This is a genomic window from Algoriphagus sp. UBA3586, assembly GCF_002376385.1.
Taxonomy (GTDB): Bacteria; Bacteroidota; Bacteroidia; order Cytophagales; family Cyclobacteriaceae; genus Algoriphagus; species Algoriphagus ornithinivorans.
The window spans coordinates 57,672-173,014 of the sequence record NZ_DFMT01000006.1 but is presented as its reverse complement, the minus strand read 5'-3'; the positions used below and the strand labels follow the sequence as shown (position 1 = coordinate 173,014).

Below are 115,343 nucleotides of genomic sequence, written 5' to 3'. Positions count from 1 at the left end.
TTTAAGAGTTTATGATGATGACTTTTAAGGAATTTTCAGGTTTGGGATATAAATGATGGGAATACTAAAATGAAAAAGGCAACCGAAAAGGCTGCCTTGTATTAATCTAAATGGTGTTATTTTAGATGGTAAACTTGAATTTGTGGTTATAGAGGTTTTTAATGGCTTCTTCTTCCAAAAGCGAATCGTAGTCCAGGTAGTTTTCGTCGGCATACTTTTTCAAGTCCTCACCGAATTTGTGTTCTACCTCGTGCTTGGATTGTTGCATGAGCTTTTCTTGTGTTTCAAGGTCTAGATTATTGAAATTTAGACGAAAAGGAATATCAATATGTATATCCATGGTCTTCTAATTTTTCATTAACCCATTATCCCTAAAACTAAAATAGTTGCCATCAGGAAGGATGATTAGATGGTCCAAAACCCGAATGTCAAAAAGTTCGGCAGCCTTTTCTATTTTTTTGGTCAATGCGATATCGGCACCACTTGCTTTGTTCGTTCCAGATGGATGATTGTGCGCCAAAATAATAGCCGTAGAAAGGGTTTTGAGTACGACCGCAAAGAGTATTCTCAAATCTACCAATGTGCCGGTCAATCCGCCGGTGGAGGCTTGAAAGGTGCCTTTGACCTTATTGGCATTATTAAGTAATAACACTTTAAAGGTTTCATGAAGTCCGATAGTGTTTTTATCCCATGTTTGATTTAATAATTCGGCAACCCTATCGGAGGAGTTCGCAGGTTCTGAATTGAGTACCCCTAATTTTTCGCAATAGCTTATTTGAATTTCATTAACTTCGTTTCTCATTGTTTTATTATTAAGATTAGACGATGAAAAAGAGGGCGTAACTTTCCACGGTGTCGCCCTCTTTGTTTTAAATTTTACTTATCGGTCTTACTACCCAATAGAAGAATTTCGTCGGCCACTACTTCCGTAACCCTTCTTTCGTTGCCTTCTTTGGGTTCGGTATAGGTTCTGCTTTTGAGTTTGCCGACTACGGCCACTTGCTTGCCTTTGTGTGCATATTTTTCTATGATTTCAGCGGTCTTGCCCCAAGCTACGACCGTATGCCAGTCCGTTAGCTGTTGCTTTTCTCCTTTTCGGTCTTTGTAGGTTTCATTGGTGGCCAATGAGAATCGAGCCACTTTTTTACCACCGTCTAGTTCGGTTACTTTAGGGTCATCCCCGATGTTCCCTAACAGATGCACATAATTTTTGATACTACTCATAATTGAAAAATTTAGAATTAATTATTACGCCTGTCCGAACCTTTCGAACAGCTTTTAAAGTCGATTTACTTATTACACCTAGAGCGTTTTCCTTTTTGTTGTTTTTTAACTTTTGTTCTGCTTCATATTTGAGGATTTGATATGATTTCATGGTTTCCGGTTTTGATTTACTTCCCACAGAGCCGTCGCTGTTACCTTTTTTGTTGCTTATTGGGTTACAATATTCAGGCTTGGTAAGACGTATAAATAAGTGGGGCAGGGGCCCCCTGGTTTATGCCGTCGTGCAAGAATGAATGTTGTTTTTTCGCCGTCAAAAAAGGGAAATGGTGGCGGTTCGGGCAGGGGGTCAAAACCCAAGATTGTGAAATTTCAATAGCCTGTTGATGCGGAATAAAACACTAAATATCAATTTGAGTTCAAGCGGACTTAATTCACGGTTTTGGCATATAATGAAGCGTTCCTTCCTAGTCCCGATAGCTATCGGGACGGGAAGGGTTAGCGGAATGGAAAGTCAAAAGCGGGGATTGTGTCCAAGAATTGTGGGACGAAGCGTATTGCCCAGAATGGAGAGCAACGGAATGGAGTGGGAATGGGCTGAGGATTAGTAGTTAAGAGCTTGTGATTTTTTTTAAAAACTAATATAATTTTAAACCTTTCCAAAAAATAAGAATTCTTATATTTGACAGAATCGTCCAAATAAAATATACAAAATGAATTCTTTTGGAGAGTATTTAAGAAAAAGAAGAGAAGAGCTTGGTCTTCCATTGCGGAAAATTGCAGCTGAACTTGATATCGACACTTCCATTCTAAGTAAGATAGAAAGAAACGAAAGGACTGCTTCGAAAGAAATGATTTCTATACTGGCGTCATCTCTTGAATTAGAAATAAAAGAAGTAGAAGTTGAATTTATTAAATCTACAATCTTAAGTGAATTGGGTGATTTGACATTTATTAAAGCTGGGTTAGAAAAAACCCTAAAATCACTCTAATAGCACTTGACTTTATGAGCGAAATAAAAAATAACATAGACCAAACAGACTTGACATTCTTCACAAATGAAGATGGCCACAGTTTATTAAGCCGTTTCAAATCGACTCTCAAGGACACTCAACTATTTGATGTACTCGTAGGCTACTTCCGTGCAAGTGGCTTTTACCAATTGTACGAATCACTTGAGCCAGTTGAAAAAATAAGAATTCTCGTTGGTTTAAGTGTAGACCGAGATTCGTACGACATTATGCAATATCATCAAGAAATTGGTGCTATTGATTTCGAATCTCACCAAAGGACAAAAAAGAAATATCGAGAAAATCTTAAGTCTGAAATAGAGACTACCCAGGAAAATGACAATAAATTAGAAATTGGGATTAGAAAGTTTATAGAGTTTCTACAGGCCGATTGTTTGGATCCAGAAATGGACAAAGCATATAACGGAAATGGAAAGAAACTTGAAATCAGGGCTTATCCGTCAAAGAATATTCATGCCAAGGTTTACATAGGTAAGTTTAAGCCAGAAGATAGGGACTATGGATTTGTAATTACTGGCTCCAGCAATTTCTCTGAGTCAGGATTCATTGCTAACCGGGAATTCAACGTTGAACTCAGATCCAAGAGAGATGTTCTTTTTGCCGAAGACCAATTCAATACATTATGGAAAGAATCTGTTGATATTTCGGAGGATTTTATTGATACTATCACCACCAAAACTTGGTTGAACGATCAAATTCTTCCCTATGAACTTTACCTTAAACTTATCTATGAATATTTAGAGGAAGATATTAATCTAGAAGATCAATTCGAACCATTCCTTCCGGAAGGATTTATGAAATTGAAATACCAGAACCAAGCAGCAATTCAAGCAAAAAAAATTCTAGAAACCTACAACGGAGTGTTTCTTGCTGATGTAGTAGGACTAGGTAAAACATTTATAACTGCACTTCTTTTACAGCAACTAAGAGGTAGAACTTTAGTAGTATGTCCTCCTGTTTTAAAAGAGTATTGGAAGGATTCTTTGTTTGATTTTGGAATTAGAAGTTTCGAAGTTGAATCTCTAGGTAAACTAGAATATATTATTAAAAAAGGTCTTGAAAAATACGATTATATTGTAGTGGATGAAGCGCATCGTTTTAGAAATGAAAATACGCAATCCTATGCCAATCTATTAGACATATGTAGAGGGAAAAAAGTCATTCTTGTGACAGCAACCCCTCTCAACAACAAAGTAGATGACATATTTGCTCAACTGAAACTATTTCAAGCTCCAAAAAACTCGACTATTCCTGGGGTACCAAATCTTGAAAAATTTTTTGCAAGTCTTAGAACCAAACTAGCAAAACTTGAAAAAGATGATCCAGAATATAAAAAGTTAATTAAAGAGGTTTCAGAGGATATTCGAAATGGCATCCTACGTTACGTAATGGTTAGAAGAACACGTTCTGATGTTATGACCTACTTTCAAGGGGATATGAAAAAACAAGGATTAACCTTTCCTGACTTGGATAATCCTCAAAAAATAGTATACGAATATGAAGGAGAATTAGAGGAAATTTTTAAAAAAACAATTCTTAAACTACATCAATTCACGTATTCTCGTTATACTCCTTTACTCTATTATATTGGTAATAAAACGTTGAGTGAATTTGAAAAGCAACAACAACGAAATGTTGGGGGCTTTATGAAAGGAATCTTAGTAAAAAGACTTGAAAGTAGTTTCTATGCATTCCGCCAAAGTGTTGACCGTTTCATTATATCCTATGAAAAGTTCATCGAGATGTATCATGCAGGCACCATTTATATTAGTAAAAAGGTAGATGTTTACGATTTAATTGAAAGTGATAATATTGAGAAATTGGAAGGTTTTGTGGATGACGAAAAGGCGCACAAATACGATTCTAAAGACTTCAAAAAAGAATTTGTTGCCAAACTTGAATTCGATTTAGAGATATTAAGAAGCGTTCAAAAACTATGGAAAAAAGTCGACTCGGATCCTAAGTTAGAGCAGTTTATTCACGATTTAAAAAACACAACGGCACTTAAAAGTAATAAGCTGGTGGTGTTTACGGAATCCAAAGAAACGGGAGATTATATTTATGAAGCACTAATAAAGGAATTCCCGAATCAGGTGATGTTTTATTCAAGTAAAGGTGGTCGTCATTCAAATGACACCCTTACTTCCAACCATGTCATTTCTAGAGATTTGATTACAGCAAATTATGACCCTAACAGGAAAGCTAAAGAGCAGTCCAAAGATCTAAAAATATTGATTGCGACAGATGTATTAGCGGAAGGTATTAACCTTCATCGTTCCAATGTTTTGGTTAATTATGATTTACCTTGGAACCCAACTCGTGTTTTACAAAGAGCAGGGCGTGTGAATCGTCTGGGCAGTAAATTTTCAAAAGTTCACATATTCAACTTCTTTCCTACTACGCAATCGGACGAGCACTTAGGTCTTGAAGTGAACATTACCAATAAAATTCAAATGTTCCATGATATTCTTGGTGAAGATGCCAAATATTTGAGTGACGGAGAAGAATTTGGAAGCCAAGAATTGTTCAACACTTTGAACAGCAAAAAGGCCTATACCGGAGAAGATGGAGAAGGCGATTCTGAATTGAAGTATTTAGAACTAATGCGAAAAATACGGGATGATAATCCTGATCTTTTCGAAAAGATTAAAAACTTGCCTAAAAAGGCTCGTTCAGGATTTAAAAAAGAAATCATAGAAACAGATCGTTTAGTGACTTTCTTTAGAATCGGTAAACTCAAAAAATTCTATTTAAACCAAGAAGGCAAAGCAAGTGAAGTTACCTTCTTTGATGCGGTGCATGAATTGGAGTGCGATCCAAAAACCAAACGTGCTCAAATCCCCAATGATTATTATCATTATCTGCAAACCAATAAAACTCGTTTTGAACTGGATACGACTATTGGTGATGAACCAACTAAAGGCTCAGGTGGTCGCTCAAATGCCAAATACATAGAAACTCGTTTGAAAGACCGCTCATTTAAAAACTTCAAAGGCTTTACAGATACTGATGATGAGTTCATCAATGGCGTAAAAGAAATGCTTTTGCAGGGCACGATTGCAAAAAAAACAGCTCAATTGATCAAGAAGGAATTGGAGAAAACATTAGACCCAATTGTTACACTTAACATTTTGAGAAAACATATTCGTTTAGTTGCCATTGAAGGCAATAACAACGCCAAGAAATTTCAGAAAAGAGAAGTCATTCTCTCTGGCTACATTATTAAATAGACATGGATAAAAAAGCAGCCATAAATCTAATAGAAGATACGTTCAATGCTCAGTTTAGTGAAGAGCAGTTTACGCTTTTTGCAAGAAACTTACTGAACGACCTTGAACCCAAAAGCAATGCCTATAGTGGTAATTACATTTGGGACGATTACAAAGACCACATTAACACCTACAAGCGCATTGGCAAATACGTTGACCCAGAAGGTGAAGCATTAGATGTGCTTATTGTAGAAGTTAAAAGTGTGCTTAAGTTAGAACGAGCTCGTACTGCTTTACGAAACTATGTAATTAAGCATTTGAGCAAGTTTGAAAAGGACTATGCCTTGGTCGCTTTTTATTCAAAAGAAGATGAAGGGGCTGACTGGCGTTTTTCATTCATAAAACTAGAGTACCGATCTGAACTAGATGAAACAAAAGGAAAAGTAAAAACCAAAAAAGAGTTTACCCCTGCCAAACGTTATTCATTTTTAGTAGGTGAATACGAAAAAGCCCATACCGCCAAAAATCAGTTACTTCCTCTATTACAGAATATAGCCAATAATCCTACAGTTGAAGAATTAGAAAGTGCTTTTAGTATTGAAAAGGTTACAGATGAATTCTTTAATCAATACAAAGACCTTTATGTAAAACTATTCGAGCATTTTGAAAATGATAAGCATATAAAATCCGAGTTGGTCAAAGCAAACATTGATAATGCACGATTTACCAAAAAGCTGTTAGGGCAGATTGTATTCTTGTATTTCTTGCAGAAAAAAGGTTGGTTAGGTGTACCAAAAGACCAAGTTTGGGGAAAAGGACAAAAACGCTTTATTCAGAATTTATTTGACCAAGCCCAAAGTGAAAATGTAAACTTTTTCAAAGACAAATTGCAATTCTTGTTTTATGAGGCTTTGGCCAAAGAACGAAACAGCGATAATTCGTTTTACAAAAAATTTAATTGCCGCATTCCCTTCTTAAATGGCGGTTTGTTTGAAGCTGAATACGATTGGCAAAACGCCAACATTTCCATTCCAACTGCCCTTTTTAGAAATGAAGAGAAAAACAAAGCTGGAGATATAGGCACGGGAGCTTTGGATGTGTTTGACCGTTACAACTTTACAATAAAGGAAGACGAACCACTTGATAAAGAAGTAGCTGTTGATCCTGAAATGCTGGGTAAGGTTTTCGAGAATATGCTCGAAATTACAGAACGTAAAAGCAAAGGTGCTTTCTATACCCCAAGAGAGATTGTGCACTATATGTGTCAGGAGAGTTTGATTCATTATTTAGATAATGCTTTGAATGATGCAACCTCAAGTTACCAAGCCATTGATAGTGACCAGACCAACATGTTTGGTGGCAGCAGCAACAAAAAAGGACAAGCTAAAATCGAGCTAGAACACAAAGGAAAAATTACAGTTCCCAAAGAAGATATTGAAACCTACATACGAGAAGGTCATTTTGCTTTGGAAAACGATCAACGAGTTGCCAATGCAGGTAAGGAAACCTCTTCCTATAAATACCAATTACCTGAAAGTATACGCCAACATGCGGAACTGATCAATACCAAATTGACCGAAATGCGCATTTGCGATCCTGCCATTGGTTCGGGTGCTTTTCCTGTAGGGTTATTGCACGAATTGGTAAATGCCATGTTGGTATTAAAACCACACTTTAATGATAAATACTTAAAAGAAAAGTTGGTAAAACTTGGTTTTGATACTGCTAAACAAGAAATCAACGAAAGCCGATACATCTATCGATTGAAACGCCACATTATACAGGAAAGCATTTATGGAGTGGATATCGATGCATCTGCCATAGACATTGCTCGTTTGCGTTTATGGCTCTCTTTAGTGGTAGATGAAGATGATTTAGATCCAATTGAAACACTACCAAACCTTGACTATAAAATTGTTTGTGGTAATTCTTTGATTGGTATGCCTGAAACTGCCATGCGTAATTTGGAGGTTGAAAAGCAATTAGAAGCATTAAAGGAAGATTTTTATAACCAAACCAACGAAACCAAGAAGAAAGCGCTACGCAAGGAAATCAATTCTAAAATTAGAGAACTCTTAGATTCTGCTGAACAATTTGCAGGATACAAAATTGACTTTGACTTTAAACTCTTTTTCTCAGAAGTATGGCGAGAAAAGGGTGGTTTTGATGTAGTAATTGGGAATCCACCTTACGTAGGTATATCAAAAGTTGATTATAAAGGGTTCTCCATCTTTTCTATTTGCTCGGTATTGTTTCCAGATTTCTCTTCCTTCTTTTCTCCGCATGAAATAAATATTACCCCGCAAAAAAGGAGTAAAGCCAAAAGAGATAAGATTCTGGTTTTTAGAATGGATAGTTTCATAGTATTACTGGTGTTTTATCCAATTAAGTAAAAAATATTCTTTATTCCTGTATTTGAAGTCCTTTTGAAACGGTATGTGTATTTTAGAAGCATGAAAAGTTATATTCTCGCAATTTCAAGAACGGTATTAGTTTCAGGACTTTTGGCCCTAACCTTTTGTAATCCCAAGGAGGAAGATACAGTAACTGAAAGTCCTTCAAGTCCTGCTGTTTCCATACCTGAAATAGAACAAGGAATAAAAGACTTCATTGCAGTCAAAACAGGTGAAAATGATGGAGTTTTTCCGGTAAAAGATGAAAATCATGATCTCAAAATGAAGTTGGTTCGGGTACATACCGAATACCTATCCAACCTAGGCCCCGATAGTCATTTTGCCTGTGTTGACTTGGTGGATGAAAGTGGAGATGTATACGATGTAGATTTCTTCATGGAAGGGAAGCCTGGGGCAATGAATGTCACTCAGACCACGGTGCATAAGTTGAATGGGAAACCTTTTTACAGTTGGAAGCAAAATAAGGAAGATAAAACTTGGTATAGAGTGGCTTTGGAACAATCAAACAATAACCTGTTAGGAGTAGTCGAAGGGACTGATCATTTTGAATTCTATTATACTGTTCAAATTCCTAGTTTGGAAGGTCCTGCGCGGATGTGGATTCCTGTTCCTGAGTCAGACCCTTTTCAGGATGTGAAACTGTTAGAGACGAAATCTGATATAGAGTCCAGAAAAATTGAAGAGAAGGTTTTTGGCAATACTTTGCTTTATTATGAATTAAAGCCAGAAGATTCCGGTAAAGAAATCCAAATCAGCTACGAGGTAAAAAGGAAAGAAAAAGGTCCTTATGAGGCTTCTGCTCCAGACCCCAAGGTGTATTTAGCTTCGAACAGACTCATGCCAAAAGGAGGGAGGTTTGAAGAGATCGCTAAGGAGGTTTTGGGAGAAAAGCTGAAAGAGTCTCATTTAATTCAAGCCAGAGCTTTATATGATTATATCATAGACAATATGCGCTATATGAAATTTGGCGATTATGGCAATGGAGACTCAAATTACGCCTGTGATTCAAAAACCGGGAATTGCTCTGAATTCCACTCCTTCTTCATCTCCTTGGCCAGATCAGTAGATATACCAGCAAGATTTGCTATTGGAGCATCTATTCCTTCGGATAGGAATGAAGGTGGAATTGATGGTTATCACTGCTGGGCAGAGTTTTATGCAGATGGGAAATGGTGGCCAGTTGATATTTCGGAAGCTAATAAATATACTGCTTTAGCTACTTATTATTTCGGAAGGCACCCTGCCAATAGAATTGAGTTAAGCAGAGGTAGGGATTTGGAAGTTAATCCAGGACCTAATGCTGGGCCAATTAATTTCATTGCATTTCCCTATTTAGAGATCAATGGAAAAGAGGTAAAGGCACCATCCAAATTCACCTTTCAAAGAAAAGTAAATTCCTAAAAAATAAAGGCTATCGAATTCGATAGCCTTTTTTGATTTTTAGCTTTCAGAAGTTGAGTCACTACTTGGATGCTCACCTCCTGCTGGATGTTCTGTGCTGTCTCCTGCTGGATGCTCACCTCCATCTGGGTGCTCACTTTCTACCTGTTCAGTTTCTGTTTCACTTCTTTCCTCTTTCTTGCCACCGCAAGAAGTAAATGTTACTGCTGCTAAAAAGCTGAACGCTAAGGCTAGGGTGAAAATTGATTTCAGTTTTTTCATTTTGTTTAAGGTTTGGTGTGATGTCACTAATTAAAGCATAAAATCACTATGAATGAAAATTTCCTGGAATGACTTAATTATTCATCTCAATTTTTCTGAAAAATGCCTCTCGAGTCATTCTTAATTGAGTGATTATTCCAGATGCTATTGTCAACATACCTACGGAGACAATTGCTAATTCAAGTCCAAAATTATCAGCGATCCATCCAGATAAAATTGCTCCAAAAGCATAGCCCAAATCTCTCCAAAGTCGAAATACCCCAACACTTTCCGCTCTGACTTCCGGATGGGTTTCGTCTGAAATCGCAGCTAGAAAAGTAGGATATACTATGGCAGTTCCAATTCCCAATACAATAGAGATAAATGAAAATTGACTAAAGGAATTTGAATATGCTAAAATTATTATTGCAAACCCTTGAATAATCATCCCAAAAACAATCAAGAATTTTTTTGAAATAATGTCAGCTATTTTCCCTGAAAATAATTGGCCCATTCCCCAAACCAAAGGATAAATAGCAATCAGTTTTCCAATTTCATTTAAAGAAAATTCCTTTTGAATCAATAATAATGGTAACAAGCCCCAGATCATTCCGTCATTGAGATTGTTGACTAATCCAGCCTGCGTTATTGAAGATAAATTTGGACTACGGAAGGTGGTATTCCAAAAAACGTTATTCTTCTCTTCCTTTTTGGAATCGGTTTTCTCTACACTGATAAAACGAGTAGTGTCTTTTAAAAAAAAGAAAGAAAGGTATAGCCCTAGGAGAGCTATTCCAAAACCTATTAAGAATGGAATAGGTCTCACTCCAAAGTTTGATGCCAAATTAGCTGTGAAATAGGCCGTAATACCAATTGCAAGATATCCCGCAAATTCATTCAAACCCATCGCTAAGCCCCTATTTTTTGGCCCAACTAAGTCGATTTTCATAATGACTGTACTACTCCAGGTTAAACCCTGACTCACACCAAGTAATAGGTTTGCTAACAAGACTATTAGCCATGAATCTGTAAAAGCTAAAATCAAAGGTACGGGTAGGACGATTATCCATCCAAGGACTAATAAATTCTTACGCCCTAATCGATTGGCATATTTTCCCGCATAATAATTGGAAATAGCTTTACTGATTCCGAACACTATGATAAATGTCAGAAAAGCTGAGTTTGACTCAATTCCAAAAATGGTGGATGCATATTCAGGAAAAATTGAGCGTTCCAAGCCAATCATACTTCCCACCAAAGCATTTATGACTACTAAAAGACTGAATTGTTTCCAATTTTCCTTTAGTCCTTGAACAGCTTGATAATGAATTGAATTCATGTTTCAAAACTGGGGTTTTCAAGGAAGTATTCTTTTTACAAATGTTAAAAAATCAGGAAATTCCCGCTCTTATTCGACTGAGACTTACCTGGGTAATTCCTAAGTATGAAGCAATGTGTTTTAAGGGTATCTTTTGAATGAATTCAGGATGGTTTTCTAAAAGGCCTTTATATCTTTCTTCTGCAGTTTGAAATTGAATGGATTCAAGTCGTTTTATAGTTTCGAGATAGACTGTTTGAATTAGTATCCTAAAAAGTCTTTCAATATCATGGAACTCGTCAAATAATGAGAAAAGTGCATTTGAAGGAATTCCCACAAATAGGGTCTCTTCTATCGATACAATCCCCTTGTTACTTGGTAAAGATTTAAACAAACTTTCTGCTCTGACTATTAAATCATTTTTAAAAGCGAAATACTCCGTAATCTCAAGCCCGTCTTTTAGGTAAAAGATTCTGGCAGAGCCTTCCATTACAAAATATATGGTTTTACAAGTTTTTCCTATTTCTTGAAGGACCTCATTTTTCCCTACTTTTTGGATAAAACAAATATTTGCTAGAGCTTTCTCAGAATGGTCTTCCAAAGGAGAGTAGGATTGAATTTCCTTTAAGAATTTCAAAATTGTTTCCTGCTCATTTGATGTTCTGTTTAAGTTCATTTCAAAAATTTCTTCAAGAACTCTCTTTTCACAAATACTATCAAAAACCAGCTGATAAAGGCTGCTGCTGTTCCAATACTTGCTCCAATCAGAATGTCTACTGGATAGTGAACTCCCAAATAAATCCGGGTGTAACTGACTAAAATTGCATATAAAAATAACCAGCCCAGTCCTTTAATGGATTTTCCTAATTTTTTATTGAGAAAAACTGCTAAGCCAAAAGTATTCGCGGCGTGTGAAGATGCGAATCCATACAAGCCTCCGCATCTCCCATAATTGTGAATGACATCAGTCCATCTTTCGTCATGACAGGGTCTTAATCTTTCAAAAAATGGTTTCATAAATCCAGAAGTAAATTGGTCAGAAATCAAAATAGTCAGCGCCACACCTCCAAATACCCACCAACTATTTGAGGGGTTGGATTTATAAATCTTATAGATCAAAAATGCATATAATGGAATCCAGGTAATTGTTTCTGTGGCTTGGTACATGACCGGATCCAACCAGTCTGTGTGGAAAGAATTGAGCCAGAGGAATAAATCCTCATCCCATTTTTTGATTTGCTCTATCATGGGTGAAAATTAAGCCAGTCTATCCCTTTTTTAAGATGCTTGAGCGTAAATTCTTCCCGACTCCCAGATTTTGGCTCGTGCATATAGGTCCATTCTGCCTGAGGAGGCATGCTCATCAGGATGCTTTCAGTTCTGCCATTTGTGTCCAGACCAAACTTAGTGCCTGCATCCCATACCAAGTTGAATTCCACATACCTCCCTCTTCTCAAATTTTGCCAAGCTTTCTCTTCCACAGTTACTGGATTTTCGACATTTTTCCTCATGAAGTGCCCGTAAATTTTCGGAAAGAGTCTTCCTAATGCTAAACTAAATTCAAGTATGCTTGAAAATTGCTCATCATTTTTACCGGCTAAGCGGTCATAAAATATTCCTCCAACTCCTCTTGTCTCATCTCTGTGTTTGAGGTAAAAATAATCGTCCGCCCAGTTTTTAAATTTTGGATAATAAGTATCGTCAAATTGATCACAAACCGACTTTAATTGCTGATGAAAATACCGAGCATCGTCAGGTACTATATAGTGAGGGGTTAAATCAATACCGCCTCCAAACCAATAAACGCCATTCTCCATTTCAAAATATCGAATATTCATATGGATGATGGGTACATGAGGGTTAATAGGATGCAGTACAATCGAAACACCTGTGGCGTAGAAATCTGCTTCATCTAAACCCAGTTTATTTAGGATTTTTTCAGGTGTTGGACCATGAACAGCTGAAAAAGCAACTCCACCTTTTTCTATCACTTGGCCATTTTCAAATATCCGGGTTCTCCCACCGCCGCCTGCAGCTCTTTCCCATTTGTCTTCTTTGAATTTTCCCGTCCCATCATACTGCTCTAATTCTGAGCATATATGATCCTGGATTTTTTGATATAATTCTGCTATTTCCTCTTTACTCGCTCTAGCCATTTGTTTAGAAGGGATATCCAATCCCAAAGTTAAGTACAGTTTGACCTCTTAGGCCAAATGGTCTTCTGAAATTAATATTGTCCAACACCCATCTTTCTCCTTCGGGTTGAGATGGGTCAATTGCTTTCGTAGCCAAGTCTAGTCTAATAATCAAAAAGTCAAAATCCATTCTCAAACCTATGCCAGAACCTACAGCAAACTCTTTGTAGAATCGATCAAACCTAAAATCCGCTCCGGGTCTACTGGCATCTACGCCTATCATCCATGAATTTCCCACATCTATGAACAAGGCCATGTCAAAGTAGCCATAAAGCTTTCTTCTATATTCCAGCATGGATTCTATGATCATTTCCGAAGGTTGCTCGAAATTATAATCATAGCGCCCTCCATCACCTATGGTTGGTACAGAGCTTCCAGGTCCCAATCGTCTTGCTTGCCATGCTCTAATACTCGTACCTCCACCCGCAAAGAAATATTTTTCGTAAGGAAGAATTCCAGCACTCACTCCATAAGGTTGGGCGATTCCGAAATTTAAACGATAGGCAAAAGTCTGTTTTTGATCGACTGGATAATATCTCCTAAAATCTGCCTGAAATTTAAGCCACTGGAAATTGGCAAACTGAAGGTTTTCATTGTTGTTGCTCGGCACATTGAATAAGTTGAGCGAAGTACCGCCACTTTCTACAAACAATCGAAGAAGGGAAGATGGTCTTCTTTTCCAATCTCCATAACGATTAAAGTTGATGACGGATTGGCCGGAAACGCTACTTACAAAAGAAGGAAGGAAGGACCAGATCAAATTATTTCCCTGATTGGCCAAATTCTGCAAAACATCCAAAAAGTCATCTGTGATATTTGGAGTCCTGATATAGTTGATGTCAGCAAGGTTAATAGTGAATTGCTGTCTTTGATTCGTGGTGGCCCAAGTATATGCTAGCAAACCGTTCAAACCCTTTCGGGTATATTCTGGTCGGTTAGTATAGTTATAACCGATTTGGGTTCGTGTATTGGGATTGTATTTCCCGTATTTTTTCAGCGTATTTGGAACGAATGGAATCAAAAATCTCGGGTAAATAATAGAAGCTGAAACTCCTAATTCCTGACTTTGATACACCCCCTGATTTGTCGCAGAGGCCACACCTTCCAGACCTGCTCTGAAGTTGAATTCCAAGATTTCTCCAGCTCTGAAAAAGTTTCTATTTCTTAATGAGGTACTGAAAAAAGGTCCAGGCAACTGCTCTGTTACACTCAAACCCAGCTGATTTGTCAATTGGTATTTTTGAGCTGGCTGTGTAAAAATATTTGCTGTTAGTGAGGTGCCTAAGGTGTCAAAGGAAATATTGACAAACCTAAAAAGGTCTAGATTGCTTAGTTGCCTTTGGCTTTCAATTACTTTATTTCGGCTGTATCGATCATTTTTATCAAATAGAATTCTCGAAGCAAGAATTTTCTCTGAATATCTATCTCTATAAAAATTGAAATTTATACCGTCATATTGACCTGAAACTCTGCCGTCGCTGAATCCATCTGAGGGAGGATTAATTCTAAAATTAATATTTTCAATCGTATAGATTTCATGCTGTTCAGCAAATGTGGGTTTCCTTATAATTTGCTCAATTTGAACATTTTTCTTAGCAGTATCCTGATACACATTGTACTCCAAGTAGGATTTGGAAAACATGTAAAACCCATTGTTTTTCAATAATTCTTCTACTTGATTTCTTTCAGCTATGATATCATTTTGGGCATAGATTTTCCCTTTGGCTAAGTTGGATTTTGATTTGTTCTGATTGAGAATAATCTGGATATCCTCGTTGTCTGTTCTGGTATAAACAGAGTCGACTCTGTAAGGCGTATTTTCTACAATACTATAAGTTACATATGCCTTTTTTCCTTTTGTTTCAACTTCAAAAGAGCTCCTTGAATCAAAAAAACCATTATTCTGAAGGTAAGCAGAAATATTCCTGTTTGTTGATTCCAAAAGGCTGCTATCCAGAACTGTTACCGGATTGCCAGTGCGCATAAACCCATTTCCATACTCTTCTTTCTCTTTGAGGTTCTCGATTTTGGTATTGAGCTTATCGGATTTTTTCTGAAGTTTTCTGTCCCCTGGAATAGAGTCAAGCTGTTGTTCTATTTGCTTTAGCTCTTTTTCAATTTCAACCCTTTTTTCACTGACTGCGACACTGTCAAAGAATGATTTCCCAAATCTGTAAATAGTGACTCCTGGAGAAAAATTAAAAACAGGAATTCTAAAATTGGGTTCCTGCTGGATTAAACCAGCTATTTCTTCTTCGTTTGCTTTTTCCACCCCTTCTATATCAGATTCATAGACCACATATTCTCCTTCTTGGAGATTTTTAGTCAAGGAACAAGCTGAAGCAAGCCCTAGCAGAGAAAGAAAAAGTATATATTTGGAGAATTTCAAATCGAAAGATTCAATCACAATGCTTAGCAAAAATACGGTTAAGTTTATAAAATCCTTACATCAGAAGAAATACCGTGCCGAACATCAAAAGTTCTTTGTAGAAGGTGAAAAAAGTGTTGTGGAGGTGATCAACTCAGACTTCATCATTGATTTTTTGGTGGCTACTCCTGATTTTATCGAAAGGCATAATGTTCTTTTAAAAAAATGCAGTTTCGAAATTATCCAAGCAACAAAAAATCAATTGGAAAGCCTAGGTCAATATCAAAGCAATGATTCGGCTTTAGCAGTGGTAAAGCAAAAAGTCAATGAAGCTTTTAGACCTGATCAAAATGAACTTGTTGTTGCGCTGGATGATGTCAGAGATCCTGGAAACCTAGGGACTATCATCCGGATTGCAGATTGGTACGGAATCAAAAAACTTCTTTTTTCCTCTCAAACAGCTGATTTCTATAACCCCAAGGTTATTCAAGCTAGCATGGGGTCATTTACCAGGATTCAATTTTTTTACGAAGACTTACCCGCAGTGCTCTCTTCCTGGAATTTACCGGTTTATGGAGCATTTTTGGACGGGGAAAATCTGCATAGTTTGTCGAAGGTAGAGCCGGGGGTAATTTTGATGGGGAATGAATCTAAAGGAATTTCTCCCGAGGTAGAGCCTTTTGTTTCAAGGAAAATAACTATTCCTGCCTTTGGCTCTGCTGAGTCATTGAATGTTGCGATAGCGACTGCTGTCCTCTGTGATAATTTTAAAAGATTGATTGGCTAAGTGAAAAAAATCTGGAGTCTTCTGAAGAGAGTTGGTCTCAATGGTTTTCTTTTAGGACTATTTGGAGCCATTGCTTTGGGCTATCTATTTCCAGAATGGGGGGCAGCATCCAGCCCAGTCCCTTGGAAACCGATCATTAATGTAGGAATTGCATTGGTTTTCTTCTTTTATGGAGTGAAGCTCGATCCGAATCAGCTACGTCAAGGTCTTTCCAACTGGAAATTGCACCTATTGATTCAATTAACTACGTTTCTGCTTTTTCCATTGCTGGTATTCTTGGGACTTCAATTGATTCCTTCAATCAAACAGGATTTTGTTTTGGGAATTAGTTATTTATCGGCTTTGCCTTCAACCGTTAGTGCATCGGTAGTAATGGTTTCAATCGCAAGGGGGAATATTCCTGCTGCTATATTTAACGCAAGTATTTCCAGCTTGATCGGAGTGGTAGTCACTCCTCTCTGGATGGATGTTCTAGGAGAAGCTAGTCTGGGAGTAGAGGTGGACTTTCTGCCAACTCTTTTGGAATTAACTTATAAGGTCATACTCCCGGTTTGCTTAGGAATATTTCTTCATAAATGGCTTTTTCCTAAAATCCACAAACATCTTCAACGATTAAAATATGTGGATCAAACCGTAATCATGATAATTGTATTTACGGCATTTTCTGAGTCATTCGCTCAAAAAATCTTTGCACCATATTCCTTATCTACTCTTTTTCAGTTAGCTGCTATCATGTTAGGGCTCTTCGCCTTGATATGCATGATTACATACTACCTTTCAAATGTACTTTCCTTTTCAGTAGAAGATAGGATCACAGCTCTTTTCTGTGGTTCCAAAAAATCCTTGGTGCATGGAGTTGTGATTGGAAAAGTGATATTCCCCGATCCTGCCATTCTGGGATTAGTACTACTTCCAGTGATGCTTTATCACATTCAGCAATTGATTGTCGGATCTATTTTAGCCCAACGCTTTTCAAGACAAGAGCAATAGGCTTTTGTAAAAAAATTGTTAAAGAATATGTCAAAAAAAGGATAGATCTCCCTGCTGAATTCTATCCTCTTTCTATTTAGATGTACTTCTCGGATAAATTACCGACAAAATCGATGTATTCTTGGGTAGCCTCTTCCTGACTTTTTCCCTTTAAACTCAACCAGCTATTGTATTTAGCAGCAGCTTTGAAGTCAAATCCCCCCGGTCTTTCTCCTGTATTATCTCCCTCAGTGGCTTGTTTGTAAAGGCCATAAAGTTTCAATAATTCTTCATTGCTGGGTCTTTCTGTAAATTTTTTGGTTAGGGCCATTGCCTCATCCAGTGTGGTAGGTTTCATGTAAACTCTAATTGGTGTTTTCAGTTTCCAAATATCCGTTAAAAATTCGGTTTGGATAAGATATGTCAATAAAAAAGCCAACCTTAGGAAGGCTGGCTTTCATATTTTAGCATAAATCAAAATTATCTTCTATTCATAGAAACATAATCTCTTTCATTTGCACCAGTATATACTTGTCTTGGTCTACCGATTGGTTCACCGTTTTCACGCATTTCTTTCCATTGTGCGATCCAACCTGGGAGACGACCCAAAGCAAACATTACCGTGAACATATCAGTAGGTATACCCAATGCACGGTAGATAATTCCAGAGTAGAAATCCACATTTGGATATAGCTTTCTGTCTACGAAATATTGATCATTCAATGCAGCGTATTCCAATTCTTTGGCGATTTCTAATACTGGATCATTTACTCCTAGTTTTTCCAATACATCGTCAGCTGCTTTCTTGATGATTTTCGCTCTTGGATCAAAGTTTTTATACACTCTGTGTCCAAAGCCCATCAATCTGAAAGGATCATTCTTGTCTTTTGCTTTGTCTAGGTATTTCTTAGCATCTCCACCATCAGCTTTGATAGCTTCTAGCATTTCGATCACTGATTGGTTTGCTCCTCCATGAAGTGGTCCCCATAGCGCATTGATACCTGCAGAAATAGAAGCATAGATACTTGCTTGTGAAGAACCAACAATTCTCACTGTAGAAGTAGAACAGTTTTGTTCGTGATCGGCATGAAGGATCAACAATTTATCTAAAGCTTTAGATACAACAGGATCTACATCATACTTTTCTGCCGGAAGGGCAAACATCATTTTTAGGAAATTGGAGCAATAATCCAGAGTATTATCCGGATAATTCACAGGATGTCCCATTTCGTTCTTATAAGCCCATGCAGCAAAAGTTGGCATTTTGGCAATAAGACGGATGATGCTCATGTTCACCTCTTCTTTGCTTCTATTTGGATTTAATGAATCAGGGTAGAAAGCAGATAGAGAACAAATCAAAGAAGATAGCACGCCCATTGGGTGCGCGTTGGAAGGGAAGCCATCTAGAATCTTCTTGATGTCTTCGTGAACCAAAGTGTGATGAGTGATTTCTTTGGAGAAGTTTTCAAATTCAGCCTGGGTAGGAAGTTCACCGTAGATAAGAAGGTAAGCTACCTCCAAGAAAGTTGACTTCTCTGCCAAATCTTCAATTCTGTATCCTCTGTAACGAAGAATTCCTTCTTCTCCATCTAAAAATGTGATTGCACTAGTGGTCGATCCGGTATTTTTATAACCTGGATCTAAGGTGATTAGACCAGTAGCTCCTCTTAGTTTTGCAATATCGATTGCAGGTTCTTGTTCGGTTCCGACTATAATCGGAAACTCAAAATCTTGTCCGTTGTAGGACAACTTGGCGGAATCAGACATATAACTTGTTTTTGGATTGCGTTTTTATAAAAACCGTAAAAGATGGCCTTAAGTTACTAAAATCCCATATTTTTTAAGGTTTTATTATGCGATGGGTAATATAATTTTGCAAAAATGCTCTTTTTACCGTTTGAAAAGCAAGGGAATTTTAAATTGGATATTGGAAATTCAATAAATCCTTAAAATTTCTTTTCGAAAAAGATTGCTCTTACAAAATTTTCATGAAAAAAGCCCCGAAGGGCTTTTTTTAATCACAAAAATGTTCAAAAACCTCTACTAAGTGGTCACCGATCATTTTAGCATTTCTTCCTTCAATGTGATGACGCTCTATGAAATGAACAAGCTCTCCATCTTTGAATAAAGCCATAGCAGGAGAGGATGGAGGATAAGGTAATACGATTTCTCTAATCTTATCCACAGCTTCACGATCGTTTCCGGCAAATACTGTTGCAAGTGTAGTCGGTTTTTTCGAAGCATTCTCCAATGCATATCTTACACCTGGTCTTGCAGCACCTGCAGCACAGCCACAGACAGAGTTCACCACTACGAAAGTGGTCCCTTTATGGTCTGGTCCTAGGTGGGTAGCAACTTGTTCTGCTGTTCTAAACTCTTCAAATCCCACATCTGAGAGTTCAGCTCTCATAGGAGCAATTAATTCTTCAGGGTACATATTATCTTATTATTTAAAGTTCTTTATAGAAATCCTAATTCAAGTTTTGCAGCTTCAGACATCATATCCTGGGAGTAGGGAGGATCAAATGTTACTTCTACTTCCACATTATTTATTCCTTGAATCTGCTGTATTTTATCTTTTACCTCAGAAGGTATAAATTCCGCTGATGGACAGTTCGGTGAGGTTAAGGTCATTAAAACATAGACGTTATTGACGGGATAAACAGTAATCTCATAGATCAATCCTAATTCATAAACATCCACTGGAATTTCAGGATCATAAACCAGTTTTATGGCCTGAACCACTTTTTCCTTCAAATTAGTAACCTGTCCCACTGTGTTATTTTCAGTTTCCATAATTAGGCATTTAGCTTGGTTTGGAAGGCAATGGCATACAACTTCATCTGCTTAATCATTGAAGCCAATCCATTGGATCTTTGACTCCCAATAATACTCCCCATGCCAATTCTGTTAATAAAATTGAGATCAGCATGGATAATTTCCTCTGGAGTTCTGTCATTCAATACGCGGATTAAAAGAGAAATCAATCCTTTGGTAATATCTGTATTAGAATCAGCTTTGAAGTGTACTTTACCATCAATTTCATCTGCAATCAACCAAACTTTAGATTGACAACCTTTAATGATATTTTCTTCTTTTTGCTCCTCAACGGGAAAACCTTCCAAGTTTCCTCCAAGTTCCATTATGTAGAAAATGGTGGATTCTCTATCATCTCCTAGGATCTCAAATTCTGATACGATTTCGTCTTGAATTTCGTTGATGCTGCTCATTTATTTTTGATTTTGGCTATTCTGGCAATTCCTTCTGCCATTTGCTCAATTTCAGATTTGGTATTGTAAACAGCAAAGCTAGCCCTAACAGTTCCTTCTATTCCAAATCGTTTCATCAAAGGCTGAGTACAATGGTGACCTGTTCTCACAGCGATACCTCTAGCGTCCAGCATTTGACCTACATCGAATGGGTGCATGCCGTTGATATTGAAAGATAGAACAGATACTTTTTGTTTTGCCGTACCTATCGGTTGAAAGCCTTTGATATCAGCTGTCAATTCATTGGCATAGCTCAAAAGCTCATCTTCGTGCTCCTTAATTGCCTTTTTACCTAAGGAGTCAATAAACTCTATTGCAGCGTCGAATGCAATTACGTCAGCTATATTGGGAGTTCCTGCTTCGAATTTGAAAGGGATGTCGTTGTAGGTTGTTTTTTCGAAGGTAACCTCCTTGATCATTTCTCCACCACCCAAAAATGGTGGCATGGCTTCAAGGATTTCCCTATTTCCATACAACACTCCCAATCCGGTAGGACCATATAATTTGTGAGCAGAAAACACCATAAAATCGCAATCCAAGTCCACAACATCTATTTCCAAATGACTAGTGGATTGCGCTCCGTCCAATAATACTTTGGCTCCAACAGCATGCGCTGCATCAATCATTTTCTTGACTGGATTGATCGTGCCCAGTGCATTAGATGCATGAACTACGCTTAGAAGTTTTGTTTTGGAAGTAAGAAGTTTCTCGAATTCCTGATAGTCTAGCTCTCCATTTTCGTGAATGGGGATGATTTTCAGGACTGCTCCCGTTGCTTCGCAGAGCATTTGCCAAGGAACAATATTGGAATGGTGCTCCATGGTCGAGATGATGATTTCATCACCTTTACCGATAAATTTCCTCCCAAAGGTTTGCGCTATCAAGTTAATTGATTCGGTAGTTCCTTTTGTAAATATTATTTCAGCACTCTCTTTGGCATTGATAAATTTTCTGACAGACTCGCGGGTATTTTCAAAATACTGAGTAGCTCTATCAGCTAAAGCATGAGCACCTCTATGAATATTTGAATTATCCTTTTCATAGTAGGAGGTTAAAGCCTCAAGAACCTGCTTCGGTTTTTGTGTTGTAGCTGCATTATCAAAATAAATCAAGGGCTTGCCGTGTACTTCTTGGTGAAGCACAGGAAACAAGCCCCTGATTTGGTTCACATCAAAATTCATGAATGGATTTTAGAATTTACTTCCAAGTCTCTCCTGCACCAAATTAGTACAGTATGCTTGGAAGCTTTCGGTTTCTATGTGTTCTAATACTTCTCCTGCAAATGCATACAAAAGCAAACCTTTTGCCTGCATTTTATCTATTCCTCTCGCCTGCAAATAGAACAAAGCCTCTTCATCCAACTGGCCTGTCGTACATCCATGAGAACATTTCACATCATCTGCCCAAATTTCTAATTGTGGCTTGGTATTGATTACCGCATCTTCAGAAAGCAAGATGTTATTGTTCTGCTGAAAAGCATTGGTCTTCTGGGCATCTTGTCTTACAAAGATTTTCCCATTGAAAACCCCTCTTGAATGGTCAGCCAAGATCCCTTTGTACAATTCATTAGATTCTGCATGAGGCACAGTGTGATCTACGTTCGTGTGATTATCCACGTGTGCTTTACCGTTCAATAGGTAAATGCCGTACATGTTCCCAACGGAATTACTTCCTAGAATATTCAGGTTGAGGTTATTTCTAACCATATTTCCTGAAAGTGATATGGTAACTGCTGAAAACTGAGAGTCTTGATGAATATCAGTTTCAATATTGCTTACTTCGATAAATTGCTTGCCTTCATTCTGAAGTCTGTAGTAATTGATCTTAGTGTTCAAGCCTCCCTTGATCTCTACCACTTTATTGGCAAAGACAGTTTTTTCTCCTAGAAGGACAGACTGCTCGATGAAAGTTATTTCAGCAAAATCACCGGATTCAATCCATATTCTAGGTTGTACAACCTGTCCAGAATTTGCTTTGAAAAAGGAAAGTAAGAGAATTGGTGCAGTTATTTGAGTTTTCTTTGGAACAGATATAAATGCACCGTCTTGAAATGAAGCTAAATTTAAAGCAGCAAAAGCATCCTTTTCAGGCTTGGCAATGCTTCCTAGATTCAAGTCTTCTTTTTTTGTAATAGAAGAAATCTCTATACCCTCAGGCAAGTCAGAAAGTTCTGGAATAAAGGATCCATTGTTGAATACAAGGACATTTCCCTCAAAACCTTCATAAATAGATTGGTCGACAAGTTCTTTGGTCAACTCAATTGGTTTTGCAGATTGAAAGTCTGAAATTTCTTTTTCCAGTTTTCTGGATATCTGAGTGAATTTATATTCCTCTTCCTTTACCGCTGGCAGACCTTGAGAAAGAAAACTCTCTTTACCCAGAGTTCTCTGCTCAATAAAATTGTCAGTTGCTGCTTCCAATAAAGGAGAGAAGGTATCTTGTTTTGTCAAGGTACTCATGGTAGTTTTTTTATAAATCAGACAGTGGCTGCCGAATCAATTTCTTCTTTGATCCAGTCGTAACCTTTTTCTTCCAGTTCCAAGGCCAATTCCTTGGTTCCTGATTTCACTATTCTTCCTTTATATAACACATGTACATAATCTGGTACGATGTAATCTAAAAGTCGCTGATAGTGAGTCACCACTATGGTAGCATTATCTGCTGATTTCAATTGATTAACTCCGTTGGATACAACTTTAAGTGCGTCAATATCTAATCCGGAGTCAGTTTCGTCCAAAATAGATAATGTTGGCTCCAACATTGCCATCTGGAAGATTTCATTTCTCTTTTTCTCCCCTCCAGAAAAACCTTCGTTCAAAGCTCTGCTCAAAAGCTTTTGGTCAATCTCAACCAATTTCATTTTCTCCTTCATCAAAGAAAGAAACTTCACCGCATCCAAAGGCTCCAAACCTCTATATTCTCTTACCTGATTCACGGCAGTTCTGAGGAAGTTGGTGGAAGATACACCAGGAATTTCTACAGGATATTGAAATGCAAGGAATACGCCCTCTCTAGCTCTGTCTTCTGGTGCAAGATCCAAAAGGTCTTTGCCTTTGAAAGTTACTTCTCCTTCAGTTACTTCATATTCTTCTCTGCCAGCCAAAACTGAGGCAAGAGTAGATTTTCCGGACCCATTAGGTCCCATGATAGCGTGCACTTCACCTGCTTTTACTTCCAAATTGATGCCTCTCAAGATAGAAGTGCCCTCAATTGATGCGTGTAGGTTTTTTATTGATAACATGGTTCTAGATTTTCAATTTCAAATTTTAACTCAGGCGCTTAACCTACAGATCCTTCTAGGGTTAAGGCTAATAGTTTTTGCGCTTCCACTGCAAATTCCATTGGAAGTTGGTTCAGAACTTCTTTTGCATACCCATTGACAATCAAAGCAACAGCATCTTCCGTTGCTATACCTCTCTGGTTGCAATAGAAAATCTGATCTTCACCAATTTTCGATGTAGTCGCTTCATGCTCTACTTTGGCGCTTGAATTATTGATATCGATATATGGGAAAGTGTGAGCTCCACATCGATCCCCCATTAATAAGGAGTCGCACTGGGAGAAGTTTCTGGCATTATCTGCTCTCTTCATCACCTGAACCTGACCTCTGTAGGAGTTTTGGGATTTACCAGCTGAGATACCTTTGGATACGATTCTTGATTTGGTGTTTTTACCAATGTGAATCATTTTGGTCCCGGTATCAGCTTGTTGGTAATTGTTGGTTACGGCTACTGAATAGAATTCACCTATAGAATAATCACCTTTTAATATACAAGAAGGATATTTCCATGTAACAGCAGAACCTGTTTCCACCTGAGTCCAAGAAATCTTGGAATGATCACCAGCGCAGATTCCTCTCTTCGTAACAAAGTTGTAAATACCTCCTTTACCGTTTTTGTCTCCTGGGAACCAGTTTTGAACGGTAGAGTACTTCACCTCTGCATGAGCTGCTGCGTAAATTTCCACTACAGCCGCATGAAGTTGATTTTCATCTCTTTGAGGTGCTGTACAGCCTTCCAAATAAGACACATATGACTCTTCTTCCGCAACGATCAAGGTTCTTTCGAATTGACCTGTGTTTGCGGCATTGATTCGGAAGTAGGTGGAAAGCTCCATAGGACATCTTACACCTTTTGGAATGTAGCAGAATGATCCATCAGAGAAGACAGCCGAGTTAAGAGCTGCATAATAATTATCTGTCATTGGGACCACTGACCCCAAATATTTTTTAACTAATTCAGGGTGCTCTTTCACCGCTTCACTGAAGGAGCAGAAAATGATTCCGAGTTTGCTAAGTGTACCTTTAAAGGTAGTAGCAACAGAAACTGAATCAAGGACTGCATCTACAGCAATACCTTGAAGTCTTTTTTGCTCATTTAAAGAAATACCGAGTCTCTCGTAGATCGCTAATAACTCCGGATCAACCTCGTTTAAGTTTTTTGGCTTATTAGATTGCTTAGGTGCAGAGTAATATCTCAACTTATCAAAATCAATTTTTGGATAAGTCACGTTGGCCCAATCGGGCTCAGCCATTTCCTGCCAAGTTCTAAAAGCTTTGAGTCTCCACTCCAATAGCCAAGAAGGCTCTTCTTTCTTTGCAGAGATCCACTTTATGATTTCCTCATTTAAGCCTACGGGAGCCTCATCAGCCTCATAATTGACTGACCAACCATGTTCGTATTCTTTTGAGGTGAATTCTTCTAAAATTTCGTTGTCTTTGCTCATTATTGGTGAGTTATTTAGACTAATTACATTTTGACTGCGAAGGTACAACATATAATCAAAATATTATGTTCAATCACATTCGAAAAATCTATTGGAGATACAATTCTTCGATTAAAAATGCCCTTCAGGTTCAAATTTGGGAATATTTTCTCGGAAATAAAAAAAGCCTGACAATGCCAGGCTTTTTGCGATAATATCGTTTTTCATTTATTTAGATTTGATCTAAATAGATGTTTTTATCCTTTTTCTTTATCAAAAAATTGAATTGGTCTGTTTATACTTTCTTCCAAAACAATTAAAGTCTCTGTTCTATCAATGCCCTCTACCTTTTGAATTTTATCCAATACGAGTCTAAGGTGATTGGTGTCTCTGCAGATGATTTTTGCAAAAATTGAATAATTACCTGTCGTGTAGTAAGCACTTACTACTTCAGAGATTGCCTTTAATTTTTCAATAACTGTATCGTATAGAGAGCTTTTTTCCAAATAAATACCTAAAAATGCTGAGATGTCGTAACCAAGTTTTGAGAAATCGATATTCAGAGTTGCACTTTTAACAATGCCCATATCTTCCAATTTCTTCATTCTCACGTGGACAGTCCCCGAAGACACAAATACCTTTTTGGCAATTTCGGTATAAGGTGTTTTGGCATCTTCGTTCAGCAAGGAGATAATCTTGAGGTCTATGTTATCGATATCTAAAATTTTATCCATTTTTTTTGATTGGATTTAGATGATTGTTAATGAAATCGCATGTAAATTAAAGATTGTTCAAAATATTGCAAAATTATTTTTTCAATTTGTAATTATATTCAAAATGCATTTACTTTGGAATCGAAATGAATGTCTTTCAGTTTATTTTGTTTTTAGAATAAAGGCAAAATTTTAAATTTGAAAAATGGAGAAAACTCCAAACATTCAGTTGAAAAAGAAAAACTTTTAATCTCTAAAGTTATATTTGGGTTTATATTCTGAAAAGGGTCTTGCTGCTGGCAAGACTTTTTTATTGTTTTTTTTAAAATTTAAAATACAATTTTTTGCATTTGATAAAATTTAAAGTGTATTTTTGTTACAAATACTTTGAATATGATGAATTCATTCAAAATAAAGACTCTTGGCCCTATTGCGACGGTTATGATTTTTCTAGCTGTTCAGCTTTCTGTTTCTGCTGCCGCGCAAATGAATGGGGACGAATCAAATGATGATAAACTTGAAAGTTCAATTGTTAGATATAATAGATTGAGCCTAAAGTCTGTTCCAAATAAATCTGTGAAGGCTGAGGAGATTACAATTTCTAAGGATTTGGAATTAAAGCCCTTGACTAACACAGAAGAAAGCATGGCTTCAAATTTAGATTCCCACTGGGCTTGGCCAGAATATACGCTAGACATGATTGATTCCTATTCACCTTTTCTTTTTAGAACAAAAAAGTCAAGAGACGTGGAGGAAGTGAAAGTCTTATTGATGGTGGATTCTAAAGGAAAACTTTCAGGCTATGAATTATTGACTGATACTGATAAAGGCCTGCGAGAAAGAATTGATTATTTAGTAAGGCAGCTCCCAAAATGCAAGCCTGTTCCTGGGTTTGTGAATTATACTCCAGAAACATTCGAATTGACAATTAGAAAATAGAAGCCGGAAAATTCCGGCTTTTTTTTGTAAACGGTGATACAGAGATGTATCACCTTTTTTACTTTTAGCCATTCTAAAAACCACCGAATCATGAAGAAAATAGCAAGCTTATCAAGTTTGATGTTACTTTCTGTGATGAGTTACGGCCAAATTGATACTTTTCAAAAAGCCAAAGTCTTTACTGAAAGTGATACCAGTGCCAAATTTCATACAGTATCGGGCGAGCGTCATGGCCCCTCTTTTTTTAAAAAACATAAATTTCCTGAAGTCGAATATGTGCCGGGAGAAAAGCTGACTTTCGACAAGTATCATACGGTCAATGTTATGTATCATTGGTATGAGAAATGGGCAGAACTCTATCCTGAAATTGTTGACCTATATATAATAGGAGAGTCATTTGAAGGAAGACCGATCTATCAGATGACGCTTACCAATAAAAAGACTGGAAAAGACACCGAAAAACCAGCAGCATATTTCGAAGGAGGAAGACATTCAGGCGAGATCACTGCCAGTGAGTCAGTACTTTGGTTGACTCAACATCTGCTGGAGAATTATGGCAAGGACAAAGAGATTACCCATCTGATTGACACCAAGGCCATCTACTTAAGGCCTCAAAACAATCCGGATGGCTCCAATCTTTATTTATATACCGAGCAAAGAAATAGAAGTACGGTAAAACCCCACGACAATGATAGAGATGGACTAATAGATGAAGACCCTGAGGAGGATTTGGACGGCGATGGAGTAATCTATCAAATGAGAAAAAAGGCAGTCACCGAGGAAGAAAAGAAAAAGGCCAATTATATCGTAGATCCAGATCATCCATCTGGGAAATTGATGAAAAGAGTTTTCCCTGGTAAAGGTGATTATCTCCTTTACACAGAAGGGATCGATAATGATGGGGATGGAGATTATAATGAAGACGGCGTAGGTGGTCTAGACCTTCATAGAAATTACCCTGAAAACTGGAGACCTGATATAGGCGGTGACTTGACGGGAAGAGGTTATACACAATATGGTGCTGGTGAGTACCCTTTGAGTGAGCCAGAAACTCGGTCTACTGTCCTTTGGATGTTAAGTCATGCCAATATTTCTGTGGTCAATTCAATGGATACCAGAGTTCCCATGCATTTAAGACCGCCATCAACTTCTAAAAGCGAAGAGCGAATGTATCCAGAAGATTTGGCTATATACAAAGAGATGGATGAGTTGGGACTTTCTTACACAGCTTATCCATGGGCTGGGGATGTATATGAAACCTATTCTACTCGATATAAAGTCAATAGAATGACAGGTGATCCCCTAAAGCCTTCTCCACTATTTGGGCATGGGCCTGATTTTGGCTACTTCTATTTTGGGAGTATTTGGTATGGTGATGAGTTGTGGAACAACGGAGCCATGAAGGATTATAATAATGATGGCATTTATGATGATTACGATGCTTTGGTTTGGGATGAAGAAGAAAATGGAGGAAAAGGCTTTAAGTCTTGGACACCGTTTGATCACCCTGAGTTAGGCGAAGTAGAAATTGGAGGATTTCATCCGAAATTTTTTGGACAAAACGGTCCGCCTTGGCAATTGGAAAATTGGGCCAAGAAACAGGCTTTATTTAATCTAGCTATGGCAAAAAGGCTTCCTGAGATCAAAATAGAAAAGCCAGTAATTAAAAAAATCAAAGATGGAGAATATGAGATTTTCCTCACTTGGGAAAATGTTGGGGGGCTTCCTGTAGCACTGGAGCAAGCCAAGCTAGTAAAGATTGTTCAGGAAGACAGAGTATCCCTGGAATTTGCAAAAGCATTGACGGAAGGATACGAGAACGCGAAAGTTCAAATAACCAGTCCTGACTTGTATGACAAAACTATTTATGCTGGCTACACCGGAAAAGGTGAGAAGAAAACGGTCAGCTTCAAAGTAAAAGTAAATAGTGCCGAAGAGGTAAAAGGAAAAATTAAGCTCTCTTCTACAAGAGGAGGGTTATTTGTACAGGAATTTACATTGAAATAATACATTCTAAACCAATCAATTATGCTGAGAAGAATAAGCGGAATACTGATGCTTTCTGTGATGTTGACCATTTCAGGTTTACAGGCACAGCAAAAGCGTTCCCTTACACATGATGATTATGATGGCTGGGAGAACCTATCATCAGATCGAATTACAAAAAATGGAATTTGGGTAGGGTATATAATTTCTCCACAGGATGGAGATGGAAGATTAGAGATTTTACCTTTTAAAGATGTCAGTAAAAAGTTTGTGATCCCTAGAGCTCAGGGTTGGAACTTTACACCTGACGATACTTACGCGGTCGGAAAGATTGTTCCACAAGAAGACTCTATTCGCTTTTTGAAGTTGAAAAAGACTAAAAAAGACGACATGCCTAAGGATAGTTTGTTCATCTATGAAATGAAAACTGGCAAACTGGAAAAAATGGCAGAAGTTAAGTCTTTTGCTATTCCTGAAAAAGGAGGAAGTTGGATTGCTATTCAGTTTGAAAAGGAAAAGCCAGCGAAAAAAGATCCTGCTGATTCCACCGCAAAAGCAGAAAAGCCTAAAAAAACAGATGGTACTAAATTGCTGGTAAGATCCCTAGATGGATCCAAATCCTATGAATTTGCCAGAGTTAAATCTTATGGGTTCTCCAGAAATGGTGATTTCCTTCATTATGTATTAGCTGAAGAGGATACGTTGGATAATGCTGCAATTCATTTACTCAACCTAAGTTCCGGACAATCTACAGTCTTACATGAAGGGAATACAGCTTACGAGCGAGTGACTTTTTCTCCAAAATCCAGATATCTGGCATTTTTGAGTACAAATGATTCAGCCAAATCTAAAAAGCCATATTATAACCTGTTCCTCACAACCACCTCTAATCCCAAGGTAGAGGAGATTGCTACAAGAAATAGTCAGGGCATATTGGAAAATGGAAGAATCAGTAATGATGGCTCTATTCGTTTTTCTGAAAATGAAAACAGGTTGTTTTTCGGTGTTTCTGAAGACTATGTGGATTATGCTTACGAATCCGATACTACTATTTTGGACGATGAGAGAGTAAGTTTGGATATCTGGGGCTGGCAAGATGCTGAAATTCAGCCAATGCAATTGAGAAATAAGTCCAGAGAGGAAAAGCGGTCTTACACAGCTGCAATGGACCTAATTGATAGAAGCATTGCACAGTTGGAGGACAGGGAAGTCAACAATGTCATTCTCGAAAACAAAATAGAAAGAGATTTTGGAATAGCTTGGACAGATGCTCCATATAGAAGAGCTTATAGCTGGGATATTCAGATTGGAAGAGATTTATACTTGGTAGACTTTGAAAGCGGCGAAAGAACTTTGATCGAAAAAAATGCGCCGGGATACCCAAGCGTTTCACCTGAAGGAAATTATGTAACCTGGTATGCAAGTACCGATAGTGCCTGGGTCGCCTACGATATTGTTGCCCGAAAGAAAATTAACCTAACTTCTGGAATTGAAAACGTTGTCTTTTATGAAGAATTGCATGATTCTCCCTCGCTTCCTGGTTCCTATGGAGTAGCAGGTTGGTTGGCTGGAGACGAAGCAATTTTGATCAATGATAGATATGATATCTGGAAAATTGATCCTAGAAATCCAAATGCTGCTGTTAATGTCACAGCCGGAGAAGGAAGAAAAAATAAAATCGAGTACAGAAGAATTACTCTGGATAGGGAAGAGAAAAGCATTGATCCAAAAGAAAAACTTTACTTGACAGCCTTCAATGAAATGTCAAAAGAAAGTGGCATAGCTGAAGGTTCAATGAATGGCTCTGCTCCAAAATCAATTCTGATGACGGCTCATAGATATTATGGATTGACGAAAGCTGAAGATTCAGATGAAATTCTGGTTCAGAGAAGTACCTATAAAGAATCTCCGGATTTGTACTTAGGTGATTTGAAGTTCAAAAATCTAAGAAAAGCTTCTAATCTTAATCCGCAGCAGGCAAATGTTAAATGGGGTTCTGTGGAATTGGTAAGTTATTTGGCTAATGACGGAACTCCACTTCAAGGACTTCTTTTCAAACCAGAATATTTTGATCCCAGTAAGAAGTATCCTATGATGGTTTACTTCTATGAGAGGAATAGTGACGGATTGCATAATTACAGAAGCCCTGCACCTTCGGCTTCTACGATTAATATTCCGTTTTTTGTCAGCAATGATTATTTGGTATTCGTGCCGGATATTAAATATGATTTGGGATTACCAGGACCAAGTGCCTACAACTGTATCATCCCGGGTGTTCAATCTATCGTAGCCAAAGGCTATGTGGATGCCGATAATATGGCAATTCAGGGGCAAAGTTGGGGTGGATATCAAGTGGCGTATTTGATCACACAAACCAATATGTTTAAAGCAGCTGGAGCTGGAGCTCCTGTGGTAAATATGACTTCTGCTTATGGAGGAATCAGATGGGGTACAGGAATGAGCCGTATGTTCCAATACGAGCAAACCCAATCTAGAATAGGTGGAACTCTTTGGGAGAAGCCTCTTTATTACATAGAAAACTCACCTTTGTTTTTCATGGATAGAGTAAATACCCCAGTATTGATCATGCATAATGATGAAGACGGAGCAGTTCCGTGGTATCAAGGTATTGAGATGTTTATGGCTCTGAAGCGTTTGAACAAGCCAGCTTGGTTGCTTCAATACAATGGTGAAGATCATAACTTGCGTCAGCGAAAAAATAGAAAGGACTTGTCAATTAGACTCAGTCAATTCTTTGATCATTATTTGAAAGGTGCTCCGGCTCCGCTATGGATGACTGAAGGTCTTCCAGCAGTCGAGAAAGGAAGAACCTTAAAATATGAATTAGGTCAATAATAAAATAGCCCCGGATTTTCTGAAATTCGGGGCTAATTTTTTATACAGCAACTGGGGCTTTGATATGTGGGTGGGGATCATAATTGACCAATTCAAAATCCTCGTATTTGAAACTGAAAATATCTTTTACTGCCGGATTAATTTTCATAGTAGGCAAAGGTCTACACTCTCTACTTAGCTGCAATTCTGTTTGTTCTAAATGATTTAAATACAAGTGAGCATCCCCAAAAGTGTGTACAAATTCACCTGGCTGGAGATCACAAACCTGAGCCACCATCATTGTAAATAGGGCATAGGACGCAATATTAAAAGGAACACCCAAAAATACATCCGCACTTCTTTGGTACAGTTGACAGGATAATTTTCCGTCTGCTACATAAAACTGAAAAATCGTATGGCAAGGAGGAAGAGCCATGTGATCTACATCGGCGACATTCCAAGCGCTAACGATGTGGCGCCTGCTATCAGGTTTGGTTTTAATTTGATGGATCAAGTTCTTAATCTGGTCAATCTCGCCACCTTTACCATCAGGCCAGTGTCTCCATTGATATCCATATACAGGTCCAAGGTCTCCATTTTCATCTGCCCATTCATCCCAAATGGAAACACCATTTTCCTTCAGCCATTTGATATTGCTATCACCGTTCAAAAACCAGAGAAGTTCTATTATGATACTCCTTAAATGAAGTTTTTTGGTAGTCACAACCGGAAATCCCTCTGACAAATCAAATCTCATCTGATGTCCAAAAATACTGATCGTTCCAGTACCTGTTCTGTCAGATTTTTTCACCCCCTCTTTTAATATTTTCCTCATCAGGTCATGATATTGCTCCATGGTTGTTTTGGTTTTTTTCTAGTCAACAAGATAATAGCTTCAGACAAATATCGGAATTGCTATCAAACAAAGAAGACACAAACTGATTATAATTGTGTGACATTTGGAGTCGGAGATATATTTAAACTGCTATTGGATGTTTACTAAATCAGGTGCTAATTTTTCATTTTCCATTGCAGTGATTTTTTGTCTGATCTTGGGTTTTCTTCAGCCAAAGCCGGTTTTTGATTATGATTTCGAACAGTTTTTCCCTCAAGATGATGAGAATTTAGCCTTTTACAGGGAGTATGAGGAGATTTTTGGCAGCGATAATGATTATCTGCTACTAGCTTTTGAAAATTCACAAGGGCGGTTGTTTGATGCTTCTTTTTTATCGGAGCTAGATCAGTTTCAGGAATCCGTTACAAGTTTGGAAAAAGTGGATTCGGTCTTTTCGATATTAACAGTTAAGGAACCTATCATTAGTCCATTTGGTGTAAGAGAACGTGCTGCCTTGTCTTGGGATTTGGAGAAAGATGAAGTAAACTTTCAAGGGGACGAGAAGAAATATCAAGGCAACCTTATTGCCAAGGATGGGGAAAGTCTCTTGGTTTTGATTAAAAATGAGGATAATCTTTCCAAAGAGGATGGAGACCTTCTTTATGGAGAGATTCAAGAATTATGGAAGTCTCAAGGCCTAGCCCCCAAGGCAGTGGCAGGCAAAATACAGACACAAGGTGATTTTGTGGATTTGATGCAAAATGAATTTGGTTTGTTTTTCGGGGCTTCTCTCATTTTGATGCTACTTATTTTAGTATTGATTTTTCGGAGCTGGTGGGGAGTGGTGATACCGATTTTAGTATTGTTGGTTGGAGTACTTTGGGCTTTTGCATTTATTCTATTGATCGGGAAAAAATTGGCATTGATGTCTGTAATGCAGCCCACAATTTTTCTAATCGTAGGACTGAGTGCTTTAATCCATTTTTTCACACATCTTATCAAAGCTTTAAAAGTAGCCCAGTCAAAAGATGAAGCCATTTCAAAGGTTTTTAAAGAGTTATGGGTTCCTGTGACATTGACAATTTTGACCACCTCTTTAGGGTTCTTTTCTCTTTATTTCACAAGTATTCCAGCGTTGAAGGACTTTGGGTTGACCACTGGTTTAGGGATTCTGATGATGTTTTTTTCAGTGAGTTTAATTACTCCATTTCTATTATATCGCTGGAAAAAGTTGAGCGTAAGTAGTGATTCTGAAAAAATAGCTCCTGATTTTTATCACGCGGCTCTCAGGCAAATATTTATAAAAAGCAAAGAGATTTTAGTTCTCTTTTTTTTCATCAGCATGTTATCTGTTTATCTAGGCAGTAAAATAGATATCAATGGATATCTTCTCGATAATCTACCTTCAGACCATCCTATCCAAAATGACTTTAATTTTTTTAATGAGCAATTTGGAGGGTCCAATCCTTTAGAAATCTATTTGAAATCAAGTAATGGATCTAAAAATCTTCTCGATTATGAGGCTTTGAAAGAAATAGATAAGCTAGAAATGAAATTGAAAAAGGAGTTTGGAGAGATCAGTGTATTATCTCCTTTAACCTTGGTGAAAACGCTAAATCAAGCACAAAATCAAGGTGATCATGCTGCCTTTATGTTTCCCAGTCCAGGGCAATTTAGAAGAATGGAAAGGTTTTTAGGCCGAGTTTCGAAAAATCAAGGGTCTTTGGTTCTTTCCGAGGATCTGATGGAAGGTAGGATTTCAGCTAGAATTCCAGATTTGGGCAGTTTGCAAATGAGCCAAATAAGAGAGAAAGTGAGGGAATATATTGAAGAGGAGATAAACGAGGATGTTATTCAAGTAAGATGGACAGGGACTTCCTATTTAATTGATAAAGGACATGAGTCGGTTACCATTCAAATGGCAAGAGGACTTGGAGTTGCTTTCTTGTTGGTTGGTATAATAGCAGGATTTTTATTCAAGTCTTGGCGTATTTCTTTCATTCTACTGATTCCAAATATTATCCCGTTGCTTTGGATGTTAGGACTGATGTATTTTTTGGGAGTAGAATTTAAACTAACAACGGCTATCCTATTTACAGTGGCATTTGGTATTGCTGTTGACGATAGTATACACTTTATGACCCGGTTGAAAATGGAATTGAGTCTTGGCAAAAATCTATTATATGCACTCAAAAGGACTTTTTTGGAAACAGGAAAGGCTATAGTTCTTACTACTCTTATCTTGGTTTCCGGTTTTGCAGTCTTGATTTTTAGCAGGTTTGGTGTGACTCATTACACGGGATTATTGATTTCTTCTGCCTTGGTCTTTGCTTTGTTAGCGGACCTTTTTTTGCTACCCGTGATCCTTCTTCCTATGAAAAAGGTCTGGGAAAAGAAGAATGGACAGGATTAATCTGAGATTTCCTTTTCCAAAATAAAGGTTGCAGAGACAGGATAATGATCTGAATAATCTACCTCTCTATGAGTATCAAAATCTACAGCCTTGAGTTCTTTGGAGCTAAAAATGTGATCAATTCTCAAGAAGAATAATACCTTATTGTAGGTAAAACCAAACCCCCTGCCGGCACTTTCAAAGGCATTGGTTAATATTTTATTTAGCCTAAAATAAGTGTTTGAATAAGGAACTTCATTGAAATCCCCCATCAAAATGACTGGGTGAGGGCTATTCAGAATATGTTCTTCCAAAACATTTAACTGCTTATTTCTGGCCAAACTTCCTCTATTAAGTTTACCCAAAGTTTGACGGTAATTCTCTCTTACACCATCTATGTTATCCAATGCTTCAGAATTTATTTTCATCGATTCCAGATGACAATTATAAATTCTTAGGGTGTCCGAATTATACAAGATATCGGCAAATATGGCTCCATTAGTTCTGTTATTATCGAATACTTTTCCCTCATTAATGATTGGGTATTTGGAAAAAATAGCTAAACCGTAGGATCTTTTTTGCGGGTTTCCTTCTATAATCTGATAAGATATTTCCATCCCCGAATCTTTTCCCAATAGCTGAACAGCATTTCTTGAGGGAGTAGTGTAATCCTGATAAAACTCCTGAAAAACTTTGACCTCTGCGGGATGATCCTGAAGCCAAGCAAAAACATTCGGGTCAAACTCTCCTCCGCTTCGTCTTTTGTAATCAAAAAGGTGAGCATTGTAGGTGAGTACATGAAGGCCTTCAGACTCTTTATTTTGGTCATTTAACTGGAAAGTAATTTCAGCAAACCTATATCCAATTAATAAGGCGCTAAGAGGAACAAATGATAATTTTCTCCATGAAAGCGCAAGAATTATGAATAAAAAAAGATTAAAAAGCCAAGCAACAGGGATGAAAAAAGGAAGCAACCCAACGTAAGGAAAGTTTTCAGGCGAAATATAAACACTGCCAAAAACCAGGAGGGTCAAAATAAATGTAAGCCAGGTAATAAATTTCATTCGCTGATGCTCAGGTGATTGTAGCTTGTAGTATTGATTTTTTGTTTTGCTTTAAACCTTTCAAGCCTATCGTTGCGTAAAGAAGCAAAAGAGAAGCCTAAAAACGAAGCTACTGAAGAATAAGTATTTTCTTGGAAAAGAAATTATCAGAATAGTACGGGCAGGGATTTTGCAGGTTCGTTATTATGCATTTATTTCGAAATAAAATTTCCACTATATGACAACTTTCAAAAGGTTATGGGTAATTGCCATGTTTGCAGGCATCCTAATTTCTTGTTCATCCAAAACAGAGAGTGATTCAAATTCTTCTGATCTTGGTTCCAGTGTAGAAGAATCGTCTGAGGAATCCTCCAGACCAAGTCCATTGGAAGTAAAAGATGGAGAAATAGCAGGGAAAGCATTTAAGGTTTATTATGGCTCTCCTGCTGTAAAAGGAAGGGAGATTTGGGGAGATTTGGTTCCTTACAATGTTGTATGGAGAACTGGTGCCAATGAGGCTACTTATGTTGAATTGAGTCAAGATATGACTGTAGAAGGCAAAAGCTTACCTGCTGGGAAATATTCTCTTTTTACTATTCCTAAAGAATCAGGAAAATGGACTGTGATTTTTAATTCCGAATGGGATCTTGAACATGGGCATTTCCAGTACGATGAAAAAAATGATGTGCTTCGGGTGGAGGTTACTCCAGTTTGGGGAGAAAGTCTACAGGAAAGGCTGTCTATTGATATTGAAAATCCTGGTTTAGTAATAAGATGGGAAAAGCTACAACTCCCGATAATTATTCAATAAATCAATTAGTTCAAATGAAAAGGTTCTGGAATTTATTTCAGGACCTTTTTTTATGGGTAATTACCTAAGCTTTTGAAGAAAAATTCAAAGTTTAATTTAAATTCGCTCATCATCAAGAAAAGCCCGAATGAAATACTTCAGTTTTATTTTTGTTCTTCTAATTACTCTTGCTTTAGGCTATTTTGCTTCTGTTCCAATTGGTCCTGCACCCCCAATGGGCCCCTTGATGGATCCTAACCACGGATTTTGGCAAAACATGTACAGTGAGGATGAAATAGCCGAGGATGAAATAGCTATTCCTGGCCTGCAGGGAACAGTTTCAGTCACATATGATGAGAATCTGATTCCCCATATTTTTGCTCAAAATGAAGAGGACTTGTATCGAGTTCAGGGATATGTGACAGCTCAGCATAGGTTATGGCAGATGGAATTCCAAACTATGGCGGCAGCTGGGAGAATTTCGGAAATTGTTGGCCCTGTTGCATTGGAACTTGATAGAATGACCAGGAGGAAAGGCTTGGCTTATGGAGCAGAATTAGGACTAGCCTATTTGAAAGAAAAAGACCCCGAAACTTTAAAGCTTGTAGAGGCATACGCTGAAGGTGTAAATGCTTACATTGATCAAATTTCTTCCGCGCAATTACCTGTCGAATATAAAATTTTGAACTACAGACCTGAAAAGTGGTCTGGATACAAATCCCTTCTTCTCTTAAAATATATGTCCGATATGTTAGTGGGAGACCGTGATTTGGAATATTCAAACCTGCGAAAGATTCTCGGAAAAGAGTTATTGAATAAGCTTTTTCCTGAGTTTCCTGTAGATAATGATCCAGTCATAGAGGCAGATAGAGTGTGGGATTTTGAACCTATTCAAGTTTCCAAGCCCGATAGTCTTAACTTCCCAAATGATGAATTGGTGATTGATCCGCTTCCACAGCCGGAAGAAGGAACAGGTTCTAACAACTGGGCAGTTTCAGGCAAAAAAACTAGGAACGGCTATCCAATTCTTGCAAATGATCCGCATTTAAGCCTCAACCTGCCATCACTTTGGTACAGTATGCAATTAAGCACTCCCGGTCATTCAGTAAAAGGAGCTACTTTGCCCGGAGCTTTAGGGGTGATCTCCGGCTTTAATGAGAATATAGCTTGGGGTGTGACAAATGCCACCAAGGATGCTAGAGATTGGTATAAAATCACTTTCAAGGATGAAACTAGGGGATCCTATAAATATGGGGAATCTTGGCGCGACTCAGAGTATCGAATTGAAGAGATTCAAATAAAAGGTCAGGAAAGTTATATAGATACGGTCGTTTACACTCATTATGGTCCTGTAGTGTATGATAAGACTTTTAAATCAGAAAGACAGGATATCAATTTTGCATTGAAATGGACAGTGCATGAAGGTTCCAATGAGCAAAAAACCTTTCTGATGATGAATAAGGCTAAGAATCATGCGGATTACAATGCTGCCTTAGATAATTATACTGCCCCCGCACAGAATTTTGTTTTTGCCTCCAAATCGGGAGATATAGCAATGAGGATTCAGGGAAAGTTTGCAGTAAAGTGGAAAGAGCAAGGCAAATTTTTCATGGACGGCTCGGATCCACGAATGGAGTGGAAAGAATACATACCGAATGCACATAATCCAAGTACATTAAATCCCGAAAGAGGTTTTGTTTCATCTGCGAACCAACACCCAGTAGACCCTTCTTACCCATATTATGTGTTTGACAATAGTTACGAGCATTATAGAAATAGGAGGCTTAATAACAGGTTAAGGGAAATGGAAAATATCACAATTGAAGATATGAAGGCTCTGCAATTTGATGATTATTATCTACACGCTGCAGAAGCACTTCCTGTGATGATCAATTTATTGGGTTCCTATTTACCTAATGATGAATCCGCGAAAAAATATATGCAAGAGCTGAAGTCTTGGGATTTTTATGCAGATCCAAATCAAAAAGGGCCAACGCTATTTTCTTCATGGTGGTCTAAAACTTATAGTGAGATTTGGAAAGAATGGGCTGAATTTGGAGTTCCTGTTGTAAGGCCTTCTAATTATCAAACAGTCAAATTATTAAAGGAGGAGCCAGCCTCCCAAATTTTTGACTGGGGAAATTCAGCCAGTGAAGAAACTGCCTCTGATCATGTTAAGAAAGGGTTTGAGCTGATGGTGGAGGAGATGAAAAAATGGGAGGAAGATGAAGGAGATTATACTTGGGCAAATTTCAAACGTACTAAAATTCAACATCTTGTACCTCAATTCAACTCGTTTTCTGTAGAAAATGTATATACTGGTGGAGGCTCTGGGATTTTGAATGCAACAGGAAGCCGTCATGGAGCAAGCTGGAGAATGGTTGTGGAATTAGGTCCCGACATCCAAGCATTTGGAATTTATCCTGGAGGGCAGTCAGGGAATCCTGGTAGTAAGTTTTACGCTAATTTTATTTCAAAATGGGCCAATGGAGAATATTTAAATTTCAATTTGAGAAAACCTGACGATTCAGATGCCTCATTATTTATTACCACATTTGTACCTAAGCCATGAAATTCTTCGGATTCTTAATTTTAACAATTTTAATAGTAGTTTTTGCAAATCCCTTTATCCCTTATTGGGGAGTCATGGTGGCATTGGCATTTTTAGCTATTTTATTAAACCCAGGAAATGCTATTGCATTTTGGGGTGGAGGTCTTGGAATGGGTTTATCCTGGTTGGGACTGAGTCTTTATCTTTCGATACAAACTGGAAGTCCACTTCCTGAGAAAATTGCTTCAATTTTCGGGGTAGGATCAGGACCTATATTAATTGGTTTTACTGGATTTTTAGGTTTTCTTTTTGGAGCATTTTCTTCTTTAACTGGAAGTTTATTTCGAAAAATAACTAAAAAACGTCCTGATAATTTGTATAGGGGTGGATAAGCTATATGCCTTATTATTGGGTTTTTAACCTGAAAAATAAGGTTTTAAATTTTTACAGTTCGTTCTAATGAGTACCTTTGTTACTCATTTTGATAATGATTTTTTATGCTTGAATCTTTAATAACATCTAAGACTCGTCTGAGGCTTCTGGTTAAGTTTTTTGTGAATGACCGAAATCAAAGTCATTTAAGAGGATTGGCTGATGAATTCGGCGAATCTACGAATGCTATTCGTAAGGAATTGAATAACCTTACTCAGGCAGGCATCCTTTTGAAGCACTCTGATAAAAATAAGATTTCCTACCACGCAAATACAAAGCATCCTTTCTTTACGAATATCAGGGACATTATCAGAAAATATCTCGGGCTTGACATGCTTTTGGAACAGATTCTGGAAAGAATGGGGGAAGTTGGTCAGGTCGTGCTTGTTGGAGATGTTTCCAGAGGAATAGATTCAGGAAAAATTGATGTGTTGATTACAGGAGATAATTTGAATCAGGATTACATCCAGGGTCTAAAGAAAAGAATTGAAAAAATGATTGACCGAAAAGTAGTTTTTACGCTTAAAAATGAGCGTCATGAAGGCTATGGATTGGTTTTGTTTGATAATAAAATAGGGGTTTAGCTCCGAGAGATTAACAAAAAAGTAAAATAATAGCTAGGCACAAATTGTGACTGAAAGGGCGAAGCTGTGCCAATCTTAGAAAAATTTGCATATTTATTCTTTCCTAAATTCTTCAACTTGAAAAACATACTGATTTCTAAGCTAATCGAAAACTGGAAGGTTTGTTGTCTTTTCATCTTTTCTATGATGTTGAGTATCCTTTTACAGGCTCAAAGCCTGTCAGATATTCAAAATCTTAAAGTAGATAATTTATCAGACGCTCAGATAGAGCAACTTATTAAAAGGGCTGAAGCAAATGGATTGACTACTAACCAATTGGTAGCCTTGGCGAGAGAGAGGGGTATGCCTGCATTAGAAGCTAATAAATTAGGTCAAAGAATCAATGACTTGAGGATGTCAGGTCAAACTAACAGTACTTCTGGAAAAATGGAGGGAGGAAGGAATTTGATGGACCAAGAAACAGATCTTTTTGATTCATTGAGAAAATCAGATCCATATTATGACCTTACTCCAACTCAAAAAAAGATATTCGGATTTAAGTTGTTTCACAATAGGCAACTAAATTTTAGCCCCAGTTTAAATCTACCAACTCCACTTTCATACATAGTTGGGTCTGGAGATCAATTATTAATTGATGTCTATGGAGCAAGTCAGCAGTCCTATGATTTGACAGTTTCTCCTGAAGGGAGAATATTCGTTCCTAATGTTGGGCCCGTTCAGGTTGGCGGGGCTTCAATTGAGGCAGCAACAGTCAGGATAAAGAATAGTCTAGGGAGAATTTATTCCGGTCTCAATGGAGCAAATCCTAACACGTTTTTACAAGTTCGGTTAGGGAATATTCGATCCATTAAAGTATCCATGGTAGGAGAATTGACAAAACCGGGGACTTATACTTTGCCTTCCTTTGCCACTGTTTTTAATGCCCTGTATGCTGCGGGAGGCCCTAATGAAAATGGAGCATTTAGAAATATTCAAGTATATAGGAATTCGAAGTTAGTGGCTGCTGTCGATATTTATGAGTTTTTATCTAAAGGAGACCAGAGTGCAAATATTTTGCTTCAAGATAATGATGTGATTATAGTACCGCCTTTACAGGCAAGAGTTGAGATCACGGGCCCAGTGAGAAGAGAAGGTTTTTTTGAAGTAAAGCCAAATGAAGCCTTAGTGGATTTGTTTGTTTACACGGGAGGTTTCACAGCTCAAGCCTATAAAGACAGGGTCACTGTCAGAAGAATAGAAAATAATCAGAGAAAAGTTTTAGATGTTTCTGAAACTGACTTCAATACTTTTACTCCCAAAGATGGGGATGAAATTTTAGTTGGTGAAGCCTTAGACAGATTTTCTAATAGAGTTCAGGTAACAGGAAGTGTAAATAGACCGGGAGAATTTGCTCTCGGTGAGTCGGGTTTAACAATCAAGCAGCTAATTGAAAAGGCAGAAGGTTTAAGACCTGAAGCTTTTACGAATCGAGCTACTTTGTATAGAACCAGCGATGATCTGACTTTAGCTGCTGTTCCATTGAACCTAAAAGGAATCATAGAAGGAACTGCTGAGGATATAATACTCAAGAACGAAGATCTATTATTCGTCCCAAGTAGATATGATATTCAGGAAGAGTATTATGTGAAAATTTCAGGAGAGGTTAATTTGCCAGGAACATATCCATATGCATCATCTATGACTGTGGGAGACCTTATTCTTCGCGCTGGTGGATTACTTGAGTCAGCTACCAATTCCTCCATAGAAATTGCAAGGAGAGTTCGGGATCAACAAAGCGGTAAAATCGCTGAAATAACCAACCTGACTATAGATCCCAACTTACAACTTTCGGCAGAGGAGTCAAACATGCCTTTGAGTCCATTTGATCATGTGTTTATCCGTAGAAGTCCAGGTTTCGAAAAGGAGCAATTAGTGACATTGAGGGGTGAAGTTAGATATCCAGGTCAGTTTGCTATTTCTTCATCCAATGAACGCATTTCCGATGTCGTAAAGAGAGCTGGAGGATTATCAGATTTTGCTTATCCCAAAGGAGCGAGTTTAATTAGGAGAACCATTTATTTTGAAGAGAAATCTGAAGAAGAAATTAGAGAAGAAAGGTTAAGAGAAATTAAGGATAATTTGGATCCTGAGAAAAACAGAAACACTAATGAGGCTGAGCAAATTTTATTTGAAAGAATAGAAAAAAAACTGGCTCAGATAGAAGAAGAAAAGCAAAAGGAGGAACAACAAAGACTAAGGAGTCAATTATTCAAAGTTTCGGTTCCAACTGATAGTATTTCTATTGACTCTGCTCTAAATGCCTCTAGGTACAAGGAACAAGATCTAGTGGGTATAGATTTAGAGTATATTATGCAAAACCCTGGATCAGAAGCAGATTTGATTTTGTTTGAAGGGGATATTCTTCAGATTCCTAAACAATTACAGACTGTCAGAATGGTTGGGGAAGTGTTACTCCCAACTACTACACGATTTATAAGTGGAAAATCCTTAAAAGATTATATTTCAAAGGCTGGGGGATTTACAGAAAATGCGAGAAAAACTAAGGCGTATGTCATATATGCCAACGGAGATGCCGCTCAAACCAGAAGCTTTTTAGGATTGAAAAATTATCCTTCAATTGAGCCAGGAGCAGAAATTGTGGTGCCACGAAAACCAATAAGAGAAAGGATGAGTGCAGCAAGTTGGATAGGAATCGCTTCAAGTCTTGCTACTCTGGGGATCCTTGTAGAGAGATTAATTAACTAACTAATAATAAATTATTATATGAAGATTGCAGTAGTGGGTACTGGCTACGTAGGCCTAGTATCTGGAGCTTGTTTTGCTGATGTAGGTATAGAAGTAACCTGCGTGGATATTGATCAAAAGAAAATTGAGAAATTGAAGAATGGCATCATGCCCATCTATGAGCCAGGTCTAGAGGAAATTGTGGTCAGAAATTATAAAAGTGGCAGATTACATTTCAGTACTGATTTGGGAGAAGCGATTCAAGGCGCTGAAGTTGCTTTCATAGCTGTTGGAACCCCCCCAGGTGAAGATGGATCTGCTGATCTGAAATATGTCTTGGCAGTTGCAGATGAGATCGGTCAGAAAATGAGTGATTATATCGTAGTGGCTACCAAAAGTACAGTACCAGTTACAACAGGAGAAAAGGTAAGGGCTACGCTTCAGGCAGCTTTGGATAAAAGAGGTTCAGATCTTCCATTTGCTGTTGCCTCTAATCCTGAGTTCTTAAAAGAAGGTGCTGCAGTAGAGGATTTTTTAAGACCAGATAGAATTGTGATTGGAGTGGATGATGAGCGGGCTGAAAAGATCATGCAGCGTTTGTATAAGCCATTCCAACTGAGTGGAGAGCGTATTATTTACATGGATATTCCATCTGCGGAAATGACGAAATATGCTGCCAATGCTATGCTTGCAACCAAGATTTCATTTATGAATGATATTGCCAACTTATGTGAGTTGGTAGGAGCTAATGCCAATATGGTTCGTAAAGGAATTGGATCGGACCCAAGAATTGGCAATAAATTTATTTATCCAGGGGTAGGATATGGAGGTTCATGTTTTCCAAAAGACGTCAAAGCTATCATTAGAACAGCCAGAGAATATGGCTATAATTTGAGAGTTCTTCAGTCTGTGGAAGATGTGAATGATGATCAAAAGTATGTGCTTTCGAAAAAAGTAAAAGCTCATTTTGGAGAGGATCTTTCTGGAATGACCTTCGCGATGTGGGGATTAAGCTTCAAGCCTAATACCGATGATATGCGTGAATCTCCCGCGGCTGTGATTATTGATGAGCTTCGTGCTGCTGGTGCCACAGTGAAAGCCTATGATCCTAAAGCTATGGAAGAGGCGAAAGAACATTACATTTTCGATAAAGTAACTTATTGCAAAGATGCCTATGATGCTTTGGTTGATGCTGATGCGTTGTTGCTGGTAACAGAATGGTCAGAATTTAGAATACCAAGCTGGGAAGTCGTAGGTAAGTTGTTGAAAAATAAAGTCGTTTTTGATGGAAGAAATATTTACGATAAAAAATATTTAGACAGCTTGGGCTATGTACATTATGGGATTGGCGCAAAGTAAAAATCAATTAATCCCTTCTATAATTGAGCCTTAAGAAAAAAGCTTATGCAGGACTATTTTGGAGTCTTTTTCAGCTTTTTGGAATCCAAGGCTTAAACTTTATTCTATCTATAATTATGGCCAGAATACTCATGCCCGAAGATTACGGGATTTTGGGTATGCTGGCCATTTTTATGGCAGTTGGAAATACACTCATCAATAGTGGATTGACTGCAAGCTTGATCAGATCAGTACAGCCAAATGATGAAGACTATTCTACTGTTTTCTGGCTAAATCTAATTATCAGTGGTTTTATATATCTGCTATTATTTTTCACTGCTCCTCTTATTGCTGAATTTTTTAATCAACCGATTTTAATTTCTGTAGTAAGAGTTTATTGTCTTTCTTTCATTTTTGGTGGGCTTTCCTTAGTTCAAAGAACTAGGTTAACCAAAAAAATGGATTTTAAGACCCAAATGAAGGTTTCTATTCCTTCTTTGCTCATAGCTGGTGGTTTGGGAATTTTTCTCGCTTTTCAAAATTGGGGAGTATGGGCTTTGGTATATATGAACTTAATTCAAATATTCTTGAATTCTGTTTTCTTTTGGGTTCAATCAGGTTGGAAACCATTATTTATATTTAAGAAAGAGATTATTAAAAATCATTTGGGTTTTGGCTATAAACTTACTTTTGCCAATCTTCTTGAATCATTATTCCGAAATAGTTACCAAGTATTAATTGGTAAATACTTTCCTGTGGCTCAATTAGGTTTTTATGCTAAAGCTGATAGCCTAAAGCAGCTTCCAGTTCAAAATATTTCATCTGCAATAGATTCTGTAACCTTCCCACTTTTTGCCAATATTCAAAATGAAGACGAAAGACTTAAGTATGCATATCGGGTGGTGATGCAGCAAATATTGTTTTGGCTTGCTCCAGTACTCACTTTCGCTGGAATTCTCGCTGTTCCAATATTTGAATTCCTTCTCACAGAAAAATGGGTGCCAGCTGCGCCTTTTTTTCAAATTCTTTGCGTTATAGGAATCATGTACCCTCTTCATTCCTATAATATAAATATCCTAAAAGTAAAAGGCAGATCAGACTTGATATTAGGTTTAGAAATAGTTAAGAAAATTCCCTTGATCATTGGTCTCTATATTGCGATAAGTCAAAATATTTTTTTCTTATTATATCTTCAGGTCGGTTTGAATATCTTTTATTACTTATTGAATTCGTCGTATTCAGGGAAAATGATTGGATATTCTATTAAGGATCAACTCAAGGATCTTCTTCCGATTTTTATTCCAATTTTGGTTTCTGGTTTAGGAGTTTATCTTTTGCTGAAAACCTTTTCTTCATGGCCAAACTTTCTATTGATATCAGGAGGGTTCATTATTGGCTTTGGTTTATATTTGTCGTTTTCATGGCTAATTAAGTTGGAACCTTTGTTGTTTTTAAAGAAAGAATTTGCAAAAAAATGATTCCTGTAACTAAACCTTTTATACCTCCCATTCAAGATTATCAAAAAATTCTTAAGGGTATTTGGAATCGAAATTGGCTGACTAATAATGGTCCTTTGGTAAATGAACTAGAGATGAACCTTAAGGAGTATTTACAGGTATGTAATATCTTCTATGTCACGAATGGTACAATTGCACTTCAGATGGCCATTAAAGCTTTATCCCTGAAGGGAGAAGTTATTACAACACCTTTTTCATATGTAGCTACAACAAGTAGTTTGGTATGGGAAGGCTGTACTCCGGTATATGTAGATATTCATCCCGAGACTCTGAATATTGATCCTCGAAAAATAGAAAGTGCAATCACTTCTAAAACAACAGCCATTTTAGCTACTCATTGCTTCGGCAACCCATGTGATATTGATGCTATCCAAGCTATTGCTTCAAAACATGGTTTAAAGATTATTTATGACGCCGCCCACTGCTTTGCGACTCAGTACAAAGGAAAATCGGTTTTCGAGTATGGTGATATTAGTGTTACTAGCTTTCATGCCACTAAACTATTCCACACAGTAGAAGGGGGGGCAGTATTCACGAAGGATAAAAACGTTGCCGATCAAATGGTTTTTCTGAGAAATTTCGGACATGATGGCCCTGAAAACTTTAACGGAATAGGGATTAACGGGAAAAATTCTGAATTCCACGCCGCAATGGGATTGGTCAATTTGAAATTTATTAAACAGATTTTAGACAGGAGAAAACAACAAACTCAATATTACCATAAAGCTTTGCATTCGCTTCCGTTGAAATATGTAAAGCTTCAAGATGCTGAAGGCTTTAATTATGCCTATTTTCCAGTGATACTCGAGTCAAAAGAACTAACCTTGCATGTAAAGAAAATCTTGGAAAACCATCAGATTTTTCCTCGTAGATATTTTTATCCAAGCCTTTCCAAACTAGATTATGTCTCTGGAAATACTCCCATATCTGATGATATTTCTTCTCGAATCCTATGTCTTCCTCTTTATCACGAATTAACAAAAGAAGAACAAGACTTGATTTCTAGAATTATGATTAAAGCATTTAAATCTTTTTAATGTTAATCGCTGGTGCAGGAGGGCATGCTCTCGAAATATTAGATGAGTGGGAAAAACTTCTTCCCAATGAAGAATTTGTCTTTTTAGATGAGTTGAACTTTAATTTATCGATGGTAAATGAAACGCATCGAGTTATCCATGACCATAAAGAAGTAAAACTTTTTTTTGAAAAATCCTGTAATTTTTCATTAGGTGTTGGCTCACCGAATACCAGATTTCATTTTTTTGAAATGTTTCAGAAACTTGGTGGATATTTTAAACCATTACATGCTGAAAGTAGTCAAATAAGCAAAACCGCTGTTGGTAAATTTGATGCGATGGCATTTTCTTTCGTAGGTCCAAAAACCAGGATAGGTCTTGGCACTTTAGTCAACACCAGAGCACATATTCATCATGACTCCGTGATAGGGGATTTTGTTGAAATTGGCCCCGGAGCAATGATTTTAGGCCAAGTTACTGTAGGAGATTTTGTAAGGATTGGTGCAGGTGCAGTTATTCTTCCTAACATTAAAATTGGGAAGAAGGCTGTAATCGGAGCAGGTTCTGTTGTTAGTCGGGATGTCCCACCCGGCGTAGTAGTTAAAGGTGTTCCAGCCAAATAATATACCATGGCAAAAATCCTTCATATCTCTAGAGATAACAAATTTTTAGATTTTGCGATAAAGTGTTTTGAAGAAGTAATTCCAGGTGAAAATGTATATTTGGTACTTTCCGAGAGTTCTGATCTAAGATTTATTTCCAGCGAATTGGTTCAAACAGGTACCTTAGATCAAATCACTGAATTAGTCCAAAATCAAGCTTTTATTTCCAAATTTAAAGCAGCAATTTTTCATGGAATTTCTGATACTGAGGAGAAGGTTCTAGAAGTTTTACCTGAGGATTTAAAGGTAATCTGGTTTGGATGGGGATATGATTACTATCCTTTACTTGATTTTTTTATGCTCAGCTTTCTAGGGCAAAAGACAAAAGAGTTTTGGTACTCTACCCAGCCTTTAATTACCAGGTCAAAGCTTAAGTTTCACGAAATTCTTCCAGTTTGGAATTACTGGAAATCTAGAAAGAAAATCAAAGTTTTTTCAAGAGTAGATTATTTTGCTCCAGTTCTCGAATATGAATACAAGAGAATTAAAAAAATGCATCCACGCTTTAGAGCAAAATATATTGATTGGAATTACGAACTAGGAGATTCTATTTTTTCCAATTTAGGAAAGGATTTCGTTAGAGGAAATAATTTTTTGGTAGGAAACTCAGCTGCAATTACCAATAATCATTTAGATCTTTTTGAATTGATTCAGGAAAAATCTTTAGATGATCAAAAGATATATGTTCCTCTTAGTTATGGTTTTCCAAAAAAATATAAAAGCTCTATTAAGGTAAAAGGGAAAGAGATTTTTGGAGAACAATTCGTTCCTATGGAGGACTTTATTCCTTTTGGTGATTATTTGGATACTATGAAAAGCTGTGGGTTTGCCTTAATAGGAAGTATCCGTCAGCAGGCATTGGGCAATATATACATGTGCCTTGCATTAGGTCTGAAAGTTTATCTTCACCCAAAGAATCCATTATTATTCGAATTAAGACAAATGGGATTTGTTTTATTTGATTTGGAGGATTTCAGATTAGAAACTGATTTTTCAAATATTCTTCCACGTGACATTCAAGTTCATAATCGAGAATTAATGAGAAGGAAGTCTAAAAAAGAAAACTATCTAGTTAAAACTCAAAATCTGGTCAAATTAATTCAAGCATTTTAAGTAATTGATAGTCTCTATAATTATTCCAACTTTTAGAGAATGGCAAGTACTTGTCAGTTGTCTAAGAGCCCTAAATCAGCAGACGTTTCCCGTAGGAAGTTTTGAAATCATTGTAGTCAATAATGATCCGAATTCAGTAATTCCAGAGAACTTTCCAATTGAATCCAATGTGAAAATTTTCACAGAGGGAAAACCAGGTTCTTATGCTGCCAGAAATTTAGGTCTCAGCAAAGCAAAAGGTAAATTCATAGCTTTTACGGATTCTGACTGCATTCCAGATAAAAATTGGTTGAATGAGGGAATAGCTCTTCTGGAAAATGGGTATGATTTGGTTGGTGGGAAAATGAAGTTTTTTAAGCCGGTGGGAGGAGATCACAAGGCTTTTTTGTTTGAAAGTAGGTTTTCATTTCGTCAAGACAGAAATGTATTAGTAAATAAGCAAAGTATCACGGCTAATCTTTTTGTTAAGAGGTCAGTTTTTGACCAAGTAGGAAATTTTGACGAAAACCTAATGTCAGGCGGTGATTATGAATGGACAAAAAGGGCGACTGATGCAGGCCATAGCATAGCTTATGGAGAAAAAGCTCTTGTATTACACCCATCAAGAAGAGATTTTCAGGCTTTAATCAATAAAAAAAAGAGAACAGCCGGAGGGATGTATTATAGTTTCTTCGAAGGTTTTTCCTTAGTGAGAAAACTGGGTTTTACCATATGGATATTAAGACCTCCAATCACGATTTTTAAATTTTCCGGTTTATCTTTTACGGAAAAAGTAAGTCTTTTTCAGGCTAGATGGTACTTGGAGTGGGTGGGTGTAAAGGAAATGATCAGCCTTCATTTAGGGAAAAAATCTGCTCGCCGAGAATAAATGTTTAGTGTAATCTGTCCTGTTTTCAACAAAGAAAAGGAGCTTAAAGAAACAATAGAATCGGTTTTGTCCCAGGACTATCAGGATTTCGAGTTAATTCTGATAGAAAATGGTTCTACGGATAATTCTCTTTCTGTTATTCATTCCTTCAATGACCCTAGAATCAAGCTAATACAAACCAATCAAATTGGCCCTGGAGCTGCCAGGAATGTTGGTGTTGCCCAGGCAAAAAATGACTGGCTTGCTTTTTTGGATGCGGATGATCTTTGGGAAAAATTTCACCTGCAGAATATTTTGGAGGTAATTTCAAAACAACCGAATATAAATTTTTTTTCAAGTTCTTGGAAAGTTTTAAAAAGCAATACTTTTAGTTCATCTACCTTAGCCACCTCTATAAATGAAAAGAGAATTTTCTTCTCTGAAAAGAGAGTTTTGGAATTAACTCTTCAAAATTCTCCTCCATTTTGGACTTCAGCAATCGTGGTTCATAAAAAGTTATTTAACCAAGTAGGTGGCTTTCCGGAATCACTGCCGGCGCATGGGGAGGATGTTGCTCTATGGATTCAGTTAATTAGGCTTCAAAAGGGGATTCATTTTATCAATGATCTTTCTGCTTCCTATAGGGCTGATAGTTCAAACATGATATCTAAAGAATTTAAAGTTAGTTTTCCGGGGCATATTTTTTCAACAGTAAATTTGATTTTAGAAAAAGTGCAAGACCCAGAATTAACTATTCTTTGGAAAAAGTTTGCCAATAAATATCAGTTTTCATCTCTTTCTAAATCAATTATTAGTGGGAGGTTTGAAAAAAGGAATTTGAAATACCTTTTTCCGGAAACCGACTTGAAAACCAAAATTGTGCAAATACTTCTTAGAAATAATTTAATTAGAGGTATTTTTAAATCATATTTAATGAAAAACCAAAGATTCCATGGCTAATGAGTCTGTAGATATCGGTGAATTATTCCGATTTTTCGCAAAGCAGAAAAAGAGGTTGCTTACATCCTTATTGATCATGCTTGGGTTTGGTTTGGTAGTCATTCTTTTGACTAGAAATCATTATAGTTCCACCTTGAAATTTGTAGCTCAAAATAATTCTTCTTCAGGTGGCATCATGAGACAATTGGGAGGGTTGTCTGGCTTAAACTTGGGAGATTTTAATAGTCAGGAAACTGGCAATATATCTCCACAGCTGTATCAGGAAATTATTTACAGTTATCCTTTTTTGTGGAGATTGAGTAAGAAATCAATCGAAATTGAAGGGCAAAAACAGAAATTAGGTTTGTTTGTGGAGGAAAATAGAAGGCCTTCTATACCTTCTTTAATCAAAAAATACACCATCGGTTTACCAAATGTTTTGTTTGGAGAAGAGCCTCCACAAATAAATTTGGACTCTGAAATTAAAGATTCTCTTGTTTTTGCTCAAAGAGAATTGATTCCAATGTTTAATGAATATAGAAAGTTGATACTACTCACTGAGGATCCTAAAAACGGATCCATTTCTATAGAAACCCAAACGGTTTCTCCTGAAGTTTCAGCACAGGTATCTGCGCATGTTTTTGAACTATTGTCAGAATATGTTACGGAATATAAAACAGAAAAGGCAAAGCAAAATCTGGAATTTATTCAAGAGAGATTCTTAGAAGCACAATCAAAATTTTACGATACCCAAAAAAGCCTCTCAAATTTTAGGGATAGAAATCAAAATTTGAATTTCTCTTCAGCAAGAGCTCAGGAAGAGAGATTATTGGCGGAATATAATCTAGCCAGTAATCTTTATAATAATTTGGCAATTCAACTGGACCAGGCTAAAATAAAAGTTCAAGAGGATATTCCACAACTTACCATCATTAATCCGCCAGTTGTTTCCTATCAAGTATCCAAACCAAATATCCCATTAATATTAGCATTATCAGTTTTCTTGGGAGTTATAATTGCTTTCGTGAGAATTCTCCTCGCGTATTTCAAAAGTCAATTTGACAGCGCTAAATAAAAGTCAGAGCTTTCGGACAGTATTTGCCCTACTTCAGGGAATTCTTCTTTTTATGACCTTCACCTACTTGTTGGTAGACTGTTTCAATGGTTTGCTAATGAGGATAGGAATTGGGATTAGTATTTCCCAATTATACAAAATGGGGCTTTTGGCAGGAATGCTTCTATTTTTATTAGGAACGAGGCCCCTTGCATTTTTGGCAGCATTTGGCTTAATCCTATTTTTTTTAATGCCGCTATTATTTAAGTCTTTGCTTTCAGGCGACACATCAACATTCGTTGGGAATTTTGGATATAACCTCAAACTGATTCTATTTCCTGTTTCATTTTTATTCTTTTCAAATCTTGAACTCAGCCAAGAAAATTTAAAAGCTTATTGGAAGAGTTTCGTTTGGTTTAATTTTATTTTAATTGCCTTTAATATCTTTTTAGGTGTTTTAGGTGTAGGTTACAGTCAATATGACAGTCCCGAAGGGCAAGGTATAGGAGGGAGAGGCTTCTTTTTTGCAGGGAATGAAGTGGCAGGTATTTTCCTGCTTTTTTCAGGTGTTAGCTGGTATTTAACCAAGAATTTAAACGGAATATCCAGATTTTTATTTTTCCTTTTATTGTTGGTTTTAGGTGTTTTAAATACCTCAAAGACGGCAATTTTGGGGATTATTTTAATTGTTGGACTCATTGAAGTTCCAAAGTTTTTCAAAAAAAGAATGTCATTAGGGAGATTTTTTGGTTTGCTCTCTCTTCCACTTTTAGTAATTGTTTTAGTTGGAATTATCTATTGGGGGATTCAAGCTACAGGCCTGATAGACAGGATTACATTTTTTTATGATAAACTAGACCTCTTGACTTTTATCTTATCAGGTAGAAATCAAATGGTTCAAGGGGCAATGACTTTTTATCCCTCGATGTATTCTTTTTGGGACTATTTATTTGGCGTAGGGAATCAGGAGTTTTTAAAGTTGATGGGCATTTACCATGGAAATCCGCATACGATTGAAATTGATTTTTTTGATTTGCTATTCATGAATGGATTCCTTGGTCTTTCTCTTGTTTTGGGAATATTTGTTTGGGCAACTTTTAGAAGTCTCAATCAAAAACAGAGTAAATCACCTATTTGGGCTATCAATCTCGTTTTGCTTTTTGTTTCTTTTATGGCAGGGCATATTTTCAACTCTGCTATGTTGGGAATTAGTCTAGGAATGTTGAATGGCCTTGGATTCAAATATTGGAAAAATTGAAAATCTATTTGATTTCCAATATGTACCCTTCTGAAAAAAGTCCCAATTTTGGGGTATTTGTGAAAAATTTTGAAGAAGGAATCCAAAGCGAGGATGTTCAAATAATTGATAAAACAATTATCCAGGGCAAGAAAAAAGGTATATTATTACTCTTGGCCTACGTTAAATTCTTTATTGAATGTGTTTATAAATTAAATAAAGGTGAATTTGACTTAGTCTATGTTCACTTTCTACAGCATTCCTTAGTTCCGCTTCATTTTTGGTTAAATTCATCTTCCAAAAAAATGGTTTTGAACGCTCATGGTACTGATATTACTGCTTCGTCTCCATTTTATAGAATACTCAGAAAATGGAATTTATCGTTGATTCGACATGCTGATCTTATAATTATTCCTTCGGATTTTTTTAGACAGAAGATTGAAGGACTGGGAGTAAAAAGAGAGAGAATCAAAATTTCTCCTTCAGGCGGGGTGAAAAAAGAACTTTTTTATCCAATTAATTTTCAAGAGATAAACAGAGGTACTTTGGGATATGTAGGGAGGTTGGATCCCGGTAAAGGAGTAGACACTTTAATTCATGCATTTTCTGAATTGCCCACAGATAAATTAAATCTTGAAATTTGTGGACCAGGCATTTTGAAAAATGATTTATCAGCGATCTGTGTGAACTTAGGGATTCAAGATCGAGTTAAGTTCCTTGGAAATGTACCTCAAACTCAATTAAGAGCCATTTTTGAAAACTGGGACGCATTGGTTTTTCCTTCCCAGCTAGAAGAAAGCCTTGGTTTAGTTGGAATTGAAGCCATGGCCTGCGGTTTACCTGTGATAGGAACTGCAATGGGAGGTATGGAATCTTATTTAAAAAATGGGGCGAACGGTATCATCTTTGAGTCAGGAAACGTTAAGGACTTAAAGGAGAAAATTTTAGAGTTTTATGGTTTGGAAAATGAATCCCGAGAAGAATTATCCAGAAACGCAACTGTTACAGCCAAGCAATACTATTCAGAGCAAGTTAATGAAAGACTCAGACAATGGCTCAGAGAACTCTTTTATGCCTGAATTTAGATACGTAAATGGCATTAGGATATTTGGCTTCCCTGATAAAACTTCCTTGATTAATTATGTTCAAGGTAAGAATGAGATTCTGGTAGCTGTAAATGCAGAAAAAATTAAGAATGCTGACCAAGAACTTAAAGATGTTATCAATAAAAACATTGGGTATCCCGATGGAGTAGGGGCAGTTTGGGCTTTAGGCCAAAAAGGGATCAAAAATGTCGCTAAAATACCGGGAGTCGAGCTTTGGTTAGAATTTGTAGAAAAGCATTACCTGAAAAAATCATTTTACTTTATTGGAGCCAGAGAAGAAATAATTCAATCTACAGTTGATAAATTGAAAGAAGAATTTTCTGGGATTAATTTAGCCGGTTATCGAAATGGGTATATAAAGCCACATGAAATGGATGGCCTAATCCATGATATTCAAATAAAGAAGCCAGACTATGTTTTTGTGGCTATGGGCTCACCAGCTCAAGAAAGGTTGATGATGAGACTTTCTGAAATTCATCCGGCTATCTATATAGGTTTAGGCGGGAGTTTTGACATTTATTCGGGAAAGACGAAAAGGGCACCTCAATTTTTAATTGACCTGAAACTGGAATGGTTTTACAGGTTAGTGACAGAGCCTAAAAGGTTGAAGAGACAATTAAAGCTAGTCGGTTTTGTGAAAAACATGATTCTCAAAAAATATTAAAGAGATTCCCCAGTTTTCAGGGCTAAATTTTTATTGAGATAGAGGATTAAAAGAATTAAAATTATTGAATGATATCAATTCCTGACTTGGATTGATGTTTGATTTTAATGTTTTTGGCCTTTTTATCCTCTGATTTAATCAGGTCAACAGAATAATTATAGAGTCCGAATATTTGGGTAGTTTTCAATTGGTTATCAAAACACAAGTTTCCCCTGAACCGACTATCTGAGACGTATTCTTTAATGGCAATAGCTCCTCGAGTGGAGAGAGTTACTCCCCTTTGATTGCCATTAATAGCTGAGTTATTCAGTACTCTAGCATTCTTCATTTGCCTGAATAGAAAACCATGAAGTCCACTATTTCTAGCAATGTTCTTTTGAAATAATAAATTTTCTGAGATTTCAGGGTATGGATGTGATGCAGTTTCAATCCCAAACCCATTACCACATCCTACAGCTTGGTTATTGATCAATTTAGTATTGGATTGAGGAACATGAATCCTGAAGCCATAATTACTACAATTTTCAGCGAGGCAATTTTCTATCAAAGCTCCTTGTTTGTAGGCGATTGCAAAACCACTTCCAAAACCTGTATTAGGCGAATCACCTCCTAATGCTCTGCAGTCTATGACTTTCAGGTTATTTACTATTAAGTAATACCCATTATCCTCAAACCAATACTCTGCATAATTTTTAAGTAGCGTTATATTTTCACCTTCTGCATAAAACCCTGTTCCAGACTGCGAGCTTTTAGAGTTTTTTACCAATATGCCAGAACCTATTACCAAAATCCCCCTTGGTCTTCCTGCATTATCTTTTGAGGTAAATCCTTGGGCTCGGAAAACGCTCACATTTTCAATACTGTTTTCAGTGTTTTGTTCTTTAGAATCATAAAATGCGACACCATGCCAGGTATTTTCTGTGGTTACATCATTAATATTTGATTTGGTGCAATTACGAAGGCAGATACCTCCTTTGGCAGAAAGCTGACCTTTTTCAAAATTGCCATTAATGCTGATTTTCTCCACAGAAATCTCCTCATTTTTCACTGAAGGATTGGTTGTAATTAGTGCTTGGATTTTTGGGTCTGTCCAGTTTTTGGAGTCTTTTTTTCTAAAAAATATAGTTTCACTTTCTGAAACTCCTTTGAGATGAATGAAAGATTGAAGGATAATGGCATTTTCTAAAAGAAACTTACCTGATGGAATTAAAATTGTACCTCCTCCAGCTGATGAGAGACTGTCAATAATATTATTAAGAGTAGAGCTCACATCTGATTTTCCTGTAGTATCCAATCCTAAGTTTCTTGTGTCAACTATTCTTTGACTGTAGAGATGAGAGTTGAAAAAGATGTTGGTTAAAAAAAGAAGAGTAAAGATTTTTTTCATGTGTAGTATAGAAATGAAATTTATTAAAAATACTTATTTAAATCTGAACCTACTTTTTAAAGGCCTAGGCTTATTCTTCTTCTTCTTCTTCTATTTTTTTTGGATTGAAGGGTACTCTCAAACCATTGTTGCCTCAAATCCAGTAATTGAAGAATACTTTAGAAGGAGTCAACTCTTAGAAGAAAATGCGCATAATTTCTCTATGAACCTGCGACCGGTAGATCTAGGCAGAAAGCAGTTTCTGGAAGTATGGAAAGGGGGAAATACTAGTTTTTCCAATACTGAATCAAGAAAGTCTCAAAATTATTTTTCCTTACTTCCTTTACGTCAATCTATATCATTTAATTCTAAGCGGACTTACGGTTGGGGAAACGGTCCATTACTTCCTAACGTGGGCATTTCAAGCTATACCAGTACTGGTCTATCGGCCAAGTGGTTTATTTTCAGACTTCAGCTTGCACCAGAGTTCGTTTACTTGCAGAATAGGGCTTTTCAAGGATATTCTGGAGATTTTTCTGATGCGGTTAACAGAGCACGTTTTTTTTACTGGAGCTTTGGAGATTATCCTGAAAGATTTGGTGACCAGGCTATCAGCTTTCTTTGGTGGGGACAGTCTAAGTTTACAATTCAATTGGGTTTTTTAGAAACGGGGATCTCCACAGAAAATATTTTTTGGGGACCGGGACAATTCTCTTCTTTGACATTTAGCAATAATGCCAGAAGTTTTCCTCACCTGACATTGAGAAGTAGAAGGCCAGCTAAAACGTTCTTGGGTGAGTTCGAAGGGGAGTTATTAATTGGTAGACTGGAGGATTCCGGTTATTTCCCATCCCAATTGCCAAATTTAAATCAAAGGTATTTTAATCGATTTACGGGAGATTATAAATATTTGAATGCTCTATTAATTAGTTACCAACCTAAATGGTTGAAAGGTATTTCAGTTGGTTTTGCCAGAACTCATCAACAATATTCAAGACAAATGGGCAATAGCTTTATGGACTATATGCCTGTAATTGAGCCATTTCAAAAGACGGTTTATGGATTTGATAGAGACAGCGAAGGAAGAGATCAACAAGTTACTTTTTTCGGGAGGTTTAAGTCTTTCAAGGCTTCTGCAGAGATGTATTTTGAGTATGGACGCAGGGACCACGCTTTCAACTGGCGAGAAGCCATTTTAAATCCAGAACATGCAAGAGCCTTTTTATTAGGTTTCCAAAAGCTTTTTCCGATTCCAGGAACAGAGGAATTTATTTCCATAAGATCTGAAATCCTTCATCAGCAAGAGTCCATTAATAGAACAATAAGGTACGCTGGATTTGGTGGAGGGTATACTTGGCATACTCACGGACAGGCTAGGGGTTTTTCTAACTATGGTGAGGCCCTGGGAACCGGCCCAGGGGTAGGCTCCAATGTTCAATCTTTTGAGATAGCTAAAGTTAAAGGTTTAAGTAAGAAGGGGATTCTTTTAGAAAGACTGGTCAATCATCAAGATTTTTATAGCAGAGCATTTAGGACAACCCCAGAAGTAAGACCATGGATAGATTACAGTGTTGCATTACTTTGGGATCAACAGTGGAATAACTTAACCTTTAGCGGGAAAGCTCAATTGATTAATGCGTACAATTACCAATGGAAAAGCGGGGAGAATAGCAGAAGAGATTTCCCTGAAAGTTCTAACCAATTAGGTGCTTTTCTTCAATTTCATTTTCAATACCAATTCTAAAACGAATAAAGTGCTGAAAAATCTTCAAATATTTTTATCTAATAACAATGTGAGTAATTTTGGTACTCATTTTAGAAGAGTATTTCCTCTCCTGTAAAAAAAATAATGCTAAGTCTTTGTGACTGAGAGGGCGAAGCTATATACAACCATTTGAATAAATTCTTTTTCGATGATAAAATCTATTAATGATTCAAAAATTGCCATTATAGGGCTAGGGTATGTGGGGCTACCACTTGCTGTTGAATTTGCAAAAAAATTCCCGGTTATTGGTTTTGATATTGATAATCAGCGGATTAATTCACTTAATTCTGGTGTTGATTCCACTTTGGAAGTTGAGGATGATCTTTTAAAATCAGTTTTACTCAGCAATAATCCTCTAAACGGAGAAATAGGACTTTTTAATACTTCAGATAGCAGCTCTCTTTCTGATTGCAATATTTATATAGTTACTGTTCCAACTCCTACAGACAGGCATAATCGTCCGGTTCTCACTCCTATGCTAAAAGCATCAGAGAATATCGGAAAGTATCTTAAAAAAGGAGATGTGGTAGTTTATGAATCAACCGTATACCCAGGCGTAACTGAGGACGAGTGTGTTCCTGTTCTAGAGTCTATTTCTGGTTTAAAGTTCAACCAAGACTTTTTTGCGGGTTATTCTCCGGAAAGAATTAACCCCGGGGATAAAGAACATACCGTTTCGAAAATTTTGAAAGTTACATCCGGAAGTACACCGGAAGTAGCTGAGTATGTAGACCAGCTTTATAAACAAGTAATTACAGCAGGCACTCACAAAGCCTCATCTATTAAAGTAGCTGAGGCTGCGAAAGTGATTGAAAACTCTCAGAGAGATATCAATATTGCATTTGTAAATGAACTCTCGAAAATATTTAATTTACTGGGAATTGATACTCAGGAAGTTCTGGAAGCAGCTGGCACAAAATGGAATTTCCTTAATTTCAGACCGGGATTAGTTGGGGGACATTGTATTGGAGTCGATCCTTTTTATTTAGCACAGAAAGCGCAGGAAGTGGGCTATCATCCTGAAATTATTCTTGCGGGAAGACGACTCAATGATAGCATGGGTAAGCACGTAGCCACGGAGGTTATTAAATTGATGATGAGAAAGGATTTAAAAGTCATCGATTCAAAGGTTTTGATTCTCGGATTTACTTTCAAAGAAAATTGTCCTGATGTAAGAAATACCAGAGTTATTGATATTTATAAAGAATTGCGTTCCTTTGATATGGAAGTGGATGTTTATGATCCATGGGCAGATCCCTTAGAAGTGAAACATGAATACGATGTGGACATTTTATCTGGAGAAAATGCTCCCGATTTTCATAAATATTCGGCCTTGATTTTAGCAGTCTCTCATGATCAGTTTAAACAATTGAATATCAAAAGATCACCCAACCAAGTTGTTTTTGATGTGAAAGGCGTTTTGCAAAAAGATCATGTGGACGGAAGGTTGTAGCATTCGAATAACTTCTATAATTTTCAAAGTAAATCTTTAAACACAAAATGAGCTTTAAAAGAAATCAACTGTTTTTTTCGCTTTTATTACTTTTCCTCCTAGGGTCTTGTATTTCAAATAAGCGAATCATTTACATGCAAGATCTTGGAAAGGATTCCGAAGCCCACATGTCTTCTGATGAAAGGATGGGGTATAAATTTGAAGAATACTTGCTTCAATCCTTTGATATAGTAGAAATCAATATAAAGACAACGAGTCCTGAGTTGAATGAATTACTTTCTGTTGTCAATATTGATAATAACGCGGGCGCTGCCATGATGGGCGGGGGTGGAGGCCAAGGAGGAGATGTTTTTTTTATGAATGGATATACACTTGACGAGAATGGAAAGGTGGAGTTGCCTTTGATCGGAGAGGTAGAATTGGTGGGAAAAACAACTGCAGAGGCTAAATCAATCATAGAAGATAAAGTCCGAAAATATGTTAATGAGGACGAATTTTTTGTCCGAGTTCGGTTAGGAGGTATTCGTTTTAGTGCTTTGGGAGAATTTAATTCATCCGGGAAAATGACGATTCTTCAAAATCGGGTTACGATTTTTGAAGCTATAGCTGCAGCTGGTGACTTGACGATACTTGCCAAAAGAAATAACCTGGTTTTGCTTAGACAATACCCAGATGGTTCTCAAATTCACAGGATTAATTTGAATGATAAAAATCTTTTGAGTTCTGAGTTTTATTTTATTAGACCTAATGATGTTTTATATGCAGAGCCTCTTAAAGTTAGAGAGGTTGGAACTGCAACCAATTTTATTCAGACTTTGACTCTTGTGACTTCAATGATCACTGCATTTGCCCTAATTACAACGTTTGTTAGAAACTAATTATCATGAATGAATTCGAAGATGTAGATTTTTCTGAAAAGCCAGATAAATCCATTGATTTCAAGTCAATTCTTCCTAAGATCTTAAGAATTTGGCCTTGGATTATTTTATCAGTAGGAATTTCCTTAGCGATTGGTTTCTATCTAACCAAAACCACTGTTCCACTATTTAGTGTATCGAGTAAGTTTTTTATCAAAGAAAAAGAGTCCGCTTTTGCACTTTTTGAAAAGCCAAGCATCACTGAGGTAGGAAATGTAGGGCTTCAAAATGAAATCATTATATTAAAATCCAGACCAATCGCTGAAGCTACATTGAAAACGCTGGACTTTGATGTAGAATACTTTACCAAAGGAACATTTATATATAACAGACTTTATAAAAATACTCCAATACTTGTTCAGGTAGATTGGTTAGCTCCACAGGTTACTAATGGACTTTTAAAGATCTCATGGGAGAATAATGAATCATTTACGGTGTCTTTCGAAGACGATTATTATACTAAATATTTGCCTGACGGGACATCCATTACCTTAAATAACATTCCAAAACCAGAAAGCTTCAAATTCGGCGATTGGGTTGAAACCATAAATTTCAGACTAAAAATATCAAAAGTTGACCCTGAGAAATCTGGAGAAATCTATGTAAAAGTAAGAGATATTAACTCACTGGTTAATCAATTTTCAAATTCGTTAAGAGTTTCCCCAGTTGAACGTGGCGCTTCAATAATGAATTTAAGTATAAATACTACCAACGTTGCAGTTGGGGAAGTATACTTGAACTCATTAATGGACACTTATTTAACGAATGAGCTAGAGGAAAAGAATGAAGTTTATTCCAATACAATTAAGTTTATTGACGATCAAGTTTCAGGTATTGAAGATTCGTTAAGATTTTTTGAACGTCAATTAGAAAGCTTCAGATCTCAAAATCGGTTTTTTGATTTAAGTGCGGAAGGGTCTGCAGTTTTTAGTCAATTATCAGAGCTTGGGACACAACTGAATGAAGAGAAATTCAAAAGGACTTATTATCAGAGTCTTAAGGATTATTTAGTAAGAGAGAATTATAGAGACCTAGTTGTGCCTTCCGGAATAGGAATAGATGATCCGATTTTGAACGCGCAAATTGAAAATCTCTTATCTCTTCAGGTGGATAAGTCTAGACTACTTGCAACACAGACAGAAATTTCGCCGGCTGTGAAAGAAGTAAATCGAAAAATAGCCGACTTGAATGAAACGATTCGTGAAGTTCTGACAAATGTTGATGATAATGCAAGAAGGCTTATTGCGGATCTAGAAAGGAGAATTTCTGAGACTGAGAAATCTTTCAGAAACCTTCCTCAGACAGAGCAAAATTTAATCAGGATTGAGAGACAATTTAAGTTATACGAAAACCTCTATACCTTTTTGATGGAGCGGAGGTCCGAGTCAGCGATTACGAAAGCTTCAAATAAAGCCGCAAATAAAATTATTGAAAGGGCGTCAGGAGGTTATCAATTATCTCCAAGACCAATTAGAAATTATTTAGGTTTTGCTCTAGCAGGTGTTTTTATACCAATTTTTGTTGTTGTACTTAGGGAGTTTTTCAGGACGAAAATTGAAGATGCTAAATACTTGGAGACTCATTTGAAAACTTCCTTGGTAGCAACAATACTACATAATAAATCAGATGACAACCTTGTCGTATTTAAACAGGGTAAATCCGGTATAGCAGAAGGGTTTAGATCATTAAGGGCGAATTTGAGATTTCTTCAGCCAAACGAAGAAAAAATAGCGCTCATGTTAACATCAACCATTTCAGGAGAGGGTAAAACTTTTTGTGCAATCAACCTCGCATCGGTTTATTCCCTTACAGGAAAAAAGACCATCCTTGTAGGATGTGATATGAGAAAGCCTAAAATTTTCGATGACTTTAACTTAACAAATGACAAGGGCCTTTCTACGTTATTGAGCGGTCAAGAGAAAGACTGGAAAAAGGTGATTAAGCCTACAGAGTTTGAAAATTTGGATATCCTGGTATCTGGTCCAACTCCTCCTAATCCAGCCGAACTTTTGTTTACTGAGCGATTTGATGTATTAATGAATGAGTTAAAGGCATATTATGATGTTGTCATTCTCGATACTCCACCTATTGGTCTGGTAAGTGAAACATTGGATCTACTAAATTATGTGGATTTCACTCTATTCTTATTTAGACAGAATTACAGCCAAAGATCCTTTGTTGATGCTCTGAATGGTTTAAAATCCAGCAAAGGGTTAAAGAATATCTATGCCGTATTCAATGGTGTTGAGTCAAGTAATGTAACTTATGGCTATGGATATACTTATGGTTATGGCTACGGATATTACGATGACGATAAAAAAGGCAAAAAGAAGCTCAATAAGAAAAATAATTAAGGTCAATTAGGGGAGAACATTGTTTCTCTCCTAATTATTTTTTTGTCTTCCACTCACTGTGCACTACAAGTTTCATTTTACCAGCAATTAATAATCATATCTGGAATTTCTCATAAATAAGTAAGCAAGAGCCGTTTTAGATTGATTCAAACTTTATATGTTGAATAAATTAATTCAAAAATACTTTAGACACTTTTCATTCTTTTATTCCTTTTTAGGATATAGGATATTCTTCCTTCTTTTTTTAAGTCTATTGGTTGGATTATTGGATGGATTTGGTCTTGCTTTATTTATTCCAATATTTCAGATAGCTGCTGACAGTTCAGACCTAACGTCTACAAATCCAGAAACAATGGGGGAACTTCAATTCCTGCTTAACTGGATTCAAAACCTGGGTTTTGAATTGAATCTGAACGTGGTAATTACCTTCATGGTATTCCTTTTCCTATTGAAAGCCATCATGAGGTTTATTGACGGCTATTTCAAAATCAAACTCCAAAATCAATTTGTCAAAAAACTCAGATATCAACTGGTTAATGGACTAAGTGATTTAGACTACAAGGAGTTTCTTAATTTTGACTCTGGAAAAATCCAAAATACTTTATCATCGGAAGGAATTAAATTAACCTACGGCTTTTTGGCTTATTTTAATTCTTTGCAGCATGCTATACTTTTGTTGGTTTATATTGGCTTGGCAATGCTTTCCAACTTCCAATTCGCCATTTTGGTGAGTATAGGCGGGTATTTATCTAATCTTGTCTTTAAGTTTTTATTTACAAATACTGAAAAAGCTTCAATTGGTCTCTCAAAGCTTGGTAACTCCTTCCAGTCATTTTTAGTACAGGCTGTTTCTAACTTTAAATATTTAAAGGCAACAGATTACTTTTCTTCTTATCGACTTAAACTCATGGAGGTAATAGATAAGATTGAAAATAACCAAAAGAAAATTGGCATTTATTCTGCCATTATGTCTAGTACCAGAGAGCCGATTATTTTGGCAGTAGTAGTGCTTATTATTTTGATTCAGGTCAATGTTCTGGGAGGTAAGATGTCATCAATTCTATTAAGTTTAATGTTTTTGTATCGAGCACTAAACTATATAGTTACTCTTCAAGGAAGTTGGCAAGGATTTATTTCAAATATTGGTGGTCTACTGGCTTCAGTTGAGCTTATCGATGAATTTAAAAAAGGGAAGGAGAAAATTGATAGGACACATCCAGTGGAAAAAGTCACAACTTTGGAATTAGCAGATTTATCCTTTGCCTACCCATCAGGATTCAAAGTTCTGGATAAAATCAATATTTCCTTAGACCCATTAAAGACTTATGCATTTGTAGGAGAAAGTGGGAGTGGGAAAACAACTCTGGTAAACTTGGTCATTGGTTTGTTAAGTCCAAGTGAGGGGCATATCATAGTGAATGGTATGGAGAGGAATAAAGTAGATATCTCTACTTATCGCAGAAAATTTGGGTACATCACTCAGGAATCTGTAATTTTCAACGATACTCTTTTCAATAACATTACCCTATGGTCTGAGAAGACACCTGAGAATATTCAACTGTTTCAAAACGCCATTAAACTTGCCAACCTTCAAGAATTTCTTGAAGATCTTCCAGAAAAGGAAGAAACGTTCTTGGGAGACAATGGAATATTGATAAGCGGTGGACAAAAACAGAGGGTCTCTATTGCAAGAGAATTATATAAAAATGTAGATGTTTTAATTTTCGATGAAGCGACATCTGCATTAGACTCAGAGACAGAAAGAGCAATTCAAGCAAATATTGATAATTTGATGGGGAAATTCACCATCATTATCATAGCTCACCGACTAAGCACTATTAAAAAGGCGGATTGCATCTATTTAATGGAAAAAGGAAAAATCAAGGATTCAGGCTCTTTCCAAACATTACTCGGAAAGAGTTTGAAGTTTAAAAAAATGGTAGAACTTCAAGAGTTTTGATGAGAAAAATTAAAAAACTTCTTGTTTCAAATATTGAAGTTCCATCAGGCTTAATTGGAAGTTGGGTTAATAGAATTAGCTTTTTGATTGAAAATGACCCTGACTTTTTTGATTTTATCTTATCTCCCTCTAAAATACTAGGAGAAAAGAGTTTGCACTGCTCAAAAAAAAAATGGATATCCTATCATCCTCAATTATATAAATGGCAATTAAAAAACTGGGTTGCACAGGATTATCTTAAAGCTATTGAAAAAACTTTAAAAAGTTCTGATGATTTTTTGAAAGTTGTGGTAATGGATGACTTTGTTCTTTGCGAAGCTATTGCTCTTCTGAAAGAAAAATACCCTGATAGAATTGAATTAATATATTCCTACCACGGTCACTATTTAAATCTTCCGGAAAATTTTGGGCACTCAATTGATAAAATTTTTTTTCTAACTAATCTTGGTTATTTGGAGTCTTTGTCAAAAAATAAAATTTTTAGTCCTGAAGTTTTTATTGTCGGAAACGGCGTTCGTTCTGACAAGTTCTTTCCGCTAGACAAGCAAGATAAACTTAAGGCAAGGAGAGAAATGGGGTTTTCTGAAGATGATGAAATAATCGTATGGATGGCTAATTCAAGACCAGCCAAAGGAATACATCTTTTTAAAAAAATAATTCCGCTTTTACTGGCTGAAGATCCCAATCTCAAATTTTTAATAATTGGTAACAAAACTGAACTGAATATTGAGTCAAATAAAGTACTTCAATTAGGCAGACTCAGTCATGATTTGCTCCCAAAGTATCTTCAAATATCAGATTATTATTTCTTCACTTCGCTTTGGAAAGAGGGATTTGGGCTTTCATTAGTTGAGGCCATTAAAAGTGGGCTGTTTGTAATTTCTTCGGCCAATGGAGGTATTCCTGAGGTAATCAAGGATTGTGATCAAGTTGCCCTGATATCAGAACCCAATAAGACCGAAAATTGGGTAAAGAAGTTTTTGGAAATTAGGTCACGAAAAAAGTTGGACTTTGATCAAACTCGCCTTGCTGGTTTTCATTCTTATGAAGATTGGGAGCATAAATTTAAAAAGGCAATCGTAGAATAAAGATGTGTGGGATAGCTGCAATATTTTCTCCTAAAGGGAATTTAAACAAAAATGATTTTGCCAGGATGGATGCATCCTTACCACTGCAAGCACATAGAGGTCCTGATTCCCATGGTGTTTTTTCAAATGATTTCATTTCCTTAGGCCATAATAGACTATCAATTATTGATCTTTCGGATTCAGCTAATCAGCCTTTCAGTAGAGTTGATCTGGGTTTAAAAATTATTTTTAACGGCGAGATCTATAACTATCAGGAAATAAAGAAAGATCTATTACGGAAAGGTCACAAATTTTATACAGACTCTGATACAGAAGTAATTCTCGTAGCTTTTCAAGAATATGGCGAAAAGTTTTTAGAAAGGCTTGTAGGGATGTTTGCTTTTGTGATTTACAAAGAACAAGACAACTCAATATTTGCTGCCAGAGATAGATTCGGAGAAAAACCCATATTCTATATTTTCGAAGATGGGGTTTTATACCTTGCCTCCGAATTGAGAACATTGATATCTCTTTACCCGAAAGAGTGTCAGATAAATCAGGAAGCGGTAGTAGATTTAATAGAAAATCTTTATATATCCGATTCACATACCATCTACAAAGAGGTAAAGAAATTTCCAAAGGGGTCGTATTTAAGTTTTTCAGAGGAGCCCAATTTTTCTACTTATTATTCTCTTCCCTCAGATCTAGTTCAACCCATTCCATTTGAGCAATTAAAAAGGCTTACAAAAGAGAAGTTATATGAAATTATCGCGCGGGAGCTTCATGCAGATGTGCCAGTAGCCTCTTTTTTAAGTGCTGGCATTGATTCTTCCCTAATTACGGCCATTGCAAATGATATCAAACCCGGTATTCAAGCCATAACTATGAGCACCCAAGATGCTCAAATGGATGAATCATCGGCAGCAAGCAAATTTGCCAAGCTACTCAATATTAATCATGAAATAGTACCTGTGGATGTAGATTCATTGCAACATCTTTCCTATATACTCAAGGATATAGAACCATTAGCAGATGCTTCTTTGATACCATCCTATATGGTGACGGATCAAATAAAATCCAGATTTAAAGTAATGCTCTCTGGAGATGGAGGAGATGAATTATTTGGCTCTTACAATAGGACTAATGTATATGACAGTCTAAAATTCAAAGGTATCCCTGGAGGTAAAAAAATTGTTAAGAGTATTTTAAATAATACCTCTCCTTGGGTCGAGAAGCATTTAGGAATTAGACTTGATGACAGGACAAGGATAAAATTGGGTGGTTGGAACGGCTATTATCAAAAGAATAATTTAAATAACTCTTTGATAGAAAAGGTTTTTAATAATCAGACTAATAAAGGTTTGGCTTTTAAAAAATTTTTGGAGATTGAAGAAAAATTAGGAACAGACCACCAAAAAATTAGCTTTCATTTCGATTATGAAACTAGACTTCCAGGAGCATTTTTGCAGAAAATTGATTCTGCCTCTATGCACAGTAGTGTAGAAGTCCGAGCTCCTTTTCTGGATCATACCTTGGTGGATTTAATTATGAAAATCCCAAACTCTTCATTAATGCCAAATAAGATCGATAAGGAACTGACAAAGTCCATTTTAGTTGATTTTACTAAAAAACCCATACAGGGTCCTAAAAAAGGATTTTCAATTCCATATTCAAAATTCATGCAAGGAGAATGGGGAGATGTCTTACTCGATTATATCAATGAAGGAAAATCAGCTTCACTTTTAGATATAAATCGAGAGGGTGTGAAAGAATTAATAATTCAACATCAAAGCAATCCAAGTCCAACTTTAGCTAGAGTTCTTTTTGCATTATTGGTTTTGGAAATTTGGATAAGAGTTTTTCACCTTAATGTGTATAAGGCAGATTCAGTTTATACACCATAGACATTTTTCTTTTTTGCTCATTGTAATAGGCTTTAAAAGCAAACTGTATGATTCTCATAAATTTTTAGATGATCCAGAAAATCCAGTTTTAATGCCTGTTTCAGCATAAACAATGTACTTTTTCAAGTTGAACCATTTAATCAATAAATTAAATAAATGAAATTTTGCTTTTTAATACCGGACGGTGTAGGAATAAGAAATTATCTATATAGTGATATCATTAAGGATCTTACTTCAGGGAGTAACGAAGTAATTATTTGGCATAGTTTAGGAAAAGCTCAAATCTCTCAGGTTAAGGAAATTGTAGGTTTGGACTTTTTGGACTATGATTTTATTCACAGGCCTGAACTCCCTCTTGTAAAGTTTATTCGAGAGACTACTACTTATGCTAGGTTAAAGCAAAATGTAAAATTGAAGGAAAACCCAACTATTTTGGATAATTGGATGCCAAGAAAAATTGGATGGAAGAATAAACTATTTTATAAATTAGTTGAGAAATCGGCCTTATTTTTAAATAATTACCGTGAGATTCATTCTTTTGAAAAAATTGGATTCTTGCAAGTAAGAAAGAGCCAAGCATATAAAGAATCCTTGCAATTTTTGCGAAAAACTAAGCCAGATGTCCTATTCTGCACCCATCAAAGAGTGCCCTCAATTACTCCGGCAGTATTGGCTGCTCAGGATCTTCAAATAAAAACTTTTACAGCTGTCTTTTCTTGGGATAATCTACCTAAAGCTAGGCTTGCATTTCGAACAGACAGGTACCTGGTCTGGTCGGATTATATGAAAGATGAATTGTTGACTTATTATCCGGAAATAGATGAGAATCAAATTGATGTTACCAGTACTACACAATTTGATTTTTACAGAAAGGAGGAATTGATTGACGAGAGGGCAGATTTTGCCGAAAAATATGGTTTGGATCAAGAAAAGAAATGGATTTGCTTTTCAGGGTCTGACAGTATTTCTTCTCCAAATGATCATGAATATTTAGAAGATGTGGCGGAAGCTCTCAAGAATCAAAATAATGTCCAGTTGATTTTTAGAGAAGTTCCAGTAGAGTCCATTGATAGGTTTAAGGAGGTTTTGTCAAAATTCCCAGAAATAAAAAATATCTCCCCAGAGTGGGTAAAAAGCTCACAGTGGGGCAGTTTTTTTCCTTTACCAAGTGATATCAAACTTTTAGTAAATCTGGCATATCATTGTGATGTCGTTATCAATTTAGGGTCTACAATGGCTCTTGATTTTGCTGTCTTTGGAAGTACGGCATTTTATTTGGCCTATGATCAACCTCATGAAAGAAAAAGGTTTGTGAAAGATGTTTACGGGTTTGAACATTTTAAAACGATGAATGGACTGGATGCAGTAGGTTGGATAAGGTCAAAAGATGCTATTCTGCCTTCAATTCATAAAGCCCTTTCAAGTCAAGGGGAGGTAGGCCCTGATAAGATGAAATGGTTTGAAAGAGTAGTACAGCCCCATAAGACGGAGACCTCATCCCAAAGAATTGTAAAAGCTTTAATAAAAAATTAGAATGCATCTTGTTTTCTTAACGAATGAATATCCACTGGAAGGAGTAATTCATGGTGGAGTAGGCACTTTTTTGAAATTACTTTGCCCAGAACTTGCCAGAAGAGGGCATAAAGTTACCGTCTTGGGCTTGTCTTCAATTTCCGAAAAACAAGTGGTAAATTCAGAAGGAGTAAACGTAATTACTATTCCCGCCTCCTCTCAATTAAAACCAAAAGCAATTTTTAATTTTCGAAAATTAAATAAGGAGTTGGATAAAATTCATCTTAACCATAAAATTGACGTGGTTGAAGGGCCAGAGATGTCTTTTTCTTTTATAAGAAAGATTCCTGGAGTAAAATATTTGATTCGAATGAATGGAGGACACCATTTTTTTTCCGAAGCAGAAAAGAGAAAAGTTAATTTATGGAAAGCTTTTATGGAAAAGCGTTCATTCTCAAATGCGGATGCTGTATGCGGTGTAAGTAGGTATGTGATGGATCATACAAAGAAATATATTGACTTCTCTTCCAAAGAAGGCCCTGTAATTTTTAATCCAGCTAATCTTGAAAATTTTTTCAAAGCTGATGAATCCAAAGTGGTTCCCGGAAGACTTTTTTTTGCAGGGACTATTTGTGAGAAAAAAGGAATTAGACAATTGATTCAAGCTTTTCATATTGTTCATGAAAAATTCCCGCATACTGAATTATTTATGGCAGGACGGGATTGGTTTTATCCCGATGGAACTTCCTACACAGAAAAGATTAAAGAGATTGTATCCAAGGATCTTTTTAAGTCGGTTCATTTCTTAGGTCCATTACCCAATTCTTCAATTCCTCAATGGATTGAGTCAAGTGAAATTTGCGTTTATCCTTCCCACATGGAGGCAATGCCTTTGGCTTGGATAGAAGTTATGAGTATGGGGAAGCCATTTGTAGCCACCAAAATAGGCCCAGCCTTTGAACTTGTAGATGATGGGATATCAGGGCTTTTAGCGGACCCACTGGATGCCAATGAACTTGCAGAGAAAATTCTCCAAATACTGGAAAATCAGGAATTGAAAGAGAGTTTGGGAAGAAATGCCAGAGAAAAAGTGCTGCGAGAATTCACACTGGAGGCCATTGCTGATCAAAGTGTAGAATATTACCAGCAATTGATTTCTTGAACTCTAAAACTCCCTTGAAGTCCCCCACAAACTTTTTGATCATCACTCATGTAGCCCATGTTAGATTTCAGGGGAAATATTGGGGATATGGGCCCTATGTTAGGGAAATGAATTTATGGGCAAGAAATGTAGCTTCAGTCACTTTATTGGCACCTCTTAGTAGTAAAAAAGCACCAGATCCCATAGACTTACCTTACGAATGTTCAACTTTGAGATTTGTACAGGTCGAAAGCTTCGAATTAACTAGTTTAAGATCTTCCTTAAAAGCGCTTTTTTTCTTACCGTCTATTTTTTTTAAAACTTGGAAAGAAATAAAAAAATCAGATCATGTTCACCTCAGATGTCCTGGAAATATGGGCTTGATTGGTGCAATCACTCAGGTTTTGTTTCCCTCAAAACACAAAACCGCCAAATATGCGGCTAATTGGGATCCCTCCAGTCAACAACCTTTCACGTACCGATTACAAAAAAAGATTTTAGCCAGCCAAGCGCTTTCTAAAAACATGAGAGTCCTCACCTATGGAAATTGGGATTCCTCAAATCAAAATTTAGTACCTTTTTTCACTGCCTCTTATTCAGAAAAGGATACAAAAGCTGTAAAACCCAGACAACTTTCTTTAGATCAAAAAATCCGGCTCATATATGTTGGGGGGCTACAAAAGGCTAAAAATCCTCTATTGAGTATTCGAGTTTGCCAAAAATTACTGGAAAATCATGTAGAAGCAGAGTTAAATCTTTATGGACAAGGTCCTGAGATGGAAAAGCTTTTAGATTTTGTTGAAAAAAATAATTTAAGCAATAACGTCATTCTTCATGGAAATGTGAATAGTGAAGAGTTGATAAAGGCCTATCAAAATTCTCATTTTTTAATTTTTGTTTCTGAAAGTGAAGGATGGCCTAAAGTAGTTGCAGAGTCAATGTTTTGGGCTTGTCTTCCTATAACTTCTCCCGTTTCTTGTGTGCCTCAGATGCTGGGAGATGAATCAAGAGGAGACCTTGTTTCAAATTCGGAAGATATGATTTTTGATATCATCTGTAGATATGTGGAGGAGCCTGAAAAGTATTATCAAAAGGCTCAATCTGCTAGAGATTGGTCGCAAAAATATACTTTAGAAAGATTCGAGCATGAAATTCAAAACCTCTTAAAAAATTGAGGATTATTCAATTAATTGATACCCTTGAAATGGGAGGAGCTGAAAGAATGGCAGTGAATATTTCTAATGCCTTGCATCAGGATGGAAATGAGGTTTTGGTCATTGTTTCAAGAAAAAAAGGCCCGCTTTCTAAATTTTTACTTGAAAGAATTCCTCTCATAAATTTAGAAAAAACTCGATTTTTTGATTTCAGAGCTTTTTATCAATTATACAAAGAAACTAAGGATTTTAACCCTGCATTTATCCATGCTCACGGAACATCTATTTATTGGGCTATAATACTTTCTTGGTTTTTTTCTTCCACAAAACTGATCTGGCATGATCACTTAGGAGTAAATGAAGAGGTCATTAAAAACAATCCAAGAAAAGAGCTCAAAGTTTTAAAAAGGTGGATTGATGGGATAATTGCTGTAAATCCAGTGATCCAAGACTGGTGGATTTCATTTTTAAATTTTAATCCCGAAAAAATTAAGTATATCAGAAATTTTCCATTTTTAAGTTTCAGTCTTTCATCAAAATCAGGGAAATCATTGGATATAGTTCATGTGGCGAATTTCCGTCAGGAAAAAGGACATCTAACTCTTCTTGATTCTTGTAAAATCCTTAAATCTCAGCAGGTGAAATTCAATTTAAGGTTAATTGGTCAAATCTTAGAAGCAGAGGTTTATGAAAAAGTTTTAAAAACTATCAAAACATATAAACTTGAAGATGAGGTTGAAGTTGTTGGGCCAGTAGATAATATCGCTTCTGAACTTGAAAAAGCTACTATTGGTTTGGTTTGTTCTGATCGAGAAGGCTTACCTGTATCGCTTTTGGAATATGGTTTGGCGAACCTACAGGTACTTTCCACAAGAGTGGGTAATTGCCCAGAAGTTCTGAATAATGGAGAATTCGGCTATTTGGTGGAGCCTGCTAGTCCAGACCAACTTGCATCAATGCTGATTTACATGAGGGATCATCAAGTTGAAGCCAAAGAAAAGTCCAATAAATTTCATAATCATGTAAGCTCAAATTATGGAGCGAAACAATTTTTAAAAGAATACTACAGTTTCTTGAAAGTAGTAAATCCGCATACTTTAATCCCTGCTTCCTTTTGAAAGTAATTATTCATAACATTTCGAATTATTATTCCTCCTATTACTTGCTTGGGCTTATTAAAGTCCATGAGCCTTATTTTTCTGCGTCTAAAGAATTTTCGAGCTTTAATAATAGGGGGTATATAGTTTTTGAAATCAACGGGAAATTAGGTGTCATTGATAATCATGATCCAATCGGGGTTAATGAGGAGTTGTATAAAAAATCTGATTTTTATTTTGTTACAAACAAAGTCAAGGGTAATCCATCCTATGAAAGAGAAAAAGTATTTCCATTGTTTCCTCATTATCCTATAGATGTAAGATCTTCTTATCTTAAATTATTTGGTGCCCATCCTTTTTTAAAGTTGAAGCCCATCGATTTTCTTAAAGAATTGTATGCTCAAAGTTTGAGACCATTATACAATTCAGAGCAGTTTCAATATCATGGCTCCAATTATGTCTTTTTTTCAGGTTCAATTTGGAAAAAGGAACCCTTCGCTAATCAGTTAAGAGCAACATTCATTCAAGCTTGTAAAGATCATCCTATGATTAATTTCGAGGGTGGGTTTGTGGAAAGAAAAGATGGACAGCATGGAGGTTATGATCACTTATTGAATACCAAGAAATACAAGCCAAGAGAGTTTGCTTCCCTTTCCAGACAGTCAAGAATTATTTTTAATAACCCAGCTGTATTAGGTGCAGTGAGTTGGCGATTAGCCGAAAGTCAAAATCTAGGTTCTTTTGTTCTTTCTTTCCCTTTTGATATTCATTTACCAAAATATCCCCTTCACGGTGAGGAGATTCATATGATCAACTCGTTGGAAGAAATTTCAGAATCCATTGATTACATCATGAAGAATGATTCTTATCATCAAAAGATTTCCAAAGGTGGAAAGTTGTTTTTTGATAAATATTGCACTCCAGAGAAACAAATCAATTTTGTGCTAAATTATTTTCAATAAGCCGCGAATAGATCTATTAAGCTTTTTTATTTAGCCCATATTAATCCCTAAAATGAATCTATCAGTCAAAAGCCTGCTACAAAGGAAAACTTCAGGGGGAAACTTTATACCTGAAATAGATGGATTGCGGTTTTTTGCAATTTTCACTGTCTTGATTTTTCATTTGAATACAGCTTATTCCAGAGAACTGGCGATAGATTGGACTGAATATTTACCCACTGCATCCTTTATGAACCTTGGATGGTGGATTGTAAGGTTGGATTTGGGAGTAAAAGTGTTTTTCGGTATTTCTGGGTTCATTTTAGCAGTACCTTTTATTTTACAATATCATTATAATGGCAAAATTGTCTCCTTAAAACAATATTTTATAAGAAGGCTCACTCGATTAGAACCTCCCTTTATTATCACATTGGTTTTATTTGCGGGTGTTCATATTTATGTGCTAAATGAGGATCCAGAATTGATTCAATCTCATTTTTGGGCAAGTTTATTTTACTTGCATACCATTATTTATGAAATGCCTTCCATCATAAACCCTGTTACTTGGAGCTTGGAGACAGAGGTACAATTTTATGTGTTGATCCCATTTTTAAGTTCTCTTTTGTTTATAAAGAAGTCTAAAAAAGCATTGACAGTACTTCTGGTTTTCTTCTTAATCATCCTTTCAGTTTGGGCAAAAAATTATATCTATACCAACTCTACACCTGGCTGGGACTATACGGTGTTTGTCTTTTTAAGCAACTTCCTAACAGGCTTTCTATTTGCGCTCACATATTTAAAATTCAAGTCTTTTTTCAAAATCAAGTCTTTCGGGTTTGACCTTCTAGGTTTAATTTCTGTATTCACACTCTTTTATTTTTACAAGCCGCAATCGGATATGATCAATAATTTGATATTTAATACTTCAATTTATCTATTGTTCATTTCGACTTTTAAGGGAAAGATTTTTAATAAATTTTTCACTACTCCAATAATTTATTTGATAGGGGGAATGTGTTATACTATCTATTTAATTCATTATCCCTTCTTTCACTTATTGGTCAAATTTTCAAAGTATTTACTTCTTTCAGAGAGCTACCTGATCAATCTTTCCATTCAAATGCTCATAGGAATCCCGATTGCAATCGTAGTTTCTATTTTCTTTTTCGTCTTAATTGAAAAACCTTGTATGGATAAAGATTGGCCAAAAAAACTTTGGGTATTTACCAAGAAAGGCTTAGGTTTTTCAAAAAATTAAAGTGTAAGGTGGAATCCTATAATTGATTAAAAATTAATATGGATATCCGCTTTCTTACCAGTATTGACAAAAATATGGCTTATTGTCTGCTGAAAGGATCAAAATCCGGAAGCTTCGGTCTTCGGTCATCGGTCTTCCAACCTTTCAAGCAAGGAAAATAAGGCAACTGGCATGATTGCGGATAATCAGAAAAATTAATCAGAATGCATTCAATCAATTTTTTACCTTTATTTGAATTTCTACTCTATTTCAAGTCTTGCTAAAATCAATCGCTAATTCCGAATATCCATTACTATGGATAATTTTTCATATAGCTCTGGGAGTTATTTCAGCGATTTCTCCTATTCCTTTAATAGTTTGGTTTTATTCAATCGCGGTTATCTCGTTTTTCGGGGTCATAAAGTCCAGCGATAACCCAAGCTATTTGATTTTATACACGGTTTATCTGATTTCTTTTGAACTACTTGCACGAATGGCAGGTACATCGCCATTTATACCTTACGAATTAGGGAAATATCTTTTATTTCTTTTGATGGTATTTGGCATTATCATGTTCGAGTCAAAAAGCTGGATCGGTTTTTTACTTTTGATCTGTCTAATTCCTGGGCTGATGATAGACTCGTCAGGAAAAGTTGAATGGCTTGATATTGTCTTTAATGTGGTGGGGCCAATCAATGTTGCATTGGTTGTCTGGTTCTTTTACAAAAAAAAGATCAGTGTTTCAGTTTTTTCCAAAGTGTTTTTACTAGCCACTTTACCTCTTATTTCTGTTTTAAGCTATACTTTCTACAGATTGCCTGACTTTGATGACATAGATTTTGAATTAGGTGCCAACTCTGTAACTAGTGCTGGGTTTGGATCCAATCAAGTTTCTACTGCCTTGGGCTTGGGAGCTTTTTTGGTATTTGTTATTTGGTTGAATAAATGGAAGCTGACTGGATATCGCTGGTTGGACGCTATTATATTCCTAGTCTTTACCGTTCAAGGGCTTTTGACTTTTTCCAGAGGAGGAATGTTTGGAACAGTGGTCGGAGTGGTTGTTGTGCTCTTTTTCCTTGCAAGAAGTTCGCAAAATGAAATTAAGAGGTTCAAACTTCCAAAAGTAGGTAAGTTTGTTGTTCCTACTATCGTCTTTGTTGTTACTGCTTTTTATATAGCCAATGAAATTACCGATGGGCTTTTGCTGCTTCGATACCAAGGAGAAACGGCAGGTACCTTGGCAGGTTCTAAAGAAATTGATCTCAATACTTATACAACTGGTAGAGTAGACATTTTCTTGGGTGATTTGGAGCTTTGGTATGACAATTTGCTTTTTGGAGTCGGAGCGGGTGCTTCAAGATATTTAAGAGATACTATGGTAGAAGTTGCCGCCCACATAGAACTCAGTAGACTACTGGCTGAGCATGGGGTCCTAGGCCTCATCAATTTTTTATTGTTAATGTATGTGGGACTCAATAATTTTTCTTTTCACAAGAACCCTATGATCAAAGGTATTTTATTGGCCTGTTTTGCAGTTGGGATTTATACAAGTTTCCATGCAGCCATGAGAACATTTATTTCTCCCCTGATGATTGGAATAAGTTTACTAAGCGTTTATCAAATCAAGAAAAGACGAGATAAAGTTAGTGCCGGTAAAGATTTGAAAGTGAAAGAAGCATCACCTTCTCTATGATTTATCCATTTATTCTGAAAAATTTTGTTTTACCTCTCGGTAGCAAATTGATGGGAGGAGGTATTTCAAAAAAAATCAAGGAATACGAATCAATTTTAAGTCTTCAGCCCTCTGATATTGCTGAAGTTCAGCGGAAAAAACTAAATCAAGTCCTGGAATATGCAGTCCAGAATAGCCCTTACTATCGATCACTTTTTTTGGATAAAAATCTTCCCTCCACCGAAATTTCTTCATATCCCATCTTAACAAAACAAACCTTAAGAGATAAAATTGATGAAATTATTACTGTAAAGGGTACAGCTAATCTGCATCAAATTTTATCCAGTGGATCAACTGGTCCCCCAAGCAAAGTTTATTATACAAGTGAAGAATTGGCAATTCCTAGGGCTATACAACTTATATGGTGGTCTTGGGCAGGTTATGAATATGGAAATAGCATATTACAAACTGGGGTTAATCTAAATCGTTCCAAGGAAAAACAGATCAAAGACTTTTTTTTCAGGACTAAATATATTGAAGCTTTAAAGCACAATGAGGAGCAAATTCTTCAGGAATTGAGTTCGCTTCAATCAGAGAATAGAGACCATTTTGTAGGATATGCATCTAGCTTGTTTTTGTTCAGTAAAGTCGCTTTGGATAATGAAATCAAAAATGTTCAATTCAAGTCTGTTATTTCTTTAGGAGAAAAGCTCCTGCCAAACTTCAGAGAATCTATTGAAAAGGCATTCAGGTGTAAAGTATTTGATACCTATGGGAGCTCAGAAGGTTTGATGGTAGCTTCTCAGTGCAAACATGGGACTTATCACATCATGTCTCCACATGTTTATGTGGAGATCCTTGATGAAAATGGGGTAGAAGTTAAGCCAGGTGAGATAGGCTCAGTTGTATTGACAGGATTAGATAATTTTACCACTCCTCTGATTCGTTATGATATTGGAGACATGGCTGTCAAAGGTGATTCAAGTGCCTGCGTATGTGGTTTAAACTTGCCTCATTTAGGCGAAATCATTGGAAGGTCAACTGAGTTTATTCAAACCCAAAATAAAAAATATATTACCGTTCAGACTGTTGTCAGAATAATAAAGTTTTATCCTCAGATTGAACAATTTACTTTGATTAAGAAGGAGGATAACAGTCTTCAACTTCAATATATTGGTTCAGAGAATCTTTCTGAAGATATCGAAAGTCAAATCACCAAGTCTTTTTCCGATCTCTACGATGAGTCTTTTGAAATCGATTTTTTAAAAGTCAATCAATTGCCACGAAGAAAGTCTGGAAAATATCAGTTAATCATGAATCTAAGTCAGGATTCAAAATGAAAATTGCACTTTTATATTTTCCACACAGGGAGGGGCATAACTCTATATTCCCCTTTTTTCTTTATAAGTCTCAAATTGAAAGCTCAGGTATCAAGCTTCAACTATTTACGTCTATAAAAAAACTCAAAGAAGGTTCTTTTGACATATTATTTATCTCGGGACTTTCTCTTCCAAAATTGCTTGGAAAACAAAATACCAAAGAGGAGTTTTTAAAAATCTTGTATGATAAAAAGAAGTATCCTGTCATTTTTTTATCAGGAAATGATTCAACAGGACCTATACAAAAAGAGATTTTAAATTTGGTGGACCTTTATTTATCCAAGCAAATACTAAAAGATAAAAATTTATATCTAATCCCTCACAAGCGCCATTATTTCAGAGAGAAAATGATGGACTTGTTCAGGTTTAAAAATGAAAATAAGTTTGTACCTGTATCCCTTGAAGAAAAAGATCTTACTAAACTCGGCGTTTCCTGGAATTTGGCACTTATTGATTGGAAAACGCAGACTTCCACCAAATGGAAAAGGTACTTAACCATTTTTTTAAAAAACAAAAAGCCAATCTCACCGGAGCGGGTTAAGCCTTTGAGTGAAAGAAGGATTCCGATTATGTTTAAGGGTAATTTGTTCCCCAAAGAGCACGATGTAAGTCGTCTTCATAGACTGTTAACTTTTAGAGTAGCCTCAAAAATAAAGACTAATGCTCCACCTGTATCCAATAGCCCCTTGTCTCACAAAGAATATCTTGAGCAAATGAAAGAGACTGTAATAAGTCTATCTCCTTTTGGTTGGGGTGAAATTTGCTACAGGGATTTTGAAGCTTTCAGGACAGGATCCTTATTGTTTAAACCGGAAATGGACCATATTGAAACTTTTCCAGACCTTTACACATCTGAGAATCATATTTCGTATCGATGGGACTCTTCTGATCTTGAAGAGAAAATAAAGGATGTGCTAGATGATCCCTCTAGTTTTCAAAAATTAGCTTTACAAGGCAAAATTGATTTTGAAAACGTTTTAAATCCTGAGATTTTCGGAAAAAAGTTTCTTCAACATTTAAATGGAATAATTTTTAAAGCGAGAGAAAATTTTGAAAAAAGACCTAAAATCCAATCCAATGAATCAGGTCGATAAGCCTTTAAAGCTTTTGATTTTTTATCAATATTTCGGAACTCCAAAGGGAGGCTGGAGTACAAGGTATTATGAGTTTGCTAAGCGATGGGTAGGCTTAGGTCATCAAGTCACTATTGTTACATCACCATACTACAAATCTGACATTAAAGCAGATGGATTTATTTCAAAGCAGAATATTGAAGGGATTGATTTAATAGTAATCAATTCTCCTGATTCAAATAAAGTAGGAGTAATTCAAAGAATGATCAATGCGATGAGGTTTTCTTTGGTCTCGACTTATTACGCCTTGAAATTGAACTATGATATTGTTCTGGCGAGTTCAGGTCCAATTACAATCGCCTTTCCAGCTTTGATGGCAAATATTTTTAGGAAAAAGAAGTTTGCGTTTGAAGTTAGGGACCTCTGGCCAAAAGGGGCCATTGAGTTGAAAACTATTCAAAATAAACTTCTGATTAAAGTAGGTCTCAGTTTCGAAAAATGGATCTATAAAAGGGCAAATTTGGTGGTGTCTTGCTCTCCAGGAATGGATGAGGGAGTAAAAGAGGTAAATCAGAACGTTCCTACTTTGATAATTCCAAACTCATCAGATAATGAACTTTTTTCTCCAAATGAACCAGAAATTCCTGTTGGTTTTCCGGCTGAGTGGAATCAAAAATCTATTTTTATCTATGCGGGTTCTTTAGGCTTGATGGACGATTGCTCGCAAATTATCCATGGTGCCAAACATCTGAAAAGTCAGGATATAAAAATTGTAATAATTGGGGATGGCGCAGAGAAGCAATTACTAAAATCATTGGTTACTGAATTACAATTGGAGGATAGAATTTTATTCAAAAATTTGATGCCTAAACAGGAATTGGTAAAATGGTTCTCCATAGCAAAAGGTAGCTTTGTCACATTTAAAGATCTTCCGGTATTGCATACAAACTCACCTAATAAGATGTTTGACTCTTTCGCAGCTGGGGTACCAATAATCCAGTCTACGAAGGGATGGATCAAAGATTTGATAGAAGAAACCCATTGTGGTTTCAATGTAGACCCAGGTAATCCAAGGTCTTTTGCTGATGCGATGGAAGCAATCCATGCTGATGAAAGTTTAAGAAGTGAAATGAGCCTTATGGCTAGAAAAGTAGCTGTCGAAAGGTTTGATCGAGGAAAACTTGCTAACATTTACCTAAATAGGTTGCTTGAATTGAAATGAACTCCTATTTATTGACAGGTGCTACAGGATTTCTTGGATCAGAAATTTATCAGAAAATTAAAAAAGAGACTCTTACTCTGGGGAGATCTCCATCCAGTGATATTTTTTTTGATTTCGGATCGGTAGTCTCCGATTTTCCAAAGGTCAAAATGGTAATTCATTGTGCAGGAAAAGCCCATTCAATTCCTAAAACAGAGGATGAAAAAGAGGCTTTCTTTTCTATGAATACAAAAGGAACCTCCTTTCTTTTAGAGTCTTTGGAGGCAAGCATGGCCATACCTGAAACTTTTGTTTTTATCAGTACGGTCTCAGTATATGGGCTTGAAAAGGGTTTGGGAATAAAAGAAGAAAGTCCTTTACTGGGTGACTCACCTTATGCAAGAAGTAAAATTCTTGCTGAAAAAATGCTTGAGGAATGGTCTAATAGAACTGGTGTGAAATTAATAATTCTTAGACTACCATTGATTGCAGGTAACCATCCTCCAGGGAATCTAGGCGCGATGATTAATGCCATTAAAAAAGGGTTCTATTTTAGTTTAAGAAATAATACATCAAAAAAGTCAATTGTCCTCGCGGAAGATGTTGCTAAGCTTATTCCACAAATCCATGGGAAATGTGGCATTTTCAATTTAACTGACAGAATACATCCTAGTATCAGCGAAATAGAACAAGTGCTTTCAGATAGATTCAATAGGTCTTTGAAATCTATCCCTTTTCAATTAGTCAACTTTATGGCTAAAGTTGGAGATCAAATTTCCTTTTTTCCAGTAAATACTAATCGCTTAGAAAAGTTGACTTCCTCCTTAACCTTTGATGATTCCAAAGCGGTCACCGACTTGAATTGGAAGCCAACACCTGTTCTGGACTTTTTAAAAAATAAAATTGATATCAAAAAATGAAGATCCTTTTTCTGGGAGAAACTTATCGTGCTGATGCCAAAACTTGGATAGAAGGAATTGAAACCTTCTCTGGTGCTAAAATTGATACTATGGAGGTGCCATTTTCTCCGAAAAGATGGAAAAGGATTTCTCTGTTTCTCCTTTTTTTAGTGCAACTCATTAGACTTCGAACTCAAAAATCCTTTGATTTAGTCTTAGCGGAAAGAGCCACGAGTTATGGTTTTTTTTCTTTATTGGTCAAAGCACGAGTGAAAGTAGTCGCACAACAAGGTATTACAGATGCTTTCCCAGAGGAAGGGTTCACTGGCCTTTATAAGAGATTTTTTCAAAGAAGAGTCTATAAAAATGTGGACTTAATACATGCCTGGGGCCACGTAATGACTTATGCGATGCTTGAAAGTGGCGCAGCACCATCTAAAATCATGGTTTTACCTAAAGGAATTAATCTTCAACGATATACTTTTTCAGAAAAACACGAGTTCAATTCCACTCCGATAGGAATTGTTACCAGATCCCTTTCAGATATCTATAGACATGATATTATTTTGCAATCTTTGGCAATACTGAAGGAAAAAGGTATTGAAGTAAAACTGAGGGTAGTTGGTGATGGAGTTTTGATGGAAGATTTAAAGCTTCTTGCAAAAAATCTCCAGATCTCAAATCAGGTGATGTTTTTAGGAAGAGTGGATAATGATAAATTACCAGTCTTATTGAATGACTCTGATTTTTATGTTGCAATACCTGAAACAGAAGGGGTCTCTGCCTCTTTATTTGAGGCCATGGCTGGAGGTTGTTTTCCTATAGTAACAGACCTACCCTCCAATAGAGCATTTATTCGTCCCGGACAAAATGGATTGTTAGTTCCTTCAGGTGATGCTCAGAAATTGGCCGATGCCATAGAGTTGTTTTTGGCCAGCAGAAGCAAATTCACTGAATATGTCAGAGAAAACAGAGCTTATATTGAATCTGAAGTAGACTTCAATAAGAATATGGAAATAATATGGTCCCGATACCAACAGCTTTTAAAATAATAATTCAAATATGTGCGGAATAGTAGGCTTTTGGCAGAATCATCAAGTTGCTTCTCCTGAAAGATTAAAATCAATGAATGATGCGATTTTTCATAGAGGTCCTGATGCAGAGGGTACTTACATTGAGGATACTTTAGCTTTAGGTCATAGGCGTCTTTCTATTTTAGATTTGTCCGAGCATGCGAATCAGCCCTTTCATTCTCCTTGCGGAAATTATATACTGGTGTATAATGGGGAGATTTTTAATTTTCAGGAGTTTTATCCTGAGCTAAAATCAAAAGGCTATTTATTCAAAACCACTTCAGATACTGAAGTTTTGTTATTTCTTTTGATGGAGTATGGATTTGATGTTCTTTCTCGACTTAACGGATTTTTTGCATTTGCTTTTTGGGACAAGACTAAAAAACAGCTGAGTCTAGTTCGGGATAGATTTGGAGTTAAACCTCTATTTTACCATCAAAACGATATGGGATTTAGCTTTTCAAGTGAACCCAAGGGCATATTTGCTGGAGGTATTGATAAAGAAATTGATCCATCGCATTTAGATGAGTTGTTTATTTACCGATTTGTATCAGGTGAAAACACCATTTTCAAGGGGGTGAAAAGATTACTTCCTGGACATTTGATGACTCTTTCACAGGATAGCAGAGTAGTTCAGACCAAAAGATGGTTTCATTTGGGAGAAGAAGCCAAAAATTTCAAGGATATTAAGAATCCAATCGAATGGTTTGAAGAGACATTTTTTGATAGCGTGAAATTAAGAATGATTTCAGATGTTCCTGTAGGTACTTTGCTGAGTGGAGGATTAGATAGTAGTGGAATTGTTTATAGTCAAGCTACTCAAGGTTTCACTGGGTTGAGTTCTTGGAATGTGAAATTTAAAGGCTACGAACACGATGAGTCCAGCATTGCTGAAAGATTTTCCAATGAATTGGGAGTAGAATATAATGGTCATGAGTTTTTAGGACAAAGACAGGTTGAACTCACCAAGCAAGCCATAAGAATCAATGATGAACCACTGATGCATTTTACAGATAATGTATTACTGGGACTGAGTTTGGAGGCAAAAAAGAAAGTAACTGTATTATTGACGGGAGAGGGTGCTGATGAGGTGTTAGGAGGATATGTAAGGTACAAAGTACACGATGGCGAATTCAGATATAACATGCTCAGCTTATTGAATCTAATCCCTGAAAAATACCTGTCTCAAGATAGATTGAAAAAGCTGAAACGATATATGTCTTTGAGGAATCCGGATGCACAAATGCTCATGAATGCAAATGAGGTATATCTTTCTGATTTGAAAAAACTAGGAATTCTATCTTCAAACTTACTACCCGAATATCGAATTAATATTTTGGAAGAGGCCAAGTCTCTTTTTCCGAAAAACCGTTATCGTCAACTTTTGTATCTGGAGCAGCACACTCACTTACATTCCTTAAATGATAAAAATGATAGAACTACAATGGGGGCTTCAATTGAATGCAGAGAACCTTACTTAGACTATAGATTAGTGGTCGGAGCTGCATCAGTTCATGATAAATACTTTAATAGTAAGGGAAAAGGAAAATTATTGGCCATGGATAGTTTTGGGAAAAAGCTCCCAGACTATATCAGAAATCATAGGAAAATCGGTTTATCCATGCCATGGGATCGATATATTATGGAAAATCCTGAGTTGAGACAGCATTTAGAATCAATGCATAAATCAGAACTTTTTGAAATGGGATTTTTATCTCACATTGATATCAAAAAGGCAGTTGAAAATTTTAAAAGTAATCCAAAATCAAACCTGGGTTGGATGAAGCAGCTATTTTTCACTTCCCTATGGTATGAAATTTCTTTCCAATAAAGAATAGCTTTTTTCAACCTTTTTTAAGAGATAAAATCAATGTTTTTTTCAAAACGAATTTTTCATTGAGTAAAAAATACTCTGTTTACCAACCTAAAGGATATAGGTGTTTGAATTTTTTCTAGTAAAATGCTTCTAAAATTTCTTACCCAACCTTCAACGATATTTTTTTTGCAAGCATCTATTTATTTAATCCCATGAAAAATCCTCTTGAGTTTTTTGTACTGATGATTTGAACCCCTTCATGCCAGTTAGTTACCTACTACTAAATATTAAATAGGGTAGCTTGATTAGATTCCGCATCCTACACACTCTAGATAAATAAAAATAATCTTCTGCCCATTTTGAGGCGTGTAAGTTCTTTAATTTTTTCTGATACTAGCTATTTATCTTTGTTTAAAAAAATCTTAGTTTCGTTTTTAAATCGGTAATTCGGGATAAATTGCTTTAGAAGATATATCTTTTATAGAATCTCGTAACTTCTGAATTCCAAAAACAAGATAGTCACAGTAAATTTTTGTCATTTGATTATAGTTTTTACCATCAATAAATCATTTCTGCTACCTTTTGCAGTTACCCTTCATTCTCTCCTTCTTCATAATAAGGGTGAGTTGAAAAAGCTTATTGTTTTGACTGATGAAATTCCTGAAAGTGATCAGGAAAAAATTAAGGAAATAATAGGGGATAATGATATAGACTTTGAGTTAATTCAGATTTCAGATGATGATTTATCAGGACTTGTTACCACTCTTCATTTCCAAAAAGCTAATTACTATCGTTTACTTATCCCTGAATTTGTCAGAGAGGATAAAGTAATTTATCTAGATGCGGACTTGTTAATCTTAGGTTCTCTTCTTCCTATTTGGGAAACGCCATTAACAAATAACTATTTAGCAGCAGTTTGCACTCCTGGGGTTAGTTGGCATCCAGAATTGGGTGTTAGTAAAGAGGATGGGTATTTTAATTCTGGAGTAATGCTGCTAAACCTTAGAAAGTGGCGCGAAGAGAATTTCGGAAGAAGAGTAATTGATTTTGTAAGTGATAACCCCAAATTAATCCGCTATGTGGATCAGTGTGGTTTAAATGCACTGGCAAAAAATAACTGGATAAGGCTCCCATTATCTCATAATTTGACAGTGGATGTATACGAAGGAGACTTTGAATTTGGTGATTGCGGATGTAGTAAAGAAGATATAAACAGAGCGAAAAAGAGTCCTTTAATAGTTCATTTCACAGGTACAAGTAAACCTTGGCATACCAGTAATCAGCATCCATTCAAAAAGAAATTTTGGAAATTCTTGAGACAAACTCCTTATTCCAGATCTTTGCCTGAGGATTTTAGTACCCTCAATTTCATTAAATATTTGACCCCTAAATTTTTCAGGCAGGGAATCAGGAGATTTCAGTATAGATTTTTTCCGAGAGGAAAATTTAAGCTAATGAAATAGATTTTTATGATTGAAAAGGATAGCCTACAGCAAGTTAAACTATACTTTGACCAATCCTTTTTCTCTGAAGGATATGTATTTGACCTATTTTTAAGAAGTACGGACGGGAGTATTCAAATCAACTCGGAGGCGACGGATTATTTTACCATTGTCGAAAAACCTGAAGATGCAGATTTAATTTTTATTCCAGTTCCCCTTTCTGAACTTGTAAAAAATCAAATTGGTCGTGAAAAGATAAAAAGTCATGTCCAAATCGGAAGAGCTTTTAATAAAAAGGTTTTTGTTGTTTCAGACGCAGATCTGATTTTCAACCCAGGATTTGATGATGTAATTATTTTAACTCCCGGAGCTTATAAAAGTCTTCCTAATCAAATTTCAATACCAGCATTATTGCCCAAAGATCCATATTCCAAATGGGTTGGGGAAGTCTGGGAACCTATCCAAGACCTATCCCGCTTCAGTGTGGGATTCTGTGGGCAGGCAACTTCTCATGGTTTAAAGTACTTAAAAGATAGGCTTCAATATCTACAATTAAATGCTAAAAAATTGCTTGGGGACAAGACCCATTTATATATTCCATTTTTTTTCGCAGCTAGTGAACGTGCGAAAATTTTAAATCACTTGGAAAAATCTTCATTAATAGATACAGATTTTCTTAAAAGAGAAAGATATAAAGGGGGAGGTAAAAGTGAAGATGACTTAATGCAGTTAGAGTCAGAATTTTTTGAAAATATAAATAGAAACCTTTTTACGGTTTGCATCAGAGGGTTTGGAAATTATTCTGTTAGATTTTTTCAAACTCTAGCTATGGGGCGTATCCCGGTAGTCATTGAATCAGATTCCCTTTTGCCTTTTGAATCCCAATTAAACTATGACAAATTTATTGTTAAGGTCCCTTTTGAAAATAGATTAAGGGCCGACAAGTATATCCATGAGTTTTTGAAAGATAAAACTCTTGTGGACCTCCAACGTATTCAATCTGAATGCAGGAAGGTTTGGCTGGATTATTTTAGAAAACCGTCCTATTTCAAAGCCATGAATATCGAATTAAGGAATTATTTGAGGTAAATTTTTTCTAAAAAAATGGGAGATTTAATTCTAAGAAAGGCCCAGCTTGATGATCTATCCAAGATCGCTTCTTTTTTTTTGAAAGCTTATGGACCAAATACTGCATTTCAATCCTCCAGTTTTTTAAAATATTATTTCAGAAATCCTTATGATCCATCCCAAATTTTTTCATCAAATTGGATTGGCTTAAACCCAACAGGTGAAATAGTTTCTCATTATGGGGGACTTCAATATAAACTGCAGCTAGGCGAAAAAACTTTGCATGTAGTATGGGGAGTAAATGCCTACACTTTACCGGAATATAGAGGCTTGGGGTTCAATGGAAACCTTGTCAAAATACTTTTTGAAGAGAATGTAGTGAATGCTACTTTAGGAATGAGCCTTGAAACCCACAAGTTTTACAAAAAATTGGGATACGAGGTGTTTGATCATTTAAGATTTAGTAGATTTATACTAAATTTTAAAGAGGATTCTTTTTTAATTATTTCTGGTATGGGGCAAAATACTGAAAGAGCTCAATCGTTGGTGCCGGTTACTTTTATTCCAAAAAGCGTTGAAGAGGGTAAGGGGATTCAACCGGTTAAAAATGAAAATTTAAAGAACTATTCCTTCGATTTGGGTGTGCATGCCACTTGCACTACTCACAGAGATAAAGATTTTATTTCTTGGAGATTTTTAGATAACCCTTTTATTGATTATAAAATATTCATTGAAAAAGTAGGGAATCAAATAAATGCATATGCTGTAATAAGAGAAGAAAAGTTAGAACCATCTGGTAAAAAGATAGGTAGGATCATTGATTTATATGGCAGCCCTAGATTAGTTGGATCTCTTTTAGAGCGGATAAAAATTTGGAGCTTTCAAAGAAATCATATCTATTTAGAGTTTTCCAAAATTGGAAATCTTTACAGCGGGGAATTGCTAGATCAAGGATTTATCAGGTTAGATGAAGACGATGCAGCTTTATTTCCTCAGGTTTCTTCTCCAGTTGAAAATAGACCCAATCAAGAATATTTAGCAATTTATAGTAACCTTTTTAACCAAGAGATTCGTTCTTTAAGGTCTGAAGACATCTATTTTACACGAATGGATTCAGACAGAGATAGAATTGCAAGATTGGACCAAACTTTTAAAACTAATGACTAATACCGTTTCTATTGTCGTTTATCATTATGTTCGAGAAATAAAAAAATCACGATTTCCAGGAATAAAGGGGCTTGAAACGTCTTTATTTAAGGAGCAAGTGGCCTTTTTGAGGAAGAATTATAAATTGATTACAATGGAAGATTTGATTGATGCAATTGAGAGTCAATCTAAACTTCCGGAAAATTCAGCTATACTTACTTTTGATGATTCGTACTCAGATCATTTTTCTCAGGTTTTTCCAATATTAAAAAAGTGGGGTATTCAGGGGAGTTTTTACATTCCATCTCAAATGATTACTGAAAATAGAGTCTTAAATGTTAATAAAATTCATTTTATTTTAGCCTTAAGTTCAAATAAAAGAGAAATTATCAAGAAAATATTTGAAGAAGTAGATAAGATCAGGAGGGAAATTCCTCTTCCTGATTCCGATAGCCTATTTCAGATGCATGCTATACCACATCTCAACGATTGCGGAGAGATTATGCTGATTAAAAGAATGCTTCAGAAGGTTATTCCTCAGCCTTATAGAAATCAATTGATTGATGAGTTATTTAGGGATTCCGTCAGGATGGATGAAGAGTCATTCAGCAAGGAATTATACATGAGTAAAGATCAATTAGAATACATGGCTTCTTCTGGGATGCATCTTGGAAATCACACATACTCTCATCCATGGCTTAATTTGCTCTCAAGAAAAGAACAGGAGGAGGAAATATCCAAGTGTAGTCAGTTTTTAAGTTCCATTGGGGTGAGCGAAAACAACAAGACAATGTGCTATCCTCATGGGGGGTATAATTCTGATACGATTGAAGTGATAAAATCAATGGGATTCAAGCTTGCACTTACGGTATCTCCAGGAGTTGCTCGTGTTAATTCGAACAATGCCTTTGAATTAAGTCGTATTGATACAAATGACATAACAACTGAAAAATTTTTTCCCAGAAATCAAAAAAATTAACTTTTTTGAATCTTAATAACATCTCATTCACAGTAAAACCTCATATGCTCACAAATTCCCTCAAAAAGTCATTATATGGCTTGTATAGATCTTTCTATAGAAAGACAAATTCTTATAAAAAGAGTCAAGAATTAAGTCAGGCTTTAAAAAAAGAGGAGGAAAATTTACAACATCAAATTCTGAATAAACTTGGGTTTAATGATCAGATGGTTGTACTTCAAGGACCTTTCAAAGGAATGAAATATGGGGGGATGGCCAGTGGAAGTATGTTGCTCCCAAAGATAATTGGCGCCTATGAAGAGCCTATACATGATTGGGTTTCCCAGATTTTGGCATCAAACAAATACAAAAGAATTATTGATGTTGGTTGTGCTGAAGGCTTTTATGCAATTGGATTTGCTCGATCAATCCCGACTGCCCAAATAATTGCATGTGATATTAATGAAAATGCACTTGCACTAGCGAAGGAACTTTCAGTTCGAAATGGATTGAAGAATATCGATTTAATTAGGGAAGTAGACCATAAATTTTTAGATCAGCATTGTGATGAATCGACTTTACTTTTTTGTGATATTGAAGGTCATGAATTGTCTTTATTAGACCCTTTAAAAAGCAAAAACCTATTAAAATGCGAGATTTTGGTAGAGGTTCATGATTGTTTTTTTCCGGGAATTCAAAAAGCCTTAGTGGAAAGGTTCCAAGCAAGCCATGCAATTCAAATAGCTCTCGACTATTCTGGAAGAGTATTAAGTTACCCTCTACACATGCTATCTGAAAAGGAGAAACGATATGCATTAGATGAAAGAAGGCCTAAAGGGATGTCCTGGTTGTATATGAAACCTTTTTCTAATTCTTAATTAAACCTATCTTTGAATTAGGTTAAATGAGATTACTTCCTAAAAATTCAAGCCTAGAAAGACAAACAGTTTATCCAAGAACTGAATATCTTCTTCAACTTCCAGTGAATTTGGAAGAAAAAGACACCGCTATTTTTTCAGATATTCAAAGAAGAGTAGCCAATCAAGTAGATGCATATATATTTAAAAATGTATCTCTCGTTACTGATTCAATTATTTATAAACTGAAAGTTCTGGATCAGTTAACCCATGCACTAAAATTAAAACCTAGAGCAAAATTCAAAAGGTTAGTATTAGGACTCGTAAGACAAACAAAGTTTATAGATAAAGGAGTCTGGATCATAGATAACTGGAGCATGAATTTTTATCACTGGAATAGTGAATCGCTCCCAAGGCTTATCTCCTGTTTAGAATATTTGGAAGACCACCCAGTTTTATTACCCTCAGAATTTAAAGGGCTAAAATTTGTTGAGGAAAGCTTGGAAATTCTGGGTGTCAAGCCACTTTACTTTGATAGAAAAGTGAATTATGTGGTAGGGGAATTAATAACGGTCAATAAAGCAGGGTATGTAATAGACTTTCAGGAAAGTGCAATTCTTAAGCTTAGAGAAAAAATCTGGAGTAATTTCGCTTTCAAGAAGGCAACTAGAAAAATTTATATTAGCAGAGAAAATGCTGCACATAGAAAAGTTCTCAATGAGAAGGAGGTAATTAAAAAACTTAAGAGTAAAGGTTTTGAAATTGTCTATTTTGAGCATTTGACTGTAAGAGAACAAATTGAAATCATGATGGAGACCAAAATATTGGTAGGACTCCACGGAGCAGGATTGGTGAATATGCTTTATATGCCAAAGAATGGTAAGGTTTTAGAGTTTCGAAATGAGAATGATTCTTGGGTTTTAAGTCAAAGCTTTTATTCCCTAGCTTCATTTTTAGGCCATGATTATTATTATACTGATAATGAAGCCACAAGTGCTCAGACTGGCTTTGCGGATTTCAAAATTGATTTAGAAAAGCTCGATCGTGTCCTTGTAGATTTATTAGTTGAATTTGAATAATCCCTTTTAAGAGCTTAATATAAAATTAGTCCTTATGGGCTTTTTTTTTGATCAATTGAGCCTATTATTTAGTAAAATTCTAAAGGAGAACTGGTCAATTTTAATTTATACTTTTAGCCTTTTAGTTTGCTGTTTCCCTTAACAGGGTCTTAAGTCCCCGCTCTTCAGTACTTTAGACCTGTTATGCATTTAAAAATATGGCTACTGGTATGATTCCACTAATCATATTTTTTCGATAATTAAGTTTTAGGGAAGCAAGCAGTTTTTTTAAGTATTAAAATTCAACTTGGTTCTAATTTCTTCTATTTAATAAGTCGTAGCAATTTAGCCCTTTGGATAGATTTAGGTGAAATCAGATTATTTTTATGCATAAAAAGTGATTACCATTTTCTTGGTATGAAATATGCTTCATTGATCCAGATTTCTTGGTGCTGGCAGTTCAATTCGTATATTTGATTTATTCCAAGATTTACAAAGTGTAGAATTCTTCAGGCGTGTTGCGTAGAGATCATATAAAAGTAAGTAATTGGCTTTGGACATTGTCTTTTTTGTCCAATAAGTGTCTATACGTTAGATTCTTATATGTTTTTATAATCTTATTTTTAGCATTGAATATAGTATCCCAAGCCCAAGTGGTAATCCCTAGGGATGGGTTTCCTTATTGCGAACCATTTACAAATTCAACTTTTAGGCAAAACACCGTATTGGGTGGGGCTCCTATTGACCCTGTGCTTACTGCAGCTACAGGTGAAAATCCAGAGGGGCAGGGTTTTTTGCGATTGACCAACAACAATACTGATCAAAGAGGCTACGTATATGTAGACCTTCCTTTTTCATCTGCCTATGGTTTGAAATTTTCATTTGAATACTTCATGTATGGTGGCTCTGGAGCGGACGGTATATCAGTCTTTTTGTTTGATGGAAATATTTCAGCGGCTGATTTCCAAATTGGAGGTTGGGGAGGTTCTTTGGGTTATGCGCCAATAAATGCAACTGATATCATTCCTGCTCCTGTAAATTTGCCAGGCTTGAAAGGTGGGTATTTGGGCTTAGGATTAGATGCTTTCAAAAACTGGGGTAACAATATGGAAGGTAGATTGGGTAGTTTTGACAACCCCAATGCTGCCCCAATTAATCTTTCCTTCATCCCTCCTAATAAAGAATATTTCCAATCAATAGCAGTTAGAGGGCCCGAGTCCGACAATTATCGTTTTATTGCAGGAAAAAGGGTATTACATGGTCCTGACAATGAGCCTAGTCCAGCAGTAGTATTACCTCCTTCAGCTTATCTCTATCCCAATATTGCGGATATTTCAAGAAGGTTTTCCTTAGCCTCACCAGTAAAGGTAGTGGATTGTAATCAGGATGGGTATAGAAAGGTTTTTGTGAACTTGGCGCCAACAGGATCTGGAACCTATTTATTATCAGTAGATCTTTTGGTTACTGAAAATGGATTCAGAAGGATTGAGCCAATTATTACTAATGTTCCTTATAATTTCCCAGCTCCGGACAACCTTAAGATAGGGTTTGCTGCCTCTACCGGAGGACAAACCAATTTTCACGAGATCAGAAATGTAACTGTCGAAGTATCTGACTACTTGGCGATTCCAATTCCTGAAATTATTGATCAAAGAGCCGAGATTTGTAAGGACGAGGAAAACTTATTTGAGTTTGATGTTACTTTAACTTCTGAAAACTCTTTCGTGAGGTGTGTTCAGCTTTTTGAAACTGATCCAGGTACACCTGATAACAGTCCGCCGACTGGTGGTGATCCTGATGTCAACAATTGTGGGCCTTCGGATGTGTGTATAGAGAAGTGTAATCCGGCAAACAATTCTGTGACAATTCCAGGGAAAGGTACTTTCACTGTCGTTTTAGATGAAAATGTGGATCTTGAAAATGATCAAGATAGGATTAAAGCTGCTATTAATTTTGTGCCTGAACCTGGATTTGTAGGTGAAGCTCAGATTTATTATCAAGTTATTGATAACTATGGGTTAACATCTTTTGGGAAAACAGTTACAGTAATTTCAAACCCATTTCCAGAAGAAATAGACAGAGGAGATTTAGAATATCCAACCTGTGATGGCCAAAGTAATGGAAGAATATTTGATGTTACAGTTGGGAATTTAGTTCCCGGATTTGATTACCAGTGGTTGTGGCAGCCAAGTACTGGTCCTGAAGTAAGTTTGGGCAAATCAGGAGCGAATGTAAATTTTGACCCAAGCACAGGAGTTGGCGTATTTGATATAACAGGTATTAATATTGGTACTTACACACTTCAAGTTTGGAATCCTTCAGATGGTGGTGGGTGTTATTTGGATGTGCCGATTGTTGTTGATCAGGAACTTGGAACTCCAATAGAATTGACTTCTGAAAATGAAGTGATATGTGAGTTTCAACCCGTAAGTTTTACTCCATTCATTGATGGAGTTTACAATCCATCAAACATTCAAGCCGATTTCAGATGGTATCAAAATGCTAATAGAACTGGGCCTCTGCTTGATAACACTACTGTGACTATAGGTGGTGCACCTGTTCAGGTTTCAGTAGTTCAGGGTGTTTTAACATTGACTGGATTGCCTGCTAATGGAGCCTCTACCCAGCAATATGAATTTTTCGTTGAGGTTGCTCCTCAAGATAATCCGAGTACCCCTAATTTTTGTCCGTTTATCGGCGATATCGCCACTTCTGCAACCGTAATTGTTCATCCCGCTATTCAGCTTACTCAAAGCTCAGTTCCAGATTGGTGTAGAGAAGGTATAGGTTCCATAGCTATAACAGCTACAGGGGGGAATGGTCCGAGAACTTTCACTTTATTCGATGAATCAGGAACTTCAACACTCGGTCAAAATTCAGATGGCCAATTTGCAGGACTTATGCCTGGAACATATCAGGTAGAAGTGACCTCTCAGTCACCTTCTTGCTTCGAAACAATAGAAGTGATAGTTCAGGGCCCGGATACTGACTTAACTTTAACTGAAATCTCCAGAAGTCCTGCTACATGTGAATTAAACAATGGAGAGTTTACATTCCAGATAAATGGAGGAAATACTCCATATAATATTTCTGATATTTCAATTTTAGGTGGTCCATTTGGCTCACTGAATTTTGATAATGCAACTTCCGAGTATAGAGTTGATGGCTTAGCACCAAATACACCATATACTATTGAATTTAGAGATGCCCGGTCTTGTTTAGTGACTTTGAGTTTCTCGCTTGATGATATCACCAAGCCAGTTTTTTCAGTAAATACTCCTCCTTCAATTTGTGAAAGTGATAATAGCTATTTCTTAGATGTCACGTTTGATTTCTTTGAGGTTCAGGCTACAGCTACCCCAATTTTTAACTGGTATACCCAAGAGACTGGCGGTTCACTAATACCAAATGGTACAGGTCCTGGGGGGATGGATTATTTCTATGAAACGCAGACCGGTGATTTGACAATTTCAAATCTTTCTGGGGGTGTTTACACTTTATATCTAGAAATGTCAGGGCCAGAATCCTGTAATCTACCTAGAATCCCAGTCAATTTCGAAATATTTGATCTTCCTGAGCCAGAAATTACGAGTCTCCAAAATATATCATGTTTCGGAGGGAATGATGGAGCAGTAACCATTGGTGTGCTGAATGGAAATATCGCTGATTTTGAATTTCAAATTGATGGGCTGACTAATTTCCAAAATGATCCTTCTTTTACAGGCCTAACTGCTGGCTCGTATACTGCAACTGTAAGAAATAAAACCACAGGTTGTGTAAGTTCTATTCCGTTTACTCTTGACCAAGCACCGGTATTAAATGTAGCATTATCAAGTTTAGAAAATACCTTCTGTGGTGAGGATAATGGTATTGCAACTATTTTTATTGAAGGAGGAACTCCTGCTTATACGGTAACATTAGATGGGAATTCCATATCAGGTTTTGATTTGTCCTCATCAGGAATTACTATCCAATTAACCGACTTAGCAAGTGGTAACCATCAAATCGTGGTGACAGACTCAGAAGGTTGTCAGGTCACACAGGATTTTGTAATTCAAGCTGACCCATTTGCAGAGTTCTCTGCAACAGGTTCCATCATATGTGAGTCTGACCCTGCTTCGGGGAATCCTAATACGGCAGTATTATCACCTGTCATAATAGAATTAGCATCTGCTTCACCGGTATTTACCTGGTTTTACCTAGATCAAAATGGGAATGAGGTTCAAGTAAATTCAGGAGATACTGTTTTCGGTGGTAGTTCCTCTATAGATTCTAATGGAAACCTTTCCTTAACTGGAGTTCCAGCTTCTTCCAATCCTTATACGTTTTTATTGGAGGTTACAGGTGATAAGGTATGCTCTGGACCAAAGATTTCTGTGGAATTGATTGTAAATCCCCTTCCAAATCCAGAATTCTCTTCCACGATGCCGAGTTGTTTCAATGGAACAGATGGTGAGATATTTGTATCGGCAGGTGAGTCCAATGACTTTGCTTATCAGCTACTAAATTCAGGAGAGTCCAATACCACAGGTACTTTTACTAATCTGTCAGCCGGAACTTATTCGATCCAAGTCACAAATACTCAAACAAATTGCTTGGATGTATTCGAAGTAATTATAGATCAGCCAGAGGAATTGATTTTCACTCAAATCACCGGATTCAATGCCTCATGTAATTTAGACAACGGATCTATAGAATTAGAAATTTCTGGAGGAACAGCTCCTTACAAACTATTTTTGGATGGAGCAGAAATAACAGGAGGTGACCTTACCAACCCTGGCGCTACAGCGATTCTAACTGACTTAGCACCTAAGTCCTATATAGTCTTAATTGAGGATTCGAAAGGTTGTTCTAAAGAGGAAACAATTATTATTGATGCTGACGAAATACCGGAATTTGGAGTAATTGATTCCGAAATTTGTGAAATTGACCCTACGACCAGAAATCCAAACTCAGCAGTCTTAATTCCTGAGATTATAAATTTAGCAGGCTCTTCTCCTATATTCACCTGGTTTTATTTGAATGATACAGGAGACACTACTGAAATCTCGAATGGTCAGGAGCTTTTTGGAGCTCAAGTTTCAATTTCGAGTAATGGAGAAATAAGTTTAACAGGACTTTCTTCCAATGATTCTCCATACCAACTGCTGCTTCAAGTAAGTGGGGATGGAGTTTGTCAAGGGTCAATGATTCCAGGATCTATCATTGTAAATCCATTGCCTCAAAAAGATTTTGATGTATCCCCATTGAGCTGTTTTGAGTCTAATGACGGAAGTATTAATCTGATCGGTGACCCTGCAGGATATACTTATACAATTAACACAGGTGAATCTAATCAAACTGGTAATTTTTCAAATTTGGCTGCAGGGATTTATGAGGTAAAAGTTGAAGATTCAAATGGTTGTTTTGAGCTCTATGAGTTGGAGATTGTTCAGCCTGAATTATTAGCGGTTAACCTAATAAGTATTTCAGACCCAAGCTGTGGCGACTCTAATGGAGAGTTTTCCTTTGCGGTACAGGGTGGTACGCCAGATTATTCAATTGAAATAAATGGTCAGAATATTTCAACCTATAGTTTTACTCAAAATGGTCAAGAATATACATTAACTAATTTAGCACCGGGAGATTACTCCATTGAAGTAGTAGATCAGAATAATTGCTCATTGACTGAAGTTGATTTCGTTACTTTAGTCAATAATGATGGGGTTCAAATCAATTCAACGCCAATTTCTGAGGAAACCTGTGTAGGACAAACAGTGAGTTTAATACCAGATTTGGAAATTCCTGCAGGTGTTCAGCCTCAACTTACTTGGTATAAAACCTCAGATACTTCGCAACCAATTAACTCAAGTCCAAATCCTGACTCAAACGGATTAATTTTCCAAATTAATTCGAATGGTGAATTAAGTATCCAAAATCTTCCTGAGGGTGATTATAAATATTATTTAAGAGTATCAGGTCCAGGTATTTGTGCATTCTTTGAAACGGCTGATGTGAAGGTTTATCCTCCTGTAACAGCTGATATTGATGTTGAAAACGTGGTATGTTTTGGAGCTAATGATGGTTCTATAGCTGTACTTCCTTCTGGTGGAAATGGAGTTTTTGAGGTGAGTTTAAATGGAGGCGCATTTGGTTCAGATTTGAACTTCCAAAACTTGAGTCCAGGAACTTATTCAATTGAAGTTCGGAATGATTTGGGATGTACCTATTCTGAAACTGTGGAGTTGGTAGGACCTCAAGAACCAATACAAATCAACTCTCCATCAATAGTCAGAGCTTCTTGCGATTTGGATAATGGTAGTATCTCTGGTTTAGAAATTTCAGGTGGATGGGGTTCTTTCCAAATAGAGTGGAGGGCAGGTTCAGTAAATGGTCAAATTTTACAAGGAACTGAATCTGGTATCTCTGATCTTGCGCCTGGCACTTATTATTTAATTGTTCAGGATGCTGAAGGATGTGAAGAGATTTTTGAATTCATAATCGAAAGATCTTCGGATCCTGTTTATCAATTAGTTCCACCAATAAATGATTGTGTCGGAAATGATGTTTCGATTAGACCTATTCACTTAGCTCCAGATCCTTCTTTACCACCTGCTTCAGCCACTGAAGTTAGATGGTATAAGCAACCGAATCAAAATGGTCTGATTGAAAATGGACAAGATCCTTCTAACCCGAATGTTAGTTATACAATCAATGATTCTGATTGGCTTAATCCTGAATTAATTATTTCTGGATTACCAGCTGGTGATTATTCCTATTATTTCTTCGTGGTATGTACCGGCCAGGAAATCAAAGTTGACCTGAGTATTTATGAAACTCCATCAGTTGAATTGGAAGTTTCTCCTGTCACTTGTTTTGGAGATACCAACGGTAAAGTGACAGTAGCTAGTGGGGACTTACCTGATTATACTTATAGCCTGGATGGGGGAAGTGTAATGGATAAAAATCAGCTTGAATCATTAAATCTTGTCGCTGGTGAATATCAATTAGAAATATTTACTCCTGCAAATTGTTCTCAACTTATTGATTTCACTGTTGAAGGTCCATCTTCCGCTTTGACGGCCTCTCCTTTAACTGGTTTAGACCCTGGTTGTGGGTCAGCAAATGGAAAATTATTTGTGACTGTGACAGGTGGTTGGGCTCCTTATCAAATTGATTTGATTAAGAATGGAAGCCAAAATCAAAGTATTTCTTCTCAGGATGGAAAAGTAGAAATCAACGGCCTAACAATTGGAGATTATTCTATTAGAATAACTGATTCAGAAGGTTGCCAAGTTGATACCAACTTACTTACTTTAGTTGACGGTCCTACCCAAATTTTGGTTGATGATGTAGAAATATGTTCTGATCAAAATGCAACTCTGATTCCTGAGTTAGACCCTAATGGAACTTCAGCCAATTTTACTTGGTATTTTGATTCAAATCTTTCTCAGCCTATCACAAGCTCTCCTAACCCTGCTCCAAATGGCTTAACTTATCAATATAATTCTTCAAATGGGATATTGAATGTCAGTGGCTTTGCAGATGCTAATGCTAGTCTAACCTACTATGTTACGGTTTCTGGTGGGGACGTCTGTGAAGGTTTTGTAGGAAGCGGGACCATTCAAGTTTCAGAAATTCCGAATGCGACTTACACTGTAATCGATGAAGTCTGTTTTGGTGATGGAGGTAGAATTACGGTAAATCCTAGTGGAAGTACGGGGCCATATACCTTTAGTTTGAATGGAGGAGATTTTGTTGATGAAAATATTTTTGAAGTAGCTGCAGGTACTTATAGTATTGAAGTGATGAGTGCTACGGGCTGCAGCGTGATTCTTTCCGATATACTTGTAAATGGTCCTCAAGCAGCTATAGCAGTTGATAATCCGGAAATAGACAGCCCGACTTGTGGGTTGGATAATGGAATTGTACGATTTGAACTATCCGGCGGATACACTCCATATACTGTTTATTATCAAAAATCTGGAGACCCTGAGAGTAATTTGTCAGTTGCTTCTGAAGGAATAGTTTCAATCACTGGATTAGGATTAGGAGATTATCAAATCAGGATAGTTGACGGATCAGGCTGCGAATTCAGTTTGCCTCAATCCATAGAGGTAACAGAAATCCCTACTGAAATAACCGTTGAGGATCAAAGAATTTGTGAAGGACAGCAGGCGATCTTATCTCCAAGAGTCCCTCAGAATATTTTAGATGAGGAATTTACCTGGTTCTTTGATTCAAATGGAACTCAGCCAATTTCCAATGGAAGTTCAGGAGGAGTTACTTATTCAATTTCTTCTACTGGGGAATTAAGGGTCGATGGATTAAGAGAAAGATCTACGCCTTATACTTATTATGTCAATGTTTCCGGAACAGGTATTTGTGGTATTGAACCAAAACCGGTTCAGGTTTTTGTGAGTAGGATACCTGATTTAAGAGTATCAAACCCTTCAGTGGTGTGCGATCCACAAGGAACAGTGGACTTAACCCAATATATCGAAGGGTTTAATCCTGCTATATATGATTATGATATTCTGAGCCCTTCTGGAGCGGCCATGCAGATTAGTGATATTGATAACGTGAACCAATCTGGAGATTATCGGGTGCGAAGTAGTACCAAAGGTTCTGGATGTTGGAATGAGCCTCAAAGAATTAGAGTAATTATCGCAGATGAGTTAGTAGTGGCTGATTTTGATTTTGAAGTTGAGCTTTTCAATGGTCAATTAGTGTCACAGGATTCACTTCAGATTTTTGAAAACATCCTATTTAATAATTTATCAAAAGGGAAAGTAATTATTTGGAATTGGGATTTCGGTGATGGAAATTCTAGTTCAGAAATCAATCCTACGCACTTTTATGAAGAAGCAGGTACCTATCTGATTAGATTGACTGTAATTGATGAATTTGGTTGTTCCTCTGTGTATGAGCAAACTATTCAGGTATCAGATGAATTTTGGGTAGAAGTTCCTACTGCCTTCACGCCTGATAGAGCGGATGGTAAAAATAATTTCTTTAAACCGGTATTTAGAGGAATTGCCTCAATGGAGTTTTACATCTTCACAACCTGGGGAGAGCTTATCTATGAGACTTCTTCACTAGAAGCTCAAGGTTGGGATGGGTATTTCAAAGGTCGCCCTGCACCAAATGGCAATTATGTATTTAGAGGCAAGTTTACCAGCAGATCAGGTGAAGTTGTTCATAAATCCGGAGTATTTATTTTAATTCGTTAATGATTATAGCTGAAATAGCCCAAGCCCATGATGGGAGCTTAGGGAATGCCCATGCTTTTATAGATGCCCTTTCAACTGTAGGTGTGGACGCCATCAAGTTTCAAACTCATATTGCAGAAGCAGAAAGTTCGGAATATGAGCCCTTTCGAGTAAAATTCTCAAAACAGGACAAAACCAGGTTTGATTATTGGAAGCGGATGGAATTTACAGAGGAGCAATGGATGGGAATTAGTGAGCATTGTAAAGAAAAAGGATTAAAGTTTATTTCCTCCCCATTTAGCTTAGCTGCCGTTGACTTATTGGAAAAGGTTGGAGTAGAGGTCTACAAAATTGGCTCTGGGGAAATAACCAACCGTCTAATACTTGAAAAAATAGGTAAAACCGGCAAACCGGTTATTGTCAGTTCTGGAATGAGTGATTTTGAGGAATTGGAACAAGCTCTTTCCTTTTTAAAAGAATCTGGAACGCCATCTCTTAGCCTTCTCCAATGTACTACTGCATATCCTACCCAGCCAGAGGAGTGGGGCTTAAATGTAATTTCAGAGATGAAAACCCGTTTTCAAATCCCAGTTGGATTCTCTGACCATAGTGGTGATATTTACGCCTGCTTAGCTGCTGCTGCACTCGGTGCAGAGGTTTTTGAGTTTCATGTTGTTTTTGATAAGCGACAGTTTGGCCCTGATTCTCCGGCGAGTATTTCAATCGATGATACCGAAAGATTATGCAAAGGAATCAGACAGATTCAAAACTCATTAAAGTCTCCGGTTCTTAAATCAGATAACTCAAAGTTTACTGAGCTAAAAAGAATTTTTGGAAAAAGTCTGGCTGTAAATAAGGATCTTCAAGCTGGTCACATAATAAGTTTTGATGATTTGGAATCAAAAAAACCAGGCGATAAGGGAATAGCAGCGATCAATTATCAGTCGGTTATAGGCAAAAAGACCGCTCGAAAACTCACAAAATGGGAATTTTTGACTGACCAGGATATAATTTAAATGAAAAGAAAAATTTGTGTTGTGGTGACCGCAAGGCCATCCTATTCAAGAATTAAGACGGCATTGGATGCAATCCAAAATCATCCTGAATTAGAGCTTCAGTTAGTTGTGGCTGCCTCTGCCTTGTTGGAGCGATATGGAACTGCGGTTCGGACAATTGAAAGTGATGGATTCAATATAGCAGCGAAGGTTTTTAATGTTCTGGAAGGTGAAAACCTCACAGCGGCAGCTAAGACCACCGGAATCGGAATCTTGGAGTTATCCACCGTTTTTGACAACCTTAATCCTGATATAGTTGTAACAATTGCTGATAGGTTTGAGACTATGGCAACAGCCATTTCTGCTTCCTACATGAATATCCCGCTTGCTCATATTCAAGGAGGTGAAGTTACCGGAAACATTGATGAAAAAGTAAGGCATTCGATTACTAAATTATCGGATTATCATTTTGTTGCTTCTGAAAATGCAAAAAAAAGGGTACTTGATTTAGGAGAAAACCCTGATTTTGTTTTTAATACGGGTTGCCCAAGTATTGACTTGGCGAAAACAATATTGGACCTCCCAAAATTGGATTTTAATCCTTTTTCGAAATACGGTGGAGTAGGGGGGAAGCCTGCCATTGAGAATGGTTATTGGGTGGTTATGCAGCATCCTGTTACAACAGAAGTAAGTCAATCCAGAATGCATATTGAAGAAACCCTAAAAGCCTTGCATGAATTAAAAGAGCCTGTGTTATGGTTTTGGCCTAATGTTGATGCAGGAGCTGATGGAACCAGCACCGGAATTAGAGCTTTTCGAGAAAATAATGATCTGAGTCAATTCCATTTCTTTAAAAATATGGATCCTCTTGATTTCCTAAAGCTGTTATCTCACAGCAAGGGTCTGATAGGAAACAGCAGTGTTGGGATCAGAGAATGTGCTTTTCTTGGGGTGCCGGTGATCAATATTGGCACCAGACAAAATAGAAGAGCAAGAGGCAACAATGTGTTGGATGTAAACTATTCCAAATCTGAGATCCTTGAAGCAATCAATCAGATAAAATCCAATCCAAGACCTGATTCTTCGGATGTTTATGGAGGGGGAGATGCAGGAATACAGATCGCTAATTTATTAGCTGAAGTACCTCTTATTTTCCATAAAACCATTACTTTTTGACTTGTATTTAAAATTATAATGAGGGTACTGGCATCCCTCCAATATTCCTAAGCTGCAAATGGATTTCAATCCAAATAATATGGATGAAAAGCCCTTGTTTCTGATGTGCTACATTGGATTTAGTATATTTTTGAAAACCCTCAATCATTTGGAAATAGGCAATTATTTGAGGCGCTCAAAAATTAAACTTTATTTAAAACTCAAAATGAACTTATGAAAATACTTGGATTGATTCCTGCTAGGGGCGGTTCCAAAGGTATTCCTGGAAAAAATATAAAAGCTCTTGGAGGAAAACCTCTGTTAGCCTACACATTTGATTCAGCCCAAGAGTCTAAGCTGTTGAGTAAAGTTATTTTGAGTTCTGATGACAGTGATATTATTGCTGTAGCAAATCAAATAGGTCTAGAAGTCCCATTTACACGTCCGGAAAACTTGGCAAATGACCAATCGCCGACTCTTCCTGTTATTGCTCATGCACTTAGATTTTTTGAGGAAAAGGGTGAAAAATTTGATGCAGTTTGCCTTCTTCAGACAACTTACCCATTTAGAAGAAAAGGTTTGATCGATGATGCGATCAAAGAATTTATTCGAACAGATGCAGAAGCATTAGTTTCTGTTTTGCCTGTTCCACATGAGTTTAATCCACATTGGGTGTTTGAACCTGGCCAAAATGGATTTTTGGAAATTGCTACAGGAGAAAAACAGATAATTCCTCGAAGGCAGGATTTACCCACCTCTTTTTTCAGAGATGGGGCTATTTATATCACTAAGTCAGAGGTCATCCTCTCGAAAAATTCCATTTTAAGTGAAAAATTAGCCTATATAGTTGGTGATGAATCTCGATATGTAAACCTTGATACATTCGATGACTGGAAGAAGGCTGAAATTTTGGTAAATAAACTATTCGGATAAAATGTGCGGCATAGCAGGAATTTTAGGACAGTTGGCTTCTAAGTCTCCAATTCTCCAAATGTTAGGGAGTCAATCTCATCGGGGACCTGATAATACTGGTTTCTGGGCGGATGACCAAGTGATAGCTTTAGGGCATAATCGCTTGTCAATATTAGATCTATCAGACTCTTCAAATCAGCCCTTTCAAAGCGAAGATGGAAGGTATATCCTAGTATTCAATGGAGAGATTTACAATTATCTCGAATTAAAAGAACAACTAAGAGACTTTTATAAGTTTAGAACTAGTTCTGATACAGAAGTGCTTCTTGCAGCCTTTTTAAAATGGGGGTACAGCTGTTTATCCCATTTTAATGGAATGTTTTCATTTGCCATTTGGGATAATTTAGAGAGAAAGTTATTTGCTGCACGTGATCGATTTGGTGTGAAGCCTTTCAATTATACCAACTGGAATGGATCCTTTCTTTTTGCCTCTGAAATTAGTCCATTTTGGAAAATTGGAGTTCCAAAAACCCCAAATTCCTCGGTTTGGTCTTCCTATTTTAGCAAGGGTACCTATGGTCAACCCAATGAGACTTTTTGGGATGGGGTGGAACAGCTACCTGCAGGCCATTATTTAATCTGGCAGGATGGGCAACAAAAAATCTTTCAATGGTATGATTTCTTTTCCAGGGTTCAATCGCAACCGGAAGTAGAGCTCAAAGATCAGGAAGAATATATTCTGGAGCTTTTAAAAAGTGCTGTCTCATTAAGGTTTAGAGCCGATGTGCCGGTTGGGTTTAACTTAAGCGGAGGATTGGACTCAAGTACCCTATTAGCCTTGGTTTATGATCTTTTTCCCGATAATAGAAAGATTGAAGCATTTACATTTTTGACAGGTGATGAGCGCTATGATGAAATATTCTGGGTGGAAAAGATGCTACAGGATAAGCCTTTCCCTCTGAATCCCTGTATGTTGTCGACTGATGAGGTTCCTGAATTAGCCAGGAAAATAAGTGATGTTCAGAATGAACCTTTTGGTGGTCTTCCTACATTAGCTTATGCAAAAGTATTTCAAAAAGCCCGCGAAAAAGGGATTATAGTTTTACTGGACGGGCAGGGTTCTGATGAAGCTTGGGCAGGTTATGATTATTATTTAAAGAATTCTCAAAATTTAATACAAGGAGTGAAGTCATCTCCTTTGAGGCCGGAAGTTTTAGATGCTAATTTCAGTAGTTTGGCTTCTCAAAATCAGTTTCCTAAACCTTTTGAAGAGGAGTTATTAAATCTCCAATATAGAGATTTGTTTTATACTAAGATCCCTAGAGCGCTCAGGTTTAATGATAGAGTTAGCATGGCCTTTAGCACTGAATTGAGGGAGCCTTTTTTGGATTATCGATTAATTGAATATGTTTTTTCACGTCCGAAAGACTTTAAAATTAAAGATGGAAAGCAAAAATGGCTTCTTAGAAAAATTGCCAACAAATACTTAGGGGAGGAAATTTCCTTAGCTCCCAAAAGACCTCTTCAGACTCCTCAAAGAGAATGGTTGTCAGATAATCTGAAAGATTGGGTTTATGATGAAATCAGTTCGCTTCGCCAGAATGCCTGGTTTGATTATGCCAAAATTGAAAAAGAACTCAGTAAGTTTATGAAAGGGGATAATGATAGCAGCTTCCATGTCTGGCAGTGGTTAAACACAGCTCTTCTGCTTCATGATAAATAATGCTAGAGAAGCAGGTGTTTTCCTCATCTTCTCTTTCCTTATTTAGATTTCTTTGAAGTGTTTAAGGCAAATCTTAAAAAATTGAATTATTTGTCTTAAAAAATTGATTACAGTATATTATTTGCGAAAAGATATTTCAGTATTTCTCCTTTGATGCCTCCTACTAGTCTATTCATTTTTATATCTCTTTTGACCGCAAGTTGGCTTTATTACCAACTAGCAAAAAAGTTCAACATCGTCGATAAACCTAACCATCGATCTTCTCATTCCCATACAACAGTGAGGGGAGGAGGGATTATTTTTCCTGTCGCGGCAATTTTATGGTGGATAATATTTGACTTCCAAAATACTTGGATGATTCTGGGATTAATTTTGATTTCTGGAATCAGCCTTTTGGATGATATGTTTGAGCTTTCTCGAAAACTTCGCTTTGGAGTACAGTTTTTGGCTATTTGCTTTAGTTTTTATGATTTGGGGCTGTTTACATACTTCCCGGCTTACACATGGCCGATATTTTTCTTTTTTGCTTTGGGAGTGATCAATGCCATCAACTTTATGGATGGTATCAACGGAATTACGGGCCTTAGTGGCCTTGTGTTCTTTGGTACATTACTAGTACTGGATGATTACTATCAATTGTTTGATGAAGATTTGATTCAGTATATTCTACTTTCCCTGAGTGTTTTTCTGCTTTTTAATCTTCGAAAAAGAGCCCTGATGTTTGCAGGTGACATAGGAAGCATTTCTATGGCATACATGATGATCTACTTTATGACTCAGTGGTATATAGAAACTGAAAGCTGGACCATTATTTTGATTCTTTTGGTTTATGGTGCAGATGTCTTTCTTACCATGGTGAAAAGGTATCAAAATGGGGAGAAATTAACCGAACCTCACAGAAGTCATCTTTATCAGTTATTTGTGAATCAGGCTAAAATCCCACATGTGTATATAGCTTTACTGTATGCTGTTTTGCAGGCATTGATTAATTATATTCTCTTCATCCAACCTTCTGATAAGCTTCCTGACAATTATTTGGCACTTGGATTTTTAGTTGGAATGGCTTTCCTGTATTTAATTATCAAAAGGCAGGTTAAAAAATATGATCCTTCGACTAGTTCATAGAAACAAATCATTTTTTTAGAAAATGTCCTCTCTTAAGAAAGCCCATATCTATTTCCCTCACTTTGATTTAATCCTCGGAAATCAATTTATTCTCATTAGCCCCCCAAATACTACAATTTACTACTAGCCTTAAATACCAGCCTGTTCAAATTTGGATTTACATTAGATTAATTTCTTAAAAAAGTGATTTGAATAAAAAAAGCCCGTAGAATCTACGAGCTCTTTTGAAGGCATAGCCTGATTAAAACTTAACACTGATGTAAATTTCCCCACTTTTAGGACCAAAAAAAATACCCTCTACAGGGTATTTTTAGGGTATAAAAAATCTTTAGGTTCGAAGAAATATAGTTATTGAAAGTTTTTGAATAAAAACATGGAAAATAATTCCTCTTTTTTCAACCTATTTTCAGACTTAGCGTAATAGCCTTCAATCAAGATCACTGCTTAAAAAAAGTAGCTTGGGTTCACCTTATAAGTATAGAAGCCTATGGAAGTTAAAAGTTACTAATCCCACTTGAATTTGCGGCATTTTACCGCTAACAGAGATTTAATAAAATTTGACAAAAGCATTCTTCCTTTTGGAATAAGCATTGCAAGTTAATCATCTGTTTTTATTTACTTTGTCCCGTAATTCGAAACGAAAGGACGAAAACCAAAGAATTATCCAAAACCAAATAAATCTTAATCCAATCCCTAAAATGAAAGAAAAGTTTATCTCATTTTCGCTCAATCGCTCCTTAATGTTCGCATTGGTTGCGTTGCTTGCTGTGGGTGCTTGTAAGTCCAAAAAGAAAGCAGTACAGCCAGAACCGACTCCAGCTCCTGTAGAGCGCGTACAAGAAACTCCTCCTCCTGCACCAGCTCAGCCTTCTGCTGAAGAAGTGGCTGCACAAAAACTGGAGAGTGCTTTCAACTCTGTAGCTGGAGCATCTAACGTATCTATGGCTAACCAGTCCATCGAACAGACATTGGCGATGTTCTCTAATCAGCAAACACCGGTTTTGATCGTAATCCACGAAGAAAACGGAATCAAAGATTATGATGAACCTACTACTATCCGTAAGTATTTAGAGTACTTGAAGGATACTAAAAAGAATCTGAACTACATCTCTGATATCCGTTTGGATGCCAATGGTAAAGTTTCAGAACTTGAACTGAGAAGAAAATAACCATCCTAAGAAAATCAATCAGCATGAAATCAAGCATGACTTTTGTCTCTTATCTATAAGAACAGAGCATGTATGGTTCCATGTGGCCATTTAGAAAAAATGATATACCAATGAAAAATAAATTAATACTCTTTCTTGGCCTTTTCCTTGCGAGCTCTGTTGTAGCTCTAGCTCAGTCAGAAGACATTAGCCCTTCTAGAAAGCAGGCTATTGATTCTTTGGCTTTGGAGAAAGTAAAAGACCTTAGTAAATACATCGCCATCATCGGAAGCAAAGAAACTCAGTTTTCTGAAGCAAACCGTGTAATGGACAGAGCTGAAGAACTATTCGCTCCAGGAGCTGAAATGGGTGTTTCTAGCATCAACTCCAACGAAATCGCTTACTACAAAGTAAGAAGATACTTCGAGCGTTTGATGGCTTTGAACTATGACCGAGTAAATATCACTTGGTACGATATTCAGTACATCTCCGACTTGGAAAGACAGCCTGACGGCCGTTATGTAGGTGTGATTACCATCTTCCAAAGATTCGAAGGTACTTCTATCGAAACAGGAATGAATTACAAAGACACCACAAAGAAAGACATCACTATTTACGTAGAGAAAAAACAGACTCAAATCGCTGGTAGAACCATCGAGTTCTGGGACGTAATGCTTGGTGATGTGAGAGTGACAGAAACCTCCGCATGAGATTTACCTTAATTACCCTTGCGATTCTCCTCGCAAACATTTCGATTGTTTCCGCCCAGGGCATTGGCTCTGGCGGAACAATCAAAGATGACGGCCGATTTGCCGCTTCTACCAAACAACTCAATCAATTTTTCAGAAGATTCAATGCTGAAGAATCACCGGATGGAAACACCCGATTTTATCCCGGAGATTCTCTTTATCATAATAGACCCCTAAGACAAGGCTTTATTCAGATCTTATTTGACAATCAGACCAGCTCTGTGTCCAAAGACCTGAAAACACAATTTATCAATACCGTTCTCTCTGATGGATATCCCCAGTATTTGAATTTTCACAGAACAGGATGGTTTTCAGAAGTACAGGCTGAATTTATCTTCAAAGGAAAGCGCGAAAAAGTAACCTTGATTCTAAAATTACAGCCGGAAGGATTGGGCTACGAATGGGTCATTGATGCCGTAAGTTTCCCTCCTTTCAAAAACTTATTTAATAAGCCTGTAGGAGATGAAAAGGATTTTCTTCATCCTCTTTCTCATGAATTGGGCTTTATGAATCTCAGAAGAGCCTTTCAGGATTCCAAAATGCCTGAAGCCTTTACAGGGAATGCATTTCATCCGGATTATTTAACCCTCTTCCTGTATGAAATGAAGCAAAATAATCTTCGATTCTCAACCGTTAATGAGGTGAAGTTCCACTTCTTTCAAATTGAAGGTTGGTATTTCGAAGTATCTCAATTTAACCGACCAGGATTTAATACTGGCTGGTTGATCTCCAATCTCGTCAAATTAAATCCTGGAGATAAAGAGACGATTCAACAGTATATTTATGATCAGAAGTAGTAGTATCATCTTTCTTCTTATTTTTTTGTTTGGAGCTCAGCAAAGCTTTTCCCAGACAGTAAAAGGCTATTCTAAGCAGGAATTGGACGATTTTTCTTCTAAAGTGGAAGATCAGGTTCGCTTCTTGGAATATCTTCTGAATACTATTGGCTCATCCGAAACTTCGGCTCGGGACAAAGATGTAATTATCCGGGAGAGTTTTTTAAAGATCTTTAGAGATGGGATTGTACAAGTAGAAGACGACTTGCTTCAAGACCGAATGGTAGTGACCAATAAAGATGTCACAGCTTATCTAAAAGATATTGAGTTCTTTTTCAAAGATGTCAATTTCAAGTTTAAAATCCGTGAGGTTAAACCATCCCAAAAAGAGAATGGGCAGGTGTTTTTTGTGGTTTCTCTGGATAGAACGATCACGGCGACTTCCAAGGATGGAAAGAAAATTACCAATACCAAACCCCGCTTTGTAGAGGTCAATCTGGACAACAAAAGCCAGGAACTCAAAATTGTGAGTATGTACACTACCAAGCTCAGTAGAGATCAGGAACTGAATGAATGGTGGCAAAGCTTAAACCCAGCCTGGAAATCATATTTCAGAGGAAGATTCAAAATTGGAGCATTTGATTCTATAGGCTTGGATCATCTGTATAAATTCGTTTCCATCGATTCTTTGGATATTTCCGGAACAGACTCATTGCTTAATTTAAGACCTTTGGAAGCTCTGAGAGACTTGAAATATGTGGACCTGAGTAATACCAAAATCAGAGCATTAGGTCCTATTTCCAATGTGACATTTTTGGAATATCTCAATGTATCCAATACTCCGACCTCAGATATTCAGTTTATCAAATATTCAGAGAGGCTTAAGCATTTGGATATTTCCAACACAAGGATTCAAAATATCAGTGATCTGAAAAATTTGAAATCCCTGAAGAGTTTGAAGCTGGAAAAGACCCCAATCCTGAGCTTTGCGGTACTCAATGAGTTTGACAGCCTCCGATCCCTGGATTTGACTGAAAGTGGCTTTAACAATACCGAAAACATCAAAGCGCTCAATAAACTGGAGCATTTGAATCTCAGCAAAAACTATTTGGTGAATTTTGCTCAACTGGCAGAATTGAAGTCTCTAAAAACCCTGAATCTTGCTGGAACTAATATTCAGGATTTGACGCCTTTGATCAATTTGGATCAACTTGAACTGGTAGACCTGACCGGAACTGAAATTGCAGATATTTCTGTGCTGAATGCCAAACCAAATTTGGAAAAGGTTTTAGCAGACGAGACCAGACTGTCGGTAATTTCTGCTGATAATTTTATCAGAAATAACCCAAATGTACTGCTGATCCACCATGTGAAGGATTTGGAGTCTTGGTGGGCTGGATTGTCAGATGCTTGGAAAGCAAGACTCAAACAGGCAAATCCAAGAATTCAATCAGACCAGCCTAATGTAGAGATTTTAACTACCACTATTGGATTGGAAGAGTTGGATTTGTCCAGTGCAGGTATTGAAAGCTTGCTGCCTGTGACTCGCTTTGTCAAACTGAGAAAAATCGATTTTTCCGATAATCCTATTTCTGACCTTCTTCCTTTGAGTGAGGTAAATACTTTGGAAGAGATTAAGAGTCAAAATACCTTGGTTAAAGATTTGAGTCCAATAAGGAACAATACAAAGATCAAAAGACTGGATTTCAGCGAAAGTCCTATAGAAAGTATTTTGCCTATAGTGGGACTTCCGGAAATCTCTTATTTGAATGTCAATAGGTCAGCCATATTTGCTGAGGAGGTTCCTGAGGTATTGTTGAAAAAACCGGAATTAACGCTGATTTATAGGGTGCAGTTCCTGGAAAATTGGTGGTCCGAATTACCGCAGCTTTGGAAAGATATCTTTAGAAGAGAGTTCGGAATGCCTGAAAATCCAAGTGTTGAGCAATTACATAATTTGACTGCCAAATCCTATTTGCAATTAGACAGAACGGGGATAGAGGATATCAGGCCTTTGACGGCATTTGTAAACCTTAGATCGCTTAGTATTTTCGATGCGCCACTGTCAACCATTGCTCCGATTTCTGAGATGACGCTCTTGACAAACTTGAAAATTTCCCAAGCACCGGTAGTAGATTTTCTTCCTATTTCGAGCTTGTTTGAATTGGAGAGTTTGGATATTTCCAATACAGGAATAGAGGATTTAGAACCACTTGGAGCTTTGAGCAATTTGAAAAAGTTAAATCTTTCTGGAACAAATTTGAAAGTATTGAGAGGGCTCGAACCTTTGATCAATTTGCAGGAATTAGATGTGGCAAGTACCAATTTGCGTTCCTTAAGGCCAATAGAAGGATTGAGCAATTTGAAAAAGTTAAGTTGCTTCAATACCAGACTGAACAGTAGGGCAGTGGATCGCTTCAAAGAAAAAGTCCCTGATTGTGAGGTCAGGTTTTATTAAAAATATTTTCAAATGCCCAGAAGATAATCTGGGCATTGTTTTTATACCCCAGTCACTCCAAAAGAAAGATAGTAGGTTCCTAGGTTGTGACATTGGAAAGATAATTTTTAAAATAAAAACAAGATATACCTTCGGAAAGATATTTATCCCGTAGGGATTTAAGCTCGGTAGAAGAAGGATTCAGGCACTCCTGTCCATGCCGTAGGTATGGAAGAATGTAGAAATACGATAGAAATACGCCTACGTTGAAATATTCAAAAAATATTTTTCAAGATAGAAACAAGATATGCCTTCGGCAAGATAGTCCTTAGATCGTATTCGTATCAAAAGCTCCAAAGGAGCGGACGATTAAATAGCCGTGGGTTTTAACCCACGGATCTTGGTACACCGACCCCTTCCCCAGCGCTGGCCCAATATCTCCATTTAGAAACGATGACTTGATGCCAGCAAGACGGAGAGAGAAATACATTAGAAATAAAGGAAATACGCCTTCGGCGAAATATTTATCCCGTAGGGATTTAAGCTCGGTAGTAAAAGGATTTAAGGACTCCTATCCATGCCATAGGTATGGAAGGAAGTAGAAATACGCCTTCGGCGAAATATACGAAAATAACGAAAAGATATTTTTCAAGATATCATCAAGATATGTCTTCGGCGAGATACAGATCAACTTCCTTTTTGGAATTAGAAACTCAAATAAGTGCGATTTAGAAATCAAAAGCCTGAAGGGCTTAAACTCCTCAATAGCCTCGGGTGCAACCCGAGGTAAGAAAGATAAATTATCCCCCAGCGCTGGCCCTTAATCTCCATTTGGAAACGATGACTTAATGCCAGCAAGACGGAGAGGAAACCTTAAATCAACCCTCCATGAGATTTCTTGAGTTGTGAAGTAGATATAAATAATATCCATACCCACTTTCTGGCAAACCCTTAGCGGCTTTGTCCGGATTGAAAATCCTACGATAAGAGCTCGAGATTTCAAATCTCGAGCAGCTTAGGAGATAGACCTCCAATCATACTCATAGCAAAAGCACCAAAGGTGCGTAATTTATTAGCCCCGAGTGCAACTCGGGGTATAGATGCAATCAATTATTTACCCAGCGCTGGCCCTTAATCTCAAATTGGAAACGGTAATTCAATGCCAGCAAGACGGAGAGGAAACATTAAATCAACCCTCCAAGGGATTTCTTGAGTTGAGGATTTTATATAAATAATATCCATTCCCGCTTTCTGGCAAAAACCCTTAAAGGATTTATCCGGATTACAAATCCTACGATAAGAGCTCGAGATTACAAATCTCGAGCAGCTTAGGAGATAGACCTCCAGTCGTACCCATGGCAAAAGTTCCAAAGGAGCGATGATTTCTTAGCCAGGGGTTTTAACCCCTGGAATCAAAGTCACCAACCACCCCCAGCGCTGGCCCTTAATCTCAAATTGGAAACGGTAATTCAATGCCAGTAAGACGGAGAGGAAACTTTAAATCAACGCTCCATGAGATTTCTTGAGTTGAGGAGTTGATGTAAATATCCATTTCCATTTTCTGGCAAACCTTGGAGGGTTTGTCCGGATTGAAAACCCTACGATAAGAGCTCGAGATTACAAATCTCGAGCAGCTTAGGAGATAGACCTCCAGTCGTATCCATGGCAAAAGCTCCAAAGGAGCGGACGATTAAATAGCCGTGGGTTTTAACCCCTGGAATCAAAGTCACCAACCACATCCCCAGCGCTGGCCCATAATCTAAAATTGGAAACGGTAATTCAATGCCAGCAAGACGGCAAGGAAACCTTAATTAAACCTCGAACGGTTTATCCGGATTACAAATTCTATGATAGGAACAACTTAAAAAAAAGAAAATCCCACCCATTTTTTGGGAAGGATTTTCGATTATTTTCCTCTCTTTCGAAAGGGATTAAGGGAATAAAAAGTATGAGAAAAAGTCCCTTAATAATTTTCTAGAAAAAACTAGGAGAAAAGCTGCTTAATCACCCTATTCCAAAGGTAGAATTTGTCTTTCAAAAAAAAATACCCTGTACAGGGTATTTTTTATGCTTTATAGCCAAAAGTTTTCCACATTTTTATACATTTTAAATAATTTGTATAATAATATCAATTGTCAAATTTATTCATTTTGAAACAATAGACTCATTCATCCATGTTTTTAGGTCGTTTGTATTTTTGGTTGTCCGGTGTCAAACCTTTAAAAAACTAGGTGGCGGAACATAGTCTTTATAGCCCCAAAAGCTCCTTCTTCACTGGCATAACATTCATAAAATCGTCCGATGTAAATTTGTTTTTCATAAAATCTGATTATCATACATTTTGAGAACCCAACTTCAATTGATAGCATTCAAATTTTAAAATCTTTCTCTCCAGATTTGTTTTCCCGTTTCAATATTCCATTTTGCTTTAGATGCTCACTCAATCCTTCAGATTCAGTAATATAAATACCTTTCTCTTTGTAGAGGCTACTCTTCTTTCATTGACCCTGATCGGAGCTGCATTCATTGGATTTGATATTTCTGATGAAGGTTTGTATGCCTTCCTAGCTGATCCTTTGCAGCCAAACCCTCAGGCAGTATTTAATTATGATTTATTTTTCAAACTGATATTCAGCTTAACTGAATTGAAGTTTTCACTTATTCAGCTAAGACTTCTCCGTTTGCTTGGCTACCTGATCGCAGCTTGGAGTTTGGCTTTATTTTTTAAAAATTACTTTGCCCATAAAAAAGCCAGTTGGCAAATTTTCTCCTTCATCTTTATTGGAATTTGTCTTGGATATGCCTTTCTGCCACAGACACTTTCTTATAATTCATTGAATGTTACACTTTCTTGTGTTTGGCTGGCAGTTTTATCCATACCCATTAAAAAATCATTTCAATACCTTTTGATAGGTGTTTCTTTGGCATTGATTTTCTATGTCAAATTTCCCACGGCCATCCTTTTATTTGGGATCACCTACATCACATTATTTTACCTTGAATCCGTGTCTTGGAAATGGATGCTGATGCTATTGCCCCTTCTCTTATTTGAACTTCTATTCTGGACTTTATTTCAAGAAAATGCTGTATTAAGACTGTCTGAAACACTTGGAAATCAGTTAGAAAGACCTCAGTATAATTTGCTTGATTTAATGAAGTCCCCACTTGTAGGGATTTTTTGGCTCGGTATCAGCTCCATTGGTTTTTACCTTCTGAAACTCCTAGATAATAAATCCAAGCTTAAGCCATTTCTAGTGATTCTATCTTGCTTAATTTTCATATCAGTAGTTTACCTAACTCACATCACACAAGAATGGAATCATCTATTTTTGTTGACCCTTTTCTTGTTTGTCGTTCATAGGCTAAACAATAGTTTTGGCGAAATTTCCTCTGCTCAGTTACCTTGGGTTCTGATTTTAACCTTTCTCCCTTTTATACTTCATTTCGGAAGCAATGTATACTGGTTGAGAATAGGCATCCACTATTCAGTGTTTTGGTTGCTTTTGGTAGCAATATTATCAAAGAGAAGAAATCAGATTCTTTTGGGCTTAAGTATCTTTTCCTTCTTTTGGATAATTAATGGTCTCGTTTTCCAACCATTTGAACAATCGCCTCTCTTTGAATCCAAAAGGTATTGGAAAATCCCCGGCAACTCCGGATTGTTTTTGGATAGCTCATTAGTTGAAATTTTAGAAAAATTGAAGGTGGAGTTGGATGGAGAAGATAATGTACAGGCTTTCTTCCGAAATCCAGGATTAGCATACCTATTGGGTAAAAACATCCCAGGTCAGGCTATGGTTTGGGATCCTAGTCAATTGAACACGCTAATTAATTTTGAAAAGGGATATCCTGTAATTTTTTGTCCTTCTGAATTCTCTGACCCAATTTTAGAATTACAAAGCATGAAAAAAACCTACATAGATTCCTACCAATCAAGACCTATTTACATATTTCAAAAGCAATCCCAAAACTGATTCCTTAAATTGCATTGTTCTTTATTGAGTTTCTAATTCGAATCTGAATTTATTTTTAACCAAAATCATGAAAAAAAGCTATTGGAGTATTCTTGGCGCACTAGCCTTAATCATGATAGCTTTTTTGCCTTGGCGATTTCAGGTGAATGATGATGAACTGATGATGTGGCTTGTTTCAGGAGCCTATACTGGCATGCCCGAAAATTATGCGGTTTTTATCCATCCCATTCTAAGCTTTTCATTAGCCAAACTCTATTCTTTCTTCCCCCTGATTCCGTGGTACCCATTCTTGTGGTTTACCTTAGGATATTTTGCCTATTTCACCTTATTGCAGGTGATTGAGCGTGAGTTTGTTTCCAATAGAATTAAAATAATTTTCTTCCTTTTTGCATTCGCTTTTCTAATTCATTTCAGCTTTTTTCTGCAGTTCTCTATAGTCTCATCCCTTTGCGTTTGTGCTGGGTTGGCAAATAGAATTTCAAAGAACAAGCTTCATGTGCATCCAGGTAAATTTTGGATGTTCTCAGATCTTTTAATTATAGCAGGATTTCTTATCAGACCTGAAGTTGCAATTTTACTTTTGGCAGCCTCTTGTCTTTATTTCTTGATTCTATCACATCAAAAAACATTGATGTTGTCTACACTTTACCCTTTGGTTTTTGTTCTGTTTTTTCAGGGTATAACTTTTCTTTGGCCAAAGTCTGAACCACTCCAAGACTTTATTGAACACAACCAGCTTCGTTCTCAGGTTTTTGATCACCCATTTTTACAATTGGAAAAGGATAGGTTCATCAATTCGGAACCAGAACTCTATTACTTCTCTAATGGTCTGATTGATTTTTCAGAAAATCAGCTGACTCGGGATAAGCTTTTGGAATGGAAGCATATGTTGGATGATTTAAGATGGGAAGCTGTTTCTTTTTCTTTCTATAAAAAATCATTTGGGACTTTTATCCAAAACGAACGATTTGTCTTAACCTTGATGGCGCTCTTCTTGCTTTTCACGCTCTACACAAATTTGAAAAAGGGGCTAAAGCTCCTTTTAGTGATAATTTTGGGATTGGTAGTTCTAGCTCCCTTCTATCTGATAAAAATTCAGATTTACATTCTTCTGTTTCTTTTATTCTTCATCCTAATGATACTCGATAGGCAGGAGGGCGAATTTCATAAATGGCCTTTTCTGATTTTTCAATCTATCCTTTCTA

86 protein-coding genes (1 of these 86 only partly in view) are annotated in these 115,343 nt (G+C 36.7%); 64 read left to right on the top strand and 22 right to left on the bottom strand.

Features of this window, described 5'->3' with window-relative positions; all coding sequences use genetic code 11:
* Positions 1–121: 121 nt before the first annotated feature.
* From B2906_RS01590 to B2906_RS01580, 3 genes are all read right to left on the bottom strand, one after another.
* Positions 122–340 (bottom strand): hypothetical protein, encoded by a 219-nt coding sequence (locus tag B2906_RS01590; RefSeq protein ID WP_219958317.1) that lies wholly within the window; start codon positions 338–340, stop codon positions 122–124.
* Positions 341–346: 6 nt separating this feature from the next.
* Entirely contained in the window at positions 347–802 is a 456-nt protein-coding gene (locus B2906_RS01585) for a JAB domain-containing protein (protein WP_219958318.1), read from the bottom strand.
* A 74-nt stretch (positions 803–876) separates the two neighbouring features.
* Positions 877–1,224 (bottom strand): single-stranded DNA-binding protein, encoded by a 348-nt coding sequence (locus B2906_RS01580; protein ID WP_219958319.1) that lies wholly within the window; start codon positions 1,222–1,224, stop codon positions 877–879.
* Positions 1,225–1,934: 710 nt separating this feature from the next.
* Between B2906_RS01580 and B2906_RS01575 the strand changes: the two genes are divergently transcribed.
* The 4 genes from B2906_RS01575 to B2906_RS01560 are packed head-to-tail and all read left to right on the top strand — an operon-like array spanning position 1,935 to position 9,276.
* A complete protein-coding gene (locus B2906_RS01575) occupies positions 1,935–2,213 on the top strand; it encodes a helix-turn-helix domain-containing protein (RefSeq protein ID WP_219958320.1) in 279 nt (92 codons plus the stop codon).
* A 14-nt stretch (positions 2,214–2,227) separates the two neighbouring features.
* Entirely contained in the window at positions 2,228–5,482 is a 3,255-nt protein-coding gene (locus B2906_RS01570) for an SNF2-related protein (protein ID WP_219958321.1), read from the top strand.
* 2 nt (positions 5,483–5,484) lie between these two features.
* Positions 5,485–7,854: an Eco57I restriction-modification methylase domain-containing protein gene (locus B2906_RS01565; protein WP_219958322.1), complete on the top strand. Its 2,370-nt coding sequence runs from the start codon at positions 5,485–5,487 to the stop codon at positions 7,852–7,854.
* 60 nt (positions 7,855–7,914) lie between these two features.
* The gene (locus tag B2906_RS01560) at positions 7,915–9,276 is read left to right on the top strand and encodes a transglutaminase-like domain-containing protein (RefSeq protein ID WP_219958323.1); all 1,362 of its coding nucleotides are present in this window, start codon (positions 7,915–7,917) and stop codon (positions 9,274–9,276) included.
* 39 nt (positions 9,277–9,315) lie between these two features.
* Here the strand turns inward: B2906_RS01560 and B2906_RS01555 are convergent, their stop codons facing one another.
* The 6 genes from B2906_RS01555 to B2906_RS01530 all read right to left on the bottom strand — a co-directional run bounded on the left by B2906_RS01555 (position 9,316) and on the right by B2906_RS01530 (position 15,418).
* Positions 9,316–9,537: a hypothetical protein gene (locus B2906_RS01555; protein WP_219958324.1), complete on the bottom strand. Its 222-nt coding sequence runs from the start codon at positions 9,535–9,537 to the stop codon at positions 9,316–9,318.
* Positions 9,538–9,610: 73 nt separating this feature from the next.
* Entirely contained in the window at positions 9,611–10,855 is a 1,245-nt protein-coding gene (locus B2906_RS01550; protein ID WP_219958325.1) for an MFS transporter, read from the bottom strand.
* A 52-nt stretch (positions 10,856–10,907) separates the two neighbouring features.
* Complete coding sequence (locus B2906_RS01545) at positions 10,908–11,510, bottom strand: Crp/Fnr family transcriptional regulator (protein ID WP_219958326.1); 603 nt, start codon at positions 11,508–11,510, stop codon at positions 10,908–10,910.
* Positions 11,507–12,082, bottom strand: a complete 576-nt coding sequence (locus B2906_RS01540; protein ID WP_219958327.1) for a phosphatase PAP2 family protein — start codon at positions 12,080–12,082, stop codon at positions 11,507–11,509. The genes B2906_RS01545 and B2906_RS01540 overlap by 4 nt, the downstream gene beginning before the upstream one ends.
* Positions 12,079–12,990: an oxygen-dependent coproporphyrinogen oxidase gene (hemF, locus tag B2906_RS01535; RefSeq protein ID WP_219958328.1), complete on the bottom strand. Its 912-nt coding sequence runs from the start codon at positions 12,988–12,990 to the stop codon at positions 12,079–12,081. Before hemF ends, B2906_RS01540 begins: the two co-directional genes overlap by 4 nt.
* Before the next feature lie 4 nt (positions 12,991–12,994).
* A complete protein-coding gene (locus B2906_RS01530; RefSeq protein WP_219958329.1) occupies positions 12,995–15,418 on the bottom strand; it encodes a BamA/TamA family outer membrane protein in 2,424 nt (807 codons plus the stop codon).
* A 19-nt stretch (positions 15,419–15,437) separates the two neighbouring features.
* Here B2906_RS01530 and B2906_RS01525 point away from each other — a divergent pair, with 19 nt between their 5' ends.
* On the top strand, positions 15,438–16,184 hold the full coding sequence (locus B2906_RS01525) for a TrmH family RNA methyltransferase (RefSeq protein ID WP_219958330.1): 747 nt from the start codon (positions 15,438–15,440) through the stop codon (positions 16,182–16,184).
* Positions 16,185–17,174, top strand: a complete 990-nt coding sequence (locus tag B2906_RS01520; protein ID WP_219958331.1) for a bile acid:sodium symporter family protein — start codon at positions 16,185–16,187, stop codon at positions 17,172–17,174.
* Between the two features lie 76 nt (positions 17,175–17,250).
* Here B2906_RS01520 and B2906_RS01515 read toward each other — a convergent pair whose 3' ends face one another.
* The 10 genes from B2906_RS01515 to B2906_RS01470 form a co-directional block, all read right to left on the bottom strand.
* The gene (locus tag B2906_RS01515; protein WP_091654560.1) at positions 17,251–17,511 is read right to left on the bottom strand and encodes an acyl-CoA-binding protein; all 261 of its coding nucleotides are present in this window, start codon (positions 17,509–17,511) and stop codon (positions 17,251–17,253) included.
* A 122-nt stretch (positions 17,512–17,633) separates the two neighbouring features.
* A complete protein-coding gene (locus B2906_RS01510) occupies positions 17,634–18,920 on the bottom strand; it encodes a citrate synthase (protein ID WP_091654558.1) in 1,287 nt (428 codons plus the stop codon).
* Positions 18,921–19,167: 247 nt separating this feature from the next.
* Positions 19,168–19,590, bottom strand: coding sequence for a BrxA/BrxB family bacilliredoxin (locus B2906_RS01505; RefSeq protein ID WP_219958332.1), 423 nt, complete (start codon positions 19,588–19,590; stop codon positions 19,168–19,170).
* A gap of 23 nt (positions 19,591–19,613) precedes the next feature.
* Positions 19,614–19,949, bottom strand: a complete 336-nt coding sequence (locus B2906_RS01500; protein ID WP_091654555.1) for an iron-sulfur cluster assembly protein — start codon at positions 19,947–19,949, stop codon at positions 19,614–19,616.
* 2 nt (positions 19,950–19,951) lie between these two features.
* Entirely contained in the window at positions 19,952–20,383 is a 432-nt protein-coding gene (locus B2906_RS01495) for a SufE family protein (RefSeq protein WP_219958333.1), read from the bottom strand.
* Positions 20,380–21,603 (bottom strand): cysteine desulfurase, encoded by a 1,224-nt coding sequence (locus B2906_RS01490; protein WP_219958334.1) that lies wholly within the window; start codon positions 21,601–21,603, stop codon positions 20,380–20,382. The genes B2906_RS01495 and B2906_RS01490 overlap by 4 nt, the downstream gene beginning before the upstream one ends.
* 9 nt (positions 21,604–21,612) lie before the next feature.
* Positions 21,613–22,881 (bottom strand): Fe-S cluster assembly protein SufD, encoded by a 1,269-nt coding sequence (sufD, locus tag B2906_RS01485; RefSeq protein ID WP_219958335.1) that lies wholly within the window; start codon positions 22,879–22,881, stop codon positions 21,613–21,615.
* A gap of 17 nt (positions 22,882–22,898) precedes the next feature.
* Positions 22,899–23,663 (bottom strand): Fe-S cluster assembly ATPase SufC, encoded by a 765-nt coding sequence (gene sufC, locus B2906_RS01480; protein WP_219958336.1) that lies wholly within the window; start codon positions 23,661–23,663, stop codon positions 22,899–22,901.
* A 38-nt stretch (positions 23,664–23,701) separates the two neighbouring features.
* Positions 23,702–25,147: a Fe-S cluster assembly protein SufB gene (gene sufB, locus B2906_RS01475; protein WP_219958337.1), complete on the bottom strand. Its 1,446-nt coding sequence runs from the start codon at positions 25,145–25,147 to the stop codon at positions 23,702–23,704.
* A 236-nt stretch (positions 25,148–25,383) separates the two neighbouring features.
* Positions 25,384–25,860 (bottom strand): Lrp/AsnC ligand binding domain-containing protein, encoded by a 477-nt coding sequence (locus B2906_RS01470; RefSeq protein ID WP_091654549.1) that lies wholly within the window; start codon positions 25,858–25,860, stop codon positions 25,384–25,386.
* A 372-nt stretch (positions 25,861–26,232) separates the two neighbouring features.
* On the opposite strand from B2906_RS01470, the gene B2906_RS01465 reads away from it, so the two are divergent.
* The 3 genes from B2906_RS01465 (at position 26,233) to B2906_RS01455 (ending at position 31,620) form a co-directional block, all read left to right on the top strand.
* On the top strand, positions 26,233–26,778 hold the full coding sequence (locus B2906_RS01465) for a hypothetical protein (protein WP_219958338.1): 546 nt from the start codon (positions 26,233–26,235) through the stop codon (positions 26,776–26,778).
* Between the two features lie 90 nt (positions 26,779–26,868).
* A complete protein-coding gene (locus tag B2906_RS01460; protein ID WP_219958339.1) occupies positions 26,869–28,785 on the top strand; it encodes a M14 family metallopeptidase in 1,917 nt (638 codons plus the stop codon).
* Between the two features lie 21 nt (positions 28,786–28,806).
* Positions 28,807–31,620 carry an alpha/beta hydrolase family protein gene (locus tag B2906_RS01455; RefSeq protein WP_219958340.1) on the top strand — a complete coding sequence of 938 codons (2,814 nt, stop codon included), beginning with the start codon at positions 28,807–28,809 and terminating at the stop codon, positions 31,618–31,620.
* Positions 31,621–31,660: 40 nt separating this feature from the next.
* Here B2906_RS01455 and B2906_RS01450 read toward each other — a convergent pair whose 3' ends face one another.
* On the bottom strand, positions 31,661–32,455 hold the full coding sequence (locus B2906_RS01450) for a thymidylate synthase (protein WP_219958341.1): 795 nt from the start codon (positions 32,453–32,455) through the stop codon (positions 31,661–31,663).
* A 136-nt stretch (positions 32,456–32,591) separates the two neighbouring features.
* On the opposite strand from B2906_RS01450, the gene B2906_RS01445 reads away from it, so the two are divergent.
* Entirely contained in the window at positions 32,592–34,847 is a 2,256-nt protein-coding gene (locus tag B2906_RS01445) for an efflux RND transporter permease subunit (RefSeq protein WP_219958342.1), read from the top strand.
* Here the strand turns inward: B2906_RS01445 and B2906_RS01440 are convergent.
* Positions 34,844–35,890, bottom strand: coding sequence for an endonuclease/exonuclease/phosphatase family protein (locus tag B2906_RS01440; RefSeq protein ID WP_219958343.1), 1,047 nt, complete (start codon positions 35,888–35,890; stop codon positions 34,844–34,846). The two genes, B2906_RS01445 and B2906_RS01440, sit on opposite strands and share 4 nt — an antisense overlap.
* A 217-nt stretch (positions 35,891–36,107) precedes the next feature.
* Between B2906_RS01440 and B2906_RS01435 the strand changes: the two genes are divergently transcribed.
* From B2906_RS01435 to B2906_RS01360, 16 genes are all read left to right on the top strand, one after another.
* Complete coding sequence (locus tag B2906_RS01435) at positions 36,108–36,680, top strand: DUF2911 domain-containing protein (RefSeq protein ID WP_219958344.1); 573 nt, start codon at positions 36,108–36,110, stop codon at positions 36,678–36,680.
* A 127-nt stretch (positions 36,681–36,807) separates the two neighbouring features.
* The gene (locus tag B2906_RS01430) at positions 36,808–39,231 is read left to right on the top strand and encodes a penicillin acylase family protein (protein WP_219958345.1); all 2,424 of its coding nucleotides are present in this window, start codon (positions 36,808–36,810) and stop codon (positions 39,229–39,231) included.
* The gene (locus tag B2906_RS01425) at positions 39,228–39,602 is read left to right on the top strand and encodes a hypothetical protein (RefSeq protein ID WP_219958346.1); all 375 of its coding nucleotides are present in this window, start codon (positions 39,228–39,230) and stop codon (positions 39,600–39,602) included. Before B2906_RS01430 ends, B2906_RS01425 begins: the two co-directional genes overlap by 4 nt.
* 105 nt (positions 39,603–39,707) lie before the next feature.
* Positions 39,708–40,226 carry a transcriptional regulator gene (locus B2906_RS01420; protein WP_091654539.1) on the top strand — a complete coding sequence of 173 codons (519 nt, stop codon included), beginning with the start codon at positions 39,708–39,710 and terminating at the stop codon, positions 40,224–40,226.
* A 183-nt stretch (positions 40,227–40,409) separates the two neighbouring features.
* The gene (locus tag B2906_RS01415; RefSeq protein WP_219959397.1) at positions 40,410–42,971 is read left to right on the top strand and encodes an SLBB domain-containing protein; all 2,562 of its coding nucleotides are present in this window, start codon (positions 40,410–40,412) and stop codon (positions 42,969–42,971) included.
* A gap of 18 nt (positions 42,972–42,989) precedes the next feature.
* Complete coding sequence (locus B2906_RS01410; protein ID WP_219958347.1) at positions 42,990–44,309, top strand: UDP-glucose dehydrogenase family protein; 1,320 nt, start codon at positions 42,990–42,992, stop codon at positions 44,307–44,309.
* A 23-nt stretch (positions 44,310–44,332) separates the two neighbouring features.
* Positions 44,333–45,766, top strand: a complete 1,434-nt coding sequence (locus tag B2906_RS01405) for a lipopolysaccharide biosynthesis protein (protein ID WP_255590531.1) — start codon at positions 44,333–44,335, stop codon at positions 45,764–45,766.
* Positions 45,763–46,842, top strand: a complete 1,080-nt coding sequence (locus B2906_RS01400) for a DegT/DnrJ/EryC1/StrS family aminotransferase (RefSeq protein WP_219958349.1) — start codon at positions 45,763–45,765, stop codon at positions 46,840–46,842. Before B2906_RS01405 ends, B2906_RS01400 begins: the two co-directional genes overlap by 4 nt.
* The gene (locus B2906_RS01395) at positions 46,842–47,444 is read left to right on the top strand and encodes an acetyltransferase (protein ID WP_219958350.1); all 603 of its coding nucleotides are present in this window, start codon (positions 46,842–46,844) and stop codon (positions 47,442–47,444) included. The genes B2906_RS01400 and B2906_RS01395 overlap by 1 nt, the downstream gene beginning before the upstream one ends.
* Positions 47,445–47,450: 6 nt before the next feature.
* Positions 47,451–48,596, top strand: a complete 1,146-nt coding sequence (locus B2906_RS01390) for a TDP-N-acetylfucosamine:lipid II N-acetylfucosaminyltransferase (protein WP_286935371.1) — start codon at positions 47,451–47,453, stop codon at positions 48,594–48,596.
* 4 nt (positions 48,597–48,600) lie between these two features.
* Positions 48,601–49,464 (top strand): glycosyltransferase, encoded by an 864-nt coding sequence (locus B2906_RS01385; protein ID WP_286935370.1) that lies wholly within the window; start codon positions 48,601–48,603, stop codon positions 49,462–49,464.
* Positions 49,465–50,403, top strand: coding sequence for a glycosyltransferase family 2 protein (locus tag B2906_RS01380; RefSeq protein WP_286935368.1), 939 nt, complete (start codon positions 49,465–49,467; stop codon positions 50,401–50,403).
* The gene (locus B2906_RS01375) at positions 50,396–51,457 is read left to right on the top strand and encodes a hypothetical protein (RefSeq protein WP_286935366.1); all 1,062 of its coding nucleotides are present in this window, start codon (positions 50,396–50,398) and stop codon (positions 51,455–51,457) included. The genes B2906_RS01380 and B2906_RS01375 overlap by 8 nt, the downstream gene beginning before the upstream one ends.
* Positions 51,458–51,509: 52 nt before the next feature.
* Positions 51,510–52,694 (top strand): O-antigen ligase family protein, encoded by a 1,185-nt coding sequence (locus tag B2906_RS01370; protein WP_286935365.1) that lies wholly within the window; start codon positions 51,510–51,512, stop codon positions 52,692–52,694.
* Positions 52,695–52,714: 20 nt separating this feature from the next.
* Positions 52,715–53,752, top strand: a complete 1,038-nt coding sequence (locus B2906_RS01365; RefSeq protein ID WP_286935364.1) for a glycosyltransferase family 4 protein — start codon at positions 52,715–52,717, stop codon at positions 53,750–53,752.
* The gene (locus tag B2906_RS01360; protein ID WP_286935363.1) at positions 53,745–54,443 is read left to right on the top strand and encodes a WecB/TagA/CpsF family glycosyltransferase; all 699 of its coding nucleotides are present in this window, start codon (positions 53,745–53,747) and stop codon (positions 54,441–54,443) included. The genes B2906_RS01365 and B2906_RS01360 overlap by 8 nt, the downstream gene beginning before the upstream one ends.
* Before the next feature lie 61 nt (positions 54,444–54,504).
* Here the strand turns inward: B2906_RS01360 and B2906_RS01355 are convergent, their stop codons facing one another.
* Positions 54,505–55,830 carry a right-handed parallel beta-helix repeat-containing protein gene (locus tag B2906_RS01355; protein WP_286935362.1) on the bottom strand — a complete coding sequence of 442 codons (1,326 nt, stop codon included), beginning with the start codon at positions 55,828–55,830 and terminating at the stop codon, positions 54,505–54,507.
* Between B2906_RS01355 and B2906_RS01350 the strand changes: the two genes are divergently transcribed.
* The 38 genes from B2906_RS01350 to B2906_RS01165 all read left to right on the top strand — a co-directional run.
* A complete protein-coding gene (locus B2906_RS01350) occupies positions 55,829–57,553 on the top strand; it encodes a capsule assembly Wzi family protein (RefSeq protein ID WP_286935361.1) in 1,725 nt (574 codons plus the stop codon). The two genes, B2906_RS01355 and B2906_RS01350, sit on opposite strands and share 2 nt — an antisense overlap.
* Positions 57,554–57,722: 169 nt before the next feature.
* Positions 57,723–59,027, top strand: coding sequence for a nucleotide sugar dehydrogenase (locus B2906_RS01345; protein WP_286935359.1), 1,305 nt, complete (start codon positions 57,723–57,725; stop codon positions 59,025–59,027).
* A 134-nt stretch (positions 59,028–59,161) separates the two neighbouring features.
* On the top strand, positions 59,162–59,905 hold the full coding sequence (locus B2906_RS01340) for a polysaccharide biosynthesis/export family protein (RefSeq protein ID WP_091654519.1): 744 nt from the start codon (positions 59,162–59,164) through the stop codon (positions 59,903–59,905).
* A gap of 311 nt (positions 59,906–60,216) precedes the next feature.
* Positions 60,217–62,298 carry a GumC family protein gene (locus B2906_RS01335; protein WP_286935358.1) on the top strand — a complete coding sequence of 694 codons (2,082 nt, stop codon included), beginning with the start codon at positions 60,217–60,219 and terminating at the stop codon, positions 62,296–62,298.
* A 157-nt stretch (positions 62,299–62,455) separates the two neighbouring features.
* Entirely contained in the window at positions 62,456–64,258 is a 1,803-nt protein-coding gene (locus B2906_RS01330) for an ABC transporter ATP-binding protein (RefSeq protein WP_286935357.1), read from the top strand.
* Positions 64,258–65,346 (top strand): glycosyltransferase family 4 protein, encoded by a 1,089-nt coding sequence (locus tag B2906_RS01325; RefSeq protein ID WP_286935356.1) that lies wholly within the window; start codon positions 64,258–64,260, stop codon positions 65,344–65,346. The genes B2906_RS01330 and B2906_RS01325 overlap by 1 nt, the downstream gene beginning before the upstream one ends.
* 2 nt (positions 65,347–65,348) lie before the next feature.
* Positions 65,349–67,229: an asparagine synthase (glutamine-hydrolyzing) gene (asnB, locus tag B2906_RS01320; RefSeq protein ID WP_286935355.1), complete on the top strand. Its 1,881-nt coding sequence runs from the start codon at positions 65,349–65,351 to the stop codon at positions 67,227–67,229.
* Between the two features lie 156 nt (positions 67,230–67,385).
* Positions 67,386–68,762 (top strand): hypothetical protein, encoded by a 1,377-nt coding sequence (locus B2906_RS01315; RefSeq protein ID WP_286935354.1) that lies wholly within the window; start codon positions 67,386–67,388, stop codon positions 68,760–68,762.
* A gap of 1 nt (position 68,763) precedes the next feature.
* A complete protein-coding gene (locus B2906_RS01310) occupies positions 68,764–69,903 on the top strand; it encodes a glycosyltransferase family 4 protein (RefSeq protein ID WP_286935352.1) in 1,140 nt (379 codons plus the stop codon).
* A 14-nt stretch (positions 69,904–69,917) separates the two neighbouring features.
* On the top strand, positions 69,918–71,057 hold the full coding sequence (locus tag B2906_RS01305; RefSeq protein ID WP_286935351.1) for a glycosyltransferase: 1,140 nt from the start codon (positions 69,918–69,920) through the stop codon (positions 71,055–71,057).
* Positions 71,054–72,154: a glycosyltransferase gene (locus B2906_RS01300; protein WP_286935350.1), complete on the top strand. Its 1,101-nt coding sequence runs from the start codon at positions 71,054–71,056 to the stop codon at positions 72,152–72,154. Before B2906_RS01305 ends, B2906_RS01300 begins: the two co-directional genes overlap by 4 nt.
* Complete coding sequence (locus B2906_RS01295; protein WP_286935349.1) at positions 72,151–73,095, top strand: glycosyltransferase; 945 nt, start codon at positions 72,151–72,153, stop codon at positions 73,093–73,095. The genes B2906_RS01300 and B2906_RS01295 overlap by 4 nt, the downstream gene beginning before the upstream one ends.
* Before the next feature lie 52 nt (positions 73,096–73,147).
* The gene (locus B2906_RS01290; protein WP_286935348.1) at positions 73,148–74,332 is read left to right on the top strand and encodes an acyltransferase family protein; all 1,185 of its coding nucleotides are present in this window, start codon (positions 73,148–73,150) and stop codon (positions 74,330–74,332) included.
* Between the two features lie 256 nt (positions 74,333–74,588).
* Positions 74,589–76,004, top strand: coding sequence for an O-antigen ligase family protein (locus B2906_RS01285; RefSeq protein WP_286935347.1), 1,416 nt, complete (start codon positions 74,589–74,591; stop codon positions 76,002–76,004).
* A complete protein-coding gene (locus B2906_RS01280; protein WP_286935346.1) occupies positions 76,001–77,323 on the top strand; it encodes a phenylacetate--CoA ligase family protein in 1,323 nt (440 codons plus the stop codon). The genes B2906_RS01285 and B2906_RS01280 overlap by 4 nt, the downstream gene beginning before the upstream one ends.
* Positions 77,320–78,456: a hypothetical protein gene (locus B2906_RS01275; RefSeq protein ID WP_286935345.1), complete on the top strand. Its 1,137-nt coding sequence runs from the start codon at positions 77,320–77,322 to the stop codon at positions 78,454–78,456. Before B2906_RS01280 ends, B2906_RS01275 begins: the two co-directional genes overlap by 4 nt.
* Positions 78,440–79,657 (top strand): glycosyltransferase family 4 protein, encoded by a 1,218-nt coding sequence (locus tag B2906_RS01270; RefSeq protein ID WP_286935344.1) that lies wholly within the window; start codon positions 78,440–78,442, stop codon positions 79,655–79,657. The genes B2906_RS01275 and B2906_RS01270 overlap by 17 nt, the downstream gene beginning before the upstream one ends.
* The gene (locus B2906_RS01265; protein WP_286935343.1) at positions 79,654–80,556 is read left to right on the top strand and encodes an NAD-dependent epimerase/dehydratase family protein; all 903 of its coding nucleotides are present in this window, start codon (positions 79,654–79,656) and stop codon (positions 80,554–80,556) included. The genes B2906_RS01270 and B2906_RS01265 overlap by 4 nt, the downstream gene beginning before the upstream one ends.
* Positions 80,553–81,587 (top strand): glycosyltransferase, encoded by a 1,035-nt coding sequence (locus B2906_RS01260; protein WP_286935342.1) that lies wholly within the window; start codon positions 80,553–80,555, stop codon positions 81,585–81,587. Before B2906_RS01265 ends, B2906_RS01260 begins: the two co-directional genes overlap by 4 nt.
* A gap of 10 nt (positions 81,588–81,597) precedes the next feature.
* On the top strand, positions 81,598–83,439 hold the full coding sequence (gene asnB / locus B2906_RS01255) for an asparagine synthase (glutamine-hydrolyzing) (RefSeq protein WP_286935341.1): 1,842 nt from the start codon (positions 81,598–81,600) through the stop codon (positions 83,437–83,439).
* 524 nt (positions 83,440–83,963) lie between these two features.
* Positions 83,964–84,887, top strand: a complete 924-nt coding sequence (locus B2906_RS01250; protein WP_286935340.1) for a glycosyltransferase family 8 protein — start codon at positions 83,964–83,966, stop codon at positions 84,885–84,887.
* A 6-nt stretch (positions 84,888–84,893) separates the two neighbouring features.
* The gene (locus B2906_RS01245) at positions 84,894–85,955 is read left to right on the top strand and encodes an exostosin domain-containing protein (protein WP_286935339.1); all 1,062 of its coding nucleotides are present in this window, start codon (positions 84,894–84,896) and stop codon (positions 85,953–85,955) included.
* Positions 85,956–85,970: 15 nt separating this feature from the next.
* Positions 85,971–87,101, top strand: coding sequence for a GNAT family N-acetyltransferase (locus tag B2906_RS01240; protein ID WP_286935338.1), 1,131 nt, complete (start codon positions 85,971–85,973; stop codon positions 87,099–87,101).
* Positions 87,094–88,059, top strand: coding sequence for a polysaccharide deacetylase family protein (locus tag B2906_RS01235; RefSeq protein ID WP_286935337.1), 966 nt, complete (start codon positions 87,094–87,096; stop codon positions 88,057–88,059). The genes B2906_RS01240 and B2906_RS01235 overlap by 8 nt, the downstream gene beginning before the upstream one ends.
* 44 nt (positions 88,060–88,103) lie before the next feature.
* A complete protein-coding gene (locus B2906_RS01230; RefSeq protein WP_286935336.1) occupies positions 88,104–88,916 on the top strand; it encodes a methyltransferase domain-containing protein in 813 nt (270 codons plus the stop codon).
* Between the two features lie 26 nt (positions 88,917–88,942).
* Positions 88,943–89,974, top strand: coding sequence for a glycosyltransferase family 61 protein (locus B2906_RS01225; protein WP_286935335.1), 1,032 nt, complete (start codon positions 88,943–88,945; stop codon positions 89,972–89,974).
* 608 nt (positions 89,975–90,582) lie between these two features.
* Positions 90,583–99,165 carry a PKD domain-containing protein gene (locus B2906_RS01220; protein WP_286935334.1) on the top strand — a complete coding sequence of 2,861 codons (8,583 nt, stop codon included), beginning with the start codon at positions 90,583–90,585 and terminating at the stop codon, positions 99,163–99,165.
* On the top strand, positions 99,165–100,160 hold the full coding sequence (locus B2906_RS01215; protein WP_286935333.1) for an N-acetylneuraminate synthase family protein: 996 nt from the start codon (positions 99,165–99,167) through the stop codon (positions 100,158–100,160). The genes B2906_RS01220 and B2906_RS01215 overlap by 1 nt, the downstream gene beginning before the upstream one ends.
* The gene (gene neuC / locus B2906_RS01210; RefSeq protein WP_286935331.1) at positions 100,161–101,315 is read left to right on the top strand and encodes a UDP-N-acetylglucosamine 2-epimerase; all 1,155 of its coding nucleotides are present in this window, start codon (positions 100,161–100,163) and stop codon (positions 101,313–101,315) included.
* A gap of 213 nt (positions 101,316–101,528) precedes the next feature.
* Positions 101,529–102,227 carry a cytidylyltransferase domain-containing protein gene (locus tag B2906_RS01205; RefSeq protein WP_286935330.1) on the top strand — a complete coding sequence of 233 codons (699 nt, stop codon included), beginning with the start codon at positions 101,529–101,531 and terminating at the stop codon, positions 102,225–102,227.
* Position 102,228: 1 nt separating this feature from the next.
* Positions 102,229–103,929 (top strand): asparagine synthase (glutamine-hydrolyzing), encoded by a 1,701-nt coding sequence (gene asnB / locus B2906_RS01200; RefSeq protein WP_286935329.1) that lies wholly within the window; start codon positions 102,229–102,231, stop codon positions 103,927–103,929.
* A gap of 153 nt (positions 103,930–104,082) precedes the next feature.
* Complete coding sequence (locus B2906_RS01195) at positions 104,083–105,054, top strand: hypothetical protein (RefSeq protein WP_286935327.1); 972 nt, start codon at positions 104,083–104,085, stop codon at positions 105,052–105,054.
* Between the two features lie 698 nt (positions 105,055–105,752).
* Positions 105,753–106,223, top strand: a complete 471-nt coding sequence (locus tag B2906_RS01190) for a nucleoid-structuring protein H-NS (protein ID WP_091654752.1) — start codon at positions 105,753–105,755, stop codon at positions 106,221–106,223.
* Between the two features lie 110 nt (positions 106,224–106,333).
* Positions 106,334–106,912: a hypothetical protein gene (locus B2906_RS01185; RefSeq protein ID WP_091654750.1), complete on the top strand. Its 579-nt coding sequence runs from the start codon at positions 106,334–106,336 to the stop codon at positions 106,910–106,912.
* Positions 106,909–107,748: a hypothetical protein gene (locus B2906_RS01180; RefSeq protein WP_091654480.1), complete on the top strand. Its 840-nt coding sequence runs from the start codon at positions 106,909–106,911 to the stop codon at positions 107,746–107,748. Before B2906_RS01185 ends, B2906_RS01180 begins: the two co-directional genes overlap by 4 nt.
* Positions 107,735–110,185: a leucine-rich repeat domain-containing protein gene (locus B2906_RS01175; protein ID WP_286935324.1), complete on the top strand. Its 2,451-nt coding sequence runs from the start codon at positions 107,735–107,737 to the stop codon at positions 110,183–110,185. The genes B2906_RS01180 and B2906_RS01175 overlap by 14 nt, the downstream gene beginning before the upstream one ends.
* 2,411 nt (positions 110,186–112,596) lie before the next feature.
* Positions 112,597–114,138, top strand: a complete 1,542-nt coding sequence (locus B2906_RS01170; RefSeq protein ID WP_286935322.1) for a hypothetical protein — start codon at positions 112,597–112,599, stop codon at positions 114,136–114,138.
* A gap of 67 nt (positions 114,139–114,205) precedes the next feature.
* Positions 114,206–115,343 carry the 5' portion of a hypothetical protein gene (locus B2906_RS01165; protein ID WP_286935321.1) on the top strand. It continues 347 nt past the right edge of the window, so only the first 1,138 of its 1,485 coding nucleotides appear in the window; the start codon lies at positions 114,206–114,208; its stop codon lies off the right edge, out of view.

Bases quoted from the DNA above. Each gene is read 5' to 3' on its own strand.
- B2906_RS01590 (WP_219958317.1), bottom strand. From the start codon at position 340: ATGGATATACATATTGATATTCCTTTTCGTCTAAATTTCAATAATCTA.
- B2906_RS01585 (WP_219958318.1), bottom strand. From the start codon at position 802: ATGAGAAACGAAGTTAATGAAATTCAAATAAGCTATTGCGAAAAATTA.
- B2906_RS01580 (WP_219958319.1), bottom strand. From the start codon at position 1,224: ATGAGTAGTATCAAAAATTATGTGCATCTGTTAGGGAACATCGGGGAT.
- B2906_RS01575 (WP_219958320.1), top strand. From the start codon at position 1,935: ATGAATTCTTTTGGAGAGTATTTAAGAAAAAGAAGAGAAGAGCTTGGT.
- B2906_RS01570 (WP_219958321.1), top strand. From the start codon at position 2,228: ATGAGCGAAATAAAAAATAACATAGACCAAACAGACTTGACATTCTTC.
- B2906_RS01565 (WP_219958322.1), top strand. From the start codon at position 5,485: ATGGATAAAAAAGCAGCCATAAATCTAATAGAAGATACGTTCAATGCT.
- B2906_RS01560 (WP_219958323.1), top strand. From the start codon at position 7,915: ATGAAAAGTTATATTCTCGCAATTTCAAGAACGGTATTAGTTTCAGGA.
- B2906_RS01555 (WP_219958324.1), bottom strand. From the start codon at position 9,537: ATGAAAAAACTGAAATCAATTTTCACCCTAGCCTTAGCGTTCAGCTTT.
- B2906_RS01550 (WP_219958325.1), bottom strand. From the start codon at position 10,855: ATGAATTCAATTCATTATCAAGCTGTTCAAGGACTAAAGGAAAATTGG.
- B2906_RS01545 (WP_219958326.1), bottom strand. From the start codon at position 11,510: ATGAACTTAAACAGAACATCAAATGAGCAGGAAACAATTTTGAAATTC.
- B2906_RS01540 (WP_219958327.1), bottom strand. From the start codon at position 12,082: ATGATAGAGCAAATCAAAAAATGGGATGAGGATTTATTCCTCTGGCTC.
- hemF (WP_219958328.1), bottom strand. From the start codon at position 12,990: ATGGCTAGAGCGAGTAAAGAGGAAATAGCAGAATTATATCAAAAAATC.
- B2906_RS01525 (WP_219958330.1), top strand. From the start codon at position 15,438: ATGCTTAGCAAAAATACGGTTAAGTTTATAAAATCCTTACATCAGAAG.
- B2906_RS01515 (WP_091654560.1), bottom strand. From the start codon at position 17,511: ATGAAACCTACCACACTGGATGAGGCAATGGCCCTAACCAAAAAATTT.
- B2906_RS01510 (WP_091654558.1), bottom strand. From the start codon at position 18,920: ATGTCTGATTCCGCCAAGTTGTCCTACAACGGACAAGATTTTGAGTTT.
- B2906_RS01505 (WP_219958332.1), bottom strand. From the start codon at position 19,590: ATGTACCCTGAAGAATTAATTGCTCCTATGAGAGCTGAACTCTCAGAT.
- B2906_RS01500 (WP_091654555.1), bottom strand. From the start codon at position 19,949: ATGGAAACTGAAAATAACACAGTGGGACAGGTTACTAATTTGAAGGAA.
- B2906_RS01495 (WP_219958333.1), bottom strand. From the start codon at position 20,383: ATGAGCAGCATCAACGAAATTCAAGACGAAATCGTATCAGAATTTGAG.
- B2906_RS01490 (WP_219958334.1), bottom strand. From the start codon at position 21,603: ATGAATTTTGATGTGAACCAAATCAGGGGCTTGTTTCCTGTGCTTCAC.
- sufD (WP_219958335.1), bottom strand. From the start codon at position 22,881: ATGAGTACCTTGACAAAACAAGATACCTTCTCTCCTTTATTGGAAGCA.
- sufC (WP_219958336.1), bottom strand. From the start codon at position 23,663: ATGTTATCAATAAAAAACCTACACGCATCAATTGAGGGCACTTCTATC.
- sufB (WP_219958337.1), bottom strand. From the start codon at position 25,147: ATGAGCAAAGACAACGAAATTTTAGAAGAATTCACCTCAAAAGAATAC.
- B2906_RS01470 (WP_091654549.1), bottom strand. From the start codon at position 25,860: ATGGATAAAATTTTAGATATCGATAACATAGACCTCAAGATTATCTCC.
- B2906_RS01465 (WP_219958338.1), top strand. From the start codon at position 26,233: ATGATGAATTCATTCAAAATAAAGACTCTTGGCCCTATTGCGACGGTT.
- B2906_RS01460 (WP_219958339.1), top strand. From the start codon at position 26,869: ATGAAGAAAATAGCAAGCTTATCAAGTTTGATGTTACTTTCTGTGATG.
- B2906_RS01455 (WP_219958340.1), top strand. From the start codon at position 28,807: ATGCTGAGAAGAATAAGCGGAATACTGATGCTTTCTGTGATGTTGACC.
- B2906_RS01450 (WP_219958341.1), bottom strand. From the start codon at position 32,455: ATGGAGCAATATCATGACCTGATGAGGAAAATATTAAAAGAGGGGGTG.
- B2906_RS01445 (WP_219958342.1), top strand. From the start codon at position 32,592: ATGTTTACTAAATCAGGTGCTAATTTTTCATTTTCCATTGCAGTGATT.
- B2906_RS01440 (WP_219958343.1), bottom strand. From the start codon at position 35,890: ATGAAATTTATTACCTGGCTTACATTTATTTTGACCCTCCTGGTTTTT.
- B2906_RS01435 (WP_219958344.1), top strand. From the start codon at position 36,108: ATGACAACTTTCAAAAGGTTATGGGTAATTGCCATGTTTGCAGGCATC.
- B2906_RS01430 (WP_219958345.1), top strand. From the start codon at position 36,808: ATGAAATACTTCAGTTTTATTTTTGTTCTTCTAATTACTCTTGCTTTA.
- B2906_RS01425 (WP_219958346.1), top strand. From the start codon at position 39,228: ATGAAATTCTTCGGATTCTTAATTTTAACAATTTTAATAGTAGTTTTT.
- B2906_RS01420 (WP_091654539.1), top strand. From the start codon at position 39,708: ATGCTTGAATCTTTAATAACATCTAAGACTCGTCTGAGGCTTCTGGTT.
- B2906_RS01415 (WP_219959397.1), top strand. From the start codon at position 40,410: ATGATGTTGAGTATCCTTTTACAGGCTCAAAGCCTGTCAGATATTCAA.
- B2906_RS01410 (WP_219958347.1), top strand. From the start codon at position 42,990: ATGAAGATTGCAGTAGTGGGTACTGGCTACGTAGGCCTAGTATCTGGA.
- B2906_RS01400 (WP_219958349.1), top strand. From the start codon at position 45,763: ATGATTCCTGTAACTAAACCTTTTATACCTCCCATTCAAGATTATCAA.
- B2906_RS01395 (WP_219958350.1), top strand. From the start codon at position 46,842: ATGTTAATCGCTGGTGCAGGAGGGCATGCTCTCGAAATATTAGATGAG.
- B2906_RS01390 (WP_286935371.1), top strand. From the start codon at position 47,451: ATGGCAAAAATCCTTCATATCTCTAGAGATAACAAATTTTTAGATTTT.
- B2906_RS01380 (WP_286935368.1), top strand. From the start codon at position 49,465: ATGTTTAGTGTAATCTGTCCTGTTTTCAACAAAGAAAAGGAGCTTAAA.
- B2906_RS01375 (WP_286935366.1), top strand. From the start codon at position 50,396: ATGGCTAATGAGTCTGTAGATATCGGTGAATTATTCCGATTTTTCGCA.
- B2906_RS01370 (WP_286935365.1), top strand. From the start codon at position 51,510: ATGACCTTCACCTACTTGTTGGTAGACTGTTTCAATGGTTTGCTAATG.
- B2906_RS01365 (WP_286935364.1), top strand. From the start codon at position 52,715: ATGTACCCTTCTGAAAAAAGTCCCAATTTTGGGGTATTTGTGAAAAAT.
- B2906_RS01360 (WP_286935363.1), top strand. From the start codon at position 53,745: ATGCCTGAATTTAGATACGTAAATGGCATTAGGATATTTGGCTTCCCT.
- B2906_RS01350 (WP_286935361.1), top strand. From the start codon at position 55,829: ATGTGTAGTATAGAAATGAAATTTATTAAAAATACTTATTTAAATCTG.
- B2906_RS01355 (WP_286935362.1), bottom strand. From the start codon at position 55,830: ATGAAAAAAATCTTTACTCTTCTTTTTTTAACCAACATCTTTTTCAAC.
- B2906_RS01345 (WP_286935359.1), top strand. From the start codon at position 57,723: ATGATAAAATCTATTAATGATTCAAAAATTGCCATTATAGGGCTAGGG.
- B2906_RS01340 (WP_091654519.1), top strand. From the start codon at position 59,162: ATGCAAGATCTTGGAAAGGATTCCGAAGCCCACATGTCTTCTGATGAA.
- B2906_RS01330 (WP_286935357.1), top strand. From the start codon at position 62,456: ATGTTGAATAAATTAATTCAAAAATACTTTAGACACTTTTCATTCTTT.
- B2906_RS01325 (WP_286935356.1), top strand. From the start codon at position 64,258: ATGAGAAAAATTAAAAAACTTCTTGTTTCAAATATTGAAGTTCCATCA.
- asnB (WP_286935355.1), top strand. From the start codon at position 65,349: ATGTGTGGGATAGCTGCAATATTTTCTCCTAAAGGGAATTTAAACAAA.
- B2906_RS01315 (WP_286935354.1), top strand. From the start codon at position 67,386: ATGAAATTTTGCTTTTTAATACCGGACGGTGTAGGAATAAGAAATTAT.
- B2906_RS01310 (WP_286935352.1), top strand. From the start codon at position 68,764: ATGCATCTTGTTTTCTTAACGAATGAATATCCACTGGAAGGAGTAATT.
- B2906_RS01290 (WP_286935348.1), top strand. From the start codon at position 73,148: ATGAATCTATCAGTCAAAAGCCTGCTACAAAGGAAAACTTCAGGGGGA.
- B2906_RS01280 (WP_286935346.1), top strand. From the start codon at position 76,001: ATGATTTATCCATTTATTCTGAAAAATTTTGTTTTACCTCTCGGTAGC.
- B2906_RS01275 (WP_286935345.1), top strand. From the start codon at position 77,320: ATGAAAATTGCACTTTTATATTTTCCACACAGGGAGGGGCATAACTCT.
- B2906_RS01270 (WP_286935344.1), top strand. From the start codon at position 78,440: ATGAATCAGGTCGATAAGCCTTTAAAGCTTTTGATTTTTTATCAATAT.
- B2906_RS01265 (WP_286935343.1), top strand. From the start codon at position 79,654: ATGAACTCCTATTTATTGACAGGTGCTACAGGATTTCTTGGATCAGAA.
- B2906_RS01260 (WP_286935342.1), top strand. From the start codon at position 80,553: ATGAAGATCCTTTTTCTGGGAGAAACTTATCGTGCTGATGCCAAAACT.
- asnB (WP_286935341.1), top strand. From the start codon at position 81,598: ATGTGCGGAATAGTAGGCTTTTGGCAGAATCATCAAGTTGCTTCTCCT.
- B2906_RS01245 (WP_286935339.1), top strand. From the start codon at position 84,894: ATGATTGAAAAGGATAGCCTACAGCAAGTTAAACTATACTTTGACCAA.
- B2906_RS01240 (WP_286935338.1), top strand. From the start codon at position 85,971: ATGGGAGATTTAATTCTAAGAAAGGCCCAGCTTGATGATCTATCCAAG.
- B2906_RS01235 (WP_286935337.1), top strand. From the start codon at position 87,094: ATGACTAATACCGTTTCTATTGTCGTTTATCATTATGTTCGAGAAATA.
- B2906_RS01230 (WP_286935336.1), top strand. From the start codon at position 88,104: ATGCTCACAAATTCCCTCAAAAAGTCATTATATGGCTTGTATAGATCT.
- B2906_RS01225 (WP_286935335.1), top strand. From the start codon at position 88,943: ATGAGATTACTTCCTAAAAATTCAAGCCTAGAAAGACAAACAGTTTAT.
- B2906_RS01215 (WP_286935333.1), top strand. From the start codon at position 99,165: ATGATTATAGCTGAAATAGCCCAAGCCCATGATGGGAGCTTAGGGAAT.
- neuC (WP_286935331.1), top strand. From the start codon at position 100,161: ATGAAAAGAAAAATTTGTGTTGTGGTGACCGCAAGGCCATCCTATTCA.
- B2906_RS01205 (WP_286935330.1), top strand. From the start codon at position 101,529: ATGAAAATACTTGGATTGATTCCTGCTAGGGGCGGTTCCAAAGGTATT.
- asnB (WP_286935329.1), top strand. From the start codon at position 102,229: ATGTGCGGCATAGCAGGAATTTTAGGACAGTTGGCTTCTAAGTCTCCA.
- B2906_RS01195 (WP_286935327.1), top strand. From the start codon at position 104,083: ATGCCTCCTACTAGTCTATTCATTTTTATATCTCTTTTGACCGCAAGT.
- B2906_RS01190 (WP_091654752.1), top strand. From the start codon at position 105,753: ATGAAAGAAAAGTTTATCTCATTTTCGCTCAATCGCTCCTTAATGTTC.
- B2906_RS01185 (WP_091654750.1), top strand. From the start codon at position 106,334: ATGAAAAATAAATTAATACTCTTTCTTGGCCTTTTCCTTGCGAGCTCT.
- B2906_RS01180 (WP_091654480.1), top strand. From the start codon at position 106,909: ATGAGATTTACCTTAATTACCCTTGCGATTCTCCTCGCAAACATTTCG.
- B2906_RS01175 (WP_286935324.1), top strand. From the start codon at position 107,735: ATGATCAGAAGTAGTAGTATCATCTTTCTTCTTATTTTTTTGTTTGGA.
- B2906_RS01170 (WP_286935322.1), top strand. From the start codon at position 112,597: ATGCTCACTCAATCCTTCAGATTCAGTAATATAAATACCTTTCTCTTT.